This is a genomic window from Polyangium sp. 6x1 (assembly GCF_029946515.1).
In the GTDB taxonomy this organism is placed as follows: Bacteria; Myxococcota_A; Polyangia; order Polyangiales; family Polyangiaceae; genus Polyangium.
In genome coordinates, this window is record NZ_JARZHH010000001.1 from 516,357 (window position 1) to 629,431 (window position 113,075).

General features: G+C 68.6%; 106 protein-coding genes (1 of these 106 only partly in view). 42 read left to right on the forward strand and 64 right to left on the reverse strand.

All coding sequences use genetic code 11. The features are described 5' to 3' along the window. Positions 1 to 575, forward strand: the 3' portion of a protein-coding gene (locus tag QHF85_RS02000) for a nuclear transport factor 2 family protein (RefSeq protein WP_281325298.1). Its footprint begins 13 nt before the window's first position; 575 of the gene's 588 nt are visible here — the last part of the coding sequence; the start codon falls outside the window, past its left edge; its stop codon occupies positions 573 to 575. 9 nt (positions 576 to 584) lie between these two features. Here the strand turns inward: QHF85_RS02000 and QHF85_RS02005 are convergent, their stop codons facing one another. Beyond that, a complete protein-coding gene (locus QHF85_RS02005) occupies positions 585 to 1,649 on the reverse strand; it encodes a hypothetical protein (protein ID WP_281325299.1) in 1,065 nt (354 codons plus the stop codon). Between the two features lie 60 nt (positions 1,650 to 1,709). After that, complete coding sequence (locus QHF85_RS02010) at positions 1,710 to 2,498, reverse strand: class I SAM-dependent methyltransferase (protein WP_281325300.1); 789 nt, start codon at positions 2,496 to 2,498, stop codon at positions 1,710 to 1,712. Between the two features lie 48 nt (positions 2,499 to 2,546). Here QHF85_RS02010 and QHF85_RS02015 point away from each other — a divergent pair, with 48 nt between their 5' ends. Further along, positions 2,547 to 3,107 carry a pyridoxamine 5'-phosphate oxidase family protein gene (locus tag QHF85_RS02015; RefSeq protein ID WP_281325301.1) on the forward strand — a complete coding sequence of 187 codons (561 nt, stop codon included), beginning with the start codon at positions 2,547 to 2,549 and terminating at the stop codon, positions 3,105 to 3,107. Between the two features lie 73 nt (positions 3,108 to 3,180). On the opposite strand, the gene QHF85_RS02020 is transcribed toward QHF85_RS02015, so the two are convergent. Continuing rightward, positions 3,181 to 3,954, reverse strand: a complete 774-nt coding sequence (locus QHF85_RS02020; protein ID WP_281325302.1) for a MerR family transcriptional regulator — start codon at positions 3,952 to 3,954, stop codon at positions 3,181 to 3,183. A 97-nt stretch (positions 3,955 to 4,051) separates the two neighbouring features. On the opposite strand from QHF85_RS02020, the gene QHF85_RS02025 reads away from it, so the two are divergent. Next, entirely contained in the window at positions 4,052 to 5,827 is a 1,776-nt protein-coding gene (locus QHF85_RS02025; protein WP_281325303.1) for a vWA domain-containing protein, read from the forward strand. Between the two features lie 18 nt (positions 5,828 to 5,845). Here QHF85_RS02025 and QHF85_RS02030 read toward each other — a convergent pair whose 3' ends face one another. Further along, on the reverse strand, positions 5,846 to 6,394 hold the full coding sequence (locus QHF85_RS02030) for a YaeQ family protein (RefSeq protein WP_281325304.1): 549 nt from the start codon (positions 6,392 to 6,394) through the stop codon (positions 5,846 to 5,848). A 61-nt stretch (positions 6,395 to 6,455) separates the two neighbouring features. On the opposite strand from QHF85_RS02030, the gene QHF85_RS02035 reads away from it, so the two are divergent. The 3 genes from QHF85_RS02035 to QHF85_RS02045 all read left to right on the forward strand — a co-directional run bounded on the left by QHF85_RS02035 (position 6,456) and on the right by QHF85_RS02045 (position 9,938). Next, positions 6,456 to 7,337: a hypothetical protein gene (locus QHF85_RS02035; RefSeq protein ID WP_281325305.1), complete on the forward strand. Its 882-nt coding sequence runs from the start codon at positions 6,456 to 6,458 to the stop codon at positions 7,335 to 7,337. Between the two features lie 103 nt (positions 7,338 to 7,440). Beyond that, positions 7,441 to 7,878 (forward strand): BlaI/MecI/CopY family transcriptional regulator, encoded by a 438-nt coding sequence (locus tag QHF85_RS02040; RefSeq protein WP_281325306.1) that lies wholly within the window; start codon positions 7,441 to 7,443, stop codon positions 7,876 to 7,878. Next, a complete protein-coding gene (locus QHF85_RS02045; protein WP_281325307.1) occupies positions 7,875 to 9,938 on the forward strand; it encodes a M56 family metallopeptidase in 2,064 nt (687 codons plus the stop codon). Before QHF85_RS02040 ends, QHF85_RS02045 begins: the two co-directional genes overlap by 4 nt. Positions 9,939 to 10,042: 104 nt before the next feature. On the opposite strand, the gene QHF85_RS02050 is transcribed toward QHF85_RS02045, so the two are convergent. After that, a complete protein-coding gene (locus QHF85_RS02050; RefSeq protein ID WP_281325308.1) occupies positions 10,043 to 10,315 on the reverse strand; it encodes a hypothetical protein in 273 nt (90 codons plus the stop codon). A 175-nt stretch (positions 10,316 to 10,490) separates the two neighbouring features. Here QHF85_RS02050 and QHF85_RS02055 point away from each other — a divergent pair, with 175 nt between their 5' ends. The 3 genes from QHF85_RS02055 (at position 10,491) to QHF85_RS02065 (ending at position 13,981) form a co-directional block, all read left to right on the forward strand. After that, positions 10,491 to 11,285 (forward strand): SDR family NAD(P)-dependent oxidoreductase, encoded by a 795-nt coding sequence (locus tag QHF85_RS02055; protein WP_281325309.1) that lies wholly within the window; start codon positions 10,491 to 10,493, stop codon positions 11,283 to 11,285. A gap of 97 nt (positions 11,286 to 11,382) precedes the next feature. After that, on the forward strand, positions 11,383 to 13,137 hold the full coding sequence (locus tag QHF85_RS02060; protein ID WP_281325310.1) for a cation:proton antiporter: 1,755 nt from the start codon (positions 11,383 to 11,385) through the stop codon (positions 13,135 to 13,137). A gap of 112 nt (positions 13,138 to 13,249) precedes the next feature. Beyond that, on the forward strand, positions 13,250 to 13,981 hold the full coding sequence (locus QHF85_RS02065) for a hypothetical protein (RefSeq protein ID WP_281325311.1): 732 nt from the start codon (positions 13,250 to 13,252) through the stop codon (positions 13,979 to 13,981). A 27-nt stretch (positions 13,982 to 14,008) separates the two neighbouring features. On the opposite strand, the gene QHF85_RS02070 is transcribed toward QHF85_RS02065, so the two are convergent. Both QHF85_RS02070 and QHF85_RS02075 read right to left on the reverse strand, forming a co-directional pair. Continuing rightward, positions 14,009 to 16,165 (reverse strand): right-handed parallel beta-helix repeat-containing protein, encoded by a 2,157-nt coding sequence (locus tag QHF85_RS02070; RefSeq protein ID WP_281325312.1) that lies wholly within the window; start codon positions 16,163 to 16,165, stop codon positions 14,009 to 14,011. Between the two features lie 45 nt (positions 16,166 to 16,210). After that, positions 16,211 to 16,546: a hypothetical protein gene (locus tag QHF85_RS02075; RefSeq protein WP_281325313.1), complete on the reverse strand. Its 336-nt coding sequence runs from the start codon at positions 16,544 to 16,546 to the stop codon at positions 16,211 to 16,213. On the opposite strand from QHF85_RS02075, the gene QHF85_RS02080 reads away from it, so the two are divergent. Further along, positions 16,434 to 16,799, forward strand: coding sequence for a hypothetical protein (locus tag QHF85_RS02080; RefSeq protein ID WP_348652711.1), 366 nt, complete (start codon positions 16,434 to 16,436; stop codon positions 16,797 to 16,799). The two genes, QHF85_RS02075 and QHF85_RS02080, sit on opposite strands and share 113 nt — an antisense overlap. A 24-nt stretch (positions 16,800 to 16,823) precedes the next feature. Here the strand turns inward: QHF85_RS02080 and QHF85_RS02085 are convergent, their stop codons facing one another. Both QHF85_RS02085 and QHF85_RS02090 read right to left on the reverse strand, forming a co-directional pair. Further along, positions 16,824 to 16,970: a hypothetical protein gene (locus tag QHF85_RS02085; RefSeq protein ID WP_281325315.1), complete on the reverse strand. Its 147-nt coding sequence runs from the start codon at positions 16,968 to 16,970 to the stop codon at positions 16,824 to 16,826. A gap of 97 nt (positions 16,971 to 17,067) precedes the next feature. Beyond that, positions 17,068 to 17,343, reverse strand: a complete 276-nt coding sequence (locus QHF85_RS02090; protein WP_281325316.1) for a zinc ribbon domain-containing protein — start codon at positions 17,341 to 17,343, stop codon at positions 17,068 to 17,070. A 118-nt stretch (positions 17,344 to 17,461) separates the two neighbouring features. Between QHF85_RS02090 and QHF85_RS02095 the strand changes: the two genes are divergently transcribed. Both QHF85_RS02095 and QHF85_RS02100 read left to right on the forward strand, forming a co-directional pair. Beyond that, on the forward strand, positions 17,462 to 18,898 hold the full coding sequence (locus tag QHF85_RS02095; protein WP_281325317.1) for a VWA domain-containing protein: 1,437 nt from the start codon (positions 17,462 to 17,464) through the stop codon (positions 18,896 to 18,898). A 29-nt stretch (positions 18,899 to 18,927) separates the two neighbouring features. Next, on the forward strand, positions 18,928 to 19,716 hold the full coding sequence (locus QHF85_RS02100) for a dienelactone hydrolase family protein (RefSeq protein WP_281325318.1): 789 nt from the start codon (positions 18,928 to 18,930) through the stop codon (positions 19,714 to 19,716). Between the two features lie 3 nt (positions 19,717 to 19,719). Here QHF85_RS02100 and QHF85_RS02105 read toward each other — a convergent pair whose 3' ends face one another. Then, positions 19,720 to 20,010 (reverse strand): hypothetical protein, encoded by a 291-nt coding sequence (locus tag QHF85_RS02105; RefSeq protein ID WP_281325319.1) that lies wholly within the window; start codon positions 20,008 to 20,010, stop codon positions 19,720 to 19,722. 114 nt (positions 20,011 to 20,124) lie between these two features. Here QHF85_RS02105 and QHF85_RS02110 point away from each other — a divergent pair, with 114 nt between their 5' ends. Further along, entirely contained in the window at positions 20,125 to 21,699 is a 1,575-nt protein-coding gene (locus QHF85_RS02110) for a DUF2330 domain-containing protein (RefSeq protein ID WP_281325320.1), read from the forward strand. A 9-nt stretch (positions 21,700 to 21,708) separates the two neighbouring features. Here QHF85_RS02110 and QHF85_RS02115 read toward each other — a convergent pair whose 3' ends face one another. The 6 genes from QHF85_RS02115 to QHF85_RS02140 all read right to left on the reverse strand — a co-directional run bounded on the left by QHF85_RS02115 (position 21,709) and on the right by QHF85_RS02140 (position 27,711). Then, the gene (locus tag QHF85_RS02115; protein WP_281325321.1) at positions 21,709 to 22,092 is read right to left on the reverse strand and encodes a response regulator; all 384 of its coding nucleotides are present in this window, start codon (positions 22,090 to 22,092) and stop codon (positions 21,709 to 21,711) included. A 233-nt stretch (positions 22,093 to 22,325) separates the two neighbouring features. Further along, positions 22,326 to 23,327 carry a methyltransferase gene (locus QHF85_RS02120; protein WP_281325322.1) on the reverse strand — a complete coding sequence of 334 codons (1,002 nt, stop codon included), beginning with the start codon at positions 23,325 to 23,327 and terminating at the stop codon, positions 22,326 to 22,328. Between the two features lie 174 nt (positions 23,328 to 23,501). Continuing rightward, on the reverse strand, positions 23,502 to 24,347 hold the full coding sequence (locus QHF85_RS02125; protein ID WP_281325323.1) for a carbohydrate ABC transporter permease: 846 nt from the start codon (positions 24,345 to 24,347) through the stop codon (positions 23,502 to 23,504). Continuing rightward, the gene (locus tag QHF85_RS02130) at positions 24,344 to 25,219 is read right to left on the reverse strand and encodes a sugar ABC transporter permease (protein ID WP_348652712.1); all 876 of its coding nucleotides are present in this window, start codon (positions 25,217 to 25,219) and stop codon (positions 24,344 to 24,346) included. The genes QHF85_RS02125 and QHF85_RS02130 overlap by 4 nt, the downstream gene beginning before the upstream one ends. Before the next feature lie 59 nt (positions 25,220 to 25,278). Beyond that, complete coding sequence (locus QHF85_RS02135; protein WP_281325325.1) at positions 25,279 to 26,631, reverse strand: ABC transporter substrate-binding protein; 1,353 nt, start codon at positions 26,629 to 26,631, stop codon at positions 25,279 to 25,281. Positions 26,632 to 26,694: 63 nt separating this feature from the next. Further along, on the reverse strand, positions 26,695 to 27,711 hold the full coding sequence (locus QHF85_RS02140) for a diacylglycerol kinase family protein (protein ID WP_281325326.1): 1,017 nt from the start codon (positions 27,709 to 27,711) through the stop codon (positions 26,695 to 26,697). Positions 27,712 to 27,799: 88 nt separating this feature from the next. Between QHF85_RS02140 and QHF85_RS02145 the strand changes: the two genes are divergently transcribed. Then, positions 27,800 to 28,819 (forward strand): radical SAM protein, encoded by a 1,020-nt coding sequence (locus QHF85_RS02145; protein ID WP_281325327.1) that lies wholly within the window; start codon positions 27,800 to 27,802, stop codon positions 28,817 to 28,819. Then, on the forward strand, positions 28,816 to 29,559 hold the full coding sequence (locus QHF85_RS02150; RefSeq protein WP_281325328.1) for a hypothetical protein: 744 nt from the start codon (positions 28,816 to 28,818) through the stop codon (positions 29,557 to 29,559). Before QHF85_RS02145 ends, QHF85_RS02150 begins: the two co-directional genes overlap by 4 nt. On the opposite strand, the gene QHF85_RS02155 is transcribed toward QHF85_RS02150, so the two are convergent. The 15 genes from QHF85_RS02155 to bla all read right to left on the reverse strand — a co-directional run bounded on the left by QHF85_RS02155 (position 29,556) and on the right by bla (position 49,200). Then, the gene (locus QHF85_RS02155; RefSeq protein ID WP_281325329.1) at positions 29,556 to 30,440 is read right to left on the reverse strand and encodes a hypothetical protein; all 885 of its coding nucleotides are present in this window, start codon (positions 30,438 to 30,440) and stop codon (positions 29,556 to 29,558) included. The genes QHF85_RS02150 and QHF85_RS02155 overlap by 4 nt on opposite strands. Before the next feature lie 8 nt (positions 30,441 to 30,448). Then, entirely contained in the window at positions 30,449 to 32,506 is a 2,058-nt protein-coding gene (locus QHF85_RS02160; RefSeq protein ID WP_281325330.1) for a TonB-dependent receptor plug domain-containing protein, read from the reverse strand. Continuing rightward, complete coding sequence (locus tag QHF85_RS02165) at positions 32,503 to 33,390, reverse strand: hypothetical protein (protein ID WP_281325331.1); 888 nt, start codon at positions 33,388 to 33,390, stop codon at positions 32,503 to 32,505. The genes QHF85_RS02160 and QHF85_RS02165 overlap by 4 nt, the downstream gene beginning before the upstream one ends. Then, positions 33,387 to 34,715: a hypothetical protein gene (locus tag QHF85_RS02170; RefSeq protein WP_281325332.1), complete on the reverse strand. Its 1,329-nt coding sequence runs from the start codon at positions 34,713 to 34,715 to the stop codon at positions 33,387 to 33,389. The genes QHF85_RS02165 and QHF85_RS02170 overlap by 4 nt, the downstream gene beginning before the upstream one ends. Further along, the gene (locus QHF85_RS02175) at positions 34,690 to 34,980 is read right to left on the reverse strand and encodes a hypothetical protein (RefSeq protein WP_281325333.1); all 291 of its coding nucleotides are present in this window, start codon (positions 34,978 to 34,980) and stop codon (positions 34,690 to 34,692) included. The genes QHF85_RS02170 and QHF85_RS02175 overlap by 26 nt, the downstream gene beginning before the upstream one ends. Continuing rightward, the gene (locus QHF85_RS02180) at positions 34,977 to 36,176 is read right to left on the reverse strand and encodes a hypothetical protein (RefSeq protein WP_281325334.1); all 1,200 of its coding nucleotides are present in this window, start codon (positions 36,174 to 36,176) and stop codon (positions 34,977 to 34,979) included. The genes QHF85_RS02175 and QHF85_RS02180 overlap by 4 nt, the downstream gene beginning before the upstream one ends. Then, on the reverse strand, positions 36,173 to 37,063 hold the full coding sequence (locus QHF85_RS02185) for a helix-turn-helix transcriptional regulator (protein ID WP_281325335.1): 891 nt from the start codon (positions 37,061 to 37,063) through the stop codon (positions 36,173 to 36,175). The genes QHF85_RS02180 and QHF85_RS02185 overlap by 4 nt, the downstream gene beginning before the upstream one ends. Before the next feature lie 144 nt (positions 37,064 to 37,207). Next, on the reverse strand, positions 37,208 to 42,376 hold the full coding sequence (locus QHF85_RS02190) for an MYXO-CTERM sorting domain-containing protein (RefSeq protein WP_281325336.1): 5,169 nt from the start codon (positions 42,374 to 42,376) through the stop codon (positions 37,208 to 37,210). A 142-nt stretch (positions 42,377 to 42,518) separates the two neighbouring features. Further along, positions 42,519 to 43,310, reverse strand: a complete 792-nt coding sequence (locus QHF85_RS02195; protein WP_281325337.1) for a hypothetical protein — start codon at positions 43,308 to 43,310, stop codon at positions 42,519 to 42,521. Positions 43,311 to 43,312: 2 nt separating this feature from the next. Further along, positions 43,313 to 44,080 (reverse strand): hypothetical protein, encoded by a 768-nt coding sequence (locus QHF85_RS02200; RefSeq protein WP_281325338.1) that lies wholly within the window; start codon positions 44,078 to 44,080, stop codon positions 43,313 to 43,315. Next, complete coding sequence (locus QHF85_RS02205; protein WP_281325339.1) at positions 44,077 to 44,820, reverse strand: ABC transporter ATP-binding protein; 744 nt, start codon at positions 44,818 to 44,820, stop codon at positions 44,077 to 44,079. Before QHF85_RS02205 ends, QHF85_RS02200 begins: the two co-directional genes overlap by 4 nt. Further along, on the reverse strand, positions 44,817 to 45,479 hold the full coding sequence (locus QHF85_RS02210; protein ID WP_281325340.1) for a TetR/AcrR family transcriptional regulator: 663 nt from the start codon (positions 45,477 to 45,479) through the stop codon (positions 44,817 to 44,819). Before QHF85_RS02210 ends, QHF85_RS02205 begins: the two co-directional genes overlap by 4 nt. A 101-nt stretch (positions 45,480 to 45,580) precedes the next feature. Beyond that, positions 45,581 to 45,907 carry a hypothetical protein gene (locus QHF85_RS02215; RefSeq protein ID WP_281325341.1) on the reverse strand — a complete coding sequence of 109 codons (327 nt, stop codon included), beginning with the start codon at positions 45,905 to 45,907 and terminating at the stop codon, positions 45,581 to 45,583. Positions 45,908 to 46,098: 191 nt separating this feature from the next. Then, entirely contained in the window at positions 46,099 to 48,012 is a 1,914-nt protein-coding gene (locus tag QHF85_RS02220; protein ID WP_281325342.1) for a chloride channel protein, read from the reverse strand. Positions 48,013 to 48,198: 186 nt separating this feature from the next. Beyond that, a complete protein-coding gene (gene bla / locus QHF85_RS02225) occupies positions 48,199 to 49,200 on the reverse strand; it encodes a class A beta-lactamase (RefSeq protein WP_281325343.1) in 1,002 nt (333 codons plus the stop codon). A 127-nt stretch (positions 49,201 to 49,327) separates the two neighbouring features. On the opposite strand from bla, the gene QHF85_RS02230 reads away from it, so the two are divergent. Both QHF85_RS02230 and QHF85_RS02235 read left to right on the forward strand, forming a co-directional pair. Beyond that, a complete protein-coding gene (locus QHF85_RS02230) occupies positions 49,328 to 49,828 on the forward strand; it encodes a hypothetical protein (protein WP_281325344.1) in 501 nt (166 codons plus the stop codon). Between the two features lie 10 nt (positions 49,829 to 49,838). Further along, complete coding sequence (locus QHF85_RS02235) at positions 49,839 to 50,291, forward strand: YetF domain-containing protein (RefSeq protein WP_281325532.1); 453 nt, start codon at positions 49,839 to 49,841, stop codon at positions 50,289 to 50,291. Between the two features lie 19 nt (positions 50,292 to 50,310). Here QHF85_RS02235 and QHF85_RS02240 read toward each other — a convergent pair whose 3' ends face one another. Next, the gene (locus QHF85_RS02240) at positions 50,311 to 51,138 is read right to left on the reverse strand and encodes a hypothetical protein (RefSeq protein ID WP_281325345.1); all 828 of its coding nucleotides are present in this window, start codon (positions 51,136 to 51,138) and stop codon (positions 50,311 to 50,313) included. A 116-nt stretch (positions 51,139 to 51,254) separates the two neighbouring features. Continuing rightward, positions 51,255 to 52,268 carry a Rieske 2Fe-2S domain-containing protein gene (locus QHF85_RS02245; RefSeq protein WP_281325346.1) on the reverse strand — a complete coding sequence of 338 codons (1,014 nt, stop codon included), beginning with the start codon at positions 52,266 to 52,268 and terminating at the stop codon, positions 51,255 to 51,257. Positions 52,269 to 52,319: 51 nt separating this feature from the next. Between QHF85_RS02245 and QHF85_RS02250 the strand changes: the two genes are divergently transcribed. From QHF85_RS02250 to QHF85_RS02260, 3 genes are all read left to right on the forward strand, one after another. Then, positions 52,320 to 53,369: an AraC family transcriptional regulator gene (locus QHF85_RS02250; protein WP_281325347.1), complete on the forward strand. Its 1,050-nt coding sequence runs from the start codon at positions 52,320 to 52,322 to the stop codon at positions 53,367 to 53,369. A gap of 382 nt (positions 53,370 to 53,751) precedes the next feature. Continuing rightward, positions 53,752 to 54,774, forward strand: a complete 1,023-nt coding sequence (locus QHF85_RS02255) for a methyltransferase (protein ID WP_281325348.1) — start codon at positions 53,752 to 53,754, stop codon at positions 54,772 to 54,774. An 89-nt stretch (positions 54,775 to 54,863) separates the two neighbouring features. Further along, the gene (locus QHF85_RS02260; RefSeq protein ID WP_281325349.1) at positions 54,864 to 56,105 is read left to right on the forward strand and encodes a cytochrome P450; all 1,242 of its coding nucleotides are present in this window, start codon (positions 54,864 to 54,866) and stop codon (positions 56,103 to 56,105) included. 10 nt (positions 56,106 to 56,115) lie between these two features. Here QHF85_RS02260 and QHF85_RS02265 read toward each other — a convergent pair whose 3' ends face one another. The 6 genes from QHF85_RS02265 to QHF85_RS02290 form a co-directional block, all read right to left on the reverse strand. Then, a complete protein-coding gene (locus QHF85_RS02265; protein WP_281325350.1) occupies positions 56,116 to 57,111 on the reverse strand; it encodes an LLM class flavin-dependent oxidoreductase in 996 nt (331 codons plus the stop codon). Positions 57,112 to 57,195: 84 nt separating this feature from the next. Further along, entirely contained in the window at positions 57,196 to 57,822 is a 627-nt protein-coding gene (locus tag QHF85_RS02270) for a hypothetical protein (protein ID WP_281325351.1), read from the reverse strand. Positions 57,823 to 57,955: 133 nt separating this feature from the next. Then, positions 57,956 to 59,803 (reverse strand): IgGFc-binding protein, encoded by a 1,848-nt coding sequence (locus QHF85_RS02275; RefSeq protein WP_281325352.1) that lies wholly within the window; start codon positions 59,801 to 59,803, stop codon positions 57,956 to 57,958. 122 nt (positions 59,804 to 59,925) lie between these two features. Then, positions 59,926 to 60,894, reverse strand: a complete 969-nt coding sequence (locus QHF85_RS02280) for a P1 family peptidase (RefSeq protein ID WP_281325353.1) — start codon at positions 60,892 to 60,894, stop codon at positions 59,926 to 59,928. 17 nt (positions 60,895 to 60,911) lie between these two features. After that, the gene (locus QHF85_RS02285) at positions 60,912 to 62,126 is read right to left on the reverse strand and encodes a P1 family peptidase (RefSeq protein ID WP_281325354.1); all 1,215 of its coding nucleotides are present in this window, start codon (positions 62,124 to 62,126) and stop codon (positions 60,912 to 60,914) included. A gap of 71 nt (positions 62,127 to 62,197) precedes the next feature. Next, the gene (locus tag QHF85_RS02290) at positions 62,198 to 62,857 is read right to left on the reverse strand and encodes a TetR family transcriptional regulator (protein ID WP_281325355.1); all 660 of its coding nucleotides are present in this window, start codon (positions 62,855 to 62,857) and stop codon (positions 62,198 to 62,200) included. A 166-nt stretch (positions 62,858 to 63,023) separates the two neighbouring features. Between QHF85_RS02290 and QHF85_RS02295 the strand changes: the two genes are divergently transcribed. Beyond that, positions 63,024 to 64,289: a hypothetical protein gene (locus tag QHF85_RS02295; protein ID WP_281325356.1), complete on the forward strand. Its 1,266-nt coding sequence runs from the start codon at positions 63,024 to 63,026 to the stop codon at positions 64,287 to 64,289. Between the two features lie 9 nt (positions 64,290 to 64,298). Here QHF85_RS02295 and QHF85_RS02300 read toward each other — a convergent pair whose 3' ends face one another. Next, complete coding sequence (locus QHF85_RS02300; protein WP_281325357.1) at positions 64,299 to 64,940, reverse strand: response regulator transcription factor; 642 nt, start codon at positions 64,938 to 64,940, stop codon at positions 64,299 to 64,301. Next, entirely contained in the window at positions 64,937 to 66,085 is a 1,149-nt protein-coding gene (locus QHF85_RS02305; protein ID WP_281325358.1) for a sensor histidine kinase, read from the reverse strand. Before QHF85_RS02305 ends, QHF85_RS02300 begins: the two co-directional genes overlap by 4 nt. A 119-nt stretch (positions 66,086 to 66,204) precedes the next feature. Between QHF85_RS02305 and QHF85_RS02310 the strand changes: the two genes are divergently transcribed. After that, a complete protein-coding gene (locus tag QHF85_RS02310; RefSeq protein WP_281325359.1) occupies positions 66,205 to 67,446 on the forward strand; it encodes a hypothetical protein in 1,242 nt (413 codons plus the stop codon). Between the two features lie 7 nt (positions 67,447 to 67,453). Here the strand turns inward: QHF85_RS02310 and QHF85_RS02315 are convergent, their stop codons facing one another. After that, on the reverse strand, positions 67,454 to 67,777 hold the full coding sequence (locus tag QHF85_RS02315) for a c-type cytochrome (protein ID WP_281325360.1): 324 nt from the start codon (positions 67,775 to 67,777) through the stop codon (positions 67,454 to 67,456). 125 nt (positions 67,778 to 67,902) lie between these two features. Between QHF85_RS02315 and QHF85_RS02320 the strand changes: the two genes are divergently transcribed. After that, the gene (locus tag QHF85_RS02320; RefSeq protein WP_281325361.1) at positions 67,903 to 68,988 is read left to right on the forward strand and encodes a methyltransferase domain-containing protein; all 1,086 of its coding nucleotides are present in this window, start codon (positions 67,903 to 67,905) and stop codon (positions 68,986 to 68,988) included. Positions 68,989 to 69,212: 224 nt separating this feature from the next. Next, positions 69,213 to 71,039, forward strand: a complete 1,827-nt coding sequence (locus tag QHF85_RS02325; RefSeq protein ID WP_281325362.1) for a WD40 repeat domain-containing protein — start codon at positions 69,213 to 69,215, stop codon at positions 71,037 to 71,039. Here the strand turns inward: QHF85_RS02325 and QHF85_RS02330 are convergent. From QHF85_RS02330 to QHF85_RS02345, 4 genes are all read right to left on the reverse strand, one after another. After that, the gene (locus QHF85_RS02330) at positions 71,012 to 72,958 is read right to left on the reverse strand and encodes a peptidoglycan DD-metalloendopeptidase family protein (protein WP_281325363.1); all 1,947 of its coding nucleotides are present in this window, start codon (positions 72,956 to 72,958) and stop codon (positions 71,012 to 71,014) included. The two genes, QHF85_RS02325 and QHF85_RS02330, sit on opposite strands and share 28 nt — an antisense overlap. Continuing rightward, positions 72,955 to 73,341: a BlaI/MecI/CopY family transcriptional regulator gene (locus tag QHF85_RS02335; protein WP_281325364.1), complete on the reverse strand. Its 387-nt coding sequence runs from the start codon at positions 73,339 to 73,341 to the stop codon at positions 72,955 to 72,957. Before QHF85_RS02335 ends, QHF85_RS02330 begins: the two co-directional genes overlap by 4 nt. A 71-nt stretch (positions 73,342 to 73,412) precedes the next feature. Further along, positions 73,413 to 75,884 (reverse strand): hypothetical protein, encoded by a 2,472-nt coding sequence (locus QHF85_RS02340; RefSeq protein WP_281325365.1) that lies wholly within the window; start codon positions 75,882 to 75,884, stop codon positions 73,413 to 73,415. Between the two features lie 11 nt (positions 75,885 to 75,895). Then, complete coding sequence (locus QHF85_RS02345) at positions 75,896 to 76,381, reverse strand: biopolymer transporter ExbD (protein WP_281325366.1); 486 nt, start codon at positions 76,379 to 76,381, stop codon at positions 75,896 to 75,898. Between the two features lie 105 nt (positions 76,382 to 76,486). Here QHF85_RS02345 and QHF85_RS02350 point away from each other — a divergent pair, with 105 nt between their 5' ends. Continuing rightward, positions 76,487 to 77,110: a glutathione S-transferase family protein gene (locus QHF85_RS02350; RefSeq protein ID WP_281325367.1), complete on the forward strand. Its 624-nt coding sequence runs from the start codon at positions 76,487 to 76,489 to the stop codon at positions 77,108 to 77,110. A gap of 3 nt (positions 77,111 to 77,113) precedes the next feature. Here QHF85_RS02350 and QHF85_RS02355 read toward each other — a convergent pair whose 3' ends face one another. Further along, the gene (locus QHF85_RS02355) at positions 77,114 to 77,413 is read right to left on the reverse strand and encodes a LysR family transcriptional regulator (RefSeq protein WP_281325368.1); all 300 of its coding nucleotides are present in this window, start codon (positions 77,411 to 77,413) and stop codon (positions 77,114 to 77,116) included. Between the two features lie 107 nt (positions 77,414 to 77,520). Here QHF85_RS02355 and map point away from each other — a divergent pair, with 107 nt between their 5' ends. Next, a complete protein-coding gene (gene map, locus QHF85_RS02360; RefSeq protein ID WP_281325369.1) occupies positions 77,521 to 78,303 on the forward strand; it encodes a type I methionyl aminopeptidase in 783 nt (260 codons plus the stop codon). 43 nt (positions 78,304 to 78,346) lie between these two features. On the opposite strand, the gene QHF85_RS02365 is transcribed toward map, so the two are convergent. Both QHF85_RS02365 and QHF85_RS02370 read right to left on the reverse strand, forming a co-directional pair. After that, positions 78,347 to 78,679, reverse strand: coding sequence for a hypothetical protein (locus QHF85_RS02365; RefSeq protein ID WP_281325370.1), 333 nt, complete (start codon positions 78,677 to 78,679; stop codon positions 78,347 to 78,349). A gap of 123 nt (positions 78,680 to 78,802) precedes the next feature. Next, positions 78,803 to 80,980: a catalase gene (locus QHF85_RS02370; RefSeq protein ID WP_281325371.1), complete on the reverse strand. Its 2,178-nt coding sequence runs from the start codon at positions 80,978 to 80,980 to the stop codon at positions 78,803 to 78,805. Positions 80,981 to 81,250: 270 nt separating this feature from the next. On the opposite strand from QHF85_RS02370, the gene QHF85_RS02375 reads away from it, so the two are divergent. Both QHF85_RS02375 and QHF85_RS02380 read left to right on the forward strand, forming a co-directional pair. Beyond that, on the forward strand, positions 81,251 to 82,255 hold the full coding sequence (locus QHF85_RS02375) for an aldo/keto reductase (protein WP_348652707.1): 1,005 nt from the start codon (positions 81,251 to 81,253) through the stop codon (positions 82,253 to 82,255). Position 82,256: 1 nt separating this feature from the next. Next, positions 82,257 to 82,880, forward strand: a complete 624-nt coding sequence (locus tag QHF85_RS02380) for a TetR family transcriptional regulator (RefSeq protein ID WP_281325373.1) — start codon at positions 82,257 to 82,259, stop codon at positions 82,878 to 82,880. 2 nt (positions 82,881 to 82,882) lie between these two features. Here the strand turns inward: QHF85_RS02380 and QHF85_RS02385 are convergent, their stop codons facing one another. Further along, complete coding sequence (locus QHF85_RS02385; RefSeq protein ID WP_281325374.1) at positions 82,883 to 83,023, reverse strand: ribosomal protein L7/L12; 141 nt, start codon at positions 83,021 to 83,023, stop codon at positions 82,883 to 82,885. 175 nt (positions 83,024 to 83,198) lie between these two features. Between QHF85_RS02385 and QHF85_RS02390 the strand changes: the two genes are divergently transcribed. The 3 genes from QHF85_RS02390 (at position 83,199) to gspC (ending at position 86,721) form a co-directional block, all read left to right on the forward strand. After that, positions 83,199 to 84,443 (forward strand): S41 family peptidase, encoded by a 1,245-nt coding sequence (locus QHF85_RS02390; protein WP_281325375.1) that lies wholly within the window; start codon positions 83,199 to 83,201, stop codon positions 84,441 to 84,443. Between the two features lie 62 nt (positions 84,444 to 84,505). After that, positions 84,506 to 85,663, forward strand: a complete 1,158-nt coding sequence (locus QHF85_RS02395) for an alpha/beta hydrolase (protein ID WP_281325376.1) — start codon at positions 84,506 to 84,508, stop codon at positions 85,661 to 85,663. A 95-nt stretch (positions 85,664 to 85,758) separates the two neighbouring features. Next, positions 85,759 to 86,721 carry a type II secretion system protein GspC gene (gspC, locus tag QHF85_RS02400; protein ID WP_281325377.1) on the forward strand — a complete coding sequence of 321 codons (963 nt, stop codon included), beginning with the start codon at positions 85,759 to 85,761 and terminating at the stop codon, positions 86,719 to 86,721. A 5-nt stretch (positions 86,722 to 86,726) separates the two neighbouring features. Here gspC and QHF85_RS02405 read toward each other — a convergent pair whose 3' ends face one another. Further along, positions 86,727 to 87,695: a pirin family protein gene (locus QHF85_RS02405; RefSeq protein WP_281325378.1), complete on the reverse strand. Its 969-nt coding sequence runs from the start codon at positions 87,693 to 87,695 to the stop codon at positions 86,727 to 86,729. Positions 87,696 to 87,741: 46 nt separating this feature from the next. Continuing rightward, a complete protein-coding gene (locus tag QHF85_RS02410) occupies positions 87,742 to 89,079 on the reverse strand; it encodes a DEAD/DEAH box helicase (protein WP_281325379.1) in 1,338 nt (445 codons plus the stop codon). 223 nt (positions 89,080 to 89,302) lie between these two features. Between QHF85_RS02410 and QHF85_RS02415 the strand changes: the two genes are divergently transcribed. After that, positions 89,303 to 89,659: a hypothetical protein gene (locus QHF85_RS02415; RefSeq protein ID WP_281325380.1), complete on the forward strand. Its 357-nt coding sequence runs from the start codon at positions 89,303 to 89,305 to the stop codon at positions 89,657 to 89,659. Between the two features lie 76 nt (positions 89,660 to 89,735). Continuing rightward, positions 89,736 to 92,225 (forward strand): serine/threonine-protein kinase, encoded by a 2,490-nt coding sequence (locus QHF85_RS02420; protein ID WP_281325381.1) that lies wholly within the window; start codon positions 89,736 to 89,738, stop codon positions 92,223 to 92,225. A 16-nt stretch (positions 92,226 to 92,241) separates the two neighbouring features. On the opposite strand, the gene QHF85_RS02425 is transcribed toward QHF85_RS02420, so the two are convergent. Continuing rightward, the gene (locus QHF85_RS02425) at positions 92,242 to 92,787 is read right to left on the reverse strand and encodes an HD domain-containing protein (protein ID WP_281325382.1); all 546 of its coding nucleotides are present in this window, start codon (positions 92,785 to 92,787) and stop codon (positions 92,242 to 92,244) included. 20 nt (positions 92,788 to 92,807) lie between these two features. After that, positions 92,808 to 93,656, reverse strand: coding sequence for an SDR family oxidoreductase (locus tag QHF85_RS02430; RefSeq protein ID WP_281325383.1), 849 nt, complete (start codon positions 93,654 to 93,656; stop codon positions 92,808 to 92,810). A 108-nt stretch (positions 93,657 to 93,764) separates the two neighbouring features. On the opposite strand from QHF85_RS02430, the gene QHF85_RS02435 reads away from it, so the two are divergent. After that, positions 93,765 to 94,280: a prolyl-tRNA synthetase associated domain-containing protein gene (locus QHF85_RS02435; protein WP_281325384.1), complete on the forward strand. Its 516-nt coding sequence runs from the start codon at positions 93,765 to 93,767 to the stop codon at positions 94,278 to 94,280. Between the two features lie 30 nt (positions 94,281 to 94,310). On the opposite strand, the gene QHF85_RS02440 is transcribed toward QHF85_RS02435, so the two are convergent. Further along, entirely contained in the window at positions 94,311 to 94,526 is a 216-nt protein-coding gene (locus tag QHF85_RS02440; protein WP_281325385.1) for a hypothetical protein, read from the reverse strand. 1,899 nt (positions 94,527 to 96,425) lie between these two features. Here QHF85_RS02440 and QHF85_RS02445 point away from each other — a divergent pair. The 4 genes from QHF85_RS02445 (at position 96,426) to QHF85_RS02460 (ending at position 100,364) form a co-directional block, all read left to right on the forward strand. Then, positions 96,426 to 97,550 (forward strand): hypothetical protein, encoded by a 1,125-nt coding sequence (locus QHF85_RS02445; RefSeq protein ID WP_281325386.1) that lies wholly within the window; start codon positions 96,426 to 96,428, stop codon positions 97,548 to 97,550. A gap of 21 nt (positions 97,551 to 97,571) precedes the next feature. Then, a complete protein-coding gene (locus QHF85_RS02450) occupies positions 97,572 to 98,768 on the forward strand; it encodes a sigma-70 family RNA polymerase sigma factor (protein ID WP_281325387.1) in 1,197 nt (398 codons plus the stop codon). 234 nt (positions 98,769 to 99,002) lie between these two features. After that, positions 99,003 to 99,671, forward strand: a complete 669-nt coding sequence (locus QHF85_RS02455; protein WP_281325388.1) for a hypothetical protein — start codon at positions 99,003 to 99,005, stop codon at positions 99,669 to 99,671. 81 nt (positions 99,672 to 99,752) lie between these two features. Then, a complete protein-coding gene (locus QHF85_RS02460) occupies positions 99,753 to 100,364 on the forward strand; it encodes a GNAT family N-acetyltransferase (protein ID WP_281325389.1) in 612 nt (203 codons plus the stop codon). Positions 100,365 to 100,378: 14 nt separating this feature from the next. On the opposite strand, the gene QHF85_RS02465 is transcribed toward QHF85_RS02460, so the two are convergent. Continuing rightward, positions 100,379 to 100,879, reverse strand: coding sequence for a cupin domain-containing protein (locus tag QHF85_RS02465; protein ID WP_281325390.1), 501 nt, complete (start codon positions 100,877 to 100,879; stop codon positions 100,379 to 100,381). 138 nt (positions 100,880 to 101,017) lie between these two features. Here QHF85_RS02465 and QHF85_RS02470 point away from each other — a divergent pair, with 138 nt between their 5' ends. Both QHF85_RS02470 and QHF85_RS02475 read left to right on the forward strand, forming a co-directional pair. Then, on the forward strand, positions 101,018 to 102,223 hold the full coding sequence (locus QHF85_RS02470) for an adenylate/guanylate cyclase domain-containing protein (protein WP_281325391.1): 1,206 nt from the start codon (positions 101,018 to 101,020) through the stop codon (positions 102,221 to 102,223). A 35-nt stretch (positions 102,224 to 102,258) separates the two neighbouring features. Beyond that, the gene (locus QHF85_RS02475; RefSeq protein ID WP_281325392.1) at positions 102,259 to 103,086 is read left to right on the forward strand and encodes a carotenoid biosynthesis protein; all 828 of its coding nucleotides are present in this window, start codon (positions 102,259 to 102,261) and stop codon (positions 103,084 to 103,086) included. Here QHF85_RS02475 and QHF85_RS02480 read toward each other — a convergent pair whose 3' ends face one another. From QHF85_RS02480 to QHF85_RS02505, 6 genes are all read right to left on the reverse strand, one after another. Then, a complete protein-coding gene (locus QHF85_RS02480) occupies positions 103,087 to 104,007 on the reverse strand; it encodes a UbiA family prenyltransferase (protein ID WP_281325393.1) in 921 nt (306 codons plus the stop codon). Between the two features lie 21 nt (positions 104,008 to 104,028). Continuing rightward, a complete protein-coding gene (locus tag QHF85_RS02485; RefSeq protein WP_281325394.1) occupies positions 104,029 to 105,093 on the reverse strand; it encodes a hypothetical protein in 1,065 nt (354 codons plus the stop codon). A gap of 113 nt (positions 105,094 to 105,206) precedes the next feature. Next, on the reverse strand, positions 105,207 to 106,079 hold the full coding sequence (locus tag QHF85_RS02490; protein ID WP_281325395.1) for a hypothetical protein: 873 nt from the start codon (positions 106,077 to 106,079) through the stop codon (positions 105,207 to 105,209). After that, positions 106,076 to 107,407 carry a DUF1552 domain-containing protein gene (locus QHF85_RS02495; RefSeq protein ID WP_281325396.1) on the reverse strand — a complete coding sequence of 444 codons (1,332 nt, stop codon included), beginning with the start codon at positions 107,405 to 107,407 and terminating at the stop codon, positions 106,076 to 106,078. The genes QHF85_RS02490 and QHF85_RS02495 overlap by 4 nt, the downstream gene beginning before the upstream one ends. Positions 107,408 to 107,433: 26 nt before the next feature. After that, positions 107,434 to 109,092, reverse strand: coding sequence for a DUF1592 domain-containing protein (locus tag QHF85_RS02500; protein ID WP_281325397.1), 1,659 nt, complete (start codon positions 109,090 to 109,092; stop codon positions 107,434 to 107,436). An 8-nt stretch (positions 109,093 to 109,100) separates the two neighbouring features. Next, positions 109,101 to 110,126, reverse strand: coding sequence for a hypothetical protein (locus QHF85_RS02505; protein WP_281325398.1), 1,026 nt, complete (start codon positions 110,124 to 110,126; stop codon positions 109,101 to 109,103). Between the two features lie 254 nt (positions 110,127 to 110,380). Between QHF85_RS02505 and QHF85_RS02510 the strand changes: the two genes are divergently transcribed. Beyond that, complete coding sequence (locus tag QHF85_RS02510; protein ID WP_281325399.1) at positions 110,381 to 110,998, forward strand: hypothetical protein; 618 nt, start codon at positions 110,381 to 110,383, stop codon at positions 110,996 to 110,998. Between the two features lie 3 nt (positions 110,999 to 111,001). Here QHF85_RS02510 and QHF85_RS02515 read toward each other — a convergent pair whose 3' ends face one another. After that, positions 111,002 to 111,592, reverse strand: coding sequence for an RNA ligase family protein (locus tag QHF85_RS02515; protein WP_281325400.1), 591 nt, complete (start codon positions 111,590 to 111,592; stop codon positions 111,002 to 111,004). A gap of 148 nt (positions 111,593 to 111,740) precedes the next feature. Here QHF85_RS02515 and QHF85_RS02520 point away from each other — a divergent pair, with 148 nt between their 5' ends. After that, complete coding sequence (locus QHF85_RS02520; protein WP_281325401.1) at positions 111,741 to 112,862, forward strand: AAA family ATPase; 1,122 nt, start codon at positions 111,741 to 111,743, stop codon at positions 112,860 to 112,862. Between the two features lie 10 nt (positions 112,863 to 112,872). On the opposite strand, the gene QHF85_RS02525 is transcribed toward QHF85_RS02520, so the two are convergent. Beyond that, the gene (locus QHF85_RS02525; RefSeq protein WP_281325402.1) at positions 112,873 to 113,046 is read right to left on the reverse strand and encodes a hypothetical protein; all 174 of its coding nucleotides are present in this window, start codon (positions 113,044 to 113,046) and stop codon (positions 112,873 to 112,875) included. Between the last annotated feature and the right edge of the window lie 29 nt (positions 113,047 to 113,075).

A 113,075-nucleotide genomic window follows, 5' to 3' on the forward strand; every position in this document is an offset into this window, starting at 1 on the left:
CGTTCGCATCGATGTCGCAGCGCGCGAAGGTGGCTCTCACGGTGGCGACCGCCGCCGCGGCCGTGACGCTGTTCGCAGGATTCATCTCCCCCACGCCGAACGGGTGGAAGCTCTCGGCGGAGCTCGAAATCGCCAAGCTTCCAGTCTGCTACGCGCTCGGGACCGACGCGATCGGGCGCGGCGATCTGCAGGCCGGCAAGGATATCTACGCTGGTTGCTTCACGAGCGATGCGGAGCTCGCGGTCTATTTCCCGGGGACGCCCTTCAATGGCCCGCCGAGCTCGACCTCGACCGGCGCGAACGACTGGGCCGACTTCGTCTCCGGCGTGTTCACCACGAGCGGCTACACGGCGACCCAGCACCTCATGGGCAGCTTCAACATCAACGTGAACGACGAGGACGAGGCCACGATGACGTCGTACCTGCACGCGACGCACGTGCTCTCCGACGGCACGATCGACGTGGCCAATGGCACCTACGAGGACGAGGTCATCCGCGTCAATGGCGCCTGGAAGATCAAGCGCCGTACGCTGAAGCTGATTACCTTCCTGAACCTCGGCACGCCCACCCCCTGAACATCGCCTTCAAGGCGAGGCGCTGGGCGGCAGAGCTGCGCCGACAGGCTCGGCGTGGACCTGCGTGTGCACGACACGCCGCCGCTTCGCCCCGATGCTCGTGACATCGAAATCGAATTTGAAGCCGATCATGACGGCGTCCGCGGGCAAGTCCGTGCTCGTCATGGGGGCCGTCAATCGATCGTCATGCACGCCGGGGAGCGTGATGATGCCCTTGCCACCGCCGATCAGGGCGGGCTTCGGGTTCGAGACGCTCTCCTTCGTGCCGGTGGGCAAGACGAGCTGGCTCTTCACGCCCACGAACACGCGACCGCCGCCGGCGAACGCGTGCGGCATCGGAAACACGCGGCCGGCCAGTTGCTCTTTCACCGCGCGGGCAATTCGCTCCCATTCTTTGCGATCGCCGCCCTTGGCCGCGATCACGTCGACGGAAGCAATTTGCCCGCGCGCGTCGAGCGTGAGGAGGAACGTGCCCATGGAATCGGGGGGCGTGCTCGAAGACCGGACCTGCTCCGTGACGGCCGATGCAAGCGTCCCGGCCGCGGGGAACCTCGCCTGCTCGACGCTGCCGGCGGCGACGGCCTGGGCCGTCGGTCGAATGGGCGCGGGCGTCGGGGCGGCCTCGCGGGGCATGGCGCCCGGAACCGCCCAGATCGGCGGACCGGCGAGCGCAGGAAGGGCGCCGGCGCGCGGGGGTTCGTCCGGAGGTCTGTCGTAATCGGAAGAACCGGCCGATGGCGACGCGGGGCTCGGGGGAAGCACCGCATTCGGCGCCGACGGTATGGGCTCGGGCTCTTCCCCCGACGTCGTGCGTTGCGGCAGGGCCGTCACGCGGGGCGCGAACTCGGGGGCCGGGGGCGTTTCGAGGGCGCCGCGCGGGGGCTCCACGGACGAGGCGGGCTCGACCGGGCGGAGCTCGATCCAGAGCTCGGGGGACCGCTCGAAGGCATTCGCGATCGTCGACAGTTCGAGGGGGCGGGGCGGAACGACGCGCACGAGCAGGAGCCCCGCCGCGTGCAGGACGAGCGCGGCGAGCAGCGAGAGCGGAATCCGGCTGCGTGCGGTGGGGCTCAAGGGACGAACCGTGCGTTGCGAGAGGCTGCCCGAGTATTCACGCGGGCGCAAGGATCGCGGCTATCGAGGAGCCTCCGTCGTGGCTGTGATCCACCTCGTCCCCAGCGAGCAGGGCAGCATTCCGTCCGGCCGCAGGAGGGCCTGCCAATCCGCGAGCAAGGCCTCTTCGATCGCAGCGAGGCGCGCAGGCGCGATGCGATCGGCGTCGTAGGTCTCCCGGAACGCGGCGAGGACCTGTTCCGGCGTGCCCGCGAGATCGACGAAAAGGGACTCGATCCGCACGTTCGCGAAGGGCTGGAGCAGCTCCCGGAGCCCTTCTTCGCTGAAGGCTCGCCGGTCGCCGATCGACGGCCCGTCGAAGGGCTCCTCGCGGATCCGCTGCACCATCCGGGACCATGCATCCTCGGCCGGCCCCACCATGCCGCCGCCCACGATGGCCGCGAAGGTGCCGCCGGGCCGCAAGACGCGGCGAACCTCGGCGAGGGCCTCCTCGACAGGGCGCATCAACATCAGCGCGAGGTGACACGTGACGAGGTCGAACGAAGCATCCTCGAAGGGCAGCGCCTGCGCCCGCCCCCGGACGAGGTTCGCCTCCGGCCCGAGCCGCTCGCGCGCCGCGGAAAGCTCGCCCTCGCTCATATCGATCCCCACGGCGCCGAGGGCGCCCCGCTCGCGGATCAGCGCGAGGAGCGCGCCGTCCCCGCACGCGAGATCGAGCACCCGATCGCCCGGCTGCGCGTGCCCGGCGAGCCATTCGTAGGTCGAAGGTTTTGCGCGCAAGAACGCGCGCGACGTGGCCCCGGCACGACGATCGTGCCAGCGGCGGAGCCAGTCCTCGGAGGGATCCATCGCCCCTGCGTACCATGGAGCGGGCGGAGTCTGCTACCCTCGTCCGTCGTGGGAAAACTCTACGACAGCCTCGAGGACGATCTCATCGAGTTCATCCAGCGACAACACGTCTTTTTCGTCGCCACGGCGCCGCTCGCCGGGGACGGCTTCGTGAACCTCTCGCCCAAAGGTCACGATACCTTGCGCGTGCTCGGCCCGCGCACGCTCGGGTACCTGGATTTCGTGGGGAGCGGCGTCGAGACGATCGCCCACGCCCGCGAGAACGGGCGCATCGTGCTGCTCTTCTGCGCATTCGATGGCCCGCCGCGCATTCTGCGGATCCACGGCCGCGCCGAGGCCTTCGAGCCCGACCATCCGCACTTCCCCGCCCTGCGCGAGCCCTTCGGCCCGCCGCGCGGGGGCGAACGGGCGATCGTGCGCATCGAGGCGACGCGGATCTCGACGTCGTGTGGTTATGGTGTGCCCCTGTACGAGTTCGTCGGGGAACGCACGCAGCTCGCGGATTGGGCCGATCGCAAGGGCCCGGAAGGAATGCGCGAGTACATGGAGAAAAAGAACCTGACGAGCCTCGACGGGCTGCCGGGGCTCCACCTCGGAAAAAACCATTGAGCGCGGATCGCGAAGCGACCTTCCCTCGGGGTGTGATCGCGCGAGTGATCACGCGACCACACCCCGAGGTTCATTATGCGCTCGAGCCTCCCTTTCGCGCGGCCTGCGCCCGGCTCACGTAATCGGCGAGCGCCGGGTCGTGGCCCTGCTGCGCCGCGAGGCCGGGCTCATTCTTGTAGAGGTTTTCGAGCGACTGACGGATCCCGGGGTTTCCCCCGGTGAACATCTCGACGAGCTCCCTCCAGCGCCCTGCGAGCGCCTGCACGGCCGGATCCTCGGGCGGCGTGCCCTTCTCCATCTCCGCGCGGACCTTCGCGATCAGCGCAGGCCATTCCGCTTGCACGGCCTGCATCGCCTCCTCGCCGAATGCCTGTCGTCGCGCCTCGAGCTCCGCGAGCTGCTCCTTCGTGTAGTATTTCTCGAACATGTTCATCACCTCGATCGTCTTCAAAAGTTCGTCGGCCGATACGCGCTCGCTCTTGGCGAACCAGGAGGCGAGCGCCTCCAGGCGGCCGAGGAGCTTCCGGGTGAGCTCCATCTGCTCTTGCAAACGCGTGATGTGCATGCGGACGATGGAGAGCGGCGAGACGTCGGGCCGCGCGAGCAGGTCCCGGATCTCGTCGAGCGACAGGCCGAGCTGCCGCAACGATAAAATCTGCTGAAGCCGGGCCACGTCCTCCTCCCCGTAAAGCCGATACCCCGCCCGTGAATGGTCGGACGGCGAGAGCAGCCCAATCTCGTCGTACCAGTGGAGCGTCCGGATGGACGTCCCCGTGGCCTTCGCCAGCTCTCCCACCTTCCACGTGCGCTTCTTCGCGCCCTTGTCCTTGTGCTCTCCAGCAGCCACGAACGGGACTCTAGGCCCTCACGCGACGTGAGGGTCAAGGGGGCGCACGAAAAAAGGAGGGGTGGTCGAATCCCCGGGGACCGAGGTAGCCTTTGCCATGCTCTCCCGCATCCTTCTTGGCTCCCTCGCTCTCCCTCTCCTCGCCATTTCCCTCGCCGCTTCGTGTGGCGGCAATGGCGGCACCTCGTCCGGCAGCGCCTCCTCGAACGCCACCGCCTCGGGCGGCTCCGGCGGCACGGGCGCCGACCCCGGCGTCGGCGGGTTCATCGCCGCCGGCGGCTCCGGCGGCGGCGGGCCGGACGTCTGCGATCCGCCCGACGTCCTCGTCGTCCTCGATAGGACCCTGACGATGCACAAGACCCCGGAAGGCGGGACACCGAGCGACGGGCCCGATTACAAGAGCTCGAAATGGTTCCAGGCGATCACCGCCGTCGAGCAGCTCGTCGCGCCCCCGCTCGACAAGGGCATTCGGTTCGGCGTCGAGCTCTGGCCCAAGGACCCGGGCGGCGGCGCCTGCATCACGCTCGCCGAGCGCGTGCTCGATACGAAGCAGGCGACGAACCCCACCTGCCAGGAGGGCGAGGTCCTGATCACCCCGGGCCTCGATCAAGGCGCGGCCATTCAAGCGCTCCTCGATCCGGCCACGACGACGCTCTGCACGACCACGCCCACCGGCAATGCGCTGCTCACGGCCGAGCAGCACCTGCAGGGAATCGCGGTCCCCGGGCGCGAGCAATACGTCGTGCTCGTGACCGACGGCGCGGACTGGGACCAGTCCTGCCCCGAGCCGAATCCGTTGCCGATCGCGCAGGCCCTCATGAAAAAGGGCATCAAGACGTACGTCGTCGGCTTCTCCGCGACCGGCGACATCCAGCCCGGCGGCGTCGGCGCCGAGTTCCTCAACAACATGGCCTGCGCCGGCGGCACCGCGAAGGGGTTCCCGGCTTCCTGCACCGACGACGGCAATGGGAACTTCGTATCCACCGACCCCACGGGCGCGCCGCTCTACCTCAAGGCCGGCAACGCGACCGAGCTCGCCCTCGCGCTGAAATCGATCGGCGGAAAGCTCTGCTGCAATTGCGGCGACACGTGTGATCCGCCCGAAATCCTCATCGCCCTCGACCGCACGCTCACGATGCACAAGACCCCGAACGGCGAGACGCCCACGGACGGGCCCGAGTATGCGAGCAGCAAATGGTACCAGGCGGTCACCGCGATCGAGAAGATGGTCGCCCCGCCCCGCGACACGCACGCGCGGTACGGGCTCGAGCTCTGGCCGAGGGACCCGGGCGGCGGCACGTGCATCACGCTCGCCGAGCGGGTCACGGATTCGAAGCAGGCGACGAATCCATTCTGCCAGGACGGCGAGATCGTCGTGGCGCCCGCCCTCGGGAGCGGCGCCGCCATCCAGCAATACCTCGATCCGGCCACCACCCACCTCTGCATCAGCACGCCCACGGGCCAGGCGCTCTTCACGGCGACGGACCATCTCTTGAAGAGCGTCACGCCCGGCCGCGACCAATACGTCGTGCTCGTGACCGACGGCGCGGACTGGGACCAGTCCTGCCCCGATCCGACCCCGCTGCCCATCGTGCAGCAGCTCGCGGCGTCGGGGATCCGCACGTTCGTCGTCGGCTTCTCCGCGGAGGGCGCCATTCAGCCGGGCGGCGTCGGCGCCGCGTTCCTCAACGACATGGCGTGCGCGGGGCAGACGGCCAAGGGATTCCCGGCGGGCTGCCAGGAGGGGCCCGGCGGTTTCGTCGCCAAGGACCCGAACGGGGACGTGCTCTACTTGCAAGCGAGCGACGCCGCCGGCCTCGACAAGGCGCTCTCCAGCGTGGCCGACGGCCTTTGCTGCGATTGTGTGAAGTGAGCCGACATCGCGGCCTCGTCACCTTTCGACGAGAGACCCGCGCGTGATCGTCCCGGAGACCACGTCATCGCCGATGGTGACGTAAAGCTGTTCGTCGTCCCGGAGCAGGTCGAGCTTCGTATTCCGATCGACCTTGGCTTCGAGGGCGTCGAGGAACGTCGGTTCCATTCGCCAAACCTCGATCGACTCGACCTTGTGAATGGCGCGCGACGATGCTTCGCGCTGGAGCTGCGCGAGCGACGCGTGCGTGAAGAGCGTGACGCGGCGCGCGGCCTTGGCGGCCTTGTGCAGGCGCTCGGCCGAGGGGGATCCGACATCGATCCAGGCGACGAGCAGCCCCGTGGGATCACGAATCAGCACGGGCGGCTCTTCCGTGGAGGAGAGGCCTTCCTTGCTGAACACAATGCCCTCCTCGTAGCTGAGGCAGTACGCGATCGTACGCGTCAGCAAATAACGCATGCTCTCCGACGGGTGGCGCGCGAGGCGGAGATCGAGGGTCTCGTAGACCCCCCGATCCACGTCGGAGAGGTTCACGTGCAGGTGGTAGATGGTCGCGGTCAGGGCCATGGGCGGCCGCAGGATAGCGGAACCGGGGCGACGCGCCGGGACCCGTGCGAAGATAGAGGCCATGTCCTCGTCGTCACGACGTCGCCGCCGAGAGGCCGCGCGCCGCGCGCCCACGAAAGCAGGGACCGATGGGTGGCCTCGTGATTTCCGGCACGCGTACGTGCAGCTCGTCGAGGGCGACGCGCTCGTCGAGCGAGACCTCCGCGCCGAAGCGGACGTCGCGGCTCAGGGCCGCGTGCTCGAAGCGACGTACCTCGAAAAGCGCGGCCTCTTCGAGCGCATGTTCGGCGTCTTCTCGGGCGAACCGGCGAGCGCCGCCCGCAAGCTCGCGCCACCCTTCGACGGCGACGGCGGCGACGCTCCAGGCCTCTTCGCGGGCTCCTCCGACGTGCTCCCCCTCGAACCTCGCGGCGCGGCCCTCGGTCAGGTCCGCCGTGTGCGCGGCCGCGTGGTGCCGCTCGGGCCCGACGTCCCGCCCGACGGCGCCGTGCTCCGCGCCATCTGGCTCGACAAACCCCCGGCGCTCCACGCGTGCGAGGCGATCGAGTTCGCCGTCATCCCCGACGAAGGCCCGCCCGTCGTGCTCTCGTTCGATCTCTCGCCCCTCGTCGTCGACCGCCCCTCGCGCGTGAGCGTCTCCGGCTTCCTCTCGCGCGTCGGCCCGCGCATGCGCGCCCTCTTGCGCGAGATGGAGGTGGACCGATCGCGCCGCGAAGAAGGGCAATTCGTGCAGATATCGTCCGGACAAACCGTCGAGGTGCTCTGCGTGATCCGCGCCGAGGTGCGCGACACGCATGCATTCTCGATCCACGGCGTCTCGCGCACGCTCCCGATGGAGGCGCGTCCGCAGGACGGCGGCCCCTACCGCGGCACGTCGACCCGAAACGCCGTCCTCGCGGGAGACGCGCCGGGCACGCGCGCGGTCGTGCGGCGCATCGGCTGACGACCCGCAAGCAGGATCCCGACGTTCCAGGTTTGGAGGATCTTCCTTGCCCTCCATCAACTACCCGGGTAGTATTACCCAGGTAGTAGTCAACGAGGAGCACGTGTCGAACAAAGACAAGGGCAAGGACGGATTCGAGGACGAAGCCGAGGGGGGGCAGAGGCTCACGCACCTCGGTGATTTGCAGCTCGCGATCATGCGAGTGCTCTGGGAGATTGGCGAGGCCACCGTCACGGACGTGCACCAGGCCTTGTTATCGGAGCGTGGTCTCGCGCCCACGACCATCGCCACCATGCTGAAGAAGATGGAGGAGAAGGGCGTCGTGGCGCACCGCGCGGAGGGCCGGAAATTCATTTATCGGCCCACGGTGAGCGAGGATCAGGTCACGCGAGGCATGGTCTCCGACCTGACCGAGCGCCTCTTCCGGGGAGATCCCGTGGCGCTCGTATCGCACCTGATCGCGCGCCACGAGATACGCCCCGACGAGCTGTCGGAGCTCGAACGAATGATCGCCGCGGCCAAGAAGGAAGGGAAGCGATGAACACCTTCGTGGGATGGTTGGTCACGTACCTGATACACAGCACGGTCCTTCTCGGGGGCGCGTGGCTGGTCGATCGTTTGTCGCGGAATCGCCCCGATTGGCAGGAGCTCGCGTGGCGCGTCGCCCTCGTCGGCGGGCTCGTCACGGCCACCGTGCAGACGGCGGCGTCGCTCCGGCCCGTCGGCGGGACCATTTCACTCGCGGAGCCCGCGCCCACGGCCCGCGTGATCGAGCGCGAAATGCCCCGCGCAACCGAGATTGTCGTGGCGACGGACATGGGCCCCGCGACGCACGTCGTCGTGACCTCGACGAACGCCACGATCGTCCGGCCCTTCGCGAAAGCGACGCTGCCCGCAAAACCCGCGCGCGCGTCCTTCCTTTCGTGGTCCCACGTCTTCGTGGCCGGGTGGGCGCTCGGCGCGCTCTTCTTGCTCGGATCGCTCGGGCGCGCCTGGATGGCCCTGCGCAAGCGCCTCGAAGGTCGGCGAAGGCTCGAAGGCGGGCCGCTCGGCGACGTCCTCGCCACGCTCGCCGCGCGCGAGCCCATTTGCATGCGGGCGCCCTTGCTCAGCGCGTCCGAGAAAGTGAACGTTCCCATGGCTCTCGGTATTCGTCATCCCGAAATCTGTCTGCCCGAACGTGTAACCAAGGAGCTCGGCCCGGACGCCCAGGAGAGCGTGCTCGCGCACGAGCTCGGCCACGTGGCGCGGCGTGATCCGCTCTATCGGCTGGCGACGAGCGTGTTTTGCCGCGTGTTCTTCTTCCAGCCGCTGAACTGGCTGGCGGCGCATCGCCTCGCGGCGAGCGCGGAGCTGCTCGCGGACGATTGGGCCGCGCGGCGCACGGCGCGTCCGCTCGACCTCGCGGAGTGCCTGACGAAGGTGGCGCGCTGGATGCACCGGCCGATGACGGGCCTGCCCGTGCCGACGATGGCGGCGGGGACGAGCGAGCTCCGGCAGCGCGTCGAGCGCCTCGTACGGGGCGAAGGCATGACCGCGGAGCCGCGCAAGCCGCTGTGGGCCGCGCCGATCGTCGCGTTCGTCCTGACCGCGCTCACGCTGCTCGCGCCTTGCGCCTGCGGCGTGGCCGAAGCGAAGGGTTTGCCCCCGGCGACGGCGGCCGCGAAGAAAGGCCCCGCGCCGAGCCCGAGGCCTACGCCCGCCGCCCTCGCGGACGAGGACGACGACGAGGACGCGGACGACGACGAGGAGCCTGTCTGCGAGGGGCCGAAGCACACGCGAAAGGCCAAGGACCACGCCAAGGCGGAAAAACGTCGCGGCGAGGAGCACGCGCGCAGGCAGAACGGTCGTCATGGGCCCGTCGATCAGGATGACGAGGACGAGGACGACAACGACAACGACAACGACAACGACAACGACGACAACGACAACGACGACGACGACGACGACGCCGCGGAGCAGGACGCGGACGACGAGGAGAACGAGGTCGCCGTCGCGCGTGGGCCGCGCATCCACATCCACGTGCCGGCGCCGAACGTCGACATCGACTTCGACCAGATCGAGCGCTCCTTCCCCTCGCAAGAGCAGTTCGACGCCGAGGTCGAGCGAGCCCTCGCCGACGTGCGGAAGAACGTGCGCGACGAGGACACGCGCAAGTGCGTCGAGCGTGAGATCAAGCGGGCCCGCAAGGAGGCGCGCAAGGAGCTCGAAGAGGCGCGCGAGCAGATGGAGGAGCAGCTGCGCGAGGTGCGCGAGCAGATGCCCGAGATCCGCCGCCGGGCCATGGAGACTGCCCGCGAGGTTTTGCAGCAAGCCCGCGAGGACGCGAACGAAGAGGCGCGCGAGGCCGAGGAAGAGGCCATGAAGGCGCAGAAGAAGGCTCGCAAGGCGCGCAAGAAGGCCAAGCACGCCGCGCCGCCCGAGCCGCCCGCGCCGCCTGCGCTGCATGGCGCGCCCGCGCCGCCCGCTCCGCCTCCGCCGCCTGGACTGCATGGCGTGCCCGCGCCGCCCATGCCGCCCATGCCGCCGGGACCGCATGCCATGCCCATGCCGCGTAGCGCGCCCGTGCCGCCTGCGCCGCCGCCTCCGCCGGCGCACTGACCCACCCGCGCCGCAGGCGAATCGCGAACATCAATACGGCCCCGGAGAGCAGTCTCCCTCCCTGCTCTCCGGGGCTCTTTTTTTGGCGCGGTCAGACAAACCCGTTACGCGCCGCCTCCGCCTCCGCCCGTCCCTTTTCCTCCCGGCCCCTCGGCCTGGTGCGCGCTCGCGTCGCTCTTGTCGACCATCGGCGCGTCGTCCGCGGTCGAGCCGGTCCGCGGCGCGAGCGGTGACTTTTGCTCCTTCAAGCCGAGCTCGTGGTAATGGCTCTGGCCCGTGGGCGTGTGCTCGCCGCGGCGCATGTCGCCCGGCGTCCCGCCGGACGGCTGTCGGGCGAGCGGATCGTCGGGTCTCCCGTGCTTCGGATGTGTAGCCATGCCGGGACGCCGGCAAACGGCGTGCGCGCCCTCCCGGGCTCCCTTTTCACGCCCGCGCGCCGGGCGCCCGAGGCAGGGCCCCTCGCTCGCGCGGCTCTCCGATCCGGCAAAACCGTCGCGCTCGCTGCGCGTGGCCGCGGCGCGCGCTAGCATCCGCCCGAACAAGGAGGAAGACATGGATCTCGGATTGGCAGGGAAGCGGGCGCTCGTGACCGGCTCGACCGCGGGCATCGGCCTCGCGACGGCGCACGCCCTGGCGAGCGAAGGCGCGGTTGTCACGGTGAACGGACGGACCGAAGCTCGCGTGCAGGGCGCCGTGGACGCGCTCCGGCGCGCGCTCCCCGGCGCGACGATCAGCGGCGTCGCAGCAGACCTCTCGACCGCGGCGGGATGCCAGGCGCTCATCGCGAAGCTCCCCGACGTCGACGTGCTCGTCAACAACATGGGAATCTTTGAGCCCAAACCTTTCGAACAGATCCCGGACGAGGACTGGCTCCGGTTCTTCGAGACGAACGTGCTCAGCGGCATCCGGCTCTCGCGCCATTACGTGGCCGCCATGCGGGCCCGGAACTGGGGCCGCATCGTGTTCGTGTCGAGCGAGTCGGGGATCCAGATCCCGACGGAGATGGTCCATTACGGCATGACGAAGACGGCGCAGCTCGCGGTCGCGAAGGGCCTCGCCGAGACGCTGCGCGGGACGGGCGTGACCGTGAACAGCGTCCTGCCCGGACCGACGTCGTCCGAGGGCGTGGGCGCGTTCGTCACGCAGCTCGCCGCGGCGCGCGGCGTGGACGCCGCCACGGTCGAGCGCGAGTTCTTCGCCACGGCGCGGCCGACCTCCATCATCCAGCGCTTCGCCACGCCGGACGAGGTCGCCGCGATGATCGCCTACGTGTGCAGCGTTCGCGCGTCGGCCACCACGGGCGCAGCGCTCCTCGTGGACGGCGGCGTGGTGCGCGCCATCGCGTGATCCACGCGCCGAGCGAGCGGGCGAAATCGCCCCCAAGATGCTCGCTCGTCGGGTTCCTTTCCGCGGGTCCGCCTCCTGCTCTTCGTCCTCTGGACGAATGCATGCCTACGACCTCATCCTCACGCTGACGGGCGGGCTCCTCGCGGCGCTCCTGCTCGGCATGGTGACGCGACGGCTCGGCGCCTCGCCCATCCTCGGCTACCTCCTCGCGGGCATCGTCGTCGGCCCGCAGACGCCCGGATTCGTGGCGAACCTCGAGCTCGCCGGGCAGCTCGCCGAGGTGGGCATCGTCCTGCTCATGTTCGGCGTGGGATTGCATTTCCAGCTCGGCGATCTCCTCAAGGTCCGGCGCATCGCCGTGCCGGGCGCGGTCGTGCAGAGCCTCTTCGCCACCGTGCTCGGGACCGCGGTCGCGCTCGCGTTCGGCTGGTCCGCCTCGGCCGGCCTCGTGCTCGGGATGTCGGTGGCCGTGGCGAGCACGGTCGTCCTGATCCGCATGCTCACCGATCACGACGCGCTCGAAACGCCCCACGGCCACGTCGCCGTCGGATGGCTCATCGTCGAGGACATCTTCACGGTCGTCATTCTCCTCATGGTTCCGGTGCTCGCGTCTCTGCGGGGCGCGCACGCCTCCGCGGCCCAGGCGGTCGGGATCATCGGCATCGGGCTCGTGAAGCTCACCGCGCTCATCGCGATCGTGCTCGTGGTCGGGGCCCGCGTCGTCCCGTGGTTCCTCACGCGTGTCGCGCGCTCGCGAAGCCCCGAGCTCTTCACGCTCGCCGTCCTCGCGGTCGCGCTCGCCGTCGCCACGGGCTCCGCCGTCATTTTCGGCGCGTCGATGGCCCTCGGCGCGTTCCTCGCGGGCATGGTCGTCGGACAATCGAAGGTCAGCCACCAGGCCGCCGCGGACGCCCTCCCGATGCGGGACGCCTTCGCGGTGCTCTTCTTCGTCACCGTCGGCATGCAATTCGACCCTCGCGCGCTCATCGCGCGTCCGGGGCTCGTCCTCTCGGTCCTCGCCATCATCCTCCTCGCCAAACCCCTCGCCGCGCTCGTCGTCGTCGTGGTCCTCGGGTATTCGGTCCGGACGGCGCTCACGGTGGCGATCGGGCTCGCGCAGATCGGCGAATTCTCGTTCATCCTCGCCGACACGGCGCACAAGGTCGACCTCTTCCCGGCCGAGGGGCGCAGCGTGCTCGTGGCGAGCGCGATCGCCTCGATCGGGCTGAATCCATTGCTGTTCCGGCTCATGGATCCGCTCGAAGAATGGCTGCGCGGGCGCCCGACGCTCTGGCGAGGGTTGAACCGCCGCGCCGAGGCGCGTGGGGAAGCGCTCCGGGAGCAGGCCCCGAAAGAGCCGACCCGCGAATGCGACGTCCGCGCGATCGTCGTGGGGTACGGCCCCGTCGGCCGCACGGCCGTGGACATCCTCGACCGATTCAACGTCTGCTCGGTCATCGTCGAGCTGAGCATCGACACCGTCACCGAATTGACGAACATCGGCCGCAACGCCGTGTATGGCGACGCGCGCAGGGCCGAGGTCCTTCACGCGGCGGGCATCGAGACGGCCGATTACCTCGTCGTGACCACGCCGAACCCGGAGACACGCGCCGCGGTGGTCGACGCGGCGCGGAACCTCCAGCCCGACCTGCCGATCTTCGTCCGCGCCCATTACATGAGCGAGCGGAAGACGCTGGAGACGCACCGCGCCACGGCCGTTTGTTACGAAGAAGCCGAGGCCGCCGTTCGGCTGGCGGAGATGCTCCTCACGGAGATCGGCGTCGAAGCGGCGCAGATCGAGGCAGAATCGCTCCGCATTCGCGCGTCGCTCGGACCCGGCGCGACGCCGTGACGCGGCGCGTCCGCCGGAGCGAGCAGCACGTATTCGGCTTGCGACCCGTGACAAGCCCGGGATACGATGCTCCGAGGTTCGCGGATCACACGTCCTGGCGGGAGGGAATGACTTGAGCTCGCATTTCACGAGGCAAAAACGGAAATACGCGCGGCGCCTCGGCGCCGTCTCGCTCGGCGTCGGTTTGCTCGCCGCGCCGGCCATGTCGGCGGCGCAGTCGCAGAAGGCGCCCGCGGCGGCGCCGGCGCTGCCCCCTCCGCCCCCTCCGCCCGCCGCGCCGCAAGCGGCGCCCCCGCCTGGCATGCCGCCGCCGGGCGTGCAGCCGGGCCAGCCCCCGTACCCGTACCCCTATCCGTATCCGTACGGGCAACCGGGATATCCGTATCCGCCGCCTCCTCCCGGGTATGGTTATCCGCCCGCCGGCGTCGAAACGCAGGAGCTAAAGCCTGTCATGCCGTACAAGGGAGGCGTCGTCCCCCCGGGATACGTGCTCGAGGAGCGCGTTCGAAAGGGCCTCGTCATCGCGGGCAGCGTGCTCTTCGGGACGTTTTATCTCTTCACGGCGGCCGGCGCCGCGGCGGCCGAGTCGAACAGCGCTCCCTGGGGTGCGCTGTACGTGCCCGTGATTGGCCCGTTCATCGTCGCCGGTGCGGGCAATTTCAGGGGAGACGCCGAGGTCGTGAGGCCGCTGTTCGTGCTCGACGGCATCATCCAGGCCGGCGGGGCGGCCATGCTGATCGCCGGGATCGTCGCCAAGCAAAAGGTCCTCGTGCGGGAAGACCTCGTCGCGCGCACCGAGCTCCTCGTGGGGCCGGGGTCGGTGGGAATGAAGATGAGCTTCTGATGACGCTCGGTAGAACGGCGCTTCGCGCTAGGCTCGGCGCCTTCGACGCGAGATCCCCCACGCGAGCGCGGCGAACGCATACAACCCGAGCCCCGGCGCGGCTCCGTCCCCGAGGCGGCAACCACAACCGTCCTCGGCCCCGCCGCCCGCGCCATTGCCGCCTCCGCCATTGCCACCGGCGCCGTCGCCACCCGCGCTGCTCGACGAGGCCCCGGAGCCGCCGTCGGGCAATCCGCCGTCCGGAAGCGGACCCACGCCTCCTCGCTCGAACGCGCCGAGATCGGGCGCCGCGCCGACCACGAATCGATCGTTGATGCCCTCGATCACCACGCCGACGTCGACGAGCCCGCTCCCCTCCACCGGCGTGAAATCGCCGCCCTCCGCGTCCTCGTACTTCGGCTCGACCTCGAAACCGTGGCTCTCGATCGTGCCCGAGGCCGCGAGCTCCGCGATGTTCGCGTATTTCACGTCGAGCCATTTCACGAACCGCGGCGTCCCGTCGAGGATGTCCGTGTAGAGATCGTCCCAGTCGAGGTCCACGGGCCCGCTCGGCGTGATGCTGCTCTCGATGACGTAGCGGTGCGAGGTCCAGATGTTGTTCCGCGTGATCAGATTCGCGAAGGGAATCGTCGGGGCGATCGCCTGCGCTTCCGAGAGCCCCGCGGCCGGCCGGCTCGTCGTGTGGTACACGAGCATGAATCCCTGCGAGCCGTTGTTCACCTTGAGCGCGTGCTCCTTGAAACCATCGATCACGTTCCGCACCACGAACAGCGGGCCGACCGCGATCGGCGCGAGCGAGACGCCGTTCAGCACCCCGCGCATGTGGTTGTTCCAGAAGCGCACGTTCACACAGGCGCCCTCGGGCTCGAGCCCGTCGTCGCCGTGCTCCGCGAGCACGTTCTCGTATACGTCCGTATCCGGGGCGATCGTCTCCGAAGAATCATCGAAATCCCCCACGTAGACCCCATTGAACGTCCCGGAGAGCTGGTTTCTCCGGACGACGTTCGCGGCGCCGCCCGTGATGCTGATGGCGCTCGCCTCGGGGGTATGGGTTTTGACGGAGCCCCAGGGCCACGACCAGATGCTCGTATCGCGGACGACGTTGTCCTCGATGACGTTCTCCGCCGCGAGGGGCCTGCGCACGCGGACGCCGGCGTTCATGTGGTGAATGTCGTTTTTCCGGACCCACGCGCGCGCCGTGTCGCGCACGTCGATGCCCGCCCCCTCGGCGTCGGCGCCGAGATACCGGATCTCGAAGCCCTCGATCACGACGTCGGTGACGGTGTCGAGAAGAATGCCGACGTTGCGGATGGCCACGTGAATCGCATGCCCGGCCGGCGATCCGCCGTCGGGGAGCTTCAAGTAAATCCTGCCTGCGGCGGCGTCGACGTAGAAACCGCCGGCGAGCCCCGCGGCGGCCGATTGCAGGTCCGCGAGCGAACCGTAGTCGTAGAGGCGCGTATCGTCGACGGCGACATACTGCGACGCCCCGGAGAACGGCGCCGAGTAGATCCCATTGCCTTCCGATTGAAAGGCCGCCCCGTCCTCCAGCGCCGGGTCGGATCCGTCGACGATCGCGCCCGGCTCGGCGACGAACCAGACCGGGTTTCCCGCGGCGCCGCCGTGGTTGCCCTCGACCGTCACGGTCTCGCGATAGACCCCGGCCGCGACGTGCACGACCGTCCCCGGCCCGGCCGCGGCCGCCGCGGCGCCGATGCTCTTGAACGGCGAGGCTTGCGAGCCGTCGTTTCCATCCGAGCCATTCTTCACGTCCACGTAAAGCTGCTTGCTCCCCTTCGGCGGAGGCGCGTCGTCGCGCGTGCGGATCGTCCCCATCACCTCCTCGGGTCCGCCGTTGTCGGGATCGTCGAGCGTAACCCGCACCTCGTATTCGGTCGCGGGTTCCAGGAAGAGCGCGCTGCCGCGGCGCCCGCCGGGCGTGCGGAGGAGCGGATGGCCGGGCGTGAAGCTCGCGTCGCCGGCCTTGCGGAACGCGAGCTTCACGGCGGCGTCGCCGTCGTCGTCCCCCGTCAGCGCGGCCGTGACGCCCACGGCGTGAATCGTGGGCCGGAGCGTGAGGTTGCCGAGCGTCGACGTATCCGCGGCGCGGGCGGCGCCGGCGCTACCGACGAACAGCAGGAAGAGGGAAGAGGCGAGAACCGGGCGTGGAGCGTATCGAAGCATGGGCAGGCATGCTACGCGCAACCGGGACGGAGCGAAAAGAGAATTTCAATCCGTTCCGGGCGCACCGCAAAAAAGCGGGATTTCCCGCATTGCGATTCGCGCGTGGGCCGGGTATGAGCCAGAGAACGACGGAAAAGGAGACCGAGCCATGACGAACGCAATGCCCGCCATGAACATGCCGATGCCCATGATGCCCTCGTCGATGCCCATGATGGGCTCGCCCATGCACGGAATGCCCATGATGAACATGATGCCCGGCATGACCGGAATGCCCGGCATGATGCCCGGCATGATGCCCGGCATGATGGGCATGATGCCCGGCATGATGCCCGGCATGATGGGCATGGGCATGATGCCCGGCATGATGAACATGATGCCCATGATGGGCATGATGCCCAGCATGATGGGCATGGGCATGATGCCCATGATGTGTCGTATGACCTATGAAATGACCAAGGACGGAATCACCTGCAAATTGACCCCGGGCGAAGGCACCTCCATGGACATGATGAAGGAGCGCTGCGAGGCCATGGCGCGCATGATGTCCGCCGGCATGCCCATGATGATGATGTGCGGCGGGATGCCGATGATGATGTGTCTGCCCAGCCTGCCCAGCACGATGCCGGCGAAGTGACCCGCGCGGCGGGCCGCTCCCCGTTCACATCGCGGGCCAGACGGGCACCCAGAACCAGACGGGCACCCAGACGAGCATGACGGGCACGGGCTGGGCCTTCTGGCGCTGCTCGTCGGCGCGTTTCCTTCGCACCTCGTCGAGATCGATTACACGAGCGCTGCGCTGGTTCATCGCACGACCCTCCAACAAAGCGTGGCGCCATCCACTATAACGGATGCCGTCCGTTCGAGCAAGCCTGTTCGAGGATCGGGGCCCGCAGCAGCGGAGCTCAAGCGAGGCCGAGCTGCTTTTCCAGGGCCTCCACGGCATTTTTCGCGTCGAGGAGCGAGGATTTTCGCGCTTCTCGGTAGAGCCGGATCGCCTCGAACTTGTTGCCGGCGCGCAGCGCCTCGACGACCCCGGCCGGCAGCCCGCCGGGCCCGCTCGCCTGCGCGGCTCCGCCGGGCGCGCCGGGCCAGGCAAGAACGGCGCGGCAATAAAAACAAGAAGCGCTGCCTTCCTGCGCGGGCGCGCCACAGTTCGGGCAATGAACGGTGGAGACCATGGCAAAAGCCTACCCGAATCCCGCCACGAGGTCCGAGCTCGCGCATCCGCAGCACGTTTTTCCCTCCCGCCAAATCCTCCAGGCCCTTCGCGCGTCTTAGCCGGGCTCTGGAGCCGTCATGAGAGATCTCGCGTTTCGTACGTCGATCCCCCTCCTCCTCGTCGCCATCGCCCTCTTCGTCCTCGGCTGCGGCCCCGCAGCGTCGCCGTCCGGCGCGCGGGATCCGAACGCGGTCCGCGTGGAAGCGCTCCTCGGATCGCCCATGCTCCTCGCGAACGGGGACAGCACGGTGTACGCCGTGCTCCGCATCTCCACGGCCGCGCGCCCCGCGCGTGAACGCGGCCCCGTGAACGTCGCGCTCGCCATCGACACCTCGGGCTCGATGGAGGGCGAGGGAATCGTGGCCGCGCGCCGCGCGAGCCTTCAGGTGATCGACTCGCTCAAGGACGGCGACCGGCTCGCGGTCGTCGTGTTTCATTCGAAGGCCGAGGTCCTCATCCCTTCGACCGAGCTCGACGACGAGGTCCGCGAGGAGGCGCGCCAGCGCATCGCGGCCATGGAGGCGCGCGGCACGACCGAAATGGCGGGCGGCCTCCAGACCGCGCTCGACGAGGTCGTCACGAATTACAACCCCCAAGGCGTCAACCGCGTCGTGCTCCTCGGCGACGGGATCCCGAACCAGGCGGGAAACCTCGAATACACCGTGAAGCGGGCCACCGACCGAGGCGTCGCGATCACCACGCTCGGGCTCGGGCTCGATTACGACGAGACGCTCATGGGGAACATCGCGCAGCACTCCGGCGGGCGATACCGCTACATCGAGAACGCGGACAAACTGGCCGGCTTCTTCCGGGAGGAGCTCGATCGCCTCGACACGGTCTACGGCCGCCAGGCCTCCGTCACGCTGACCCCCGGCCCTGGCGTGCGCATCGACGCGATCGTTGGCACGCAAATGATCTCCCCGGCCGGCGCCGCCTACGTGCCGCTCGGCGACATCGTGCGCGGCGACAGCCGCGACGTCGTCGTCCGCATGACGGTGACGCCTCGGAAGGCGGGCGTGCCGATCGAGCTGCTCGACGCGGTGCTCACGTTCGACGACGCGCTCGTGCAGGCCGGCCGCCTCGAACGCAGGCTCTACTTTGGCGCGCGCACGACGCTCGACGAGGGCGAGGTCGCGAAGACGAAAAACCCTGCGGTCGACCTCTCGGCCGCGCTCGCCGAGGCGTCCGCGACGACGCTCCAGGCGCTGGAGCTCGGCAAGCAGGGCTCGTACGTGCGCGCGCGGGGGCTGCTCGAAAAAGGCGCCACGGCGGCGCTCGCGCAATCGAAGCGCACGCCGAGCGCCGAGCTCGACAAGCTCGCGGCGAACATGACCTCGGTCGCCAAGGACATGCCGGAGGCCGATCGCCCCGCCCCGACTCCATCTCCCTCCTCGGGGGAGTATGGCTACGAATTCTCGGACGACACCATGTCCACGCCCATGCCCGCGGAGGCCCCCTCCGTCGTTCGCAAGCGCAAAGAGGTCCACCAGAAGGCGGTCGACGCTCTTTATTGACGGGAGGATCCGCGCTAGCATGCGCGGCCATGCCCATCGAGCTCGACGGTTTTTCGCGCGAATCCTTCACCCACGACGGCGCCACCAAGGACGTCTATCGCCGCGGCAGCGGGCCCGGCGTCGTCGTCATGAGCGAGATGCCCGGCATCACGCCCACGGTCATTCGTTTCGCCGAGCGCGTCGCCGCCGATGGATTCACCGTCTTCATGCCGCAGCTCTTCGGGACGCCGGGCAAACCGCTCTCCTTCCCCTACGCCATCTCCGAGCTCGCGCGCGCGTGCATCTCGCGCGAGTTCGCCGTCCTCGCGGCGAACGAATCGAGCCCCCTCGTCGATTGGCTGCGCGCGCTCTGCCATCACGTGCACGCCGAGCTCGGGGGCAAGGGCGTCGGCGCGATCGGCATGTGCATCACCGGCAATTTCGCGCTCGCGCTCATGGTCGATCCGGTGGTCGCGGCGCCCGTCCTCAGCCAGCCCTCGCTCCCGTTCGGAATCGGCACCGCTCGCCGCGCGGGCATGCACATCTCGGAGAGCGATCTCGCCGCCGTGAAGGAGCGCTGCGCGTCCGGCGCGCAGGTCCTCGCCATGCGATTCACGCACGACGCTCTTTGCCCGGGTGAGCGCTTCGTGTCCCTGCGCAAGGCGCTCGGCCCCGCACTCGAATCCATCGAGATCGACTCGGGCCCGGGCAACCGCTGGGGCCTCCCGCGGCGCGCCCACTCGGTCGTGACGAACGACCTCGTCGACGAGGTCGGTCACCCCACGCGCCAGGCGCTCGACCGCGTGCTCGCCTTCTTCGGCGAGCGCCTGCGCGGATAAAGTCTAGCGCCCCGTTCGCCGCCGGAAGAGCCGCAGCGCGACGAACCCCATTGCCACGACAAACCCAGCCTCCACGGGCCCGGGCGCGTCGCCCGACTCGCCCACGCGGCACCCCGCGCACCCGCCCTGCGGCGGCGCGGACGGCGGCCCGGATGCATTCGTGTCGGTCGTCGACGGAGATGCAGAGCTCGAGCCTGCGGGCAGCGGGGTCGTATCCACCGGCGCTGCATACATCGCCGGCGCGGGCACGAGCGGGCCGCTGTCGATACGCGTCTCGTTCTCGTCGCGCTGCACCAGGGCAGCAAGCTCGATCCCGCCGCGCTTTGCGAATGCAAGATCGCGGCGAGGTGGACATCGCGACGCGATTCCGGTAGCTCTGAAACGACACGACCTCCGGGAGGAAAAACCATGCGCGCCGCCCTGCCCTGCGCTCTCCTTGCGCTCGCCGCCCTCGCCTCGCCGGCTCCCGCAGATGCCTTCTGTGGCTTCTACGTGAGCGGGGCCGATTCGAAGCTGTACAATAACGCCACCCTGGTCGTCCTCATGCGCGACGGCACCCGCACGGTGCTCTCGATGCAAAACAACTACCAGGGCCCGCCCGAGGATTTCGCGATGGTCGTCCCGGTGCCGGTCGTCCTCGCCAAGGAGAACGTGAAGACCCTGCCCGCCGAGGTCTTCGGCCGCGTCGATCGGCTCGCGGCGCCGCGGCTCGTCGAATACTGGGAGCAGGATCCTTGTTACATGCCGAGCCGCGACCTGGAGTCCACGGTCGAATATGCGCTCAAGCCCACGGAAGACGTGGGGGGCGCGGAAGAAGAGGCGGAGCGCCACGGCGTGAAGATCGAGGCGCGCTTCAGCGTCGGCGAATACAACGTCCTCATCCTGAGCGCCCAGGACTCGCTCGGGCTCGATACGTTCCTGCGCGGCCAGAAGTACAAGATCCCCGCGGGCGCGGAGCCCTACCTGCGCCCGTACGTGACCGCCGGAAGCAAGTTCTTCGTGGCCAAGGTCGACGCGAAGAAGATCCGCTTCGAGAATGGCATGGCGCAACTCTCGCCGCTCCGGTTCCATTACGACAGCGAGACCTTCAACCTGCCCGTGCGCCTCGGCCTCATCAACTCGGCCGGCACGCAGGACCTCATCGTCCACGTCCTCGCCCGCTCGCGCTACGAGGTCGCGAATTACGAGAACTACGCCATTCCCACGAACATCCGGGTCAAGGAGCCTGTCAAGCAGAGCTTCGGCTCGTTTTACGCGACGCTCTTCGACAAGGTCCTCGAAAAGCACCCGCGGTCCGTGGTCACGGAGTACGCCTGGGACGCGGGCTCCTGCGATCCCTGCCCCGAGCCGCCGCTCGACGTCGCCGACCTCGCGACCCTCGGCGCCGACGTCCTGCCCGCGTACGAGGGCCAGAGCGAAGTGCCGCCCGAGGTCGCGAACGCCTTCACGTTGACGCGCCTCCACGTCCGGTACGACAAGAGCGCCCTCGGCGAAGATCTGGTTTTTCGCGCCGCACCGCCGATCCGCGGCGGCAATGGCGTCCCCGATCCGGAGGGCAAGATGGAGCCGGGCGCGATGTCGAGCGGCAACAACAGCTTCCAGGGCCGTTACGTCATCCTCCACCCGTGGGAAGGGCCCATCGAATGCAAGGAGCCTCGGCGCGGAATCTGGGGTGGACCGATCAAACAGATCGCGGGCAACGGCGCGACGCAGGTCGCCACCAATACCGCGTTTGCCCCGCGCGGCGTCGAGCTCGCGACGCTCCTCGATTCCTCGGAGGGCGTCCTCGATTCCGAGGGAGCAAAGCTGCCGAGCGGCCCGGTCACGGAAGCGCCTTTGCCGACGTTGCCCCCGAAGGGCGGCTGCGCGAGCTGCACGACGTCGAGCTCGCGCGATGGCCTCGAAGCGATCTTCGGGGCCGTCGCGGCTGCGGTGGCCATGGTGCTGCGCGCCTCCACGCGCTCGAAGCGCGGCGCGGGCTGATCACGACACCTACACGAAGGAGCGCCTCTGGAGCGCTGCGCGCAGCTCGGCGACGAAGGCCTCGTCGGTGACGTCTTTCGGCACCGCCCCGTGGGCGCCCAGGGCTCGCGCCATCCGGGCGAGCACGTTCGCCTCCATGTTGCTGCAAAGCAGGACGCGGACCTCGCCGAGCCCGATCGAATCGCGGATCATGCGGATCACGCTCGAACCGTCGAGCTTCGGCATGTTCACGTCGAGCAGCACGAGGTCGCAGCGCATGTCGCGTATCGCCTGGAGGAAACCCAGGGGTCCGCGGTGAAATCGCGCCTCGAATCCCATCTCCGCGAGCCTCTGCACGGCGCTCTCCCCGAACCTCGCGTCGTCGTCGATGACGAGGACCCGCGTACGTCTCATGAGGCCGCTGCTGCCCCTTCCCGAGCGCGGGGCGCCCTCCTCCTCGGCCCGGCTGCCGTGCGACGGGAGGACGCTCGCAAAACCAATTGGAGTGAAGCTACGTGAAAGGCGTTTCGTATCATTCATGAGATCCGGAGCGCTCGGGCTCCGTGACCCCGGTTGTATCCCGCCCCCTACGGGTCGGCCATGAGACCAAGGTCCCATGGCCGGTGCGTCGACGCACAAGCGCGCGATCAGGCCACGACGCCCTCCAGGATGGCGATGGAGTTCGCGGTCGGGATCACGCGGGCGATTTTCAGCCCGGCGGCATGGAAAAGGGCCGTGAACTCGACCTCGGTGCGTTCGCGGCCGGGCATGACGGTCAGCATGCAGAGATCGAGCGCCTTGCTCGGGTGCTCCGTGTTCCCCGGAGGCACGAGCGCGTCGACGACGAGCACGCGCCCTCCGGCGGCCATCGCGCGCCGGCAATGCTTCAAAATGTTCACGCACGTCTCGTCTGCCCAATCGTGCATGATTCGCTTCAGCACGTAGACGTCCGCGCCGCCCGGCACGGAGGTGAAAAAGTCGCCAGCCACGCGATCGATGCGCTCGTCGAGCCCCGCCGCCGCGATACGCCCCGGCTGCCCGACGACCTCGGATCGATCGTAAAGCACGCCGCGCACCGACGGATATTTTCGAAGCACCTCGACGAGCAACCCGCCGAGGCCCCCGCCCACGTCCACGACGCGTGAGGCAGCGCCGAAATCGTAGGCCTCGGCGATTGCCCGGTTGTCCGCGTCCGAGACGCCGGCCATCGCCTTGTCGAAGACCTCGCCGATCGACGGATGGTTGCTCATGTATTCGAAAAACCCGACACCGTGACGAGCATCGAACGCGCACTCGCCTGTCTTCACGGTATGCGGGATATGGAGCGCGGCCTCCATCGTCGGCAGGAGCGTCCCGAGCTGCACTGCGCCTTGCAGGGAGAAAGGCACATCGGTGCGAAGGAGATCGGCCGCCGGCGTGAGGTGGAATCGCCCCTCGGCGTCCTCGGCGAAAACGCCCTTCGACGCGAGCACGCGGAGGACGCGGTAAAGCGACGAGGAATGGGCGTTCGCCTCGGCCGCGAGCTCCTCCGCCGTCTTCGGGCCCGACACGAGCCGGTCGGCGATTCGGAGCTGCATGACGGCGTTGAGAGCGCCGGCATAAAAGCATCCCCACGTGAGATCCATGATGATTCCAGCATGCGATTGCATGGATTCCATGGCATTCAGCGTATCAAGCCGGTCGGACCCGAGCAAGGAACGCAGGCCGGCAACGGACCCCTCACGCGGCACCGGATACCGTGCGGACGTTGGTCGTGTATCGATACCCTGGCGATCGCGAGCGTGTTCGGTTCCCACGTTTCCGCGCGGAGCGGATGAGCCCGCTCACCCCTTCACGGCCCCCGCCATGAGCCCCGCGAGGATGCGCCTCTGGAAGACGAGCGCGAGCAGGACGAGCGGCGTCGTCACCAGCACGGAAGCGGCCATCATCTGCCCCCAGGGCACCTCGAATGCCGAGCTCGTCGTCGCGGAAAACGAGAGGATCGCATAGGTCACGGTCCGTTTGTCCGGGGTCTGCATGAACGAGAGCGCGAACAGGAGCTCGTTCCATGCGGCGATGAAGGAGAGCAATCCGGTCGTGACCATCCCGGGGGCCGCGAGCGGCAGCATGATTTTCGTGAAGAGCTCGAGCGGAGATGCGCCGTCCATGTACGCCGCCTCTTCGATCTCGACGGGCACGGCTTCGAGGAATCCGGTGAGCACCCAGATGGTGAACGGCAACGTGAAGACGAGGTACGTCAGCGTGAGGGCCGGCAGCCGGTTGTAGAGGCCGAGCGCATTGACGAGCTGGAACAGCGCGCCGAGGACGGCGATCTGAGGAAACAGGGTCATCGAGAGGACCACGTAGAGCACGAGGCTCCGGCCGCGGAATCGGAACCGGCCGAGCGCGAACGCCGCGAGCGCGCCTATGGCGAGGGAGACGAGCGTCACGGAGCTCGCCACGAGGACGCTGTTCAGCGCCGCGTGGAGGAAATCGTCGTTCGCGAGGACCTGACGATAATGTTCGAGCGTGGGATGCTCGGGCCAGAAGCGCGCGGGCGTCGAGAACAGCTCGGCGTTCGTCTTGAACGAGGACAAGAGCGCCCAGCCGAACGGGAAGACGAGATACACGACGAGGCAAAACACGGCGATCCCGAGAGCCGCTCGCCGCGCCAGGGCCCGGGCGTTCACGCCTCCCTCCGCTGGAAAAGCGCCACGTAGATCACGATGAAGACGGCGATCACCAGGAAAATCGCGGTCGAGACCGCCGATCCGTATCCCACGTCGGAGATGCTGACGAGGATCTCGTGGGCATACGTGGCCAGCGTCTGCATGTCGGGCCGGCTCCCGAACATCACGTAAAAGACGTCGAAGACACGCAATGCGTCGAGTGTCCGGAATACGAGCGCGACGAGGAGGGCGGGCCGGAGGAGTGGCAGGGTGATGCGCGTGAAAGCTTGCAGGGGCGTCGCGCCGTCCACGCGCGCGGCCTCGTAAAGCTCGCGCGGGATGAGCTGCAGGCCGGCGAGCAGGAGCAATGCGACGAAGGGCGTCGTCTTCCAGACGTCAACGAGCACGGCCGCGAGGAGCGAGGTCCTCGGGTCCGCGACGAAGGCGATCGGCTCGGAGACGAGGCCCAGCCGATTCACGAGGACGTCGTTGAAGACGCCATACACGTCGTTGTACATCCATTTCCACATCTGCGTGGACACGGCCGTAGGGATGGCCCAGGGGACGAGCATCGCTGCGCGCACGGCACCGCGTCCCTTGAAGCGCGTATCGAGGAGGAGCGCGATGCCGAGGCCGAGGCCGAGCTCCAGCATCACGGTGATCACGGCGAAGAGCACGGTGAGGAGCAATGCGTCGAGGAAAAACCCATCGTGGGCGAGCTCGACATAATTCGACAAACCCACGAACCGCGCAGGCTCCTCGCTGCCGAGGCGGGTGTTCGTGAGGCTCAGATACAGGGTATCGCAGAGCGGGTAGAGCGCCACGAACGCCGTCACGATGAGCGCAGGCGAAAGGAACACCCACGCGACCCTGGCGCGCCTCCTCGCGCGGATCCCCGCGACCTCCTCCTGCTTCTCCGCCTCGCCCGTCGTCATGCTCATCCCGTGTTCCCTCACCGCAGCGAACGCCGGATTCGCCGAGCAATCTGCTCCAGCGCTTTCTCGGGGTTCGTCCCGTAAAGCGCCTTGCTCACGCCCTGGTAAAACGCAATCGAGACCTCGTTGTACCGCGCGCCCGCCTGGTTCGACGGCCTCGCGACCAGCGTCGCGCCCCGCACGCGTTCGAGGAATGGCAGCACCCGCGCGACGTCCGGATCGCTCTGCACCGCGGGGATCGTGGGAATGTATCCGCCGACGAGCGCCCGGAAGCGCTGCACCTCGGGCGAGCAGAGATACCCGACGAGGGCGATCGCCGCGTCGGGAAACCGCGAATACTTCGAGACGCCGAGGGTCCAGCCGCCCAGGGTCGCGCTGCTCTCGTATCCGGGCTCGTGCGGGAGCGGCGCGACGTCGAAGCGCCCTTCGATACGCGAGCCCTTCGCGTTGCCGGCCGCGAATGCGTACGGCCAGTTGCGCATGAAGGCCGCGTTTCCGCCCTGGAACACGTTGCGCGCGTCCTCCTCCTCGTATCCCGTCACGCCGATCGGCGAGATCGTCCCGACGAACCTGTGGAAACGAGCGAGGGCCTGCGCGGCCCGGGGGTTCTCGACCGTGGGTTCACGGTCCTTCAGGATCGCGCCGCCGCCATACGAGTGGATCCATTCGAGCGCATTACAAGTGAGCCCCTCGTACGCCTTGCCCTGCCAGACGAAACCCGTGAACGAGCGGCTCTGCGCGCGCTCGCCTCCTTGGATCGTCCGCGCCATCTCTTCGAGCTCGTCCCACGTCGCGGGGGGCGCGCCGTATCCGTATTTCGGGAGCAGATCACTTCGATAATAAAGCATGCCGAAATCGGTGAAGTAGGGCATGGCCACGAGCCGCCCGTGCACGGTGTCGTTCTCGATCGCGGCTTCGAGGTGCGTCGCCGCAAGGCCCCCGAGCGCCGCGCCGAGGTCGAGCAAATGCGGGGCGAAGATGCCGGGCCACACGACGTCGAGCGAGAGGACGTCCACGTCGGCGGAGCGCGCCTGAAAGAGGCGCAGGTAACTCGCATATGTCTCGGTCGCGTCGCGCGGCCGCGGGACGACATCCACGAGGGCGCCCGTGTCCCGCGCGAACCGCCGCGCGAGCGCGCGGTCGATGGCGGCGCCGATGCCGACCGACTCCGCGTAATACAGGAGCCGCGCGCCCGCATGCCGCCCGGCGCCGCGCACGGGCGGCGGCGGCATGCGGACCTCGGGCAGTTCCTCGGCCGCGTCCTCCGCGGACGGCGCGCGGCGACAGCCGGAGATCAGCGCGGAAAACGGCAGGGCCGCCGCGGCCGCGAGGAACGCACGTCGGGTCTGCTCGCCTCCTCCCTTGGACACGACGACATCGTTCCCCGATCGGGCAGCGGCGTCAAACGTTTTGTCCTCAAACGGATCGACGGATCATTCGTCCGGAACGATCAACCGCAAGGCGCGGGCGATGACCTCGATCGAAGCGCGCTCGGCGCGCGGGAACTCTTCGCCGTCGAGCTGGCAGGGCGGAGGCGCGCCGCCTTCGGGGACGTGGAAATGGACATCGATCCGCGAAGCCCTCCGCGTCCCCGGAGGCGCAGCCGGCGCGACGAGCCCGGCGCGCGCGAGCGGTCCGACGGAGAGGCCGAACGTGGCGCGCCGGAGCCAATCGCGCCGCGTGGGAAAGGCAAACACCTCGAAAAGGCCGTCGTCATGGCGCGACGTCGGATCCACCACCCACCCGCCCGCATAGACGCGCGTCCCTCGAATCAAAAGCTCCGTGAGGCGCGCCTCGTAGCGGGCTCCATCGGCGACGACGTCGGCAACGAAATCGACGTCCGTGCTCCGCGACGAGGCGAGCGTGCGGACCAGAGCACCCGCATACACGAGTTCGTCGCGATAAAGCGCCAAGGGTCTCCCCAGCCGCCGAACGCGATCGCGGTCCACGTTGCGCGCGGCAATCACCGCGGCGCCGATGCCAAATCCCACCGAATCGAAGAACGTCGCGCGCGCGATCGTCCTGCCCGCGCCGTCCATCGCATGGAGCTTCCCCGCGTCGAGCCGCGTCTCCCGCCCGACCGCGAGGACGCGCACGTTCCGCGCGAGCGCGCCCTGCCCGGCGCGCAACCCAAAGCTCCTTCCATGGTTGTTCGCGGTCCCCGCGGGCAGCATTCCGAGCGCCACCGAGTCCCGGCGCGGGCTTTCGAGCAGCCCTTCGGCGACCTCGCGAAACGTGCCATCACCGCCCATGGCAATGACGCATCGACAAGGCTCCTCCGCGAGCGCATCCCGCACCGCCTGCACGGTTCGTCCGCCGGGTTCGGTCGGCAAGAGGCGGGCGGGGAGCCCGGCCCCGCGCAGCAGGCGCAATGCAACGTCGATGCGCGCCGCATTGCGCCCGCTCTGGGCCATCGGATTCGCGACGAGGATGTGCGTGGGCGCCGTCATGCGGGGCGGAGCTTACCCGAAGCGAGCGCGCGTATCACGGGTCCGGGTCCCCTTCCCCTCGCGCCTGCGTTCGGATAGCCTATCGGACGTGCCCCCGCGCCCCGAAGACGAGATACCGCTGCCGAGCGCGCTCGCGCCGATGCGGCGTTTCGCGCTCGACGGCGCGCTCCTTTGCTTCGATCGACGTACGGGGCTCACGGCCGTATGCGAGGGGCCCGAGACGGCGCATCTCCGCATGCGCGCGCCGCGCGTCGTGCAGTTCTCGATCACGAACGCTTGCAATCTCTCCTGCACGTTCTGCTCGCGCGACGTCGCGGCGCGGAGCGCCTGGACCGCGGACGAGGCGTTCGTCCTCCTGCGCGACCTCGATCGAGCAGGCGTGCTGGAGGTCGCGTTCGGGGGCGGCGAGCCGCTCGTGTTCAAGGGATTCGCGGCGCTCGTGCGGCGGCTCGACCTGGAGACGCGGCTCTCCGTCAGTTTGACGACCAACGGTACGCGCCTCGACGACGCGACGATCGCGGCGCTCGCGCCCCACGTGGGGCAAATTCGACTCTCGGTCTACGACGACGTCGACCACCAATCCATCCTTCTGCGGCTCGCCCGGAGCGGCGTGCGTTTCGGCGTGAACTGGCTCGTGACGCCCGCGCGCCTTCCGGGGCTCGCGGCGTTCGTCCTCGACCTCGTGGAATTGGGTTGTCGGGACATCCTGCTCCTCTCCTACAATGGCCCGGATCACGCCTTGCACCTCGATCCCGCCGAGGCGTCGGAGCTCGCCCGCGTCGCGCGCGTGCTCGGGCGCGGGCTCGCGGGGCGCGCGACGCTCAAGCTCGACGTGTGCTGGGGCGAGCGCATGGCGGCCGTGCCGCGCCTCTTCGGCGGGCGCCCCTGCCCCGCGGGCCGCGAATTCGTCGTGGTCACGAGTGAAAAACAGGTGAGCCCTTGCAGCTTCCATCACCTGCGTTTCCCCGCGGAGACCGCTGAGGACGTGCTCCGCGTCTGGGAGACCCAGGCGGCCGCGCTCGCCGCGCCGGCGCACGATCCTGGTTGCGCGCGGACGCCGGGGTATGGCCTCGACGGCGCCCCGCGGCGATTACCGATGACAGGGTGACTTCGATGCGCATCTACCTCTTCCAGGCATTCGCCAGCAACAACAGCGGCAGCTACACCCTGGTGGGTACGTTCAAGGACGAGGCCACGGCCGAGGAGGTCGCGCGCTTGCTCGCCGAGGTGAGCGCGGCGCATTCCGCGTGGCTCGAGCGTACCGGCGGGGTCGACGACGGCCCTTCCCCCCTCGACGAAATGGTGAAGCGCGAGGGCTTGCGGGGGGACCGCCAAGGTCGCAACGATGATTGGCCCTATTACGATGACGCCCCCCAGGTCGTTGCCGCAGGTCTGCAGGTGCTCTTTCACAGCACGCACACGCTGACGATGCCGGCCGCCCTTGGAGAGCTTTTTTATGCGCGAGGGGGACGCGTCCAGATGGAGCTCGACCACGCGCACGAAGAGCTCGCGGTCGAGTTCACGTTCTGGCTCCGGTACGACGATCCGGGCCGGAACGAGAAACTCGATGCGCTCGAGGCGCGGCTTTCGCAGGAGCTAGCCACCTGGACGAAGCGCGATGATGGTGACGACCGCCCGCAGATCGAGCCTGCATGGCACCGCGGGGAGTGGGGAATTCGGCACCTGTCCGTGGTGTTTCGCGATCTGATCGACGGCGTGCAGGGCGTCCGGCGTATCGCGCGGGACATGGGCGTGGAGGTCCGGCTCAACGTATCGGAGTGCCCGAGCGGCGTGCCGGATCCTTTCGCTCTGCTCCGTAACAAGGCTCCCGAGGAATCGCCCCGCTAACGTACGTCGAGGAGATACTCAGCGAAATCGGTCCCGCCTCGCCCGTCGCGGAGCACGAGCCACATGAACACCCGCGAAGGCGCCTCGGGCGCGCTCCATACGTTCGCGGTGGTCGTCTCCATGTCCTCCGCCGCCCGCCCCGTCACGTCGCTCTCGAACATCCCCGCGGTCGCATACCAGGAGACCCGCAACGCCTCGCGATGCTCCACGATCGCTTGCTTTTTCGGGTCGAAAGCAGGATAGACCTCGGCGTCTTCCGCGCCCCAGCCGACCTCGAACCGCACGTCTGCGCCCGCGGGCAAAGCGTCGAGCGGCGCGGGCGCGCCGTTCACGAACGCGCGCAGCGGGAGGAGCTTCGGATTTCGATTGGGCACGTGCCTCCGTGCGAGCTCCACTGCGACGTCGAGAGGCGCATTCGGCAAGTTGCACGTGATCCGCTCCAGCACGAACGCGGTGCGCTCCATGGCTTGCACCCGGACTGGCTGGTAAAACCCGCCCGTCGCATCCGGATCCCTCGGGCGAAAACCACCGGGCGGCGTCTCGGGGCCGAAGAGGGAACACGCATCGGTCGGCGTCGCCGCCGTCACGCTCACGGAAGCGCCTACGATCGGCCGCACGGCCTCTCCGAGGCACGCGGCGCTCACCGATGCGTTTTCGGTGAGCGGCTTCGGCGCGGCGCAAAAGGCCCATTGCACGGAGGCGCCCTGGAGATCGCCGTCCGGCGTCACCACGAGCGCCTCGTACACGACGGGCGCGCCTGGGATGGATTCGGGCGGCTCGCTGCGCACCGCGAGGATTCGCGGGCCCGAAACGAGCGACTCCCGCTCCGACTCGGCAGGGAGGCACCCCGCGACGACGAGGAACATCGTTGCCCACGACAAGCGCCCCCTCACAGCTCGACCCTCGCCCCGAAAATGGCCAGCGCCGGCAATCCCGAGATGAAACTCTTGCGGCTGAAATCGTAGTTGTACATAATCTCCTCGGGGTTGTCCTGGTTCGTCACGTTGGTGATGTCGAGGGAGAGGACGACCGAGGCGCGGCGCACAGCGATCGCCTTCTGCACGCGGAGGTCGAGGGCCTGGAAGCTCGGGAGGCGTGTTCCGTTTTGCGCGCCGAAGATCGGCTGGAAGCGGCCGGTCGTCACGTCGTCGAACGAGCCCACGACGGGCGTGCGCGGCGCGCCGGTGGCGTGACGGAATCGAAGACCGAAGTGCCATCCGCGCCATTCGTAGCCCGCCGTCGCCGTGAGCACGTGCGTCTGATCGTGATCGAAGAGCCGAGAGGACGCGTCCCCCGCGGAACGTCGCTCGCTGCGGCTCGCCGTGTAGGCGATCCAGCCGTAGAGCCCATTGCGGAGCTGCCTGCGCGCGAGGACCTGCACGCCGAGGCTCTCGCCCTCGCCGTCCTGCGTGAGGGCGGCGGCGAGCTTCGGGGTGGGGAGGCGGCTGCGGACCACGAGATCGCCCTGGGCCACGAAAAAGCCGGTCACCTCGACGTCGAGGCCCGCGGGCCATCGCACGGACGCGCCGGCGCTCGCATGCGCCGCGCGGGAGAGCGTGAGGTTTGGCGTACCAAACACGGGGCCGAGATCCTCGGCCGACGGCGGCTGGTGGTAGAGACCGCCGCTCGCGGAGATGGTCACGTGTTCCACGGGGGAGATGCTTACCGAGAGCCGAGGATCCAGCCCCGGCAAGAGCCGCGACGAGCCGATGCCGGGGGTTTGTCCGATGCGCGGCGTGCTCCGGGATCCCTCCACGAGAAAAAGGTCGGCGCGCAGCCCCGGCGCGACGAGAAAGGGCCCGAGCCGCACTTCGGCAACGAGGAAAGGGCCGACGTCGACGATGTTCGTATTCCAATCATCGGCATTGACGTCGCTCCCGGGCGGCTGACCAAAGACGTAGAGGTCCCCTTCCCTCGGGGGCAACGTGAGCGACCCTTGGCGGAGCAGGCTCGCGCGAGACGCGAGGGCGTCCACGCCGGCCGTCACGACGACGGCGGGCGAAATCGGGGCTCGATACGAGGCACGCAGCCCATACCGCCACGTGAGCGTGTCCCGCGCCTCTGGCGCCCCGCCGAACGAGGCGTCCCGCCGATCACGATCCCGCCCGAAAAATGGCACGATGACGACATTCGCGCCGTCCGGAAGAGCGCGCGTGTAACGTAAATAGAAACGATGAAAGGAGGTCTCGGTCGATTCGGTGCGGGTGTTCGCCGGATCGGACGACGGCTGCGTGCGCGTGAGCGTGTCCCCCGCGCCGAGGAGCACGGCCGAGATTTCCTCGTCCTCCCGGAGCGCGAGGGAGGCCTTGAGCTGATAATCCTGATACCGCGGGATCGGCACGACGTCGAGGACGCTCGGCGGAGCCACGGCGGAGACGAGCCGATCGAAATGGCTCGCGCGCGCCGCGGCCGCGACGCGCACCCGATCGCCCACGGCAACGCTCACCATGCCCGCGGCATCGAGGAAATCCGCGCCGATCGATCCGTGACTGCCCTCCGCCGGGAGCTCGCGCGTGGTCACGCGGACGAGGCCGCCGAGGGCGCGACCATACTCGGCGCCGTATGCGCCGGGCGCGAGATCGATCGTCTGCACGAGGCCCGAGGGAAGCACGCCGCGGAGGCCATTTCCGTGATAGAGCGCCGGAACCTCGACGCCGTCCACGGTGACGCGGCTGTCACCCGGCGCGGCGCCCCAGAGGACGAGCCCTCCTCCGAAAAACCCGCCCCGCGCGACGCCCGGCAAGCTCTCCACGATTCGAAGCGCATCGTCCCGGGTCCCCGCCACGCGCCGGGCCTCGTCGGCGCGAACGGTCGCGCGCCCCGGATCCCGCTTGCGTGGCGCCGCGCGGACAGTCACCTCGGCGGGTCGTGCTTCGTCGGAATGCGCCACCGCGACAAACGAGCCCACGGCCAGCACCGCGGCCATGCACGCCGCGCCGCGCCTCACGGAACGTCGAACTCCACGGCGAGGACGCCAGCTCCCCTGTCGTGCGGCATGGCCTCGTCCGTGGGCCCGCTCTGCCCCGAGGATCGCGCAAGGGAGACGCCGCTCCGGAGCACGTCCACCGACCAGTTCGCATATCCCTCGCCGCAGAGGGAGAACGTGTCGACACGAACGATGTAATGGCCAGGCGGAGGCTCATCCTTCCAAACGACGTTCTCCATGCGCCTGCCGTCGATGACGCATCCCGCATTCGAGTCGAAATCGAGGATGGCGCCGGATTGCCACGCCGTGGGATCCACCGGCTGCCCGGGCGGCGGCAGCTCGTACGAGTTGATGTTGCGCTTGTAGATCTCGACCCCGCGCGGATCGACGACGTGCAGGTCGAGGTCGGCCTCGCGATCCCAGCGAAGCGAGACGACGAGGTTTTCCGCGGGCGCAGGGATGGCTGTGGCTTCGAGCGGATGACGGCTCGCGACGCCGACGTGGTCATCCGTGTCGACGGCGCGTACGAGGAGCTCGTACGCCCCCGCGCGCATGTCGGGCGAAAACGAGAGAGAGACGTCGAACGTGGGAAAGGCTGGCGATTGCACGTCCGGCAGGCCCGCGGGGACGATCCAGTACCCCGTATCCCCGGCGAGGCCGAGCGCGACCGACGTTGCTTTCGGCTCGAGGGATCCCCTGAGTGGTTTGTCGATCTGCCCGACCCGTACGCCATTCGTACCGAGGTCCACGGCGACGACGCCGGGGCCGCCATTCTCTTCTGGCATCGGCCCCTCCACGTACGCCCCGGGCGCGACACGCATGTCCGCAAAGAGCCCGGGATCGGAGGGGACGCCGTCGCAACCGGTGAGCGCCGGAAAAAGGAGCACGAGCGCCGAGCGCCTCAAAACGACACCTCCCCGCGGATCGCGAACGAGTCGTCCCCGAGCGTGGTCGGGAGCCCTCCCGCGGTGCGGCCGAGCGCGTTGTTCCGATGATCGTATTCGAGCACGACGCGCAAGGCGGGATGGGGGCTCTCCCGGGCAAACGTCCACGTCGGCGGCGTGTACCGGAGCGCAGCGGCGATCGAGATCGTGGAATACGTGCTGTCGCGGGGCACGAGGTCCTTGCCGCGTTGCTCGCTCGCGTCCTGGTCGGGGTTGTACCGATCGTACCGCACGCCGATCATCGCATACCGCCCGAGCTCCTGCGTGATCCCGACGTGAAAGCCGAGCTCGCGGAGATCTCGGCCCGCGCCGATGGGATCGGCGGGTTCGACACCACGATCGAGGTTTTGCGCGCGCACGATTTCACCGAAGAGGCATGCCTCGCCGACCACCGGGAGCTTCGCCGTGATCCGCAGATCGGCGCCAAGCGCGAAGCGGTCGAAGTTCTCGGAAGGCGTGGCCGCGGTCCCCGGGATCACCCGGATCTCGGTCCCCTCCACGAGGCCATTTTCATTCTCGTCACGCCACACGAGCACGTCCTTCGTGCTCGGCGTGCCCCGATGCAAGCCCGTGCCGGAGAGCGCGGAAAAACCGCCCTGCACGCGCAGCTTCGCGAGCGGCCTCGTATCGACGCCGATGCGGCCGAGGACGTCCTTGCCTCCGTTCGGATCACGTGCCGGGAAAAACACCTGCCCGATGGGCTCGCCGTTCATGAGGGCCACGGCATAACGAAAGATACGATAACCACCGGAGAGGCGCGCCCCGAGGTCGTAGTTGCCAGGAAACAACGCGCGGCTCGTCGTGGAGCGTTCGAGGAAGAGGCGGCTTCGCTCGCGCTCCGGTCCTTCGACGCCAAACGGAATCTTGAAGAGGCCGAGCGTGGCCATGACGTAGGGCGGCGCCTCGGGGTTCGCGCCTTGCCAGCGCGCCGAGATCTCGGCCTCGATGAGGCGCGCGACAGGCCCCTCCACGGTGTTCGCGTCGAGCTCGAGCGCACCGCTCACGATGTGCGCGCTCGCCTCGGCGCGAAGGCGCGCCCGCGTGATCGTGAATCGATCCTCGTTGAGTGGCGCGCCGGTCGCGGGGTTGATTTCATCCTGCGACGATTGCCGGTACGCCACGGCGTCGGCCTGCACGTATCCCGAGAGGCGGAGGCGCACGGGGGGCTCGGACGGCTTCGGCTTGGTCTCGGCCCGCGCGGTCGCGGTCACGCTCGCGACGAGCAAGCTCGCGAGCGCGACGAACCACCGCGATGTGCCCTCAAGGGAGCGGCGGCAACGAGCCATCGTCATTCAGGAGCGGCAGGTTCACGACCTTGTCCACCTTCTCTGCGTCGGTGCAGGCGTTGATGATCTCCACGTGGGTCGTGGGCGTGGTAAAACATTCGGGCTCGCCCCCGCCAGCTCCGCCGGCTCCGCCCACACCGCCGCCCCCACCCGCGCCGCTGCTCGACGAGCTGCCCGCGGGGTTTGCCGGCGGATTCTCCTCGCCGCAAGCGGCCGCGAGCAGGACGACGACGAAAAGCAGCTTGATCCCATGTCGCGTGTTCATTTCGCCTCGCAGAAGCCGTGCCGGCACTTGCCCGCGCCACACTCGCCATCCCCTCCACACGCCTTGCACGTCGCGCTGGGTTGTCCCACGCGGCTCTCGAAGAAACATCCGCACGGCTCGGACGGGCTGTAGAGCGAGAGGTCGCCTCCCTCGAAGGATCGCGTGACCGTCATCGCGCAATCGGGGACGAGGCCTTTCGAGATCACGACGTCGAGCGGATCGAACTCCGGCGCGGGTGCGACGGTCTTCGAGAGGATCATGTCGACGAGGTACCGAACGCGGGCGTTTGTCACGGTCCCCTGTGCGTCGACTGGAGCGAGATAGACGGTGGGCGACCAGATCGTGTAATGGCCGTCCCGCACGTTGCGTTTGTCGAAGGACGTCGCCGTGGAGTCGGGGTAATAGGCGTGCTTCTGCTTGAACGCCTGGAACGCGAGCGCTTCGACCTTGTCCCGGTTGCCGTCGTAGATCTCGGCGCCGAGGATACCGATCGTCTTCTCGGGGCTCGGCGAGGTGGCGACGCCGTTCAGGACCTCGGACGATTTGTCGAGCATCACCCCTTTCCATTTCGCGCCCGGCACGCCGATGGCCGCGGCCATCGTGAGCAGCGTGCTCTTTGTCGTCGTGCGGATGAAATAAAGCGACTCGTCCGTCCAGGGCTCGACCTTCCCTTGCGCGCCGAAGCCGAAGACGAAATACGCCTCCTCCGCCGTGATCGCGCGCTGCGAGCTCGCCTCCGGGACGATGAAGACATAGGGCTGCACGGGCCCCTGAAAGAGGCCGATCCCGGAAGGCGGCGGCGAGGGATCACAGGAGCTCACGAAGAGCGCCGAGATGGCGAGATCGAGGGGGACACCATTCGGGTCGATCGTGCACTGGGGCGCGGGCTTGCTCGGATCCCACGTCGGATCCTCGGTAACCGACGGGATGTAGAGCGGGTTCGTGGTGAGCTTCGTGCCCTTGTACATCGCGTCGATGTTCGTGCACGAGCCGCTCGTCTTGTAGATGAGCGTCATCGGGCTCGCCTGCGAGGCGCGGAGCTTCTGGCCGAGCGCCTTGAGGAGCGGCTCCTGCGTGTCCCCGCTCTGAATGTAGACAGGGTTTGGCAGAGCGCTGCAATCCAGGGCGAGGGCCGGTCGCGGCGAGAGGAACGCCGCGAGCGCCCCCAGAAGCATGGTTTGTCGGATCAGTTTCAAGGGATGCTCCTTCCAAACTGCAAATGCCCGGCGCTCGTCGCGTCGTAGCCCGCGTGGCGCGCGAGCCGAGCCCGATATTTCCCGCTCTGGACGAGCTCGCAGAGTGCGAGGACGCGGGAATCGCCGAGGTGCGCGGCGCGAAAGACGAGGCCATACGCCTCCGCCACGACCGGCGTGAACCCGAGCCCCGCGTGCGCGGCCCACGCGCGCGACGCGAGCGCGACCTCGGCGTCCCCACGCGCGACGGCCATGACCGCGTCCCTGTGGGATCGATATTCCTCGGCGTGCGCATAGGCGCGCTCGGGCTCGATCCCTTCGCGGGACAAGGCCTCGTCGATATGGTGGCGAATGCCCGCGGTCCGCGGCCGCGACGCGAGCCTGCGCCCCGCGATGCTGGAGAGCCTGCGCAGCCGCAGGCCTTTTCGATGCGCGAGCCCGAGCTCACGCACGGCGAGGTGGAGCCACGCGAGCTTCTCGCCGCCGAGCGAAGCGGGAACATGATCCCCGTGGCAACCCGCGCCGAGCACGGCGCCACGCTCCAGCCGGACGAGGCCGGTGGCGTGATCGGCGAGGACGAAGCCCACGAGCGGGGCGGATCGATCGCGCCCCTCGTCGAATAAAACCTCGATCGCGAGGTCTCCGTTCGCCGCGAGCAAGGGCGGGAGCGAGGCCTCGGGCGCCGCCTCCGCCGGCTCCACGGCCGAATCGCCCCGGCTCCACGCGAGCACCTCGGCCTCGTCGTAACGCCACTCGTCGCCGACGCGGCGCGCGGGGAGCCCCCGCTTGAGGAGCCGGTAGACGTGCTTCGGATGAACACGGAGCAGCGCCGCGACCTCGTGGGTCGTGAGCAAGGCCGGGGGCCGCCGGGGAGGTGTGTCGTTACCCAAGGTGGTCGGATGTTACCTAATGTTACCCGTGAGGGCACAAAAGATCGCGACGACCGCGTCGGGCGGGGTATCCGTCTCGAAGGTTCGGGGGGGATGCCGCGCCCGGTCAGGGCGCGGCGGGGAGGGAAAACGAGAGGGAGAGAATCAGGCCGAGCGACGACGCCGACGCAGCCCGAAGGCCGCCACGACGATCAGCGCGCCCAGGCCGCCGGCCGTGGACGAATCCGACGCCGTCCGGCAGCCGCAGCCGCCGTCATTGGTCGTCTGTCCGCCGCCCGCGCCCGCCGCGCCGCCAACGCCGCCGCCCATACCACCGGCGCCGCCGTTGCCGCCGTTGCCGCCATTGCCACCGGCGCCGCCGTTGCCGCCCGTGCCACCATTGCCGCCCGCACCGCCAGCGCCGCCATTGCCGCCGGCGCCGCCATTGCCACCAGCTCCGCCCGCGCCGCCGCCTCCGCCAGCGCCCATGGCCGGCACGCACCATTCCATGACCGGATCACACTCGTAGTCCGGGGCGCACATGCTGTCGTTCGTGCAGCTCGTCGCGCACTTCGTCCCATCGCACGCGTACCCGGGCACGCACGAGGTCTCCGTGCCTGCGGCGCACGTGCCATTGCCGTCGCACGTGGACGGGTTCGTCTGCGAGGTCCCCATGCACTTGCCCGCCGCGCACTCCGTGCCCGACGCGTAGAGCGCGCAAGCGCCACTGCCGTTGCACTGGCCATTCTGGCCGCAGGTCGAGGGCACCTGGGCCGCGCACTCGCTGTCCGGATCCGTGCCGTTCTTGATCGGACCGCACTCGCCGTCCGCGCCCTGGCCCTTCTTCGCCGTGGAGCAAGCCACGCAGCCGCCGTTGCACGCGGCGTCGCAGCAGACGCCGTCCACGCAGAAGCCAGAGCTGCACTCCGACACGTTCGAGCAAGGCGCGCCCGGCGAGCCCGCCGGCTTGCAAGCGCCCGCCGTGCAGACGTTGCCCGGCAAGCACTCGTTACTGTTCGTGCAGGGGTTCTTGCACGTGCCGCCCGAGCAGACGTACGGCGCGCAGTCCTGCCCCATCGCGTCGTTCACGCATTGACCCGACCCATTGCAGATCTGGCCCGTGACCGTGCTGCCCTGGCAGGTGCTCACCCCGCAGGAGGTGCCCTGCGGATGGAGCTGACACGCGCCCGAGCCATTGCAAACGCCGGTCTGTCCGCAGCTCGACGCCGCCTGCGTCACGCATTCGTTGTCGGGATCGACGCCGAGGGCGATCGGCCCGCACACGCCGTCCGTGCCGCTGCCCTTCTTCGCCACGGTGCACGCCTGGCAAAGGCCGCCGCACGCCGTGTTGCAGCAGACGCCGTCGACGCAGGAGCCCGACGCGCACTGGCCATTCATCATGCACGCGGCGCCGTTCGCGAGCGGCGGGACGCACGCGCCCATCACGCAGGCGTTGCCCGCCGCGCAATCGGCGCTCGTCGTGCACGCGCCCTGGCAAGCGCCGCCCGAGCACGCGTACGGCGCGCAGTCCTGCCCCGCCGCGGACGGGATGCACGTGCCCACGCCGTCGCAGACCTGGCCCTTCAGCACCGTGCCCTGGCAAAGCGGGCTGCCGCAGGACGTGCCCGACGCGTGGAGCTGGCAAGCGCCGGCGCCATTGCATTGCCCCGTCCTGCCGCAGGTCGCGGCCGCCTCCGCCGAGCAGTCGCTGTCCGGATCCGCGCCGGCCACGATCGGCCCGCACGTCCCGTCCGCGCCCGCGCCCTTCTTGCCCGCCGAGCACGCCTGGCACGTGCCCGTGCAGCTCGTGTTGCAGCAGACGCCGTCGACGCAGTTCGCCGACTGGCAATCGGAGTTCGCCGTGCACTGCGCGCCATTGCCGAGCAGGCCGACGCACGCGTTGTTGACGCACGAGAAGCCGGACGCGCAATCCGCGCCCGTCGTGCACGAGGACTTGCACATGTTCGCCCCGCACGCGTACGGCGCGCAGCTCGTCGGCATGCCACTCGCCGCGCACGTCCCCGCGCCGTCGCAGGTCTGCGGCTGGAGCGAACCGCCATTGCAGGTCGAGCCGCAGCTCGTGCCCGAGGCGTAGAGCTTGCACGCGGCCGCGCCGTTGCAGCTCCCGTTCGTGCCGCACGAGCTCGCGCCCTGGTCGGTGCACTCGTTGTCGGGATCGGTGTCGATCTTGATCGGTCCGCAGACGCCGTCGGTGCCCGCGCCCTTCTTCGCCGCGGTGCACGCCTGGCAGGTGCTCGTGCAGGCCGCGTCGCAGCAGACGCCGTCCGCGCAGAAGCCGCTCACGCATTGCGCGCCGATCGAGCACGCCGCGCCGTTCGCGCCGGGCGAGACGTCCGAGAGGACACGCGCGCGGGCCCGATCCGAGCCGTAGGGCTGCTGCGGGTCGAACCGGTAGTACGCGGCGAGGACCTCCTGCGGCTTGCCCGCCGCGAGCTGCGGCCGGAGTTCGTGCTGCAGCGCGTCGTTCGCCACGACGAACCCGCTCGCATCCTTGTTCGTGCCGGTGCTCGAGATGCGCGCGCCGTAGATGTCTTGATAGTTCTGGGTCGTACGATCGTCCTGCCAGACGACCCAGTACTGCGTGCCGTCCCAGGCCGTGGCGGGGAAGCTCTGGGTGTTCACCGCGCTGCTCACGTTGATGCCGACGACGTCGAGCACCGTACCCGCGGCGTTCACGCGGGCGCCGCGCACGTTGGAGTCGTCGTTCCAGGCGACGAACCAGTCCACCCCGTTCGACGCGACCGCGGCGTTCGTCTCCGCCGAGCCCACGACGGCCGAGACGGGGATCGCGAGCGCGCCCGGGTCGAGGACCACGCCGGCGGGCGTCACGCGCGAGCCGAAGATGTCGTTCGCGTTCGTCGGCTTGGTCCAGGCGACGAGATAGTTCGTGCCGTTGTACGCGACCGCGGGCAGCGACCCGCCGCCGGTCGAGACCTTGACGCCCGCGGGATCGAGCACGGTCGACGACGGCGCGACGCGCGCGGCGAAGATCTCCGCGCTCGTCGCGTCGCGCCACGTGACGAGCCAGTTCGTCCCGTCCGCGGCGAGGGCGGGGTTCGTCTGGTTGCCGGCCGCCGTGTTCACCGGGATGCCGCCGGCGTCGAGCACGGCGCCCGTGCTGGAGACACGCGTGGCGAAGATGTCGTCATTGCCGCTGCCATTGCGCCGGTCCTGCCAGGCGACGAGCCAGTCGACGCCGTTCGCCGCGACCACGGGCACGTACTGCGAGTTCGTCGCTTCCGAGATCGCGAAGCCCGCGGGATCGAGCACGGCGCCCGTGCTGGAGAGGCGCGCGCCCCAGATGTCGTTCGTGAGTCCCGGGCGCGCGTCCTCCCAGACGACGAGCCAGTTCGTCCCGTTGAAGGCGGCGCGCGGCGTACGCTCGTCGTTCGCCGCGCGGGAGAGCAGCGTGCTCGTTGCGTCGATCTTGACGAGCGCGTTCGACAGGCGCAGCCCGTAGATGTCGGCTGGGCTGTTCGCGTTGTTCCCGCGCGTGTCGTAGAAGGCCGCGTAGAAGTTCGTCCCGTCGTGCGCCGCGCCGACGTAGCTACGGCTGCCCATCTCGCTCGTCAGCGGCGTGGCCCCGATGAGCACCGCCCCGCCCGAGCTCACGCGAGCGCCGAAGGCCTGGTTCGAATCGTCCCAGAATACGCCGTAGCCGTTGCCCGCGAAGGTGACGGTGACCTGCGCGGGATCGGTGTTGAGGACGCCGTTGCCGATGGTGAAGCCGTTCCCCGCGTCCATGATCGCGCCGGCCGACGAGATGCGCTGGCCGTAGATGTTGTTCGCGTTGCTGTAGTTGTCCCACGCGAGCAGCCAGTTCACCCCATCCGACGCGATCCCGAACTCCGAGTACGGGCAAATCGACGAGCCGCTGCAGGCGACGATGTCACTCGCGTCGAGCACGGTGCCGGCCGGAGATACACGTCGCGCGCCGACGCGGTAATAGGTCGACCCCGTGTAGCTGTTGTACGCGACGAGGTAGTTCGTACCGTTCCAGGAGACCGCCGTGTCGTTCGCGACGTACGTCAGCGACGTGATGGCCACGTTCGACGGGTTCACCGTGCCGTTCGTCCCCACGAAGTTGCCGCGAATCTGGCTCGAGAGCGTGTGCACGACGAAGTAGTTCGTGCCGTCGAACGCGATCGACGGTTGGCTCTTGCCGCCGCCGCTCGTGACCGCGATCCCGTTCGGATCCTGCACGACACCGGCCGCGGTGACGCGGGCGGCGTAGATGTCGTCGGCGCTGTTGCGGCTGTCGACCCAGGCGACCATCCAGTCCGTGCCGTTGGTCGCCACGACCGGCTGCGATTGGTTGCCCTTCGCGACCGCGATCGGGATGCCCGACGTATCGAGCACGGTGCCGGCCTGCGACACGCGCACGCCGTACACGTCCGCCGTGCTCTGATAACGCTCGTCCATCCAGACGACGAGGAAGGTCCCGCCCGCGTACGAAACGACCGTCTCGTACTGGCCTCGGTTCGCCGCGGCATATACGGGCGTGTCGATCGCGATCTCGGGCCCGATCACGGGATCGAGCACCGCCGGATACGCGCTCGCGTCGAGCACCGACGCGGGCACGCGCAGCACGATGCGCCCGTCCACGAAGTCCGCGTCGACGTGCGTGCGCACGCCCTTCGCGTCGATCCATGTGGCCACGCCGTAACGCACGCCGAGCCCGGTCACGGGATCCGCGAAGTGCAAGCCGCCCTCGGTTTCGCCGAGGAAATCCTCGCCCGTTACGGCGATCTTGACCTCGAGATCGCCCTCGCCCGCCGGGCGCTCGGCGAATTCGAAGCTCTGCTCGACGCCCTCCTCGTCGTTCTCGAGGTGCTCGATCACGGCGCCGCGCTGGATGCCGAGGCTCGCGTCGGGCCGGATGGCGGCCTTGCCGGAGCGCCCCTCCGCGATCGACCTTCCGCCGCGGGTGATGCTCTCGAGCGACGCGACGAACGGCGCCGTCGCGCCCTCCTCGGGCGCGACGAGATCACTCTCGCTCGGCCACACCGTGAGCGCCTCGGGGCTCGCCTTGACGGCGTACGTCGCGTGCCCTGCCGAGAACACCCCGCCCCCAGCGCGATACCCGAAGTGCGTCCGCCGCATGACGGTGTCGAGATCGATCGCCTCGGTCGGGTTTGTCGCGGCCGGGGCCGGCGCCGTCGCGCCCGCGGTCTCCTGCGGGCCCGCGCTGCGCCCTTCGCTGCTACACCCTGCGAGCGCGGCGAGGATCAGGCCGTGACAAAACCAGCCTATCGTCGCGACGCGGCGCCTCGTGCGCGCCGCGCGCGTGAATGAAACGGATCGAGATTGCATATCTCCCACCAGGTGAATGCTCGCCCCGCAATACGTCGCCGCGGCTCGACGAGACCGCGGCCGTTCGGGGCGTTCGGGGCGGCATCGGACAGCACCGGCCGGCGCCCGTCAAGGCCGCGGCTGGGCATTTTGACGCGCCAGGTCACCGGGCGTCGGCGCGTTCGAGCACGCGGCCTGCGATCCGCACGAAGAGCGCGCAGAGCGGAGCCACAAGGACGAGCACCAAAGGTCCGAGCCACGCGGCGGCAGCGTCGTGCCAGACGAGGCTGGGCATGGTGATCGCGGATCGAAGGATCACGCGGCCCTCGTAGACGTCAGGCCGATAAATCATGACGGCCGAAGGCATGAGGGGGCCGAGCCAGACGAGGGATCCGACGAGCAGCGCGTGGAAAGCGTCGCGCATGCGCACGAGGAGCGGCAGGAGCATCGCGAGCAGGAGGAGCGCGAACGCGGTCAGGAAGAGCCCTCCGCCGAGCGCGCCGGCGGCGCTGACCATGTCGCCCGGCGCGAGGTACGGGAGGATCGAGAGCCCCGTGGCGATCGCGACGGCCGCGCCGGTCGCCGCCGCGGCGCCGAGAATGGGCCAGACGCGCGCGGCGAGGAGCACGCGGGCGTGGAGGGGCTTCGCGAGCAGGACTTCGAGCTGCCCCTCTTCCCGCGCGGTGACGATGGCGCCGAGCAGGCCCGCGAGCCCCACGAAGAACGGCGCGAAATAGGCGGCCATCAGGTCGTTGATGAGCAGGACCGACGCGATCCCCTGGATGTCGAACGCCCGTTCGAGGAAGTGAAGCGCGCGCGGTGGGAAACGCACGAGGATGGCATGGGTCCCGAGCACGCAGAGGCCGCCGAGGATCGCCGCTGCGATCGGCGCGCGGCGCGGCGCGTGTCGTGCCTCGAGGAGGAAATAATCTCGGAGCGAAGCGGTCTCCGTCATGATCAAGCCTCCATGCGACGCACACCGGCGGCGCCCATCGCGATCGCGGTGATCGAGAGAAGCGAGAGCGCGATCGTCGGCGGCGCGAGATCGGCCGCGCCGAGATGATCGAGGTTTCCGAGCGCGAGCGCGCCGAGCGACATCGGGTTCACGAGCGTCAGCGTCCGCCACGCTGGCTGGTAAAACCCGACGAGCGACAAACCGAGGAGCAGGCCGAGCACAGCGAGCCCGAGGAGCGCGGAGGCGCCGCGGTGCTTCACCCAGGCGGCGATCGCCGCCGAAAACCCGGTCGCGAAGATCGCCGCGAAGAGATGCGGGGTCATCGCGGCGAGGAAGGTCAAAGGCTCGAAGCCCGGCACGCGCGCGGAAAAGTACACGAGGCCGAGGAGCTGCGCGCCCACGTGGAGCGTGGCCATGACGGCGCACGCGCTGACGGCGCGCAGCGCGAAATACCGCGACATCGAGAGGGGTTTGGCCGCGAGGATCGAGAGCACGCCGACGTCACGCTCGCGCAGGACGACGCCGCTCGCGAGGACGACCGGGAGGAACGCGATGATCTTGTTCATCGCGAGGTCGATCCACACGTACATGAAGATCACGAACGGGCCGCCGTGGCCGAACCACGTCGAGATCGCTTCCTGCACGTGCGCGGGCGGGCGCGCGAGGATGACCGGAATGGAGAGCACCGCGTAGAGGAGCATGGCGCCGCAGAGCCACGTCTTGCGCTCGCGCAGCGTCGCGAGATAGTCGAGCCACTGGAGCCGGATCATGCGGCCGCCTTGCGCACGAGCGCGAGGTAGAGGTCATCCATCGTGCGCGCGCCGTGCTGCTCTTTGAGGGGATCGACGTCGCCGAATGCGACGAGCCGTGCCCGGTGCAGGACCGCCACGCGGCGGCATAGCGCCTCGACGTCGGAGAGGATGTGCGACGAAAAGACGACGGTGACGCCCTTGTCGCGCGCGAGCTCGCGCAGGAGCTCCAGCAGCTCGTGGCGGCCGAGCGGATCGAGGCCCGAGGTCGGCTCGTCGAGCAAGAGCACGCGCGGCTCGTTGATGAGCGCCTGCGCGAGCCCCACTTTCTGCGTCATGCCGGTGGAGAAGCCGCGCAGCGCTCGATCCGCGTCCCGCGCGAGGTCGAAGCGCTGGAGGAGCGCCTCGGCCCGCTCCGCGACGACGCTTCGCGGGAGCGCGAACATGGCACCGACGTAATGCAAGAACTGGCGGGCCGTCATGTCCGGCGGGAGCGTGTAATGGGCCGGCAAATAGCCGGCGGTGCGGCGAATTTCGAGCGTCTCGCGCCCGACCTCCCGGCCGAGCACGCGCGCGGCGCCGGACGTGAGGGGCGTCAAGCCGAGGAGCATGCGGAGCGTCGTCGTTTTGCCCGCGCCGTTGTGGCCCATGAACCCGAAGACCTCGCCGGGCTCGACCGCGAACGTGACGTCGTCGACGGCCGTGACCTTTCCAAACCGCTTCGTCAGGCCCTCTACTTCGATTGCATGCGTGGTGGTCATCGCCTGGATCTCCTCGGGGGCGTGGGTTTCACGGGCGGCGGGCTCTTCGGCGCGGAGAGGCCCGCGCGAAAGACATCGACGATCGCGTCGAGCGCGCGCTCGGTCGAAAAGAGGCCGAGCTCGGCGATCATGCCGAGGTGCTGCGGCGCGAAGCGCAGGACGCCGATCACGATCGGGACCGCGTCGCGATCGATGTCGGCGCGAATCTCGCCGCGCGCGATTCCCTCGTCGACCCAGCCGCGGATCATGGCGAGCTGCGCCTTGCCCTCCTCGACCTTCTGCGAATCGGAGGTGAGCCCGAGCGCGCGGAGATCCGGGTCCTCGCGGAGCAGCTTTCCGAACATGGGGTCAGCGAGGAGCTGTCGATACGCGAAGCGCAGCGTGGCCACGAGGCGCTCGAGCGGCGACTCGATCGACATGACCTCCTCGGCATACCGAGCGCCGATCGCCGCGAACGACTGCTCGACGACCTCGCGCAGGAGCGACTCCTTGTCGGCGAACTCGAGATAAAGCGCGCCTTTCGCGCAGCCCGCCTCGGCCGCGACCGCGTCGAGGTTCGTCCCCTTGAAGCCGTGCTGGGTGAAGTGCCGCCGCGCCGCTTCGAGGATGCGCTGCCGCCTGGCAGGATCACGGGGCTTCTGGCTACGTCGCGCGACCATCACGACCAAGTTGACTCATCTGGTCGTTCGAGTCAACTTCGAAGATGCGAGAGCGAGCCCGCGGGTCCCGCGAGCTCGCTTCCGCGAGGCGACGGGCCCCGCTAGTCGATGTCCTCGCCGCGCGCCACGGTCTTGCCGTCCGGCGTCACGGCGACCTCGAGCTTCTCTTTCCCTTTTTTGATCTCGGCCTTGTACTGGACCTGGCCGTTCTTCAGGGTGACCTGCTCGACCTTCTTGATTTCACCTCCAGCAGCCCAGGTATTGATGGCGTTCTGCGCCGCGGTGGGCAGGTTCGCGAACGCGACCTCCTGCTTCTTGGCGTCCTTGTACGCCTCCTTGAGCGGGTGTTCGTCGGCCACCGCAATGGCAGGCGACGCGAGCACCCCGATCGCGAGCGAGGCGAGCAGCGGCCGGAATATGCGGTTCATGATCATCTCCTTCCGGTTGATTGCCTGCCGCGGTCTTCGCGGAAGGCTCCCAGCCCCGCGCATGCGAGTCCGGTGCCGTTTTCCGCGTGAACACGAGGCACAGCCATCGCGCCCCCGCCATGCCGGGAGAGCGAAAGGAGAGCGGAGCGAGGGCACGCCCGTGCCTCGCCACGCCCCGTTCGAAGCCAGGATCAAGCCGCCCGCTCTTCGCGCGGCGTCGCCTCCAGATACGCGCGCCCCACCTCGGATTCGTCGAGGAAACCCACGATCTTTCCCGCGTCGTCGACGACGGGCACTTCCCGCACGCCCTGCGCGAGCAGCACCTCGGTCGCCTTCCTCAAATCGTCGTCCGGCCGCACGGTCACCGGCGGCTGCATGGCGTCGGCCGCGACGGTCAATGCTTCGAGCTCCCGCTCCGTGGCGAGCAGGCGCACGATGTCACTCGTGATGACCCCGGCCATTTTGCCCTGCTCGTCGAGCACGGGAAAGACGTCCTGCCAGCCCGTGTCCGCCGCGAGGCGGAGGACCTCGGGCACGGGCGTCGCGAGCCCGAAATGGACGAAGGGCCGGCCAGCGATCATCACGTCGGCGACCTTGAGCGAGCGGAGCACGTCGAGCACGCCCGGCGGATGCGCGGGGGAGTCGCGCTGCGTGGGGACCTGCGCCGAATAAAGCGAGCGGTCGCGCAGCGCCACGAATGCAATGCCCTCGGCGAGCATGAGCGGGACGAGCAGGTCGTAGCTGCCGGCCAGCTCGCAGACCATGACGAGCGAGCCGAGCGGCACGTGCGCGACGCCCCCGTAAAACGTGCCCATGCCGACGAGCGCGAACGCGCCGGGATCGATGCGCGGGTCCCCGATCGAGAGCGCCGCGATGCGGCCGAACGCTCCCCCGACGAGCCCGCCGATCGCAAGCGAGGGAGCGAAATCACCCGCGCTTCCCCCCGTGCCGATGGTGAGCGAAGCCGCGACGATCTTGAACACCGCGAGCGCCGCGAGCAGCTCGACGCCCTGCCAGCCCTCGGGCAGCCACGACGCGCCCGTGATGGCCACCTGCGCGGCGCCATACCCGCCGCCGAGGACGCCGATTCCCTGCCCGTCCGGCAGGATGTACCGCGACCCGAGCAGCATGAGCAATGGCACCGCCACGAGCCCGAGCACGAGCCCGCCGACGCCGGGGCGCGCCCAATCGGGGACCGGCAGCCGCGCGGATACGCGCTTCACGAGCGCCATCACCTTGAGAAAGGCGATCGCGCAGAGCGCGACGAAGATGGCGAGCAGCGCATACAGCGGCAGGTGCGCCGGGACAAACGGATATCGCGGGGCGTGCGCGAAGAGCGTGGACTCGCCGAAGACGGAGATGAAGACCGAATACGACACGACGCTCGCGAGCAGCGCGGGGATGAGCGCGTCGCTCTCGACGTCGTCGCGATAAAGGACCTCGGTGGCGAGCAGAGCAGCACCGAGCGGGGTCCGGAAGATCGCGCTCATGCCGGCCGCAACGCCGGTGATCATGAGGATCCGCCGCTCGCGCGCCGAGACGTTCAACGTTCGGGCGACGAACGACCCGAAGGCCGCGCCGATCTGCATCGTCGGCCCCTCCCGCCCGCCCGCGCCGCCGGTCCCGAGCGTGAGCGCGGAGGCGAGCGCCTTCACCCAGATGACGCGCCGGCGGATGAAGCCGCCGTGACGGTGGAAGGCCTCGATCATCGCGTCGCCGCCGCCGCCGCGGCATTCGGGCGCGAGGCGCGTGACGAGGCCGCTCGCAAGGCCGCCGAACGCAGGCAAGAGCACGAGCAGCCAGGGCCGGAACACGCCCATGGCGTGCTCGCCGAAGAACGACTCGCCCGAGGCCCGGAGCGCGCGGTAGCCGGCGAGGCCCGAGAGGAAGAATCGATCGAGAAGCTCGATTGCCGCGAAAAACACGACCGCGACGACGCCCGCCCCGGCCCCGACGAGCGCCGCGTGGAGCAAGGTGCGTCCGACGAGGCGCAGGTCGATGGGCGAGGCGTCGACGAGGAGCGCGGAGAGCAGGCCCTGCGCGCGCTGCGACGGGAGGGGCGTCCGCGTGACGGAAACGCCGTTTTTTTCCGAAGATGGATCCATTTCGCGGCTCGTCTGGCGTGCGTCCGACTCTAGCACGAGGGCCGCGGGGCATCCGTGCCCTCGTCCCAAACAAATTTGCACTCAAACGAACATCGTACGGGTTCGTACGTCATGGCGCGGCTGAGGACGATGCCTCGGCGAGGGCGCGGGGTCAACGATGCGGACCGCGCGCCGCGCGTCGACCCCTCACGGTGGGCTCGTCATGGCCCCCACGGCGGCCCGCGCGACATCTGCCAGGGCCGCCTCGCGCGCCTCCTCCGGCGCGCTCGAATCGGTCAAGAGGGCCACGACCACGAGCTTTCGCCCGTCTGGCAGGGCCACGATCCCGATGTCGTTCGTCGCGCCACTGCGACCCTCGGTAACGGAGGAGGTCCCGGTTTTATGCGCCAAACGCGCGTCCGGCGGCAGGCCGGCGCGGAGCCTCCGAGGACCGGTCTTCGTCGCGTACATGATGTCGAGCAGCACACGCGTCGAGGCGGGCGCGAGCATCTCCCCGCGGTCGAGCTTCAAGAGGAAATCCGCGGCGGCCTCGGGCGTGGTCGTATCCCGGGGATCTTGCAGGTAGGCCTCGAAGGCGCGCACCTGTCCGTCCTTCGGCAGCCGCGCGACCGCGGCGTCCATCCCCTCGCAGGTGGACATGGCAGGTTCGTACGCGGCGAGCCCGTGGAACTGGAGCTGCAAATCGCGCTCGTATCGATCGACGTGCAGCCCGTTCACGCCCGACCGTGAGAGCAAGGCATTCACGCTCTCGGGGCCGCCGATCCGATGCATGAGCACGTCCGCCGCCGTATTGTCACTCACGGCCACCGATTGCGTGAGGAGGTCGAGCACCGAGTACGATTGCGCCTCGCCCTGAAACGCCTCCGCGAGCGGGCTCCAGCAGACGCTCAGTTCGTCGCGACGCACCTCGATCTTCGTGTCGAGCGAGAGCGCGCCCGCGTCCACGCGCGCGAGCACCGCCGCGGCGAGCGGCGCCTTGAACGTGCTTTGCAGAGGAAAACGCTCGCCGGCGTGATGCACCCAGCGCTGCCCCGAGCTCGGCTCGACCACGGCGACACCGAGCCGCCCCCCCGAGCGGGCTTCGGCCGCGGTCACATCGCGTTCGAGGCGCGTCACGTCGAACGCGCGGGGCGGGGCTGCGCAAGCGCAGAGGAGGACAGCGGCGGAGAGGAGCGACAAACGTTGCATGATCCGCGACGAACGCACGAGGCCCGCGCGCCATTCCCGCGCCGACGTACGTCGAGGACGCCCCCGGACAAACGCGGGCGATTGACGCGCGCGCGGCCGGGTCCAAGGTTCGGCCGCAGGGGGAGCCGTGGTCGAAATCAAGCGAGCGGGCGATCTCGAGACGAGCGAGGACCTCGCCTTCGAGCGCACGAGCCGGCGCGTCCGTCGCGTCGCCCGGAGCCTGCTCTACGTGTTCGTGCTCCTCGCCGCGCTGGGTCTCTTCGGGGACGGTCCCTTGAGCCACGCCCGCGCCGGCCACGAATCCGGTTTTTTCGTCCGTTACGAGCGCTTCGCCCGCGTGGACGGCACGACCCGCTTCCAGATCCACCCCCATCCCGGGAGCTCCGCCGCCCCGCGCCGCCTCTTCGTGTCGACGTCGCTCTTCGAGCGCGGGCACGTGGAGCAATTCGTGCCCGAGCCCGCGTCGGTCGAGATTGCCGCGGATCGAAGCATCATCACGTTTCCGCGGGTCGAGTCCGGGGGCTTCGTCGTGCTCGTGATGCGCCCCTTGCGCCCCGGAGCTCTGCGCTTCTCCCTCGGCGAGGAGGGCGGCCCCACGCTCGATCTCGCGCTCTTCGTATACCCCTGAGGCCGTGGCGATGAACCTCGTCTTGCGCGCCGCCTGCGTTTACATGGCCCTCCTGTTCGTCTTCCGCGTCGCGGGCAAACGCTCGCTCGTGACGGTGACGACCTTCGATTTCCTGCTCCTGCTCATCATCAGCGAATGCACGCAGCAAGCGCTGCTCGGACAGGACTACTCCGTCACGGGCGCCATCATCCTCGTGGGGACACTCGTGAGCCTGGAGCTTGGTTTGTCATGGCTCAAATGCCGAAGCACGAGGTTCGAGCGCTGGCTCGACGGCACGCCGCTCGTCATCATCGAGGACGGGCGCATTCTGCGCGAGCGGCTCGCCTGGCTGAGCGTCGACGAGGAGGACATCCTGGAGGCGGCGCACGTGCAGCACGGCCTCTTGCGCCTCGATCAGATTCGCTACGCGATCGTCGAGCGCAACGGCGCGATCGCCATCATTCCGTGGCGTGAAGGGGGCTGAGGGCCCCCGCCCCGCCCGCTCATTCGACGCCGCCGAGCGCGTTCAGCGTCTTGCTCCACTTCTTCTCGGCCGCGATCTTCTTCGGCGATCGCTTGTCGTAGTCCGGCGTCGCGGACGCGGACCAGCCCGCGCTCGCGAGGAGCGTGACGTTCTTCGCCGCCTCGTCGTCGCTCTTGCCGAATTGCACGGCCTCCCAGACCGCGGTCTCGCCTCGGGGGCAAGCGTCCGGCTTGATCCCGTGGTCGATCGCCGTTTTGATGAATTCGTAGCTCCGACCCACGAGCGCGCAGCGGCGGTGGGCTTCAGGCCGTGTCGTCTCGCGCATGTCGGCGCCGGCTTCGAGCAGCAGGGCCAGGGCAGGGGCATTGTTGTATTGCGCGGCGCGACCCACGGCCTCATCGAGCGCGGCGCGGTCTGGCTTGCCGGCCAGCTCGGACTTGACGTCGTCGAGGTCGCCGTCGGTCGCATAGTACGCGAGCATGCTCCCGTAGGTCATGGTGAGCGCGACGATCTGGAGCCCACGGCCGGCCATCACGAGCAACGCGAGCGCGCCGAAGAGGATACCGGCACGCAGGAGCGGCTTGCCTTTGGCCTCGTTGAACTTGCGGCGCACGAACCCGCCGAAAACCGTGAGCGCCATGATGAGCACACCGGCCGCCGCGAGCCCCGCGACCTCGCCCCAGTGCTTCGGCAGCGGCGTGCTCGTGCCATACACCGAGAGCGCGAGATGGAGGTCGAACGCGGTGTTGAGCACGCCGACCAGGGCGACGAGCACGCAAGCTCCGCCGATGAGGATCCCCAAGAGCCCGACAATGCCCACGTCCGATGATGTCTTCGACTCCGCCATACGCCGCTCCTCGTTCGTCGAGCGGCACTTATGGCAGAAAGCCAACCCGATGGGAACAGGCGTCTACGGCCCCCGGACGGATACTCCCCGCGCGGCCTGCGAACTGCGTGTCCGCGTTAGAGAGGAGGTGAAAGCGCGTCGCCACGCACTGCACGGGAGAACAGCTTGTGCCATTGCGCGATGCCGAGGTCCGCGCGGACGAGCTTTTGGTCACGCACGTCAGGCTCGCGGGGCGACGTCGACATCAGCATGCGCCGATCGTCGGGTTGCACCAGGGCAAACTCGGCCCACAAGGAAAACGCCGCGAGGAGCTTGCCCACGAAGGGCACGTTCACGAAATATCGCGCGAAGATCCACGTCGCCTCGCGGTCGACCGGCGTGCACGCGACGACGCCCGACAAACGTGGCCCGAAGCGGAGGAGCAAGAGCCCGGGCAGCCGCGCGTCGATCCGAGCGCTGAAGCCACGCTTCGGGCCGTCCCCGGGCCTCCGGAGCGTACCGAATGTGCGTATCGTGTCCCCCTCGACCTTCACCTCGTAGGGGTCGAGCCGCGCCCCGATGCCGCGCAGATATCGGCCGTGCGCGAACGGCACGTGATGCAGGTCGAGCATCCCTTCCATCACGCGAAGCTGCGGCAGCGGCCACACGGTCTCGTGGTCCCACGCATGTCGATCCGTTTCGGGCAGCTCCTCGAACCACGGCAGCGGAGGCCGATCCGCGCGGACGCCCCCGTGCCATAACCACACGAGTCCGCGGTGCTCGCGCGCCTCGTATCGACGAATCGAAAGATCACGTCGACTCGGCTCGCCTTCGGGCTCGCAGGGCATCGCCGTACATGCGCCGTCCACCCCGAAACGAAAGCCGTGATACGGGCACGAAAGCTCGCCCGAAATCACGCGCCCGAGGCCGAGGTCCGCGCCGCGATGGGGGCAACGCGCGCCGTGGGCCACGATTTCGCCGGCCGCGCTCCGCCAGAGGACGAAGGACCGGCCCAGCCGCCGCACGGTCCGCGGTCGCTCGCGGACGTGACGCGCGGACGCGATGGGATACCAGCAGTCGCGCGGAAGCGAAGGCTCCGCGCCTTCGAGCATCGAGAGCGAGTGTCTTTCGCCGTGCGTTCGTTGTGGCATGTTCATGGAGCCCTCGACGGTCGAGGATGCGCCCCCCGAGGACCCTCGTCAGTGACATCGAACGCCAGAAACGCTGACTTCGCGCGACAACCGACCCACAACGCGCGCCTCGCGGGCCGCATCGTCGACGTCGCTGCGGCAAGCGGGACCGACACAACCGCCCTCTGCCATGCGGCGGGTCTTTCGGGCGAGGACCTCCGCTCGCCGGAGACGCGCGTGCCCCTCACCTCGATATACACGCTCGTGGAGAAGGCCGCGGCCGCGATCGCCGAGCCGCTCTTCGGCGTGAGGGTCGCATCGGGCGTCGACGTCGAGATCTTCGACGTGCTCGGCTTCCTCGTCCTCACGAGCCCCACATTTGGCGTGGCCATGGAGCGCACGCTGCGTTATCAGCGCCTCTGGAACGACGGCGAGCGATATTCGCTCGTCGTCGAGGCGGGGCGCGCGCACCTGCGTTACGAGCCCTTCGGCGCAGAGCGACGGGCGCACCGCCTCATGGCCGAGATGTTCGCCTTCGACGTCGGCGTGAACGCTCCCAAGCTCGTCGCCGAGCCTGCATTTGCCACGGCCATTCGATTTCGAGGTGAACCATCCTGCGACCGCGCGGCCTACGAGGCTGCATTCCATGCGCCCGTGACCTTCGCGTCCCCGATCGACGAAGTGGTCCTGCCCGCGAACATGTTCGAGAAGGCCATGCCGCTCGCCAACGAGGCCATGCACGCGTACTTCCAGCGCCACGCCGACGCGGCGCTCGCGCAGCTCGGCCCCGAAGCCTCGCTCCTCTCTCGATTGCGCACGTTCGTCGCCGATCGCCTGCCCGAAGGCGACGCCTCGCTCGCGGCGGCGGCGGCCTCGCTCGGCATGAGCAGCCGTACGCTCCAGCGAAGGCTACGCGCCGAGGGCACGTCCTTCGAGGACCTCGTCGACGGCGTGCGGCGCGCGCGCGCCATGGCCTACCTCGACGCGCGCGTCTCGATTGCAGAGGTCGCCTATCTCCTGGGATATGCGGAGCCAAGCGTGTTTCACCGCGCATTCAAGCGGTGGACGGGCATGACCCCCGAATCGTGGCGGGCGGCAGAGGCGCGCGGGACGTCGCGCTGAGGACCCGGCTCGGCGGCGGACCGTCGCTCTCGAAGTGCTCCCGCCGAGCACGCGTATTGCATCGAGCCTGAGCCAAAGGCGCGAGCTCGCAATACGACGCGTACACAAATTTGCAATACGTCTTCAACACGCCCTGCGTGCTCCCATCGCAGGAGAGGCGCGTCCCGTGCGGCGTTTCCTGGCTTGACAATGTCAGTATGGATAAGTACAGACACGCTGCCGCAAAACGCATGTGCGACGAGCGGCCCGTTCCCCTCCGGTCCTGGTACGGACACACCACGCCGGCCTTTTTCGTCCTTCTCTCCCGACCCTCGAAGGCAATTTTTTCGAAGTGAGCGCAGCGGAGCTCGAGCCCTCCTGCGCATCCATTGCGGAGTCATGCATGAACAACGCTATCGAAACGAACGACCTCTCGGTGCGGATGCGCTCCTTGGGCGTCTTCAACATGTGGATCTCGCGGATGATCTACGTCGCGGCGAAGCTCGGAATCGCGGACGCGATCCATGAAGGCCCGCGGAGCAGCGATGATCTCGCGGCCTCTTTGGGGGTCGACGCGACCGCGCTCCATCGAATGCTCCGGGCCCTCTCCGGGGCGGGGGTTTTCACCGAGCTACCGGAGAGGCAGTTTGCCTCGACGCCCCTCGGCGCAACCCTGCGCACCGGCGTCCCCGGCTCCATGCGCGACTTCGTGCTGCTGTTCGGCGGCGACGTCTATGCGCGCGCCTGGCTCGATCTGCTCTCCAGCGTGCAGTCCGGCAAGACGGCCGTCGAGCATGTCTTCGGCGCGCCGCTCTATCCTTATCTCGCGGGCCACCCCGAGGACGCGCAGCTCTTCGACAAGGCGATGACCAGCTTCACCTTCGTCGATACGAACGCGGCCGCCGCCCGTTATGATTTCTCCGCGGTCCGCACGGTGGTCGACGTCGGCGGAGGTCACGGCAGCCTCCTCGTCGCCGTCGTCGAGAGGAACCCGGAGCTTCGAGGGATCCTCTTCGATCAGCCGCACATCATCGAGGGGGCGCGGGCGCGAATCGCCGCGAGCGCAATCGCGTCGCGTTGCGAGGTGGTCGCCGGTGACTTCTTCGACGCCATCCCCAGCGCCGACGTCCACATGCTCAAGCACATCATCTGCAACTGGGACGACGACGCGGCCATTCGAATCCTGAAGAGCTGCCACCGCGCGCTCCCGCCGGGCGGGCGAATCCTGGTGATCGAATCCGTGATCGGCCTCTCTGCGCCCGCCGAGCTCCTCGACGTCCACCTCCTCACGGTGGTCGGAGGGCGCATGCGCACCGAGCAAGAGCATCGAGATCTGCTGGCTGCGGCGGGCTTCCGCCTGACGCGCCTGCTCCCCACCGACGTCGGCCTGCAGCACGTCGTCGTCGAGGGGATACGCGAGCCCTGACGTGGCCGGCGCGGCAAAGGGGGGGGGACGTCGCGAGAGAAACGACACATCACCACACATTCACGCACGGACCGCTTCCCCTGCACCCCATGGACCTATCTTTCGACCCGCGTCATCCTGATTTCATCGAGAATCCTTTCCCGACGCTCCTTCATTTGATGGAGCACGAGCCCGTCTTCTGGAGTGAGAAGCTCCATGGCTGGGTGCTCACGCGCCATGAACACGTGCGCGCATCGCTGCGTGATTCGCGGCTGTCGGCCGATCGCGTGCGCCCGTTCCTCGCCCATTTCAAGGGTCCGGAGCGTGAGGAGGTGCAAAACCTCGTCGCGGGCCTCTCGATGTGGGCCTCCTTCAACGAGCCCCCGGTGCACACGAGGCTCCGCAGCCTCATGAACAAGGCCATGACGTTGCCATCGATCCTGGCGCTCGAGCCGCGCGTGCACGCGCTCGCCGAGGAGCTGCTCGATACCGCGCTCGAGCGCGGCGAGATGGACATGATCGCCGATTTTGCCTATCCCCTCTCCGCGACGATGATCGCCGAGCTCTTCGGCGTGCCGCGCGCCGACGTCCCCTTGCTGAAGAAGTGGTCCGACGAGCTCGGCGCGTTCATCGTCCAGTCGCGCACGCTCACCAACAAGTATGCGATCGCGGCCGGCGGGCTCCGCGCCATGACATCCTATTTCGAGGACGTCATCGCGGAGCGGCGCCGGCGCCCGCGAGAGGACATGCTCTCGCGCCTCATCGCGGCCGAAGAGAAAGGCGAATTCCTGAGCGCGCAAGAGCTCTTCGCCTGCTGTGCGCTCCTCTTCTTCGCGGGGCACGAGACCACGACGCACCTGATCGGCAATGGCATGATCGCGCTCCTCCGCCACCCCATGGCGCTGGCCGAGCTGCGAGATCGTCGCGACGACGCCGCGCTGATGAGCTCTGCCGTCGAGGAGATGCTGCGCTGGGACGGGCCGCTGCTCATGATGGCGCGCGTCGCCTCGGAGGATGTCGAGCTCTCGGGCAAACGCATCCTGGCCGGCTCGCGCGTCTTCCTCATGATCGCCGCGGCGAACCGTGATCCGCGGGTATTTGCTGATCCGGCTCGCTTCGACATCCACCGGAAGGACAACCGGCACATCGCCTTCGGCAACGGCATTCACTATTGCATTGGAGCGCCGCTCGCCCGCCTCGAGGCGCGTGTCGCCTTCCCACGCCTGCTCGAACGCCTGCCGAAGCCCGAGCTGGCCACATCGAAGCTCGTGTGGCGGGACGCATTCGTGGTGCGCGGTGTCGACCAGCTCCCCATACGTTTCGCGCGGCCCTCCCCTGCCCCCGAACCTTGACCGCTCGAAATCAACCGTGTAGCTCTCGAAGCAGCGTATACGATCGCTTGCGCGCCTCTGCGTCCGGGATCGCGCATAGGACCATCAGCTCATCGACGCGGGTGGCATCGAGGAGGTGGTCGAGCTGCTTGCGCACGGACGCAGGATCGCCGACGACGTTTTGCGCGAGCCACTGCTCGGCGAACGCGCGCTCCTCCCATGTCCACGAATACGCCTCTGCCTCCTCCATCGTCGGATACGGATCACGTTTGCCCTGACGCACGCGCAAGAACGCGAGCGCGCTCGGGAGCGCCAGGCGCCGCGCCTCGGCATCGGTGTCGGCGACGATCACGATGGCCCCGATCATCGCTTCGGGCCGGGGCAGCGCGGCCGACGGGTGAAACGTGCCGCGGTAGAGCTCGAGGGCGGGCAGCGTATTGGCTTGGCTGAAATGGTGGGCAAACGCGAAGGGCAAGCCGCGCCGGCCGGCGAGCCGGGCGCTGTAGCCACTCGAACCGAGCAGCCAGATGGGCGGTTCATTGCCGAGCGCGGGCACGGCGCGAATGCCGTGGTAAGGGTGACCCTCGCTGAACTGGCCGCGGAAGAACCCATAGAGCTCGTCGAGCATCGCAGGCAGGCCGTCACCCGTGTCTTCGCGGCCCAGGGCCGACGCCGTGAGGGGGTCCGTCCCCGGGGCGCGGCCGATGCCGAGGTCGATGCGGCCGGGAAAAAGCGCCTCGAGCGTGCCGAATTGCTCCGCGATCGCGAGGGGCGCGTGGTTGGGGAGCATCACGCCGCCGGAGCCCACACGAAGGGTCGACGTCGCGGCGGCGACCTGCCCAATCAGCACCGCAGGCGCGGCCGATGCGATGCCGGGCATGGCATGATGCTCGGCAAACCAGTACCGACGGTATCCGAGCGCCTCGACGTGGCGCGCGAGCTCGATGCTCTCGAGGAACGCCGAGCGCGCGCTGGAATCCTGCCGAACGGGCGCCAGATCGAGCACGGAAAGCGGAATCCGGTTCATTCGAATCTTTTTGGGAGCGCGCGCCGAGGATGTCAAGCTCGGCCCTCGCTCCGACCCGGATCCCGTTCCAGGACAAACCCCGGGCTAACTCGGCGGTGGGCCCTCGTTGTCGAGGTGCTTCTGCAAAAGCCCGAGCTTGTTCCGCGCGGAGAGGACCTGCTGCCGCAGCGACTCCGCCTCCCGCGAGAGGTCCTGCGCTTCGGCGTCGCGGGCGTCGAGCATGAGCTGCTGCGCGCCCTCGACCACCGCGCCGAGCCCTTCGAGCGCCTGCGCGATCGAGGCCCGCAGCTCGGCGCGATCGGAGCCGTCCCCGGGCTCGCGTTTGACCGCCGCAGCGCGCTGCATGATCACGTTGACCTCGGCCGCGCGCGCGCCGAGTTGCGCGAAGCGCTCCCGCAGCTCCAGAAACTTCGCGGCGCACGCGTCGATCTCCACCACGCGGGCGTTGATGGTCGCCGCCGCGGCGGCCTGCCGGTCACGCGCGGCGTTCACGGCCTCGACGAGCGACTTCAAGTGCTCGGCGAAGCGCGACTGCGAAGCGGCCGCGTCGCTCGTGGCCCGCGCCGCCTGCTCGAGCCCCTTCTGCGAGCTCAGCGGCGCCCGCGCGACTCCCGCGGCGAGATCCTCGAAGCGCCGCAGCTCCTGCTCCAGGGCGAGCGCTGCGGCCGCAAGCTCGCCTCCCTCGCCTCGACGACGATCGTCCTTGCTCATACGACGAGCATACCCACGCACGCACCGGGCGCGCCATAGCCCATGCGCTCCACGCGCACGCGAGGGGCGCGGGCGGGCCCACCCCTTCCGGTCGTCGGGGCCGGGCGAACGCTTCGCGCGCATGACGGTTCGTTCATTTGGGCACGGGCGGGATCACCACGTCCGTGATGGTGACGGCGTATCCGCCGGCGGGATACGCATACGACGAGTAGCTGTCGAGGCCCCAGACCACGAGGCCGAACGGCCCGTCGCTCTTGGCCGTATGCCGGCCGTTCTGGCAGCCGTTCACGCCGATCTCGGCGCGCATCAGATCGACGGTCGTCACCTCGAATCGTCCGTCCGACCCGACCGGCTTCCAGCCGGAGATCACGCCCAGGCAATCGACGGTGACCTCGGAAAAACCCTTGCTCGTCTTCACCCGTGTGAGCGTGAGGTTCGTCGTCGGATAGGCGGGATCCGTGAAAAAGACGTAGTTCGAGAGGAACTGCTCGGGCGGCAGCATGATCACGAATTCCTCGTCGCCGAGGTTCTTCTCGAAATTCGGCGCCGTCGCGCCCTCGCGCGTGCCGCCCGGGATGTTGCAGGTATCCATGATCTGGGCGATCGAGAAGGGATGCGCCGCGTCCTGGCTCGACACGCGGAACGGGCCGGTCGCCTGGAAATCAGCGATCTGGCCCTGCGCGAGCGCCGCGGGCGCCCCGCCGACGGGCGGATCGAACGCGAGCGTCGTCCCGTCCGCGACGCCGACCATGCGGTAATGGATGTTCTCGGGCTGGAGATCCTTCCTGCGCGTCTCGTAGGGTGCGGCCACGTATTCGTTCGCGAGCGCCGAGACCGGCAAGATCTGCTGGTGCGTGGCCTCGCCGCCGGGCCCCGGCACGGGCTGCAGCCGGAAGAAGCGGTTTCCGGTGACCACCGCGACGGGTTTGTCGCTGAGGACCACACTCCCGGAGGGATCCGACGAGCTCGCCGGGAGCTCCCATTGCAGATACTCCCCGGCCGAGAGCGTGAAGCTCGCCGGCATTCCCTTCGGCGCCGCGGGGAAATCGGCGCCCGCGGGCAGGTCGACGGTCGGCAGGAGGTCGACCTTCGTGCCGTCCTCGGTCGCGAGGACGTGCGCGAAGAGCGGCCCCGGCGGCGTGGCCGTGCCCTGGGGCGTGGCCATCACGATGTAGTTCGTGCCCCACGCCGAGGTCGGGAAGAGAAGCTCGGCGCTCGGGAAAAACGACTCGGCGCCGCCATACGGGAGAATGTCGTACGCGCTCACGGGCGTATCGGAGACGATATGGAACGCCTCGCCGCGGCCCGTGCCCGCGACGAGCGTCGGCGCGGCGATCGCAGGCGGCACCGGGCAGGTCAGCGGTTTGCCCGTCTCGGGCATGATCGAATTCGGGTCGTGCGAGAGGAAAAGCACCGCGACCTCGCCCTCGGGGATGCCCTCCGCCGGCACCGCGGGCCACGACGACTCGGGCATGCCGTTCTTGGGAATCCTGCCGAACGTCGTCACGTCGAACGATTGCCCGCCGCGCGTGACGGAGACCTTCGCGGGCCGGGGCCAGGTGTTCGTCAGGAAAACCGCAAAACAAGGCGGGAGCGCCGGAGGGTAGGAGCCGGCGGTCGTGACGCGGAAATCGCAGCCGACGTTGCCTTTGCTCTCGGCGGCGGCGGCGCACGCGGGCGCGCACGCCCCGTCGAGGCAGCCCTGATCGGCGGGACAAACCGAGACGACCTGCCCGGCCTCGTCGACGATCGAGCGCAAATCGGGGCTACAGCCGAGGGTCCCGTTCGCGTCGGGCCCGCCGTCGAAAAACACGGCCCCGTCACCGCCCGCGCCGCCCGCGCCACCGGCGCCGCCGCTCGCGCCGGCGCCCGAGGCCCCGCTGCCCTGGGAATCCTGTCCGCACGTCCATGTCGCGAACGCGACGCACAGGACGAGCGCGCCCTGGACCGCCGCCACGCTCGCTGCCCGAAACCTCGACATCGTCCTCATCGCCGCCTCCGCCCCGAATCTCCCGATTTGTTATCTCGGGCCCGGACGGACAGGAGACGCCAGATCGGCAGGCCCGTCAAGGACCCCGTGAAGCCCCGCGCGGGCAAAAGCATTCAATGGTCGACGGCCCAAATCCCGGCAGGCGCCTTTTCGACCGTGCGCCCCTTCCGCCCCGTCACCGCCGTCGCTTCCCCGAGCGCTTTTCCCAGCGCCGCCCGTGCCGCGCGGGCTGCCGCGTCGAAGAGCGGGCCGAGCGCGTCGTCGCCGAGCCTGCGCGCCTCGTAAAGCCGACCGGGCGGCGCCGTGAGGGATCCGTCGATCGTATTCGCCACCGAAAACGCGAGCGCGAGCCGCCCCTCCTCGGCGCCGATCGTCACGGCCGCATCGAGTCCCCGCAGGGCCGCCTCGCCGAGCAAGCGAAGCTCGGCGGGAAAGAGCGGCGCGTCCGTCGCGACGATCGCCACGAATCCGGGCGAGACCGCGCGCGCCGCGCCCGCCCCGCGCGGCGCCCCGCCGTTCGCCGCGAGGAGCACGCCCACGACGAATGCATCCTTCCCGACGCGCGCCTCGGCCAAAGCGTCCCCCACGCCTCCCTTGAACCCGAGCGCCACGAGGCCGCGGCCCACGCCCACGCTCCCGCAGGCCGGCGCTTCGCCGCGCGCCGCTTCGCAGGCCGCGAGCACGTCGTCGTGTTTCACGCGCCGACGACGGAGATCGTTCAAATACCCATCGTCCATTCCCACGACGACGGGCGGCCATCCATCGTCGACCGGCAGCTCCGGATCCCGCTTGTGCCCCCGCGTGATCAATGCGTCGTAGGCCGCGCCCACGCTCGTCGCATTGCAAAGGACGATCGGGGAGGCGAACGTCCCGAAATCCTCCGCCACCTCCACCCCCGTCCACGCGAGCCCTCCGCCGGCCGCGTACGCGCCGAGGGAAAACTTGCGATGACGCACGGACGGCGGGCACGGTGAAACCACGGTCACGCCCGTCTGCACGTCGCCCTCGGCCACGGTCAGGTGCGCGACCTCGACGCCGGAGACGTCGGTGATCGAATTGCGTGACGTGCGATCGGCCGGCATGGTTCTCCGCGTGGCTCCTAGCGCCCGGGAATCGGGCGGCCGTACTTGCGCATGATCTCCGGCAGCCGGTCGAGCGGCAATGCGTACGCCGTGTTCCCGTCGATGCCGGTCATCGTCCGGGCCATCACGAGGGCATTGAGCACGGCCTCCTCCGTGGCCTCGACCGCCGCCTCGTGCGCCACGCTGATGTGCTCGTCATTCCAGACGGGCGCCACCGTCGAGCTCGCCCCGCGCCGTACGCGCATGCCCGTCGAAAAGAACAGGAGGAGATCCCCCGAGCCGTGCATCGACACCGCGCCGGTCCGCGCGAGCCCGAGCGCCATTCGCTTCGCGAGGCGGCCGAGCTGCACCGGCGTCATCGGCGCGTCCGTGGCGCCGATGATCAAAATCGATTTCGACTTCCGGCCCTCGTAAGGCATTCCCTCGGTGATCTCGCGCCCCACCGGCACCCCGTCGATCCGGAGCTGCGCCCTCCTGCCGTGGTTCGCCTGCACGAGCACGCCGAGCGTGTAATTCCCCATCGCGGCAGGCAGGCGCCTCGACGCGGTCCCGATGCCGCCCTTGAATTCGTAACACAACATGCCCGTGCCGCCGCCCACGGCCCCCTCCGCGACGGGCCCGCTGCGCGCCGCCGAGATCGCCTCGCGCACGTGCTCCTCCGTGATGTGCCGCCCCTCGGCGTCATGAAGGAACGCCGCCCAGGTCTCGCCCACGATCGGCGTGGGCACGGGCGCGCTGTCGCCGATCTCCGGGTAGGTATCGAGCATCCACGCGAGCGCCCCGTCCATCACGCGGCCGATGTTCGAGGTGTCGGTCAGGAAGATCGGCGTCTCCAAAAGGCCGCGCCGATCGACCGTGGAGACCCCTGTGAGCTCGCCATTGCCATTCAGCGTGAAGCGCGCCGCGGGGACATTGGCGCGCCAAACGTCGTCGCCGGGCATGATCACGGTCACGCCGGTGCGGATTGGACCGCGGCCGGGCACGAGCGGGCCTTCGCCCTCGATTCGCGTCAAGTGCCCCACGCGCACGCCGGGCACGTCGGTGATCGCATTCCAGCGGCCGGGCGTGAGCGAGCCGATCGCGATGCCGAGGTCCCTGAGCCTCCGGCGCTCCGGCGGCGCGCGGGGCGCCTCGGCCGGTAAAACGCTGCATCCGGCGCTGATGGCGGCGAGCGCGCCGCCGGCCAGGAGCGCACGTCGCGAGACTCTCCCGGTGTCGCTCTTCATGGCCATCGGCGCGAGTATGGAGGTTCGTGCTGCCGTTGGGAAGCGCTTCGTGACGCTGCGGATGGGCCCAATCGCCTTCAGGCAGGAGCACGCCGCCGCCGCGGGCCTCGTGGGCGGCTCTGCGCTTCAGGGCGATCGCCGAGGAGCTGCCGGACGAGCAGGCGCGCAAACGACGCGGCCCCGGAAGGCTCGTGGAGGCCACGGGGAACGAACCCCTCGCAAAGGCGCGGCGCGAGGCAGACCATGTGAATGGCCGACCAGAATGCGGCGACGCGCAGGCGTTGCTCTTCCTCCGAGCCCGCCGGCAAGGCGGGGCGCACGCTGCGGAAAAACCCTTCGAGGAAATCGCGATACCGCTGGACCGCCGGACCCGTGTAGTCCTGGCGCGCGATGGCGTCGTGCAAATGGGCCGCGCTGAGGCGCGGGTACCGGACGGCGTCCGGCAAGAACGCCGGCAGGAAGCGCTCGAGCGCGGCGCGGACGTCCCCGCCTTCGGCCTCGACGAGCGCGTCGAGCTCGCGGAGCTGCTCGCCGAGCCCATTCTCCAGCGTGCGCGCGAGCACCTCCTCGACGAGCTTCTCTTTGCTGCCGAAATAGTAGTTGATCGCGGCCACGTTCACGCCCGCTCCGAGGGCGATCGCGCGCACCGTGAGGGCCTCGATCCCTTCCCGCTCGACGACCTCGATCGCGGCCTCGATGATCCGCTCGCGCGCGCCGCGGCCCTGCTCGCTGTCCATCACGGCCTCTCGTTTTAGCCCAGATCCCGCGAGCCGGTCGAGCCCCCTCCCGTGACGAGCGTCGAAATCCTGCTCCCCGTTGAACGAACCGGGGCGATCAAACAACTGTTTGAAACAACCGTTTGAACCGGCTGCGTCGCGAGCACGCAGGCGGGAGAGGTGCGTCATGAGCGAACAAAACGCCTGGAAAAGGCGGGCATCCGAGGTCGTCTTCGTGGGATGTGTGGCCGCTTCGATGGCGGCGTGCGGCGCCGAGCCGGAGAGCGCGCCGACGTGGTATCGGGACATCCAGCCGCTGGTCGATCGATCGTGCGCCGCGTGCCACGACGGGACCGGCGTGGGACGGGTGAACCTGCGAGACGCCGCGACGGCGCGGGCCCTCGCCACCACGATGGCCGCACGCGTGGAGGCGGGCGAAATGCCGCCCCCCGCGCTCGATCCTTCGTGCCAGCCTTATGCGGGCGCGGACAGGATGTACCTCGGCGCCGAGGAGCGCGCGCGCTTTCGCGCATGGGCCGACGCGGGCGCGCCGCTCGGCGATCCGAGCGAGGCGACGTCGAAGCCGAACGGCCTCGCACATATCGACGACCCGGACCTCGTGCTCGAAATGCCCGAGGCCCACGAGGTCACCCCGGACGACGACGGCAACGAATACTGGTGCGTCGTGCTCGACAATCCGCTCGCGGCGCCCACGTGGATCAAGGCGCTCGAGGCCGTGCCCGGCGATCCGCTCGTCGTGCACCACATCGGGCTCTACCGCGACGCGGGGCACGACGCGGGCGCGGGGTACGGCGTCCCGCCGGGCACAAAGGCTTTCTCTTGTCGGAATCCGGTGCTGGAGCTCGACTGGCAACTCCTACACGCCTTCGCGCCGGGCGTCTCCGTGATGGAGCTGCCGAAGGACACGGGCATCCGGCTCGATCCCGGCGAGCAGATCGTGATGCAAATGCATTATTACTCCCCCAAACCAGGCGCGCTCGATCGGTCGGCCTACCGGATGCGCCTCGCGACGGAGGCGCCCAAGGCCGAGGTCTTCATGGACGTCTTCGGCCCGGTGCCGTTCTCGATCCCCGCGGGCGTCTCGAAGCACGTCGAGCGAAGCGTGATCACGAACGAGGACGGGCCGACCACGATTTACGGCCTGCTCCCGCACATGCACCTGCTCGGCCGCTCCTACAACGCGTGGATCGAGGACGACGCGGGCGCGGGCGCGTGCGTCGCGCGAGGCGATTACGATTTCCACCACCAGGCGCTCTACGTGTTCGACAAGCCACTCCAGTGGCAGCCGGGGCAGCGGCTCGTCACCGAATGCACCTGGGACAACTCCGCGACGTCGAAAGGACAGTCGCATTTCCCGCCGCTCGACGTCGCCTGGGGCGAGGGGACGAACCAGGAGATGTGCTTCATGGTGGCATACCTGTCGCGGCCCTGAAGCCCCTCGCTAGATATACCCGAGCTCGATCGCCCGGAGCACGGCCTTCGTCCGATCGCGCACGCCGAGCTTCGAGAAGATGCTCGACGCGTGGTTTTTCACGGTGCCCTCGGCCGTGCCCAGCATCTCGGCGATCTCGCGGTTGCTCGCCCCCGAGGCCATCAGGCGCAGGACCTCGACCTCGCGCGCCGTGAGCGCGGTGGGCGGCACGATCACAGGGACGTCCGGCTTCAAGCGATCGAGCCCGCGCAAGACGCGCTCGGTGATCGCCGGGTTCCAGAGCGTCCCGCCCGAAGCCACCGCGCGGATCGCCTCGGCGAGCTGCTCGAGGCCAATGTCCTTCAGCAAAAACCCCCGCGCGCCGAGGCGAATCCCCGCCGCGGCGACGGCGTCGTCGTCGAACGTCGTGAGCAAGATCGTGGGCGGCACCTTGGGCTTTCCGCGGAGCGCCGTGAGCACGTCGAGCCCTGTTTTTCGCGGCATTCGTACGTCGAGCAGGAGCACGTCGAGCGCGGTCGTCGCCACGATCGCGAGCGCCTCCTCTCCGTCGCTCGCCTCCGCGGCGACCCGGATGTCGGGCGTGAGCGCGAGCAGGCTCTTGATGCCCTGCCGCACGAGCGTCTGATCGTCCGCGAGCAAGACGTGAATCACGGCGCAGCCATCGTCCTTTGGCGCGGCGGGACGACCGCGCGCCATTCGAATCCTTTGCCCAAACCGGGCGTCACGGTCAAGGCCCCGCCGAGCGCCTCGATCCGCTCGCGCAGGCCCGAAAGGCCGCTGCCCTCGGCGGCGCCCTCCGCGCCCCGCCCGTCGTCGCGCGCTTCGAGCACGACGCCCTCCGGCCCCTCGGCGAGACGAATCCAGAGGTTTTCCGCATGGCCATGGCGCGCCGCATTCGTGATCGCCTCCTGCACGCCACGAAAGAGCGCGTGGGCCAGGGCATCGTCCTCGATCACGAGCCCCTCGGCGAGATCGACGTGCACCCGCGGACGCGGCAGCCCCGCGGCGAGCGCCTCGATCGCGCGCGGCAGGTCGAGCGTGCGCTCCTCGCGCATCGCGCGCACGACGCCGCGCACCTCGGAGAGCGTGCTCTTCGCGAGCTCGTGCGCCCGCGCGAGGGCCTCTTCGCCGGGCGAGGTGCGGCGCGCGAGATCCAGGTGGATGCTCATCGCCGTGAGGTGATGGCCGACGGCGTCGTGCAATTCGCGCGCGATGTGCAGCCGCTCGGCCGTGCGCGCGCTCTCGGCGAGCATCACCTGCGCGGCGCGGAGCTCGGCGTTGACGCGGGAGAGCTCGACGCGCGCGGCCGCCTCGTGCCGCGCCACCGTTCCGATCGTGGTCGCGAAGAGCTGAAAACCGAGGACGCCAGCCGTCCAGAACGCCGCCTGCGCCACATCGGCGCGCCCCACGTAAAATGGGAAGATCGCCACGGTCTGCGCCGCGACCCAGCCGAGCGCCGCGCCTCGCGACAGGAGCAAGGACGCCTGCGCCGCGACGATCGCCAAGAGCCCCGCTTCGAGCCACAGGTTCCGGAGGTGCACGAGCACGAGCGCGGAGATCGATTGCACCACGAGCAGCACGATCCGGCTCGTCGGCCCGAGCCTGTCGAGCCTTGATGCGCTCGTGAGGAACGCGCCGAGATACGCCGCGTGCGCCGCAAAGCTCGCGGCCACGGTCGAATCGCGCAGGCTCGCCGGGTCCCGCGCGAGCGGCAGCAGGAACGGCTGGGCGATCGCGGCCCACGCCAGCGTTCCCGCGACGAAGAGCAAGCTCCGGGTGGGCGGCGGCCGGTCCATGCGCGGCGCATCGTAGCGCCTCTCACGCGCGCCTGTGCCGAAAGTCATGGTGGAAATCGACGGAGGACCATGACCTGTGGCACAGGCCCCCTCCTCGTTCGGGCCCCACGATGGAGGCCATGGCGAACGTCACCTCGTTCCTTTCGACCTCGAACGAAACCCGCACCGCGGACGGCGCGCCGCCCTGCTACGCTGCCTCCGCGATGACCGAGACGAAGGCGGCGGAGGCGCCTCGAAAGCGACGGAACATCGGGCGCGCCGTGCTCCTCGTGCTCCTCGTGGCCCTCGTGCTCTTCGCGCGGCCCGCGGATCGGCACCTGCGCGCGGCCTCGCTCCTCCTGCGCTTCGCGGACGAACGGGCGCAAGGGTTCCTGCCTGAGTACGGAAAACACGCGCTCGACGAGAGCCTGACCGAGGTGCCCTCCGCGCGTGGATCCGTACGAGCGCGTATGTATTCGCCCGTCGGCGTCGGGAATGCGCCGGGCGTGGTGATCGTGCACGGCGTGCATCGCCTCGCCATCGACGAGCCACGCCTCATGCGGTTCGCCCGCGCGATCGCGGCTTCGGGCGTCGTCGTGCTCACGCCCGAGGTGAAGGAGATCGCCGATTATCGAATCGATCCGGCCTCGATCGAGACGCTCGGCGCGGCCGCGCATTCGCTGCGCGAGCGCCTCGGCGGCAAGCCCGTGGGCCTCATGGGCATGAGCTTCGCGGGCGGACTCGCGCTCCGCGCCGCGGCGGACGGGGCGTTCGCCGAGGACATCGGGTTCGTCGTGGCGATCGGGGCGCACCACGACATGCGGCGTGTGCTCGAGTTTTTCAAGACGAACCAGACCTCGTGGCCGGACGGGCACAAGGAGGCGCTCGCCGCGCACCCGTATGGCGCGCTGGTCCTGCTTTATTCGCACGTCGAGGCCCTGGTCCCGCCGGCTGACGCGGCCGCGGCGCGCGACGCGATCCGGCTCTGGCTCTGGGACGATCGCGAGGCCTCGAAGGCGAAGCTCGCGGCGCTCTCGACCGAGGCGCGGGCCAAGGTGGAGGCATTGCTCGAAGGGAAAGCCGACGTGCCGGCGCTCATCGACGAGATCACGAAACACCCGGAGCAGGCGCTCTCGGTCTCGCCCGCGGGGCACCTCGGCGGTCTGCGCGCCCCCGTATTCTTGCTTCACGGCGCGACGGATTCGGTGATTCCTGCTTCGGAGACGGAATGGCTCTCGCACGACGTCCCGCCGGCGCTCCTCCGCGCCGCGCTCGTGACGCCGGCCGTCGAGCACGTCGAGCTCCGCGGAGAGCCGTCGGTCGCGCAGCAATGGGAGCTCGTCCGGTTCATGGCGGGCGTGCTCGACGTGGCGAACGACTGAGCGACGCCTACTGCGTGCAGGCCAGATGGACCCGCAGCGCTTCGAGGTCGGCCTCGCTCAGCTTGCCGGTCGGGGGCATCGCGCCTTCCTCGGCCTCGGCATACATCTCCGCCGCCTCGGCCTTGACCTCGTCCGCCGACGTGAAATCCAACCCACCCGCCGGCGTCCCCATCGCGTAATTCGGGTTGTGGCACACCGTGCAGGAATTGGCGATCACCTTCAGGCCCGCCGCCTGCTGCGCGCTCGAGTCGGGCGGGCACGTGCCGAGGCCACCACTGTCGCTCCCGCAACCTGCGAGGGCGCCAAACGCGGCCAAAGAAAACGAGAGCACGCACACAAGCATCTTGTTTTCAGTAAGTGTGGACATAATTCCACTCTACTGGGATGGCGCGGCGTGGCAACACGAAACTGCGGCCCCATTGCCTTCCTGTTTCCGTTGGGGCAAGCATGCGCCCCATGAAACGACGACTGCTCGCGCTGGCCCTCCTGGCCGCGCCCATGCTCGCTTGTGGTCCCGCGACGCCGGAGGCCGAAAACCCCGAGGGGAAGACCACCGAGACCGCCCCGACGGCCGCGCCCACGGCCACGCCGGAAGCCGCGCCCACGGCAACGCCGACGGCCGCGCCGACGGCCGCGAAGGAGCCCTCGCCCGAGGAGCTCAAGAAGGCCAAGGCGGCCCAGGAGCTCGCCGCCGACCGCGCGAAGTGGGAGACCGAGGCCAAGGCCGAGGACACGCGCTTCACGCCGGAGATCCACGCCGAGGCGAAGAAGCTCGCCGAGGCGAAGTACGCGTCGCTCGACGCCGCGCTCAAGGCCGTGCTCGCGGGCAAGCACCGCGCGCCCAAGAACGCCGAGCGCGACAAGTACCGCCACCCGCAGGAGACGCTGAAGTTCTTCGGCGTCACGCCGAAGCTGACGGTGCTCGAATACGGCCCCGGTGAGGGCTGGTGGACGGAGATCCTCGCGCCGACGCTGGCGACGCAGGGCAAGCTGCTCGTCACGACGACCGACCCGAAGGGCCCGGCCGACGCGCGCAGCACGTTCTACGGCCAGCGCCTCGCGCGCTTCCTCGATCGCGCGCCCGAGCTCTACAGCAAGGTCGACCGGATCGTGATCGACGGCAAGAACCCGAAGTTCGGCCTGGAGAACAAGGTCGACGTCGTGATCGTGATGCGGTCGCTCCACGGCCTGCACCGCGACAAACTCCTGCCCGGCTTCCTCGCGGAGGCGTTCAAGGCGCTGAAGCCCGGCGGCGTGCTCGGCATCGAGCAGCACCGCGCCAAGGCCGACGCGGACCCGGACAAGAGCGCGGAGCAGGGCTACCTGCCCGAGGCGTTCGTGATCAAGCAGGCCGAGGCCGCGGGCTTCAAGCTCGAGGGCAAGTCCGAGGTCAACGCGAACCCGAAGGACACGAAGGACTACCCCGAAGGCGTCTGGACCCTGCCGCCCACGCTGGAGCTCGGCGACAAGGACAAGGACAAGTACATGGCCATCGGCGAGAGCGATCGCATGACGCTCAAGTTCGTGAAGCCGAAGAAGTAATTCCCTGCCACGACCCAAGGACGGGGGCGCATCGGACTAGAAGGACCATGCGCCCCCGTTCGCTTTTGTTTCCAGCGCTCGCTGCTGTCTTGCTTGCCGTGGGGTGTGCGGGACGAGCGGCGCAAAAGGTCGCGGAGCCCGCGCCTCGGCCGGTGGTATCGGCTCAGGCTGCGCCGAACGAGAGCGCGTCGCCTGCCGGGAACGCCTGGCCCTCGCGCCGTAGCGTGCAGTTGGCGCACGATTTCGAGGAGATCGCCGGTGTGGCGGTGTCGGCCGGCGGCGCGCTCGTGGCCGTCGCGGACCATGAATCCGCGGCGGCCGGGTGCTTCGGCTACACGAATGTCGAGGTCACCGTGCACACGGGCGCGGCGGGTGACGAGATCGCCTCGCTTCGTTTCCACGACCTCCGCCTCGACGAAATGGCCTTCACGCCTTCGGGCGAGACCCTGGCGATCGTAGCCAGGCGTGGAATGGGTGGTTTCGGCGGCCCCGCTGCGACGCTCGCGCTGCTCGATCCACGCACGGGCGAGTCCCATGCCTTCGATATCGAGCCGCCTTCCGGGTATGGCGGGCTCCGGCTCTCGGTCGCAAAAAATGCCGTGGCCGTGGGCGCTTTCCCGGACGGCAAAATCGTCCTGCGGAAGCTCCCCTCGGGCGAGCCGCTCGTCACGTTCATGGATCCTTCCTTCACCGCCATGGCGCTCTCGGAGGACGGGAGCACGCTGGCGCTCGGCACGAAGGACGGTCGGATCCAATTGCGAGGTTTGCCCGACGGGCGCGTCGTTGGCGAGCTCGCGAGCCCCTCCGGTGCGCCGCGGAGCCTGCGTTTCCAGGGCGAGCGCCTCATTGCCGCGATGGAGGACGGGCAGGTCTTCGGCGTCCCCGTCTCGGGGGCTCCGCCGGTGCGCCTCGGGCAGGTTCGTCCGGACGCCAGGTTCATCGGCGTGGCGTCGGACGGGCAGGTCGTCGATGTCTTGCAAAAGGAGGACGTGGCGACCGTGAGGCATGGCTCGCGCTCCTTCACCGTCCCTCCGCCCGAACGTCCGTACGTCGAGGCCGTGGCCGCGCTATCGCCGGAGGGGGCTCGTGTCCTCGCGGCCCTGGGCTCGCACGTCTTTCTGCGACGCCCGGGCGATCTCACGGCCGGCGCGCTGACGTTCGGCCCACACCTGGACGGCCAGGTGTTCGGCGTGGGCCCGCTCGCGGACGGCGCCGTGCTGCTCGGCGCGAGGTGGGATGATGGCACGGCGCGGATCTGGAATGTGCGTACAGGACAACCGATCGTCTTGACCAACGGCCCGCTGCCGCGCTTGTCCTCGCTCGCGATCCATGGAAACGGTACCGTGGCCACGGTCGACGAGGCCGGCGCGGCGGTCGTATGGGAGCGGCAAGGCACGACGCTGAAGCCGCGCCATTCCTTCCGGACGAACGGCCCCGCGAGCGTCGTGGCGTTCGACAGCACGGGGGCTCGGGTCCTCGTCGGGACGCGGCGCGGGGAGGTGATGATCGCTGAGAGTTTGACCGGAAAAACGCAGCGCGTGGTGCGCACCGGGGGCAAGGCCATCACGTTCGTCAAGGCGTACGAGGGAAAAGAAAAAGCGCAGCTCGAAACCGCGGGGGGACGTGTCTTTCTGCTCGACCTCGCCACGGGCAAACTCGAACCCGAGACCGAAGAGGCTTACATGGGCCTGCTCGGCGGGGATCCGAACGCGCCGATTCGGCCCTGGGGGGAGGACGGGGAGACGCCGCTCCCCGCGTTCGAGCTCGCTTGCTGGGACGCGGTCTGCAGGGTCTCCGAGCCGTCCGGGCCGTTCGATCCCATCCGCGTCATTGCAAGCTTCGGCATGCTCGATCGACCCGGCGCGGCGTTCGTCATGGCCGACGGGCGCGTGGATACGCTGGGCACCACGTCGGGCGACTTCTTCACGTGTCGCGACGGCGGACGAACCTACCCCTTCTCCCATTGCCGCGACGCCGACGAGACCCCGGGGCTGCTCGGGCGGCGGCTCGACGAAGCTTGCGCTCAGGGCGCCGCGGCTTGCCCGAGATAACGCGCCGGATCAATCGCCTCGCCATAATCGCGCACCTCGAAGTGGACGTGCGGACCGCCCTCGGGCGCGCCGACTTCGCCGAGGACGTCGCCGCGCGTCACGGCCGTGCCAGGCTGCGCCTTCACGTTCGCGAGGTGCCGATACCGCGTCTCGATGCCGCGGCCATGCGCAAGAACCAGCACGGGCTCGCCTTTCGCATTCTTCTCGATACGGTCGACCGTCCCGTCGAGCGGCGCGAGCACCGTCGTCCCGGCCGCGGCCGCGAGGTCCACGCCGTCGTGCGGCGCGCTGGTTTGTCCGGGCGTCGCGTCGCCGAAATGCAAGGTCACGCGCGCGCCGGGCAGCGGGTGCGAGGAGCGCGAGGCCAGCTTTCCGCGCACGCGTTCACGCCACGTATCGTACGTCGTCGAGCGCGCCGCGTGCCGCTCGTTCCACATGCCCGTGGTGAGCGCGCGGTACTTCTCGGTCTCCTCGGAGAGCTCGGCCTTGCCATCGAGCCATTCGCGCACGCGGTTCTCGCCGCCATTGTACGCCGCGGCCGAGAGCTCGAACGCGCGGGCCGGGTCTTTCTTGCCAAACTCGACGAACTGCTTGCCGAAGTACGACGCGCCGAGATCGAGATTGTAAGCCGGATCGAGCAGGCGTTCGTCGGCGTGATCGGCGATGCCGAGCTCCGTGGCGACCGTGACGGCCGTGCCGGGCATGAGCTGCATCAGGCCGAGGGCGCCGGCCGGGCTCTTCGCCTTCGGATCGCCGCCCGATTCGACGAGCGTGAGGATCGCGACGGCCGCGGGATCGACGTTGCTCTTGTGGGCCGACGCGGCGATGGACGATTCCCAGCGCGCGATGGCGGGCGGCAGCCAGGGAATGCCGAGCGCGGCCGTCTGGGCCTTCGATTCGGCGAGGCCAGGTTTTTCCACGGCGGCCGGTTGCTCTCCGCCACAAGCGGCGAGCGTCGCGAGGGCGAGCCCGAGCGTGCTCGCGAGGGCGAGCGCAGGCGCGGCGAGCGCGCGGCCCGTGGGCGCGTGGGGCGTGGTTCCATCGATCAGACGTCGAATCCTCATGACGAGCGAACCTCCATTCGATCCGAGCGCGAGCTCGGGCGTACGTGCGCGCATCCCCTCCAGCGCGGCGAGAGCGCGGGCATAACGAACCGGGTCTCCGACGGCCGCCACGGCGTCGTCGTCGCAGAGGTGCTCGCGCTCCCTCCGCGCGACGCGCGAGACCCAGTGGACGGCGGGGTGATAGAAGAGCGCTGCCTCGACGATCGATTGCAGGATGTTCGTCAGGAAATCGAACCTGCGCACGTGCGCGAGCTCGTGCGCGAGCAGGGCCGTGAGGCAAGACGGCGGAAGATCGGTGAGCGCGGCGAGCGGCACGAGCACGACGGGCCGGAGCCAGCCGACGACCATGGGCACGTCGACGCGATCGGAGCCGAGGAGCCGCACGCCTTTCCGGACGCCGAGGCGCCCGGCGAGTTTGTCAAAGCGAACCGTGAGCGCCGAGGAAACGGGCACCGTGTGGTGGCGAATCAAGGACGAGAGGCGCGCGAGCCCCACCGCGATCCGGGCCGACATGAAGAGCGCGCCCGTGCACCACGCCATCACGACGATCGCGGGCCAGAGCGGCGGGCCGCTGCCCTCCGCGGGCGCCGAGAGCGTGGCCCACGGGTTCGGCGGGACGAACGGCTCGACAGCGAGGGCCGCGTGGAAATAGGCGAACGTCAGCGGCGGCGCGAGCGCCATGAGGGCGAGCGCGGCGCAGGCGGCCGTGTAGCGCGCGGCGGCGTGGCTGCGCGGCAGGCTTGCGAGGGTCGCGCCGAGGAAGAGGGCGATCACCGCGCCTTGCCACAGGAAATGGAGGAGCGCGAGCCCGAGCGCCGCGACAAACGGCGAGCTGGCGAGGTTGACGAGGCTCATTTCGACCTCTTTTGCTCGATGTCGTCGAGGAGCGCGCGAATCTCGGCGAGCTCCTCGCGGGAGGCGCGCTCGGCCGAGAGCGCGCGCAGGACGAGCCGCGACGCCGAGCCGCCGAAGGCTTTCTCCACGAGGTCGTGCACGAGCCCTTTTTGAGCCTGTTCCTCGGGGATCATCGCTCGATACACGTGGCTCTTGCCCGCCTCGTCGCGCTCGACGAGCCCTTTCTGGGCCATGATCTGCATGAGCTTGAGCACCGTCGTGTACCCCGTGCCCTGAACGGGCTTGAGATCCTCGTGGACCTCACGCACCGTCGACGGGCCGCGGCGCCAGAGGACGCGCAGGATCGCGAGCTCCGCGTCCGTGGGGAGCGACCTGTTCACCATGGTCCCGATGATGTACGAAGTTCTTCGTAGGTGTCAAGCGAGCCGTGGCGTTTTTTCCGGGACGTCCGGGATCAGCCCACGATCTCCCCGCTCCACTTGCAGCCGCAGCGGCGGTTGCCATTGTCGTGCCGGGGAGCGTCCTCGGTACAACGATGACAATACTCGGCCGCGCAATGCGTGCAAAGGCTCAGGTTCTCGACCCGGTAACGCTCGCCGCAGCGAGAACAAGAGCTGCGCGATTCGAGGATGCCGTAATAATGACCTTCATCGGCCTCGAAGCTCTTTTTGATGAGCTCCTTCGCGTCGTCGGACAGCCCCTCGCGCCGTCCGCCGTCGCTGATGTTCCAGGCGCCCGCGATCACGACGTCCCAGGGTTCGAGCAAATCCTCGTTCTTGCAACCCCCGCGCACCCAGGCAGCCGCATTCTCCTCGAGCCATTCCTTCATCCGCTTCCCGTCCCGCGGCGGGGGCGGCGGGGGCGGCGGTGGTGATGGGGGTGGAATGGGCTGCGCCAGCATCCGACGGCGCTCGGCGGCCAGGTTCTCCACGGCGCCGAGCGGCACGCCCGTGTACCAATCGACGAGGTGCACGCCGCCCTCTCCGTCCCCCGCGACGAACGTCCGCTGGCTCGATATCGCGGAGCAGCAAAGCATGGGCGCACTCCACGGTAGGATGTGGAGCGGGGCATTGCCTCGGCCTCCCACGGGCGGGAGCGACCAGATCTGAAGCGTGCCGTCCCCGCCCACGGAGACGACGGCGTTGCGCCAGGGCGGGCAAGCGACGCTCTGCAGGCCGCGGTGGGAATGCAGAGCGAAGATGGGGTCGCGGCCCTGCAAATCGGCGAGCAACAACGTATCGGAGGCCGGCACCACGATGATCCGCTCCTCGTCCGCCGTCAGGACGAGCGCGCGCACGGGCCCCGGATCGCCCGCGAGCGTACGCGCGAGCGTTCCCGTTTCGAGGTCCCATACCTTGAGCATTCCGTCGTCCGACGCAGAAAAGCCGAGCTTGCCGTCCGGGGTCATCGCCACCGCGCACACGTCGCCCTCGTGGGCCACGATTTCGTGGAGGAGCTTGCCCTCGACGTCGATGACGGCCGCCGTGCCTCCCCGCAGGCCGACGAGCAGCCGCCCGCCCGCCACGGCGAGCACGCGCGGCTCATGCGCGAAGCGGATCTCCGCGACGGGCTCTCCCTCGGGGATCTCCCAGATGGCGAGCGCGTCGTTCGACAAGGCCACGGCGAAGCGATCGTCGGCCGTGATCCCGAGGGCCGTGATCTGCATGGCCTGCCAATGGAGCGTCCAGACAACCTCGCCCGTCTTCACGTCCCAGACATCGATCGAGGGCTCCCTCGCCCACGCGCCGCGGCGCGCGGTGAGCGCGAGCCGGGCCCCCGCCGCGACGAGATCCACAGCGCCCCGTGATCCCGAGGAGAGCGTCGACGGATCGAATCGCTCGCGCAGGTGCGGCAGCTCCATCCCTGCGCCGAGGATCGCCTCCGCGCGTCCGCGCAAATCCCCGAGCTCGGGGCGCAGGCAACCATTGCGGATCATCTGCAGGAGGTGCTGCGGGACGAACTCCGCCTCGCCGTGTCGCAAGACGCCCGCGACGGGCTCGAGCGCGGCGAGGAGCGAGGCGAACGCGACGGTCCGGCCTTCGTCCTCGGCGAGCGCGCAGAGGCGCAAGGCGGCGCGCAGATCCCCGAGCACGTCATAAGGCCCGCGCCGCTGCATTTCCGCCACGAGCTGCGGGGGATCGAGGAGCTTGGGGCTGATCTGCTCCGCGAGGGATCCGGCGAGGCCCGGCAGGTCGTCGAGGGTCGTCGGGACGAACCCGAGCACGGCGGGAGGGAGCCGGGACAAACGCGCCGTGAATCGCTCGACGAGGCCGAGGGCGCTCGCCGCATCGAGCGCGTCGACGACCTCGGAGGGCTTGAGGCCGAGCAGCGCCTCGAAGAGCTCGCGCGGCCATGTGCTCCTCGGTTCGAGGAGCGCCGCCGCCTGCAAGAGGCGCCGCGCATGAACGCTCTCGAGCGCATCCCAGCGGCGCCGGAGGGCACGGGGACCCTCGTCCGCGCGCGCGGGATCCTTGGGATCGGGCGCCCGCGTGACGACGAGCACGTGCGTCGAAAAGCGCGTGCGCCCGAGGAGCGCGTCGACCTCGGCGCGGAGCTTGTGAGGGTCGTCCACGTTGTCGACGATGAGCAATGCCTCGCGTTGCTGTCGCAGGTGGTCCCCGAGGGCGCGCAGCTTGGCGGCGCGAGAGACCCCCGGCCCCGCGAGATGGAGCTGTTCGGCGAGGAGCGTGAAACACGCGGTCGGATCTGCGCCTTGCTCGACCCAGTAGAGCGGTGACCAGAATTCCTTGTACCGGTGGGCGTACTGCACCGCGAGCCGGCTGCTCACGCAGAAATCATTCGGCGCGCCCCACGCGAACCGGTGGAGAACCACGAAATCGTGCTCGAGGAGGCGCGTGTGCAGCGCGGGGAGGCGCTCCTGCGCGGGCGTATCCGGATTCGAAGGAAACGGGACATGAAACGACATGGCACGGCCCCCTAAGGTGTTCCGCCCACCGGCGTCGGGGTCACCCCGAAAGCAATCTTGGACAAACCTGCTTGCTTCAAAAGATCGAGCGTACGAATGACCCGCCGATGCGGCACGTCGCCATCGGCCCGGATCACGGCGCGCACGTCGTCGTCTTTGGCACGGGCCTCGCGGGCGGCCGCGAGCAAGGCTGCGTCGTCCTGCATCTTCCGTTGATCCACGAACGTCTCGCCGTTCGCGTGGAGCTCCACGGAGAAGACGATCTGCACGTCCGCGCTGGACGCACGCGGGAGGTCGAGCGGGAGCGCCGAGGGCATTGCCGTCGCGCTTCCTATGGGCGTGCACCGCATGGGGCCGACGCCCGACACGACGATCACCGTCCCGCCCGGCGCGGCGAAGACGCTCGGATCGGCCTCCACGCCGGGATTTTCCTTGTTGCACGCGGCGACCCAGAGGATGGTCGAGACGAACCCTGACGCGGAAGCCAGACGAAGCATGACAAGACGATGGGAACCGAACTGCCGGCGGGCGTCAAGGCAGCTAGCCTCTTGTGCCCGGCGTCCGTTCATGCCAAACAGCGAGCCCAGGGAGGTACCCATCACATGGCCATCACGTTTTATTTTTCGCCCTACTCCAGCGCGGTTCGCATCCATTGGGCGCTCGAAGAGCTCGGCATCCCGTACGACGGGGTGCGGGTGGATCTGAAGGCGGGTGATCAAAAGAAGCCCGATTTCCTGAAGCTGAACCCGAACGGCAAGGTCCCCACGATCGTCGACGACGGAGTGCCGTATTTCGAGTCCGCCGCCATCAACATCCACCTCGGCCAGAAATACGGCGTGGAAAAGGGCCTCTGGCCGAAGGCCGGCACGCACGCGCACGGGCGCGCGATGTCTTGGACGGTATGGGCCGCGGCTTCGCTCCTCAATGCCGGGACGCGGGTCATGTACAACACCTCGAAGGAGATCCCCGACGATCAAAAGAATGCGGCGCAGGCCGAGAGCGCGCGCAAGGAGTTCGAAGGGTTGCTCGGCCTGCTCGACGCCGAGCTCGCGGACAAACCTTACCTGACCGGCGACACGTTCACGCTGGCGGACGCGGTCATCGCCGCCGATCTCTGGTGGTACCAGATGGTGATCGTGTCCGATCTCAGCCCGTGGCCGAAGCTCGGGGCGTGGGTGGGCCGCTGTATGGAGCGGCCGGCGTTCAAGCGGGTCTCGACCGGCTGAACGTCAGCGCGACCGATCCAGGACGGGCGTCTCGGAGAGCGCCGGGACGCCCGCCTGCACGGCCACCACGGCCGCGTCGACCTGCGCGAGAATCGCGCGCGCATGCGCGAGCATCGTCTCGCCCGACGGCAAGAGGCGCACGCCGCGCGCCGTCCGCTCGAAGAGAGGGACGCCGAGCTCGTCCTCCAGGCTGCGGATCTGCCGGGTGAGCGGCGGCTGCGCAATCCGGAGGCGCGTCGCCGCGCGGGTCACGTTCCCTTCCTCGGCCACCGCCACGAAGTACTTGAGCTGCGCAAGGCTCATGCAGGTGATCGTTACCACGACGCGGGTCGGGATCCAAGCCCTCCGCGCGAGCCATATCGAAACGGTATTGGATCTCGCGCGCCGAGGCCGGCATCCTCGCCCGCACCATGGCCTCCATCGAGATTCACACGCCCCGGTCCGTCGAAGCCCTGCGCCAGGCAGGCCGCGCCGCCGCCGCGACCCTGGCCACCGTGGCCGCGCGCCTCGCCCCCGGCGTGCGCGCCGACCAGATCGATCAATGGGTGCGCGAAGATACCGCGCGCCGCGGCGGACGTCCGAGCCAGCTCGGCTACCACGGCTTTCCCGCGTCGGTATGCGTGAGCCGCAACCACGTGGTTTGTCACGGCATCCCGACCGCCGCCGAGGTCCTCGCCGACGGCGACATCGTCAATGTCGACGTCACGACCGAGCTCGGCGGATATCACGGCGACACGTCGGCGACGTTTTTCGTGGGTCGCCCGTCGCCGGAGGCGAAGCACGTCGTCGAGGTCGCGCGTCGATGCCGCGACGCCGGAATCGCGGAGGTGCACGACGGCGCGCGGCTCGGCGACATCGGCGCGGCGATCGACGAGCTCGCGCGCCGGGAGGGGTGCTCGGTGGTGCGCGAATACGGCGGGCACGGCATCGGCCGCGTCATGCACGCCGCGCCGCACGTGAGCCACGTCGGCCGGCGCGGCTCGGGGCTCCGGCTCCGCGCGGGAATGGTCTTCACGATCGAGCCGATGGTGAACCTCGGAGGCGCGGCGGTGCGGCAGCTCGACGACGGATGGACCGTGGTCACCGAGGACGGCTCGCTCTCGGCGCAATTCGAGCATACGGTGGTGGTGACGCGGAAGGGCTGCGAGATCCTCACGCCCACGCCGGAGATGGCCATGGCCATCGCGCTCTAGGCCGCGCAGCGCCGACGCGGACGCCGGCGCCCACGAACGACCTTCAGTTACACTGCTTCTGGAGCTGCTCGACGGCCGCGGTGCAGCCCTTGATGAGCCCGTCGCGCGTGGCCGGGTTCGCCGCGAGCGGCTTCCAGGCCTGGGCGCTCTGCTTCATCGCCGGCTCGAGCATGGGCTTGAGCTCGGGCTTCTTGCCCATGCATTCGGCGACCTTCTTGAAGTAGGCGTCACACTCGGGGACGCCAATCGACTCCGCCGCCGGCGCGGCCGCTCCCGTGGCCTCCGTCGACTTGGTCTCGGCCTTTTCTTCCTTGCTGCAAGCGGCGGCGAGCAACATCCCACCCATCATCACGAAGGCAACCGCGACTTTCTTCATCTCCGTCTCCGTCCTTTGTCGGCGCGCGCGCCGGGAGGCGGCACTCTGCCACAGGCGCGCGCGACGGATCGAGAAACCGGATGCGTTCGCGCGGAGGAACGCGTTTTCGGGCCGCCCCGAGGCTCAGGCCGGCACAGCCTCCTTCTCGGCGCGGTTCCAGTGCCGGTGCTGCGCGATCGCCTTCACGAGCTCCTGGATGAAGGCCGTGAGGTCGCTCGCGCCGCGCACCGTCACCACGCCTTCGGCCTGGAAGGTTTGTCCTGCCGCCTGCGCGCTCGCCACGGTCACGCCCTTGATGCTGGACGCGAGGAGCAGCTCCACGCCCTCGCCCGTCGCGCCGATGGGTTTGTTGTGCCGGAACGCCTCGTTGATGAAATGGATCGGATCGCCGAGCTTCTTCATTGCCTCGACGCTCGCCGCCCCGCCGGGCACGAAGACCGCGTCGTAAAGAACGGAGCTGACGTGGAGGCTCGCCCGATCGACCTCGACGTGGACGCCCTCCGCGGCCTCGATCGTGCCGAGCTTCGACGAGATCACGTGCACCTCGGCGCCCTCCGCGACGAGCGCATTGCGCACCGCCGAGAGCTCCGCGAGGCTCACGCCCTTCTCCGCGAGGACGGCGATCCGGCGCGTGCGGATCGAATTCTTCACGGTGTTCTCCATGCTGAGCGCGGGCGACTCGCTCACCGTGCGCTTCGTCCCGAGCTTCTGCGCGACGGCCTGCGCGACCTTCTTCACCGTCGCGCCCACGCCCGCGGGCGCCGTGAGCCCGAGCCCGGCGGCGACGGTCTGGCCGAAGGCGGCGTCGACGCGCGTGAATCGCTCGACCATCCGCTCGCGGATCACTCTGCTCTCGCACTTGCCGAGCTCGAAGACGGCGGCCTTCACGAGGTGCTCCTTTTCGGGCGTGGACATGCTCTTCCAGAACAGCGTGGCCTGGCTGAAATGGTCCCCGAAGCTCTCGCTCCGCGCGCGCTGCTTCACGCCGGCGAGTTTTTCCGGATAATGCGTGAACGCCCCCGCGCCGGGGCCCGCGACCATCGGGCAGCCGCCGCCGAGCGAGTTCGGCGTGTAATGCGCGCGCCCCTTCGGGATGCGGTGCTGGTGGAAGCCGTCCGTCTGGTGGTTGTCGACGCGCGCGACGGGCCGGTTGATCGGGATCTGCGCGAAATTCGGCCCGCCGAGACGCGTGAGCTGGGTGTCGAGGTAGGAGAAGAGGCGCGCCTGCATCAGCGGGTCGTCGGTGAAATCGATTCCGGGGACGACGTTCTGCACGCAAAACGCCACCTGCTCGGTCTCGGCGAAGAAGTTGTCGGGGTTCCGGTTCAAGACGAGCTTGCCGACGCGACGCACGGGCACGAGCTCCTCGGGGACGATCTTCGTCGGATCGAGCAGATCGAAATCGAAGCTGTCCGCCTCGTCCTCCTCGATGATCTGCAAGCAGAGCTCGTACTCGGGGTAAGCGCCCTTCTCGATGGCGTCCCAGAGATCACGGCGATGGAAGTCGGGATCTTTACCGGAGATCTTCTGGGCCTCGTCCCAGACGAGCGAGTGCACGCCGAGGAGCGGCTTCCAGTGAAATTTCACGAAGCGCGACTTTCCTTGGTCGTTGACGAGCCGGAACGTGTGGACGCCGAAGCCCTCCATCATGCGAAAGCTGCGGGGAATGGCGCGGTCCGAGAGGATCCACATCAGCATGTGCGTGGTCTCGGGCACGAGCGACGCGAAATCCCAGAACGTGTCGTGCGCCGACGAGGCCTGCGGGATCTCTCGGTCGGGCTCCGGTTTGACGGCGTGCACCACGTCCGGGAACTTGATTCCATCCTGGATGAAGAAGACCGGGATGTTGTTGCCGACGAGATCGAAGTTGCCCTCTTCGGTATAGAACTTGGTCGCGAAGCCCCGCACGTCGCGGACCGTATCGGCCGAGCCGCGGGAGCCGACGACCGTCGAGAACCGCACGAAGACCGGGGTCTTCACGGAGGGATCCTGGAGGAATCGCGCGCGGGTGAGGTCCTTCAGGGACGCGTAGACCTGAAAATACCCGTGCGCCCCCGAGCCGCGGGCGTGGACCACGCGCTCGGGGATACGCTCGTGATCGAATCGCGTGATCTTCTCGCGAAAATGGAAGTCCTCGAGGAGCGTGGGGCCGCGCGCGGAGACCTTGAGCGAGTTGTCGGTATCGTCGACGCGGATCCCTTGATCGGTCGTCAGGTATGTACCGGCCGAATCTTTGCGTTCGGGCTCCAGATCGCGAATTTTTGCGTTCTCGTCGATCGGAGCGGTCTTCGTTTGCGACATCGTTCCCTCCCTCGTTGCGGTCTCGACATGACACGGAATCGACTGCCGGGCAGGTCCGCTCGCTCGAAATCGCAATCGCATCGAATTCATGAAAGAAGCGGCGTTCGACCGGGACGCGCGACGCGCCGCTCGAAAGTCCCGAAGCGGTCATCTGTTTTTCATCACACAAGTTCCCATGGTCGGAAAAAAGTTGACTGACAGATGTTGACTTTTGTCAGTGCGTCGCTGATACTCCTTCTCATCCAGCTTCCGCCACAGGAGTCCAACAACATGATCACGCGTTCGCTTGGTTCGAAGGGGCCTCGGGTGTCGGCCTTGGGCCTCGGGTGCATGGGGATGTCCGATCTCTACGGCCCGTCCGACAGGGCCGAGAGCATTGCCACGATTCACGCAGCGCTCGACGCGGGGATCGATCTGCTCGATACGGGCGACTTCTACGGCATGGGCCACAACGAGATGCTCATCCGCGAGGCGCTCGAAGGGCGAGCGCGCGACAAGGTCACGATCAGCGTCAAGTTCGGCGCGATGCGGGATCCGAGCAACGGATGGGTCGGCTTCGACGGCCGCCCCGGCGCGGTGAAGAACTACCTCGCCTACTCGCTGCGCCGGCTCGGGACCGATCACGTCGACGTCTACCGCCTGGCCCGCGTCGATCCGGCCGTGCCGATCGAAGACACCGTCGGCGCGATCGCCGATATGGTGAAGGCCGGCTACGTCCGCCACATCGGCCTCTCCGAGGCGGGCGCGGACACCCTGCGCCGCGCCCACGCGACGCACCCCATCTGCGACCTGCAGATCGAGTATTCGTTGATCTCGCGCAGCGTCGAGGCCGAAATCCTCCCCACCGCGCGTGAGCTCGGCATTGCCATCACCGCGTACGGCGTGCTCTCCCGCGGCCTCATCAGCGGACACTGGTCGAAGGAGCGCGCGATGGCGCCCACCGATTTCCGCCAGTACAGCCCGCGCTTCGCGCCCGAGAACCTCGACAAGAACCTCGCGCTCGTCGAAGCGCTGCGCAGCATTGCGGAGGAGAAGGGCACGACCGTCGCGCCGATCGCCATTGCGTGGGTGCTCTCGCGCGGGAGCGACATCGTGCCGCTCGTCGGGGCGCGACGGCGTGACCGCCTCACCGAGGCTCTCAGCGCGCTTTCCATCGACCTCGGGCCGGACGACCTCGCGCGCATCGAGCGCGCCGTGCCGGCCGGCGCAGCCGCGGGCGAGCGGTATGGCGCGGCCCAGATGGCGCACCTCGACAGCGAACGCAAGGCGCATTGACATGGTCGAAGAGGCGCTCACCGCCGAACGCATCCTCGAAGCGGCCGAGGAGGTCCTCCGCCGCTTCGGGCCCGCCAAGGCCACGGTCGTCGACGTGGCCCGCGCGCTCGGCGTCAGTCATGGCAGCGTGTATCGGCATTTCCCGAGCAAGACGGCATTGCGGGACGCCGTGGCGGAACGCTGGCTCGCGCGCGTGTCGAAGCCGCTCGCGGAGGTCGCGGCCGAGGAGGGCCCCGCCCCCGAGCGCCTGCGGCGCTGGTTCGATCTGCTCATCGCGCTGAAACGAAGCAAGGCGCGCGACGAGCCCGAGCTCTTTGCCACGTACCAGAACCTCGTCGCCGACGCGAGGGACGTGGTCCGCACGCACGTCGATACGCTCGTTTCGCAAGTCGCCCGGATCCTCACCGATGGGGTGGAGAAAGGCGAGTTTTCCATCGAGGATCCACTCGCCTCGGCCTGGGCGGTATTCAACGCGACGGTGCGTTTCCACAAACCGATCCACGCGTCGGAATGGTCCGACCCGGGGATCGACGCGGCCTTCGAGGGCGTCTGGTCCCTCATCCTCGGCGGCCTCGGCGCGCGAGAAGCCCCCGCGAAGGCGCGCAAGAAACCCTCGAAGAAATAGGCTCAGGAACCGTTTCGCACCTCAGCGCTCGCGCCCGCGGTCGTGAGCGCAGAGGCGATCGCGCGCGCCTCTTCGCGCGAGATCCACGCGCGAACCACGACCGGCGCCGATTCCACGAGCGCCTTCGCCTCTTTCAAGGGCATCACCCAGAGCGCTCGCAGTGGCGCGCGCGTTCGTCGCCCGTCATCGCTCGCCAGTCCTCGTGGCATGGCTCGGCGATACGCAGCGTGCTGAGCTTCATGGAGCACGATATATCACGCGTCGGCGCGTGTTCGGAAGGTGCATCGCCCGCCGGGATGCGGTAGAAATCGCGCGCACATGAGCGACACGCAAAGGGAAAGTGCCACGTCGACGAAGACGAGCCGCAAGACGTGGCGGAGGGTCTTTCGCTGGATCGGGATCGGATTGCTCTCCATCGTGCTCGGGCTGCTCGGCTGGGACGTCGTCACGTTCGACCGCGGCGCGTGGCAACGCGATTTCGACGCGCTCGAGGTCGCGATGGCGAAGGAGTACGCAAACCTCGACTGGATGGTCGAGCATCGCGGCGTCGATCTCGTGAAGCTCGATCGCGACACGCGCGCATCCCTCGGCGGCGCATTCACGCGGGTGCAGGCTTTCCTCGCTTTGCGGCGCTTCGTTCGCACGTTTCAGGATCCCCATTTCAAGCTGACGAGAGGCGCCGGCCACGCGAGCCCCTCGCCTTCGGAAAATACCTCGCCGTCCGAAGCGCCTCCCGCGCCCGTCGCGAGCTGCGCGGCGGCCGGGTACGAGGCGCGCCCTGTCGATTTTCGTTTTCCCTTCAAGAAAATGCCCGGCTTCGCGCCGACGCATGAAGCCCCTTTCCCCGCCGGCGTGGCCGGCGAGCTCGGCGTGATTCGTATCGCCCATTTCGGAGAGGACAGGTACCTCGCCACCTGCGAGGCCGTCTTCAAAGCGGGAATGGATGAAGACGCGTTGCGGCTCGCGGTCCGCGCCAGACTTCAGGAGGCCTTGCAGACGGCGATCGGAGCCCTGCGTGACCGCGGCGCCAGACGGCTCCTCGTCGATCTCACCGGCAATGGCGGCGGCACCGAGTGGGTCTCGGAGGCCCTCGCCCTGTTCACGAGCGGGACGTTGCGGCGGAGCGAGGCCAGGATCGTCAAGCCGAGCTGCGATCGCACGCCCATCTGGAAGGGCGAGAAGGTTTGCTCGATCTTCGGTGACGGGCCCGGAACGGCGACGCTCGAAGGCAAAGGCGTCTGGAAAGGCCCGCTGTTCGTCCTCGCGGATCGCGGCACGGGCTCGGCCTCCGAGGATTTCGTCGCCTGGCTCAAAGACAACCACGCCGCCACGATCCTCGGCGCCCGCACGGCAGGCGCGGGATGCGGGTACGTGAATGGCGGGGGCCGCACCGCGCTGCGGGAGATCGGATTCGAGGTGCGAATGCCGAACTGCGCGCGCTTCCTCGCCGATGGGACGAACGAGGTGGAGGGCATCGCGCCGGATATCGCGCTCCCGCCGGGCAGGTCCGACGAGGAGAAAATCGCCGCGCTCACGGGCGCGCTCGCGCCTTTGCGGGATTGAACCCCGCTCGCAGGGATGTCACCATCCAAGGCGTGCGCGGCTCGGCTGTCTGGAGGGAACCCATGCGTCTCGCGTTGCTGCCGCTCGCCGTGTCGCTGCTCGGCGCCTGCGCGTCGGCGCCGCCCGCGGTCCCCCACGCGACGAGCCCCAAGGCCGCGCCCACGCCCTCCGCTGCAGAGCACGCTCGACCGCGGCTGCCGAAAGAAGAAGTGGCCGTCTCCTTCGATCGCGGCCTCTGGCGCCTCGAAGGCACGTTGACGCTGCCCGCGCGCGAGGAGGGGGCGCGCGTGCCCGCCGTGGTCATCGTGCACGGCAGCGGGCCCATGTCGCGCGACGGCGTGATGCGTGGACAGATCGGGCTCGGCTTCGGCTTCGAGATCCCCGTCTACCAGCGCCTCGCCGACGCGCTCGCCGACCGCGGGTACGCTGTGTATCGGTACGACAAACGCACGTGCGGCGCATTCAACGATTGCGCGGACGGCGGCTTCACGTCCGTGCCCTACGCCCTCCTCGAGGTGGAGTTCGCCACGACCGAATACGTGCTCGACGCCGAGGCTGCGCTCGATGCGGTGGCAGAGCGCCCCGAGGTCGATCCCGATCGGCTCTTTTTCGCGGGGCACAGCGAGGGCGGAGAGCTCGTGCCCGTGCTGCTGTCGGACAGGCCGCGGGTGCGCGCCGGGGTCATGCTGGCGCCGCCCTTTCACACGATGGCCGTGGTGCTGGAGCAGCAAAGCGAGCGCGTCCGCTGGTCGTTCACGATGGCCGGGCAGCCGGAGCGCGCCGAGGCGGAAGGTCGTGAATTGCTCGCCGCCGCGCAGGCGCTGCGGCAAATCGAGCGAGGCACGCACCTCGGCGGGCCGATCCTCGGCCAGCCGCCAGGCTTGTGGGAATCGTGGATCGAGCTCGCGAGACGGGCTCCCGATCTCGCGAGGAAGCTCGATCGGCCGCTGCTCGTGCTCGGCGGGAGCTATGATTACAACGTCGTGCCCTCGGAGATCGAGAGCTGGGCGAAGTGGCTCGACGGCGCGTCGCGCGCCCCGCACCGGGTGCGCGTGCTCGATTGCGTCACGCACGCCCTGAACTGCATCACCCAGCCGGACGCCACGCGCATCAAGCCGGGCGACATCGGGCGCGACATCTCGCCCGAGGTGCTCGCGGAGGTCTCGCGGTTCCTCGATGCCCACGCGTCGCGTGCCAAGCTGACAGAAGCGACGCGCTGATCCGAAGCGCGCCGGCCATTTTGTCGACCGTCCGCGCGGGCTTGCTGCCGTTTCCGCGGGGATCTGCAGAGCTCGAAAGCTGGCACGAGGCTCGCTTGTTCCCCCTTTTCATGGGATTCGACGCGCGCTCGAAAAAATGGTTCCCCGCGGTCCTGGTCCTGCTCGTGGGTCTCGCCGCCTATTTTCAGGCCGCCGGGCTCGGACGGCTCGTCGCGTCGAGCCTCACGGGCCCGCCCTTCGAGCCGCTCTCGCCGAGGCCACAAACGAAGGTGCGGAACGCGCTGGCCGCGGTGCAGGACGGAAAAAATGGCGGGGCCATTCTTGGACGCAACCCCTTCGATTCGATCACCGGCCCCCTCGCGCGCCAAGGCCCGCCGGACGACGGGGACCCGAAGCCTCCCGAACCGCTCGGAGATCCCTATGCCGATCCGATCTGCGACGCGGCGAAAGTCCTGCTCATCACGGAGGCCGACGACGCGCTCTGGTCGTTCGCGGCCATTGCAGGGCCGGACGGCAGGGCCTCGCTGCGGCGGCTCGGCGACGACATCGGCGGGCGCACGGTGCACGCGATGGCCTGGGATCGGGTATGGCTGCGGCAGGGAGAGGCGCGGTGTCAGCTCCCCTTGCACGAGCGGCGCGAGGGCCCGGTGGCGCGCAAGAAGCCCGGCGACGCGCCCTCGAAGCCCGCCTCCGGCGCGCGTGTGCCCCCGGAACTCGCTGATCGCATTCGCAAGGACGCGGACAACCATTACGTGGTCGATCGCTCGGTCATCGATACGATCCTCGAACGTCCGGACCTCCTCGGCGCGGCGCGCTTGGCGCCGGCGCGCGAGGGCGACACGGTCGTGGGCATGCGGGTCAGCGGAATCCGTCCCGGCTCGTTGCCCAGCCTGCTCGGGCTTCAGAATGGGGATCGGCTCGATAGCATCAACGGATTCGAGACGAGAGATTTGACGAAGATGGTGGAGGCGTTCGCGCGATTGAAGGCCGCCGACCGGCTCGACGTGCGTATCGTCCGCGGGGGCAAACCCACGTCGATCGAGGTCGAGATGCGATGAGACCGTCAGCCGCCCACGAGGCGCCCCGAGCGATAATCCTCGTAGGCCTGCCGGATCTCCTCGGCCGTGTTCATCACGAAGGGCCCGCGGCGCGCGATGGGCTCGCCGATGGGCTGTCCTGCGAGGAGCAAGAGGCGCGCTCCCGTGGCGCTCGTCGAGACGGCCGATCGACCCGCGCCGAGCACGGCGAGCTCGCCCCGCGCGACGGGCGTGCCCTCGGGCCCGATCCGCGCGGCGCCGTCGATGACGTACACGAATGCATTGTGCTCGATCGGCAAGGAATGCCGGAAGCTCGCGCCCGCCGCCAGCGTGACGTCGAGCATGCTCGGCGCGACGACGACGCCGTCCACGGGACCGCGCCTTCCCCCCGCCTCCCCGGCGACCACCCGCACCCGGGCGTCCGCGATATCGACCTCGGGAATCGCCGACGGCGGGATGTCCTGATACCGCGGCTTCGTCATCTTCCGCGCGGCCGGGAGGTTCACCCAGAGCTGAAAGCCCCACATGAGCCCCTGCTCCTGCTTGGGCATCTCGGAATGAACGATGCCGCGGCCCGCGGTCATCCATTGTGCGCTGCCCGGGACGAGGCGCCCCCGATTCCCGACGCTGTCCTGATGCTCCATCGCGCCGTGGATCATGTACGTGACCGTTTCGAAGCCACGGTGCGGATGATCGGGGAATCCCGCGATGTAATCGTCGGCGCGATCGGTGTGGAACTCGTCGAGGAGGAGGAAGGGATCGAGGTCGGGCAGGGCCTGGCCCCCGAGCGCGCGCGAGAGCCGCACGCCGGCGCCGTCCCGCGTGGGCTGCGCCGTGACGATCCGCCGCACGGGGCGCGCGTCGGGATCGAGCCCGCTCCCTGCGGCGAGGGGCGCGGGCGCGTCGGTCTCACGCGCGAGCAGGGCGAACGTCGCCGCGGGGAGGACGGCCCCCGCGGCGAGGAGGAAGTGGCGCCTGGTCGGAGCACGGGCCATGCACGCGAAGATAGCGTGCGAGCGGCCCGCGCTCAATGGTCGGAATTCAGCTCCGACGGCCGCGCGGAGGACGCGGCGGGCGCGGTCCGCGGGGGCGCTGCGGCTCGGGCGCGAATGCCCGGCGCGGCTCGGGGCGCGCCGCGGGCGTCTCCTGGGCGGGAGGCGCCTGTCCCTCGGCCACCGGAATGCGGCGGCGGAGCAGCTTTTCGATGTCCGAAAGCAACGCGCGCTCCTCGCGGTCGCAGAACGAAATGGCGCTGCCCGTCGCGCCCGCGCGGCCCGTGCGGCCGATGCGATGCACGTAGCTCTCGGGCACGTTCGGCAAATCGTAATTGATGACGTGCGAGACGCCCTCGACGTCGATGCCGCGCGCCGCGATGTCCGTGGCGACGAGCACGGGCGTGACGCCGCGGCGGAACCTGTCGAGGGCGCGCTCGCGGGCGCCCTGCGATTTGTTGCCGTGAATGGCGAGCGCCTCGATGCCGGCGCGCACGAGCTGCTCGGAGATGCGGTTCGCCCCGTGCTTCGTGCGGGTGAAGACGAGCGCGCGCTCGACGCTCGACGCGCGCAGGAGCCGCTCGAGCAATGCGCGCTTGTCGGCCTTCTCGACGAAGAAGATCGATTGCTCGACCGTGTCGGCGGCCGCGCGCGCGGGCGTGACCGAGACGCGCGCCGGGTCGACCAGGATGTTATCGGCGAGCGCGGCGATCTCGCGGGGCATCGTCGCCGAGAAGAAGAGCGTCTGCCTTTGCTTGGGCAGCGCCGCGACGACGCGCCGCACATCGTGGATGAAGCCCATGTCGAGCATCCGATCGGCCTCGTCGAGGACGAAGACCTCCACGCGATCGAGGCGCACGAACCCTTGTTGCATCAGATCGAGCAGGCGGCCGGGCGTCGCGACGAGCAGGTCGGGTCCCTTCGCGAGGTTCTCTTCCTGCGGCCGTTGCCCGACGCCGCCGTAAATGACGGTGTGGCGGAGGCCGAGGTGACGCCCGTACGCGGTCACGCGCTCGCCGATCTGCGCGGCGAGCTCGCGCGTCGGCGTGAGGACGAGGGCGCGAATGCCGCCGTGCCGCTGCGTCTTCGAGAGCCGCTGGAGGATTGGCAGGACGAACGCCGCCGTCTTGCCGGTGCCGGTCTGCGCGCAGCCGAGCAAATCACGGCCGGTGAGCGCCTCGGGGATGGACTGCGATTGAATGGGCGTGGGGCGCTCGTAGCCCTCTTTCACGAGGGCACGCACGAGCGGGGCCGCGAGGCCGAGCGCGACGAACGCGGCGCCCGGCGCCTCGGAGACCATGGAAACGGAAGCGATCGGCGCGGTGCCCTCGACACGCGGCGCCTCGACGGGGGCCGCCATGGGCCGCCCGGGAACGGAAAAAGTCACGATGAAAATGCTCTCTCGCGGCCCGAACCCCTGAAGGGTGTGGCTTGTCGCTTGCCCCCTCCCGCCGAGCCGCCAGGGTTCGGGAAGGGCGTGAAACGACCCGTCTGGCCGCTCCACCGCGGCGCGACACTCATCACGGTGCGCACCGCCACGCCTTCCCGGTTGCCTTCGTTCGGACGCAAGCACGCGGGGCCATGCCCTCACATGCTCGCCGGATAGGATCGTGAGCCCGAGCGTGGTAGCGCACGGCAGCGGCACGCGCAAGGGCCATCGGCCGGCGTGGACAGCTCGGCGCGTGGGGACGTTCGATCCACCGTCGTGGCCGTCTCATTTCGTGAACGGCAGGAAGCCATGGTCGAAGCGTTATGCGCGCACCCGAAGTTTTACGCGGCGCATAACGTTTTTTCTGGAATGGGGCCTGCGCGGCAGAACGTACACCCGGACCGATGCGTGCGATTTCCCCGAGGACGCCGCGCCGGAGCAGGGCATCGTGGGGCCTCGCGAGCGGCCGACGCTCGACGCGATCGTGGCGTACGTGCGCGAAGACGAAGCGCGCGCCGCTGCAGATGCGGCGACGTGATGCTCGAAGGCCGCCCACCTTGACACCCAACGTCGCTCGCGGTGTCCTCACGGCTGCTCGCTGAGGAGGCGCGCCCATGCTTCGCTTCTGGCAACGCCGCAAAGACGATCCGCGCGTCGGCCCTCCGTCCCAGGAGGGGGCCGACGAGGGCGCGGCGCGCGCGGCGGAGCTCGAAAAGGCGACGTTCAAGCCGGGGATGCAGATCGCCGGCAAGTTCACGCTGCAGCGCCTCATCGCCGCAGGCTCGATGGGCACCGTCTTCGAGGCCTGGGACATGTTCGTGGAGCGGCGCGTCGCCATCAAGCTGATGCACCCGAACTTCGACCGGGACCCCGGCATGATCGCCCGCTTCCGCCGCGAAGCGCAGACGACCGCCGCGATCCAGCACCCGAACGTCGTCACCATCCACGAGGTCGGGCAGCGCCGCGACGGCACGTTCTACATGGTGCAGGAGCTGCTCGAAGGCGAAAGCCTGCGCGAATACCTGGCGCCCCGCGGCCGGCTCACCGAGCACGAGGCGATGACGATCATGGTCCCGATCATGGGCGCGCTCGTCGCCGCGCACAGGCGGGGCATCGTGCATCGCGACATCAAGCCCGAGAACATCGTCCTCACGGACTCGCCGTCCGGCGAGATCGTCCCCAAGCTCATCGATTTCGGCCTCGCCCGCGTCAATACGCTCGATCCAGGCCGCAAGCTCACGCTGAGCGGCGTCGTCATGGGCACGCCCGAGTACATGGCGCCCGAGCAGGCGAAGGGAGATCCGGGGATCGACGCGCGGGCCGACGTCTGGTCCGTCGGCGCGGTCCTGTTCGAGCTGCTCTCCGGGAGGCGCCCCTTCGACGGCCCCACGCACCAGGCCGTGCTGATCAAGATCGTCACGGAGGCGCCGCCGATCCTGTCGATGCTCGTCCACGACATCCCCGGCGCGTTCCTGGAGGTCGTCCAGGGAGCGCTCGTGCAGCCGCGCGAGGGCCGCTACCCGTCGATGCAGGCATTCCGAGACAAACTCGTCTTCGCCTACGAGAACATCTCGCACCGCGTGGTCCTCCCGCCGACGCGAGGACCCAAGGACGAGGGCGAGGTCGCGCCCGAGCCGCGCGACGAGGCGGAGGCGCCCGAGGCCGCGGGTGCGGACGTGCTCGAGCTCGATCCGGCCGATCTCGTGCTCGACGAGGACACGGTGACCGAGCTCGACGAGGCGATCGCGAGCCTCGCGACGACGAGGATCGCCACGGTCCCGCGCTCGGAGATCGAGTGGCGCGACGCGGCCGCGCTCTTCCCCGGCGCGCCCCCGACGGCCGACGAGAGCGCCGCGTTCGACGCGCTCAGCGTGAACGCGCTGCGCGACGCGGAGGCGAACGCGGCGCGCGCGATCGAGGCGTCGGGCACGCCGGAGACGATCGCGCGCATGCGGCTCGTGCAGGCGATCGCCCATCGCTGGCTCGGGCACATGGCCGAGGCGAGGCGCGCGGCGGAGGAGGCGATCACGCGCCTGCCGCGAGGAAGCACGGCGTATCACGCCGCGCTCGGGCACCTCGTGATCGCGTCGGCCAGCATGGGCGACGGCGCGCGGATCGGCGCGTTCGTCGACGAGCTCGCGGCCCTCGCGCGCGAGGGCGTGACGAGCGAAGCGCACATCGTGACGGCGGGGCGCCTCGTCATCGCGCTCGTGCGCGCGGGCCTGCCGGATCGCGCGCACGAGGTCTTCGCCGGCGCGCAGAGGCTCGCGCAAAGGCACAGCGTGGTGAGCTCGTTCGTCCTCGCGTGGCTCGACGTGGCGCGCGCGGAGATCGCGCTGCACGGGGGCGATCTCATCGCCTACGTGCGGCGAATCGAGTCGGCCGTGGAGAACTTCACGTCGGCGGGCGACATGCGCAACGCCTGCCTGCAGCGCTGCAACATCGGCAACGCGTACCTGCAGCTCGGCGCATATGCCCTCGCCGTCGCGGCGTTCCGGGAGGCGCAGGCGATCGCCGAGCCGATGCAGCTCGACTTCGTCTCGTCGCTCCTCGCGAACCTCGGCTACGCGCTCGCGCACATGGAGAACCTGCCGGAGGCGATCGCCGTGGAGACGGCGGCGCTCGAGCTGCTCGTGCGACAGGGCAACCGGCGCGGCGAGGGGTTCGTGCGGGGCTACCTCTCGATCATCCTGCGGCTCGCGGGGCGCACGGACGAGGCGCTCACGATGGCGCGGCAGGCGATGGAGGTCTCCGAGGGCGTGCCCGCGGCGCGGGCCTGCGCGCTCGCGCTCATCGCGGCGATCGCGATCGCCCGGAACAACGTGCTGGAGGCGTACCAGAAGGCCTCGGAAGCGATGCAGATCCTCGGTCGGCTCGAAGGGATCGAGGAAGGCGAGAGCCTGATCCAGTGGACGTACGCGCTCGCGCTCCGCGTGAACGGCGCCGAGGTGGAGGCGCTCCAGCAGATCACCGAGGCGCGGCGAAGGCTGCTCAAGCGGGCCGATCGGATCAGCGATCCGCGCTGGCGACAGAGCTTCCTGGAGCAGGTGCCCGACAATGCGCGGGTGATGGAGTTCGCGGCGATCTGGCTCGGCGAGCGGTGAGAGGCGCGGGCGAAGCTTACGGCGCCTCTCCGATGTAGTCGCCGTACGCCTCGATCTTCGCTTCGAGCCTCGCAGCGAGTGGCGCGCTCGCCGGGCCCAGCGCTGCGAGGATCCGCCTCGCCTCCTCGCGATACGCGATCCGCTTTTCGCGCGACCAGTACGGCGGCGGCGCGGCGAGGTTCGTGATGCGGTCGGCGAGCTTCACCATCCACACCTCGCGGGGCTCGCGCTGGATGCGGGCGAGCGAGTCGGCCATCTGCTCTTCCTTCGGCAGGCGCGCATCCTTGCTCAACGCGCGCACTCCACACGCCACGGAGGCGCCGAAGAGCCGCGTCATCTCCTCCTCGGACGCGCTCGTGTCCTCCAGCGTGTCGTGGAGCAGCGCGCACGTCATGGCGAGCTCCACGTCGAACGAGTCCTTCGTCGCGACGGCGAGGATCTCGGCAGCGACGGTCACCACATGGGTGATGTACGGATGCTGCTTGCCGGGGACGCGTTGCGCGCCGTGGGCATCGGCTGCGAAGCCGAGGGCGCGCGCGTACGTGTCGGGGGAGAACGTCATGCGGGGATCGTACCCCGCGTTCAGGCCGAGAGCTTCTCCGACAGCTCCCACAGGCCTTTCGCCAGATCGTCGTTCTGCGCGTGGCGCGTCGTGCCCGCGATCTTCCGATCGAAGAAATACTCTCCGTTGTAGGGCGCGGCCTCGTCGCTCGTCGCGAGCCAGACGATCGTATCGGCGCCCTTCTCCGGGCTCCGCGCGAAGAGCGCGGCGGCCGCCTTGACGAAGACCGCTGCGATCGGGCCCGTGTTCAGCGCGAACCCTGTGCGCACGTAACCGGGATGCATGCAGTTTGCCGTCGCGCCCGAGCCCTCGAGGCGCCGGGCGAGCTCGCGCGTGAAGAGGATGTTCGCGAGCTTCGAATCGCCGTAGGCGCCAAAGCCGGCGCTGCCGCTCCGCTTGACGACCGTCGCGAGATCCATCTTGCTGACCTTGTGGGCGTGGCTCGACGTGCTGACCACGCGGGCCTTCGGCGTCTTCTTGATCAGGTCGAGCAGGCTCGTGGTCAGGACGAAGTAGGCCATGTGGTTCAGCGCGAACGTCATCTCGATGCCGTCCGGGCTGAGCTTGTAGTCGGTGAAGACGGCGCCGGCGTTGTTCACGAGCACGTCGAGCCGGTCGTATTTCGCGCGGAAGGCGTCGGCCACGGCGCGGGTCTCGGCGATCTTCGAGAGGTCGCCGAGGAGGAGCTCGATCTTCTCGTTGCCGCTCGCGTCCTTCAGCTCCTTCACCACGCGCTCGCTCTTCTCGCGGCTCCTGCCGACGAGCACGAGCGTCGCGCCTCGTTGCGCGAAGGACCCGGCGGCGGACTTGCCGATGCCTTCGGTCGCGCCCGTCACCAGAAAGACTTTGCCTTCGAGATCCTTCGCCATCGCGTCGCTCCTTGGTCGAGGCCGCATCTGTAGCGCACGTGTGTGCTGCCGGGGAGATGGACGCGCGAAACGTTGATCGACGGCGCCGCGCGCGGTAACGAGACGCGCATGACGAGCCCCCAGAGGGACGCGCTCTTCGCGCGGCTCGTGGCCCTTGGCATCGAGACCGAGACCGTCGCGCACCCGCCTGTCTTCACCGTGGAGGAGGCCAAGGCGCATCGCGTGCGGCACGACGGCACCCACGTGAAGAACCTCTTCTTGCGCAACAAGAAGGGCTCGATGTGGCTCGTCGTGCTCGACGAGGATCGCGCGGTGGACCTCAAGGACCTCGGCCGCCGCATCGGCGCGGGCCACGTCTCGTTCTGCTCGCACGAGCGCTTGCGTCAGCACCTCGGGGTCGAGCCTGGGTCGGTCACGCCGCTCGCTGCGTTGATGGACGAGGCGGGCGTGGTGCAGGTCGTGCTCGACGCGAAGGTCCTCGCGCGGGATCCGGTGCATTGCCATCCGCTGACGAACGACCACACGACGGCGATCCGCGGGGCCGACCTCGTCCGGTTTCTTCGGGCGACGGGCCATGAGCCGACCGTCCTCGACCTCGACGCCCCTGCCGCGCCCTCTCTATAAGGAGGAGGCTCGCGGCCCGGGGGGGCAGCCTCATGCTTCGCCCCAGGTGAATGCGAGATGAAAGAGCTCGCGGCTGCGTTCCATGTCGTCTCGACGGGCGCGGAGCATGACTTCATCCCCGTCGGTCCCGAGCATGTAGCCGACGGTGATCTTGCCGCCGAGCCGCGACACGACGAGCTCGAGCCCGGGCAGGATGGTCCAGTAGAGGCAAAGGGGCTCACCAGAGGCTTCGATCCAAACACTCATCACACATTCACCTACCCAAGTGGGTGCGGTTCCCTCCTGCCCTGTTAAGTGTGTTGAGAGGGCGGTTTGTCCGAAAAGATCGACAGAGCGTGGTCGATTTTTGGGGGCTGGGGTCGCCCGAGAGATCGGGTTTGGGAGGTAGAACCTCCCGTAGGGTTAAGTGTGTTGAGAAGGCGGATCGTCCACCAGAAACGACGTGGTCGTGTCGTTTTTTCGGACGCACCCAGGGGAGGTTGGTCCGGGTACGGTTCATATGTGCAGGTAGTACGTGTTCGCGGAAAAACTACGCTGGGACCGTGCTCAGAAACTTGCACGGGATCGGTGTTTGTCTCTTCCCCCAACGACAAACCCTGTGGTACGGATCCCCGGACGCACCAATGTGAGGTGCAAGCATTTATTTGCCTCGAACGGTGGATGAGTTCAAGCAGTGGGATTGGTGATGCGTTCGTGGTCACTCCTGTTTCTGACTATCGCTCTCCCGTTCGACGCCCTGGCCTGTGATGTCGGGTGGAGCGAAGACGCTAATTTCAAACCTGTGTGTGTCTGCGGCATAGGCACACCTGAAGAATTCGCTGACTGCCTCGCTGAAGGTTTCCCACCGGATCCCGAGACTTGCCCGGCAGACGCCGGAACTGATGGTGCGCCTGATGCTTGACCCGATCGGATATTTTGGAATGTGTGCACAGGACACGCCATCGGGCCACGCATCCTTTTAATCGGGGGTATTTTATGCGCCTGTGGCCGTTTTTTTTCCTGGCGGGAGCGCTTCCAGTCGTCGCCCTGGCCTGTGGTGACGTCGGCTGGAGCGAAGACGCCAACTATAAAGCTGTGTGTGTCTGCGGCGTAGGCACACCTGAGGAATTTGCGGAGTGCCTTGCTGAGGGTTGGCCTCCCGATCCGGAGACCTGCCCCGCAGATGCTGGCACGGTCGGGTGTCCAGGTGTGTGCGCCCCGGAAAAGCCCGCCGGCTGGGAAGGCCCCGTCCTCGTCGCCACGGGCCCAGCCATCAGTTTGCCCGCTTGCCCGAAAGGGACGGAAGAGGTCGTCTGGGCCTTGGCCGATCCCCAACTTGGGCCTCGTGACTGCCCTATCTGTACGTGTGGCGAGCCTCCGGGGAGCTGCGAGTTTCCTACGTCCTGGAATACACACGCTGCCGTCTGCCAAACGCCTCCCGCGCCCGCGAGTGCATCCTTCGATGCCCCGGCAAACTGGGATGGAACGTGCACGACGGCCAACGCCATCTCAGAAGGGAAACTCTGCGGTGGTGTGCCATGTGTCCGCTCCCTTTCCGTAGCCCCGCCCGTCCTCGTGGAAGGTGATTGTCCAGCCGCGACCGAGTGGGAGGACCCGCCAGACACCTCCATCCCCTACGGCGGAACCATCAACGAGTGGCCGACGATAGACTCCGTCGCAGCGCTGGCTTGCGCAAACGACGGGAAAACGTCGTGCAAGTACGCATCCTGTTCGCCGGAGCCGCCCTCCTCTTTCGACGTATGCGTGTACGCCGCAGGGGACGTCGAATGCCCCGAACGGTGGGCCAAACGCGCCGTGTTCTTCGAGGAGGGCACCGACAAACGCGAGTGCAGCGCTTGCACTTGCTCTCCACCCACAGGAGGCTCGTGCACCGTTCAGATTCACGTATTCACGGACAGCGCCTGCACGAACGAGCAACTGTCTCCGTATGTCTCCTCTGACATGCCCGCCCCCTGCTACGACCTGATGGAAGGCATTTCGCTCGGTAGCAAGAGAGCGGAAGTCATCGATAGGGTCCCTGGCGTGTGCATGCCCCAGGGTGGTGAGTCGACGGGAGAGGTGGAGATGAAGAAGCCGATCACGTTCTGTTGCCTCGCGTAAAGCTACCTTGCTCGATCCCGCCCCTAGCTGGTAGGGTCGGGTACGATGGCTCTCCGCGGGGGGACGGTACTGGCAGCATCGCTCTGCCTCTTTGCGACGCCTGCCGCCGCGCAGGAGACTTATCGCCTCGACTACGTGCGCGAGCCTGGCGCAGAGGTCTGCCCGAGCGAGGCGACCTTCCGTGCCGCTGTCTCCAAAGAGGTCGGCCGAGATCCGTTCCGACCTGAGGCGTCGAATCGTCTCAAGGTCATCTTCCACCGCTCCGAAAAGAACATTCGCGTCGAGATCGTCGCGAAAGACGATTCTGGATCGGAACAGCGCGCACCTGAGCACGAAAAGCCCGCATGGGAATGTGCTGGTTTGTTGCACCACGCGGCTTTCAGCGCGGGGATGCTCATCGATCCGCTGGCGCCGCCTGAGCCGGAGCAGCCTGTCGTTCCCCCCGGACCACCTCCCCTTGCGCCACCTGCGCTTCCGGCGCCACCCCTTCCACCATCGAGCCCGCCACCTCCGCCTACCGCCGTACAAACCGCGCGGACAGTGCCGACACTCCGGCCAGGTCCACCCACGCGCATCCTCATTTCGTTCGCTGGAGGCGCCGCCTCCGGCAGTACACCGGGGTTGTCACCCTCCGTGGTGTTTGGCCTCGGGCTCCGACAAGCTGAACTCTCCTTGAGCGTAGAAGCCCGCTATGACGCTCAGAGCGCGCGTATTGAAGAGCCATACCGCATCCGTGGATCACAGCGGTTTGGAATGCTCCTACCATGCCACCATTCGAGAGCACGTTCTTGGCTTCAACTGGACAAGTGTCTCTTGATCTCAATTGGATGGCTCGATCGCAGCATTGAGCACGAGAGTAAAGTACGGAAGTTTCTGGAAGAGATACCCACTTTTACCTGGGGCGTGGGCTTCCGCGGCGGCTTGTCGTTCCTGTTGGGACAGTCGTTGACCCTGCAGACTCGACTGGATGTCCTCTTCGTGCCCGACCCGCCCGGGGAAGTTGTTCTCGGCCGCGAAATCTGGACCTACCCCTACGCCTCCGCCGCGGCCCACGTTGGTCTCACCTACGCCTTCGACGTGTTCCGCCCCACCGCCAAACCCCCTCCCCCGCCGCTTTCTCAAAAATTTTTTCCCGCCGTCGGTACATCCGGGGGGTCTGACGACATTTAACAGGCGGAAGCGAGAGCCCTCATGCTAGCCGCCGTCGACACGACACCCACACGGGAGGAGTTCCGGACGTTTTACGTGGAAAACTTCCACGGCGTGTGGCGACAACTACGTCGCCTCGGCGTCCGTGAAGCCGACGCGTCCGACCTCACGCATGATGTCCTCGTCCTCGCATACAACCACTTCGACGAGATCCCGGCGTACGCCCAGACCTGGCTCGCGCGCGTCTGCTTCGAGATGGTCCGGAACTACCGGCGCAAGGCCGCGCGCCGACGCGAGCGCCTCGCGCCGAAGGTGATCGAGGCAGCGATCGACGAGCAAACGGAGGACGAGTCGCCGACCGAGATCGTCCTCGAAGCCCTCGACAGGATGCCCGAGGAACAGCGGATGCTGCTCCTGCGGTATCACGTCCGGGAGGAGCCGCTCCACGCCCTCGCGAAGAGCCTCGGCGTCGCGCGCTCGACCGTCCAGCTCCGCCTCGCCGCCGCGGAGAGAGCGTTCGAGGGCTGGATGAAGACGCTCCTCGGCGTGGATCCGGGGACCGGCTCGCGGCAAAGCCTCTTCGCGTCGTTCTCGCTAGCCGAGCTCTTGCCGCGAGCCTGGGAGTCGAGCGAGGTCCTCCAGAGGGCCCAGCTCGACGGCTGGGAGCGTTTGGCGCGGGCGATCGACGCCGCGAAGATCACCGCCGGCGCGCCGAAACGCGAGGCGCCTCCCTCGATCGAAGCAGGGGTCGGGACGACAAGTCTTCCCTTCAAAGTCGCGATCGCATTTGCCGTGGCCGCACCGGCCGCGCTCGCGGGCATGCTCATCGGGCATCTCGGTGCGGGCGTCGCTTGGGCGCAGAGTGCCGCAGCGCCGTCACTCCACGCGGCAGTGACGCAGGTCGCCGTGATCGCAGATGCCGTCGTCGTGAAGACTGCACCACAGGGCGATTCCACGGCAGCTTCCGTAGCGCCAGCGCCTTCGCCCGCTGCGACCTCCAAGCAGGACACTGTGCCGTTGGAGGTCAAGATACTTCGCAAGTTGAAGCAGGCAGTCATCGACGGTCAAAACGACCTGGCTCACCAGCTGCTCGCGGAGCACCGGCGTCGCTGGAGCGACAGCAGCCATGAGATCGAACGTCAGCGGATCCTCGCGGCGGCACAAAAAATCAAGGCATCCAACGAAACAAAGAAGGCCGCGAAAAACCAGGCCAAAGCCGAGGACAAACCCAAACCCTGACGCAAGAGATCGTCGTTCGCAGCCGGCCGCGTTGCCACTCATTCTGGGCGAGCATGGTGGCGCGGCCGCCTGGGGACGACGATCCACGATTCGACACGATCACCGCTCGCAGGCGGCCCGCCGTGGCAAAGACGAACGGAGGACCCCTGCTCGCGCGCACGAAAACAAGGCCAATCCGAGACATTTGTCTCGACGGGTCGCCTACGAGCGGTGATCGCACAACGGGAGGGAGACATGCCGACGACGCTGCGGGAATCGGACGAGGACGACGTTCCGATCGGGATCCACGAACGGCCGACGTGGCCCGAGGACACGCGGCCGACCATTGTCGATCCCTCCTGCGCACCTCCAAATGGATGGCGCGCTCGCCTTCGTGATTTCCTCGATCGAATCCGCGCCCGATTCCGCCCGACCCCCGCGCCGCCGCCCCTCCCGCCCGCGCGCGAGCGCACGAGCAGCTCGCCCACGCTCGTCTCCTCGGGCGTATTCGTCTTCGAGGAGATTCTTTCGGGATTGTGGCGCCTCTCCCCGGAGCAGCTCGACGCCGTCGTGCGCCTCGCCGATCACGTGCGCGAGGCCCGCGACGCAGGCCCCGATGCCGCGGTGGATGCTCGAATCCTCTACGTGCTCGCCCGCCTCATGCCCGCCCCAGGCGATATCGTCTCCCTCGCGCTGCTCCGGGACAAACTCCTCGGCCTCCCGCGTTCGTCCGTGGATCAGGGCCTCCTCCGCCTGGAGGCCGGCGGTAAAATCGTGCTTTTTTCCGCCCCGATGGCCGCCGGCCTCGCAGGCGCGGGAGGAGCGCCGGGCGCGGGGATCGAGCATCCAACACGAGGAAATCTCGAACGTTGTGCCCTCGTGCCCGAGCGACGGCGCGGTCGAGGCATCCGCCGCGCTGCGTGACGTCTGTGTGAAACTGCCGCGCCTTCCTGTGTGGGCGCTTGACTTCCGAGGGCGGCCGGAGCTTGCTCGGTCGGCACGCCCATGTCCTTCACGCCCTTCTCCCCCTCGCACGTCCCGCTCCGGGGAGGCCGCCGCGCCCTCCTCCGAATGGCCACCTACCCCGCCGATTCCGCCGGCCTGCTCGACCTCGAGCGCGCGATCGTCAAAGCCCGCCACGGAATCGTCAAATACCCCGACGAGCTGCCCACCGACCCGATCGCCTACGGCGACATCCAAATGCGCGCAGGCTTGGCGGCGACGGACGGCACGGCCTTTTGCATGGTCGCCGAGGAAGAGGGGCGCGGAATCATGGCGGAGGCGTCGATCCTCCGCCTGTCGTTCCGCATGGTTCGTCACGTCGCCGTCCTCGGCATCGGCGTACATCCCGAAGCACAAGGAATCGGCCTCGGTCGCGCGCTCCTCGAAGCGCTCCTCGGCTGGGTGCGCGACCATCGCGACGCGGACGGAGGCCGCATCCACCGCGTCGAGCTCCACGTCCGCGCCGACAACCCTCGCGCGGTCGCGCTTTATCGATCCCTCGGCTTCCAGCCGGAAGGGTCCCGCCGTGGACTCGTTCGTCGCGACGACGGCAGCTTCGTCGACGATATCGGCATGGGCCTCCTGCTCCCCGATCCGGACGAACCCTCGGCCTGACAGGCTGTTGATTCTTACTCGTTGCCCTCCCAGTAATCGCGGCTCTCGCCGTCCCGCCCGACATACCGGAACGTGCGCGGCTTTCCTTCCGCGTCCGGGCCGACCTCGGCGACGATGCCGAAGTTGCCCGAATCGGGGTACTCCACGAGGTCGGGCGTCATCCGCGTGCTCACGGACAGCACTTTGAGCTCCGCGGTCTCGGACGTATTGATGAACTGGTGCGCCGACTCCGGCCCGGACGGCGGACACGCGATCATGTCGCCGCGGCGAATCGGGTGTCGCTCGCCGCCGAGGCGCATCTCGCCCTCGCCTTCCAGCACGAAAAACATCTCCTCGTTCACGCGGTGGGCGTGGCAGGGAAACGCGCGCTTGCCGGGCGGGATGATCGTCACGTTGTAACCGAGCTTCTGCGCGCCGATCTTCTGTCCGACGAGGCTCACGCGACACGCGAAGCGCTCGCCGTGGCCCATCGGGAAATATTGCAGCTCGTCGAGGTTCAAGATGGGGCGAGACATGGGGAACTCCTCTCGTCGTTAATGGTTTGCCCTGCGGGTCTGTCACCCGGCCCCACGCCGGTCAAGGACGAAGCAAACGGCCGTTCGTCACGAATAACGCTTGACGCACGGGATGCGATTTGCGTTGGTGGTGCGGACATGGCAACCGTGGCCCACGCCTCGAACCTGAGCGAGCTCGCCGCCGCGATGAAGGAGGCGTTGAACCGCGAGGCGCGCCGGAACGAGATGCGCGTCGCGGTCGTCCGCATGTCGGCGTACACGCTCGTGCTCGTGCTCGACGTCGTGCTCTGGGCCCGAGGCCTGCGGCCCGCGACGAACATCGCCGGCGGAGCGCTCTGGGTGCTGCTCTCGGCCGTGCTCCTCCTCGCGACCACGCGGCTCCCGTACGGCCGCGTGTACTGGTTCATCGTGCCGATCATCGACGGCATCCTCATCGACGGCATCCTCAGCACGCGCATCGCGTCCCTCGGCGTCACGACCGCCATGGCGGCGGTCAGCGCGCTCGCCTGCGGCCTCTTCGCCGCGACGGGCGGGATTCGCTTCGATCGCCGCGCGGCCGCGTGGACCACGTTCCTCGCCGTCGTCTTGTTCGTGCGCCTCCTCGGCGATCATGCGTCGCACGTGCACTTGCTTTACTCGGGCGTGGCGATCGTCGCGATCGGAATGCTCAACGTCTGGCTCGCCGATCAGGTACGCCGCGCGATGGAGGCCACGCGCGGACAATTGCTCCTCGACCGGCTCCTTCCGGGCGTCGCGCGCGCGGCTTTGAGAGATCCGCTCTCGCTCCTCGACGCGCCGCGGTCCGTGGAGGCGACGCTGCTCGTCACGGACCTGCGTGGCTTCACGTCGCTCTCGGAGCGCATGGAGCCGGCCGACGTCTTCGAGATGCTGAACCAGCTCCAGGGCGCGCTCTCGGAGGCCGTGCACGCGTGCGGCGGCATCGTCGACAAGTTCATGGGTGACGGCATGCTCGCGGTGTTCGGCGCGACCGAGCCGGGGAGCGATCATGCGCGCCGCGCGATCGAGGCCGTGCGCCGCATTCGCGCCGCGCTCGACGAGCAGAACCGGGCGCGCTCGGCGGGCCTGCGGATCGGCATCGGCGTGCATTCGGGGACCGTGGTGGCGGGCTGCCTCGGCGGCGGGAGCCGGCTCGAATTCACGGTCATCGGCGACGCGGTGAACACGACCTCGCGCCTCGAAGCGATGACCAAGGAGATGGGCGTCGACGTGCTCGTCAGCGAGGAGACCGTGCAACACGTGCCCGAGGTGACGTTCGAGGACCTCGGCGTCGCGCCGGTGCGGGGACGGCAGCAGGGGATCCGGGTATTCACGCTGAAGTCGTGAGGTCGACGATCCTTTCGGCGTGCTAGCGTCCGCGCGTGCCTTTGCTCGTGTTCGAGGTTGCCTGCGTCGCCGTCGTCCTGCTCGCGCTCGCGGCCATGGCGCGGAGGCGACCGCCTGCCGATCTCTTGACCGAGTATGCGGCGCTCGCCGTCGCCGGGTGGATCGGCGAGGAGACGTGCGTCGCGTTTTACGATTACTACCATTACGCGATGGGCTGGCATGTCCGGCTCGATCGGGTGCCGATCCTCGTGCCGCTCATCTGGCCGCTCGTGATCCTCTCGGCCCGGGAGGTCGCCGCTTGCGTGTGGCCGCGCATCGAGCGGCTCCGCCCGCTCGTGGTGTTCGCGATCGTCGCGTTCGACGCGTCGCTCGTGGAGGTCATCGCGGTGCGCGCGGGGCTCTGGTCCTGGGTCGAGGCGGGGCACCTCGGCGTCCCGATCATCGGGATCCTCGGGTGGGGATATTTCGCGATTGGCGCGGACCTCGCATTGTCGGGCCGCCTCTCGGCCGGAGACGGGCGGCTCCGGCGCGCGCTCGCCACGATCGTCGCGGCTCCGCTCGTCGCGCACGCGCTCATTCAGATCACGTGGTGGGGGTTTTTCCGGTGGGCGCAGCGGGAAGCGCTCGGCGTGGCCTCGCTCTGGGGGCTCTCGGTGCTCGGCGTGTTCGTGCTCGCGTCCGTCGTCCTCGCGCGCCGTCGGGGCGGCGCCATTCCGCTCTCCGTCGCGCTCCCGCGGATGGTCGCGGCCGGACTCTTTTTCGTGCTGCTCGTCTCGACCGCGCCCGCGGAGCTTTCGCTCTGGCACCACACCGCGATCGTCGCCATCCCTTATCTCGCCGCGAGCGAGCTCAGGCCGCGCTGATCAAAGAAAAATGTTCGCGGGCATTCCCGCCCGCTCCCACAGCGCCGTGCCGACGAGATAAAAGACGAGCTGGGCCGTACCGATGTGCGTGAGCACGATGCAATCGTGCGAGGTGAGGCCACGACGGTACCGCGGCCGATAAAACGCGAGCTGCGTCGCGGGCGCGGCCAGCATCAAGCCCTCGCGAACCCCGAGCGCGCCGGAGACGATGCCCGCGACGAGAACGGCGGCCGCGCCGATGAGCAGTCCGTCGATGATCTGCCGCGCGCGATGAGGTCCGTGCACCACGGGATACGTGGGGATTCCTTCCTGCCGATCCCCTTCGAGGTCACGCATATCGTAAAGGATCTCGTACGTCAGCTCGAAAGGAACGAAGAACAGCGCAAGACAACCGATGCCGCTCCAGGGCATCACGCGCGCGCCGGGGCTCGTGACGAGGGGATACACGAAGCACGTGAGGACGAAGAGGACCGAAGAGCCGAAGTTCTTGAAGAAGTAAATCTCCTTCAATCGGGAGAAGCCACGCGGCGTGGGGACGATGTTGTAATTGTAGGCGAGGCCGATCACCTGAACGGCGATCCGGAATGGCGTGAGGCTCGGCCAAACCAGATGCGTCGCGACGAACGAGCCTACCATCAGCAGGACCGAGCCCACCGTGAGCAGGCGCTTTCGGCGCGCGACGCGCTCGGTGCCGCGGATTCCATTCTTGAGGTCCTCGTCGATGTCGGTGATCCGGTTCATCAGGTTGATGAGGAACCAGTCGAGGCCCACGACGAGGGCGACGAGCGGCAGGTAACGCCCCGTCATGAGCCAGCCGAAGACGACACACGCGGCCATGGCCACGAGCACGATGTGATATCGGGCGATCGCCAGCGCGTCGGCGAGCGCGGACGAGGCGGGCGCGAGGGCGGCTTCGGACATCGCCGCCCCTTCTAGCATTTCTCAGGGCAGCGCGAGGATCCCGATCGGCCGCGCGAGGCGCGCGTCCGCCTTCACGAGCACCGCGCCCGACTGACCCGACGCGGGCAGCGGCGTTCCATCGGCGTCGAAGCGCAGCACCGTCCCGGGGTTGCCCTTCGCTTCGTCCGCGTCGAAGCCCGCGGCGAAGATACGCCCGCCGTCGCCGAAGCTCAGCCCGCCGAGGTAATTGCCGCTCGGCATGCTGCCCGTGTAGTTCGTGGAGATCGTGCCGAGCAGCGTCCCCATCTCGAAATCGTAGTGACGAATGTCGTTCGCGTAGTCGCTCACGTAAAGCTCGCAGAGACCAGCATTGCAATCCGGTCCATACGCGAGGCCGAGCAGGCTGATGTAACCGTGCCCCGCGGGGGAGAGCTCGGGCTGCTCGGCGAAGACCTTCATCTCGCCCGTCGTGACGTCGATCTGCAAGACCTGGCTCGGCAGCCCCGGGTACGTGGGCATGCCGTTCTCTGCGACGGTGCCCTCGGTCGTCACGTACAGCTTTTCGTCGGGCCCGAAGAGCAACCCATTCGGCCCGTTCAGGCCGCCGGGCATGCCATTGCCCTCCTTGAAGACGTCGATGAAATCGCCTGTCTTCCCGTCATAACGCAGGATCTGATCGGTCAGGAAGCTCGACACGTAAAGCCGCCCGTCCGGCCCGAAGGCGATGCCATAAGGACGATGCAGGCCGCCGCCCTTCGCGAACTCGCCGTAAAACGCGCCCGTCGAGGAGTCGAACCGCAGGATCACGGAGTTCTCGGGCGTATCGCCGCTCGAGATGTAGAGATCCCCCTCGGGGCCGAGCGTCATGGAATCGGGATGGAAGAGGCCGCCCGTGCCTTTCGGAATGAAAGCATCGACGAACGCGCCCGTGTCCTGCTCGAATCGCAGGACGTCGTCGCCGCGGCTGTTCGCCACGAGGAACAAGGGCTTGCGCGGCACCTCGCCGCCGGTCGTGCTCGGGCCGCCTTCGTCATCCCCGCAGCCCGTGAGGGCCGAGAGCGCGAGGACAAAGGCGACCTTCCCAAGAGTTCGCAGAAGAATTCGCATCGCGCCAGCATATCGGCAGGGGCGCCGAGGCGGAAGGCCGATGGTGGACGAACACGCGGGCGCCGTGCGGCGGCACGCGCGCGGAGGTCACGTTCGCCCCCGCGCGCGGCGCGTCAGCGGCGCAGGAACGCCGGCACGCCCTCGATGTCGAGTGTCGCCGAGAGCTGCTCGCATTTGCCGGTGTCCTCGTTGTATGCGAGGTCCGTGTTCGCTTCGAGCAGCACCTTGATCTGCGGGAGCAGATCCTCGAGCCCATCGCCGTCCGCCACGCCGTCGAGGATCTCCTGCGGCAAGACGCCGCCGCCGAGATACCCCTTCAGCTTGTGCTCCTCGTCGATCGCGAAACGGAACCGCGCATCCTGCACGTTCAACGTGAAGGCGACGTCGAAAATGGCGAGCGGGATCGCGAGGGCGAACGGGCCGGTTTCGAGCACGCCGTTCTCGATGCGCGCATTCGTGACGTGGCTGCGGGTCGCGGTCGGGTCGGGCTCGAATGTTTGATACGCCTCGATGACGCCGTCCGTGCCGAGGGTCGGCAACCTCTTCACGCCGACCTGCACGCTGAAATTCACGCAGGCGTCGTTCGTGAAATCGTCAACGTTCTCCATCTCCATGAGGATGACGAGCTGGCCGTCGTTGATCGACCCTTGCAGAAGCCCGTCAATCGCATCGCCGACGAACTTCTCCACTTCCGGGACGAGCGGCGCGAGCTGGTTGTCCACGCCGCTTCGCCCCTCGGAATCCTTGAAATCCGCCTTTCCGCAGGAGAGCGAGTCGGTCACGTCGCTCGTCCTCCCGTCGAGATCGAAGCCGGGCGCCACGGTCGGTGATACCAGGCGCGAGAAGGCGAGCTTCGTGGTAATGGCGCCGTACGTCTCGCCGGTCTCGCACGACGAGGGGCCGAGGGCCTCCTCCCCGCCGCAGCCGACGAGGAAGAGGCCGAGGCCGAGCGCGGGCAGGAGCCTGGAAAAACGATTCGTGTTCATACCTCGATCGCCGTCAAGCTGGAGGTCACGCGCGCGTCGCCCTGGCCGAAGCTGTCGAGCGTCATCCCCATCGCCCGCGCGAGCGAGAGGAGCACCTTGCTCGCGTTCTCGGCCGACGGAGACCGATAATGCAGCCCGGTCTTGAGCGCCCCGTTGCAGGTGCCCGCGAGGAGGATCGGGTACTCCTCGAGCAGGTGCGATTTGCCGTACGAGCAATCGCTCGTCCCGAGGATCGCGCAATGGTCGAGCAGCGTGCTGTCGCCCTCGGGGACGGCGGCGAGCGCCTTCACGAGATAGGCGAACTCGCTCATGATGTAGACCAAAATGCTCTGCACCTGCGGCTGCTCGCCGGGCTCGTCGTGGGTGAGCTGGTGATGCCCCGCGGTCGTGCCCGGATAGAGCGGATTGCCGACGGGGCTCGAGAACCACTGGCTGAACACGCGCGTCTGGTCGCAAGCGAGCGCCATGACGAGGATGTCCACCATCGCGCGCGAAATCTCGGACATCGGCGGCCTGCCGTCCACGTCGGGATATTCGTCGAGCGGCTTTTGCGGCACCATACACGCCGCGAGGCTCGGCGGGTTCTGCTGGAGTTTTTCGATCTGCTTCTCCAGCGCGCGGATGCCGTCGAGGTGCTTTTCCAGGCGATCCTTGTCGGTTTGTCCGAGGACCAGCTTGAGCGACTCGGCCTCCTCCATCACCCCGTCGAGGATGCTCTGCCGCAGCGGCAATCGAGGATCGGGCATCGGCGTGCTGCCCGGCATGACGAACCCGTCCACGAAGACACGCTGAAAAAGCGACGCGGGCGAGTTCTCCGGCGGGTTCACGCTGTGCGGCGCAGAATAGGAGAGGCTCCGTCCGCCGGGCTGGACCGCGAATTCGAGCGAGCGGAAGCGCGTGTCCTGTCCGACGGCCTCGGCGATCACCTGGTCGATGCTCGGCTGGGTGAACGTCTGGAGCTCCGTGCCATTGTTGAGCGGCGCTGCACCCGAAAGGATGCCCGCCGACCCCGAGTAATGGGGCACGGTGTTCCCGGTGTACACCTTCATGCCCGTGATGACCGAGAGCTTGTCCTTCACCTCGGCGAGCGGCGCGAGCGTGGGAGACGGCTCCCAGGTCGGCCCCGTGCCCTTGGGCACCCAGAAATCGGGCAGGGTGCCATTGCCCCAGAAAAAGATCCCGAATCGCTTCGGCAATGCGTCGCCCTGCGCATACGCCGTCCCGTTCGAATTGAGAAAAATCTCGAGCGCCGGCAGCCCGATGGCGACCGCCGCGCCCCCGAGCATGCCCCGGAGCATCGTCCTTCGGCTGAGCTTGGTCCGCTTCATGGCATGATCCCCTTCGTCACCGGTGGTCAAGGCTCGTGCGCGAGCCGGAAACCCGGGCTCGTCGCGATGAACGAGAGAAGCGACTTCACGCGGTGCCCCGCCGCGCGGAAATCATACGTGAGGGTGTTGATCGTCGCGCTCTCCTCCGTCGTGGGCTCGAACGCGGTGGCATACGAATAGAGCTTGCGCACGAAGCAGGGCGCGACCTTGTCGCTGTCGTGAATGCGCAGGGCGAGCTCGCGCGCGTTCGCGTAAGGCACGCCATCGAGGTTGCCCGACGGATCGATGACGGCGTCGGTCTCCTTCATGCGGAACCTGCCGATCCCGTCGAAGTTTTCGAGGCCGAGGCCAATGGGATCCATGAGCATGTGGCAAGCCCGGCAGTTCGGATCGGTGTTGTGCTGCGCGATGCGCTCGCGCAGGGTCCGCGCCTCCGTCGAGGGATCCGGCAGGCCCGTGTTCACGTTGACGGGCGGCGGGGGAATGCCGTCGCAGAGCAGATCCTCGCGGACGAACTTGCCGCGAAGCGTGGCCGACGTCGACCGCGGATGCGAGTGGAGCGCGAGGATGCTGATGTGCCCAAGGAGGCCGATCCGCACCGAATCCTCGGGAAAGTCCACCTTGCCGAAGCCCTCGTCCGTCGGCGCGGGAACGGCGTACATCGAGGCAAGCTTCGGATTGACGAAGGTCGTGCGCGTGAGGAAGACGTCGCGGTAATCGGCGTCGCGATCGAAGACGAGGTGCTCGAAAACCCGCAGCGTCTCCTCGCGCGCGGCGGGGCCGACCTCGGGGCTATAATACGTGAAGACCGTCGGGTCCTTCGAGAGCGCGTCGAGCTGACCGAGGTGCAGCCAATCCGTGACGAACGCCCGCAGGCCCTCCCGCGCCCGCGGCGATTCGATCATGCGCAGGACCTGGTCGGCGAGGCCCTCGTCCTCGACGAGCTTCCCCGCCTCGGCCGCCGCGAGCAGCTCCTCGTCCGGGATGCTGTTCCACAGGAAAAACGAGAGCTTCGAGGCCATTTCGAGGCTCGTGTAGCGGCGCTTGCCCGGGCTCTTCGGGTCCGGCTCGCCGACCTGGGGACGATAGAGGAAATTCGGCGACTGCAGCATCCCCGCGATGGCAAACTCGATCCCCTTGTCGAAGCTGCCGAGCGTGGTCGCCGCCTGCACGAGCAGCCCGCCCAGCCGATCGACCTCCGTAGCGGAGAGCGGGCGACGGTAGACGCGGCGCCCGAGCGAGGTCGCGAGCTTCTTCGCGCAATCGAGGTCGTTTGCCCCCGCGGGCGCGCACGGCAGGACCGAGGCTTTTCGCGCGGGGTCTGAAACGACCTGCTCTGCAATGGCGAACGCGGCCTTCTCGTATTTCTCGACGCCACGCGGAGAGATCGTGCTGACCGAGGAGCCGAGCGTGACGAAGCCGTCGAGCGGCGCGTCGGGCTCGATCGACGTCGGCACGTTGATGTCCTCGCCGAAGAGGTCGCGGATGGCATTGCCATACTGGGCGACCGTGAGGCGCTGCGCGCCGGTCTGCGCGGCGATCTCCGGCATCGGCGGCCGCGGCCCGAGCCCGCCGCTCGGCGGGGGCGCCTCTTCGCTACACGCGACGAGCGAGGCCGCGAGCGCCGCGGGGAGGAGCGCCCGGGAGAGAAACTTCGTCTTGGGGGGTTCGTCCCGGAATGACATCGCTCACCTCATTTGTGCTGAAACTTGACCTTCGGCGAGAGGACCTCGGTACCGTCGAGGATCTTCTGGACCTTGTCGCTCGTATCGCCGAGGATGTGCCGGCGCGCGAACGCGAACGCATAGGTGTTGACGAGCGCCCAGCCCTCGTACGAGTCGAACTCCGGGCAGCCGCCGAGCGCGAAGAGCTGGTGGCAGCCGCCCTCGAAATCGAGCCACGTGAAATCGATCGAGGTCACGCGCGCCCACACGTCCTCGGCGCCGACCGGATCGAGCGAGCCCGTCATGTAGAGATACGGCTTCTTCACGGCGTTGTACCCCTCCTCGCCGAACCAGCCGTCGCCATTCCCGATCGCCATTGGCATACCCGCCTTGACGCGCGGATCCCCGATATCCTGACCGAAGAGCGCGATTTGCTCGGGCGTGCAGGGCTCGGAGAACTTCGTCCCATCGTCGCACAAGGCCTGGATCGCCGTCAGGTCGTACGTGGCGCCGCCGCTCGCCCACGCCGTGCGCCCGCCGAAGCTATGGCCCGAGAGCAAGACCTCGTCCGTGCGGCATTTGCCCGCGAGCGGATCGTCCGAGGGGAGCGCCTCGAGCACGTCGAGCGAGGCCGTGAGGTCCGTCGAGCGCAGGTAACTCAGGAGGAGTGGCTTCGTGTCCTCGTGCTCCGGGAGCGTGTTGCCCGTGTGATCGGGCGCGATCGCGACCCAGCCGTGCGAGGCGAACCAGTGCATCATGTCGGAGCTCGTCCCGCCGAACCCCGAATACCCGTGCGAATGCAGGTGCACGGGGTAGCCCGCAGCTTCCATCGGCGGCGCGACGCTCGCGCCCTCGAACACGTCGTCGTCGGGGAATACGTTGATGTACCTCGGCGGCGTACCTTCCTCGTCGAGCGTGGGATACCAGAGATTGACGCGGATCTCGCGAGATTCCGGGACGCCCTTCGGCTGGTAGGTGTGCAGAAAGGACCGGTAGCCGACCCGGAACGGGCCGATTGCATCCACGGGGTAGTCGAGCAGGCCCCCCTCCGGCATCTTCGGTCCCGTGTCGGGGTTTCCAGGAGGAGGAGCTTCCGGCGAGCATCCCGACAAGAGCGATATCGATCCGATGCCCAGCGCGAGGAGGCGTCTGGCATGGCGGAAGGCGGAGAAGAATACCACGGCGCACATTGGACCACGAAAACGCGCAGGACGCTACTCGTTTTTTCGAGCCCGACGCAGCGACGTAATGCCGGCACGTGGAAACTTTCCAGGGCGCCCCTCCCGCGCTCGTGGTGTAAGGTGCGATCGTGTCCGACGACGTCCTCAGCCGACTTCTCGCCGTCCTCCGGGTGTCGCGCGCGGAGATCCGCGCCGCTTGGCGCGTGGGCTCCCGCGTGTACGGCACGGCCGGACCTGCGTCGGACGAGGACTTCCTCGTCGTGCGCTCGAAGCCGGAGCAAAGGCAGGACCTCGCCTTCGCCGAGGGCCTGAACATCGTCATTCACGGCGTCACGACTTTCCAGGACGCGCTCGACGATCAGAGCGTCTTCGCGCTCGAATGCTATTTCGCGCAGCCCGCCCACGTGCTCGTCGCGTCCCGTCCGCCCTTCCGGTACACGTGCGATCGGAAAAAACTCGCCTCCTCGGCGATCGGTCGATCCACGGCGGACTGGCAGAAGGCGAAGAAGCGCTTCGTCGAGGAGCCCGGGCCCTCCCGGAAAAAGGCGTTTCACGCGATGCGCGTGCCGGTCTTCGCCTTGCAGGTCGCGAAGACCGGCAAGATCAGCGATTACACGGCGGCGAACCACTTCCTCGCGGAGCTACGAAAAGGGCCCGACGACGATTTCGCGTGGTACGAGGAGACGCTCGGGCCGGCGCGCGAGGCGCTCTGCGCCGAGCTCACGAAGCTCGCCGGAAAACGATAGGGCCTACCCGGACCGGGCGAGCCGCTGCGGGACGATCGCCTGATGCAGCCAGTGCTCGTCGGTCTGCACGTGGCCCTTGCGCACCCACTTCGCCACGCATCGGCCAAACGCGCCGTCCGGGAACTGCGCAGAGACACGCACGACGACGCCCTCGCGCGGCCCCCCGAACGTCGAAGGCTCCCGCGAGAGCCGGTCGGTGAGCGCGCGGAGCTCGTCCACGGACGAGACCACGCCACGAAAAAGCACGGGCGCGGTCGGGAGGCCGAGGTCGCCGGCCTGCGCCGTCACCATGTCCCAATCCCACCAGATGCCGGCCGCATCATCGCGCACGCCGAAGACCAGCGAATACTCGGGGAGCTTGTCGTACGTGATCGAATGCACGGCATAACAGTACTCGCAGAAGACCGAGATCCCCTCCGAGAGGAGGTGTCCGATGCGGGCGTGCGTGGCCTTCGCGAGGTCGAAGCTCGGGTGCGCGGGCGGGCCCGCGTGCGAGCGCGAAAAGACGTTCTTCCGCGTGTACGTCAGGTTCGAGCCGTCGCATTTCTCGGTGGCGACGATCTCGGCGCCGACGAGCGCGGACACGTCTGACATGCGCTTGTCGTCGGACGTCCCGCCCGGCGACCACGGGAGGTGGAATGTCCTCGGGTACTTTGCAGACACGGCGATGCAGAGGCTAGCACGGCCGCCCTCGCCCGTGCTATGGTGGCGTCCCTCCTTTCTTCACGTTACGAGCACCTCCATGTCGCTCTCCCTCCTCACCGAGCCGCCCCGGCCGCCCGCTTTCCGTGTGCCCTGGGACGAGCTGCAGACCTTCGAATGGGTCCGCGCGCTCGAGCCCTGCCCGCAGGACCCCATTCACCACGCCGAGGGCAACGTCTGGATTCACACGCGCATGGTGCTGGAGACGCTCGTGGCGATGCCCGCGTGGCGCGCGCTCTCCGCGGACGATCAGGCGGCCGTCTGGCTCGCGTGCCTCCTGCACGACGTGGCGAAACCGTTCACCACGAAAGAAGAGCCGGACGGGCGCATCACGGCGAAGGGGCATTCACGCGCCGGCGAGATGCTCGCGCGGCGGCTGCTCTGGGAGCTCGGCGCGCCGTTTTCGCTCCGCGAGATGGTCTCCGGGCTCATCCGCCACCACCAGATCCCCTTTTACCTGATCGAGCGGGACGACGCGCAGAAGCTCGCCGCAGAGATCTCGCTCGTCTGCCGCGCCGATCTGCTCGCGCTCGTCGCCGAGGCCGACATCCGCGGCCGCGTCTGCCAGGACATGCAGCGCATCGTCGACAACATCGAGCTCTTCCGCGCGTTCTGCGCCGAGGAGGGTTGTTTCGACAAACCGCGGTCCTTCCCGTCCGATCACACGCGCGTCGTCTACTTCCGCTCCGAAGGGCGCTCGCCCGACGTGCCTGTTCACGACGACACGAGCGGCGAGATGATCATGATGTGCGGCCTGCCGGGCGCGGGGAAAGACACCTGCATCCGCGAGCGATTCCCGGATCTGCCGGTGGTGTCGCTCGACGAGCTGCGCAGCGAGCTCGACGTCGAGCCCGACGAGAACCAGGGCGCCGTCGTGCAGGCGGGCAAGGAGCGCGTGCGCGAGCACCTCCGGCGCGGCGAGCGGTTCGTCTACAATGCGACGAACCTCAACCGGCAGCGGCGCGGTCCGTTGCTCTCGCTCGCGGCCGATTACGGCGCGCGGGTGCGGATCGTCTACGTCGAGGCGCCGCGGGCCGCGCTCCTCGCGGGCAACCGCGCACGCGCCGCGCGTGTGCCCGAGGCCGTCATTCGCCGCATGAGCGAGCGATGGGAGGTCCCGAGCCTGCTCGAAGCGCACGCGCTCGACGTCGTGCTCCGCTGACGCTCCGGCGTCAGCCGTGCCGGAGGAGCTGCAGTTTCAGCGTGGTGAACGCGACGCCGGCGACCACCACGGCGCCGATGAGCACATCGACGCCGAGGCCCCACAAGCCGAGCGTCGCAGCTCGCTGCCTCGATCGCTCCGCCGACCTCGATGAACCGCCCCTGAAGCCAAGATTTGCGCGCACGAATCCCTCCCCGGGGTCGATTCATCTCA

Bases quoted from the DNA above. Each gene is read 5' to 3' on its own strand.
- QHF85_RS02010 (WP_281325300.1), bottom strand. From the start codon at position 2,498: ATGGATCCCTCCGAGGACTGGCTCCGCCGCTGGCACGATCGTCGTGCC.
- QHF85_RS02025 (WP_281325303.1), top strand. From the start codon at position 4,052: ATGCTCTCCCGCATCCTTCTTGGCTCCCTCGCTCTCCCTCTCCTCGCC.
- QHF85_RS02030 (WP_281325304.1), bottom strand. From the start codon at position 6,394: ATGGCCCTGACCGCGACCATCTACCACCTGCACGTGAACCTCTCCGAC.
- QHF85_RS02035 (WP_281325305.1), top strand. From the start codon at position 6,456: ATGTCCTCGTCGTCACGACGTCGCCGCCGAGAGGCCGCGCGCCGCGCG.
- QHF85_RS02045 (WP_281325307.1), top strand. From the start codon at position 7,875: ATGAACACCTTCGTGGGATGGTTGGTCACGTACCTGATACACAGCACG.
- QHF85_RS02050 (WP_281325308.1), bottom strand. From the start codon at position 10,315: ATGGCTACACATCCGAAGCACGGGAGACCCGACGATCCGCTCGCCCGA.
- QHF85_RS02055 (WP_281325309.1), top strand. From the start codon at position 10,491: ATGGATCTCGGATTGGCAGGGAAGCGGGCGCTCGTGACCGGCTCGACC.
- QHF85_RS02060 (WP_281325310.1), top strand. From the start codon at position 11,383: ATGCATGCCTACGACCTCATCCTCACGCTGACGGGCGGGCTCCTCGCG.
- QHF85_RS02070 (WP_281325312.1), bottom strand. From the start codon at position 16,165: ATGCTTCGATACGCTCCACGCCCGGTTCTCGCCTCTTCCCTCTTCCTG.
- QHF85_RS02080 (WP_348652711.1), top strand. From the start codon at position 16,434: ATGCCCGGCATGATGCCCGGCATGATGCCCGGCATGATGGGCATGATG.
- QHF85_RS02075 (WP_281325313.1), bottom strand. From the start codon at position 16,546: ATGGGCATCATGTTCATCATGCCGGGCATCATGCCCATGCCCATCATG.
- QHF85_RS02085 (WP_281325315.1), bottom strand. From the start codon at position 16,970: ATGAACCAGCGCAGCGCTCGTGTAATCGATCTCGACGAGGTGCGAAGG.
- QHF85_RS02090 (WP_281325316.1), bottom strand. From the start codon at position 17,343: ATGGTCTCCACCGTTCATTGCCCGAACTGTGGCGCGCCCGCGCAGGAA.
- QHF85_RS02095 (WP_281325317.1), top strand. From the start codon at position 17,462: ATGAGAGATCTCGCGTTTCGTACGTCGATCCCCCTCCTCCTCGTCGCC.
- QHF85_RS02100 (WP_281325318.1), top strand. From the start codon at position 18,928: ATGCCCATCGAGCTCGACGGTTTTTCGCGCGAATCCTTCACCCACGAC.
- QHF85_RS02110 (WP_281325320.1), top strand. From the start codon at position 20,125: ATGCGCGCCGCCCTGCCCTGCGCTCTCCTTGCGCTCGCCGCCCTCGCC.
- QHF85_RS02115 (WP_281325321.1), bottom strand. From the start codon at position 22,092: ATGAGACGTACGCGGGTCCTCGTCATCGACGACGACGCGAGGTTCGGG.
- QHF85_RS02120 (WP_281325322.1), bottom strand. From the start codon at position 23,327: ATGCAATCGCATGCTGGAATCATCATGGATCTCACGTGGGGATGCTTT.
- QHF85_RS02140 (WP_281325326.1), bottom strand. From the start codon at position 27,711: ATGACGGCGCCCACGCACATCCTCGTCGCGAATCCGATGGCCCAGAGC.
- QHF85_RS02170 (WP_281325332.1), bottom strand. From the start codon at position 34,715: ATGGCTCGTTGCCGCCGCTCCCTTGAGGGCACATCGCGGTGGTTCGTC.
- QHF85_RS02175 (WP_281325333.1), bottom strand. From the start codon at position 34,980: ATGAACACGCGACATGGGATCAAGCTGCTTTTCGTCGTCGTCCTGCTC.
- QHF85_RS02190 (WP_281325336.1), bottom strand. From the start codon at position 42,376: ATGCAATCTCGATCCGTTTCATTCACGCGCGCGGCGCGCACGAGGCGC.
- QHF85_RS02195 (WP_281325337.1), bottom strand. From the start codon at position 43,310: ATGACGGAGACCGCTTCGCTCCGAGATTATTTCCTCCTCGAGGCACGA.
- QHF85_RS02200 (WP_281325338.1), bottom strand. From the start codon at position 44,080: ATGATCCGGCTCCAGTGGCTCGACTATCTCGCGACGCTGCGCGAGCGC.
- QHF85_RS02205 (WP_281325339.1), bottom strand. From the start codon at position 44,820: ATGACCACCACGCATGCAATCGAAGTAGAGGGCCTGACGAAGCGGTTT.
- QHF85_RS02210 (WP_281325340.1), bottom strand. From the start codon at position 45,479: ATGGTCGCGCGACGTAGCCAGAAGCCCCGTGATCCTGCCAGGCGGCAG.
- QHF85_RS02215 (WP_281325341.1), bottom strand. From the start codon at position 45,907: ATGAACCGCATATTCCGGCCGCTGCTCGCCTCGCTCGCGATCGGGGTG.
- QHF85_RS02220 (WP_281325342.1), bottom strand. From the start codon at position 48,012: ATGGATCCATCTTCGGAAAAAAACGGCGTTTCCGTCACGCGGACGCCC.
- bla (WP_281325343.1), bottom strand. From the start codon at position 49,200: ATGCAACGTTTGTCGCTCCTCTCCGCCGCTGTCCTCCTCTGCGCTTGC.
- QHF85_RS02235 (WP_281325532.1), top strand. From the start codon at position 49,839: ATGAACCTCGTCTTGCGCGCCGCCTGCGTTTACATGGCCCTCCTGTTC.
- QHF85_RS02240 (WP_281325345.1), bottom strand. From the start codon at position 51,138: ATGGCGGAGTCGAAGACATCATCGGACGTGGGCATTGTCGGGCTCTTG.
- QHF85_RS02245 (WP_281325346.1), bottom strand. From the start codon at position 52,268: ATGCCACAACGAACGCACGGCGAAAGACACTCGCTCTCGATGCTCGAA.
- QHF85_RS02255 (WP_281325348.1), top strand. From the start codon at position 53,752: ATGAACAACGCTATCGAAACGAACGACCTCTCGGTGCGGATGCGCTCC.
- QHF85_RS02260 (WP_281325349.1), top strand. From the start codon at position 54,864: ATGGACCTATCTTTCGACCCGCGTCATCCTGATTTCATCGAGAATCCT.
- QHF85_RS02265 (WP_281325350.1), bottom strand. From the start codon at position 57,111: ATGAACCGGATTCCGCTTTCCGTGCTCGATCTGGCGCCCGTTCGGCAG.
- QHF85_RS02270 (WP_281325351.1), bottom strand. From the start codon at position 57,822: ATGAGCAAGGACGATCGTCGTCGAGGCGAGGGAGGCGAGCTTGCGGCC.
- QHF85_RS02275 (WP_281325352.1), bottom strand. From the start codon at position 59,803: ATGTCGAGGTTTCGGGCAGCGAGCGTGGCGGCGGTCCAGGGCGCGCTC.
- QHF85_RS02280 (WP_281325353.1), bottom strand. From the start codon at position 60,894: ATGCCGGCCGATCGCACGTCACGCAATTCGATCACCGACGTCTCCGGC.
- QHF85_RS02285 (WP_281325354.1), bottom strand. From the start codon at position 62,126: ATGGCCATGAAGAGCGACACCGGGAGAGTCTCGCGACGTGCGCTCCTG.
- QHF85_RS02290 (WP_281325355.1), bottom strand. From the start codon at position 62,857: ATGGACAGCGAGCAGGGCCGCGGCGCGCGCGAGCGGATCATCGAGGCC.
- QHF85_RS02295 (WP_281325356.1), top strand. From the start codon at position 63,024: ATGAGCGAACAAAACGCCTGGAAAAGGCGGGCATCCGAGGTCGTCTTC.
- QHF85_RS02305 (WP_281325358.1), bottom strand. From the start codon at position 66,085: ATGGACCGGCCGCCGCCCACCCGGAGCTTGCTCTTCGTCGCGGGAACG.
- QHF85_RS02310 (WP_281325359.1), top strand. From the start codon at position 66,205: ATGGCGAACGTCACCTCGTTCCTTTCGACCTCGAACGAAACCCGCACC.
- QHF85_RS02320 (WP_281325361.1), top strand. From the start codon at position 67,903: ATGAAACGACGACTGCTCGCGCTGGCCCTCCTGGCCGCGCCCATGCTC.
- QHF85_RS02330 (WP_281325363.1), bottom strand. From the start codon at position 72,958: ATGAGCCTCGTCAACCTCGCCAGCTCGCCGTTTGTCGCGGCGCTCGGG.
- QHF85_RS02335 (WP_281325364.1), bottom strand. From the start codon at position 73,341: ATGGTGAACAGGTCGCTCCCCACGGACGCGGAGCTCGCGATCCTGCGC.
- QHF85_RS02340 (WP_281325365.1), bottom strand. From the start codon at position 75,884: ATGTCGTTTCATGTCCCGTTTCCTTCGAATCCGGATACGCCCGCGCAG.
- QHF85_RS02345 (WP_281325366.1), bottom strand. From the start codon at position 76,381: ATGCTTCGTCTGGCTTCCGCGTCAGGGTTCGTCTCGACCATCCTCTGG.
- QHF85_RS02350 (WP_281325367.1), top strand. From the start codon at position 76,487: ATGGCCATCACGTTTTATTTTTCGCCCTACTCCAGCGCGGTTCGCATC.
- QHF85_RS02355 (WP_281325368.1), bottom strand. From the start codon at position 77,413: ATGAGCCTTGCGCAGCTCAAGTACTTCGTGGCGGTGGCCGAGGAAGGG.
- map (WP_281325369.1), top strand. From the start codon at position 77,521: ATGGCCTCCATCGAGATTCACACGCCCCGGTCCGTCGAAGCCCTGCGC.
- QHF85_RS02365 (WP_281325370.1), bottom strand. From the start codon at position 78,679: ATGAAGAAAGTCGCGGTTGCCTTCGTGATGATGGGTGGGATGTTGCTC.
- QHF85_RS02370 (WP_281325371.1), bottom strand. From the start codon at position 80,980: ATGTCGCAAACGAAGACCGCTCCGATCGACGAGAACGCAAAAATTCGC.
- QHF85_RS02375 (WP_348652707.1), top strand. From the start codon at position 81,251: ATGATCACGCGTTCGCTTGGTTCGAAGGGGCCTCGGGTGTCGGCCTTG.
- QHF85_RS02380 (WP_281325373.1), top strand. From the start codon at position 82,257: ATGGTCGAAGAGGCGCTCACCGCCGAACGCATCCTCGAAGCGGCCGAG.
- QHF85_RS02385 (WP_281325374.1), bottom strand. From the start codon at position 83,023: ATGCCCTTGAAAGAGGCGAAGGCGCTCGTGGAATCGGCGCCGGTCGTG.
- QHF85_RS02390 (WP_281325375.1), top strand. From the start codon at position 83,199: ATGAGCGACACGCAAAGGGAAAGTGCCACGTCGACGAAGACGAGCCGC.
- QHF85_RS02395 (WP_281325376.1), top strand. From the start codon at position 84,506: ATGCGTCTCGCGTTGCTGCCGCTCGCCGTGTCGCTGCTCGGCGCCTGC.
- QHF85_RS02405 (WP_281325378.1), bottom strand. From the start codon at position 87,695: ATGGCCCGTGCTCCGACCAGGCGCCACTTCCTCCTCGCCGCGGGGGCC.
- QHF85_RS02420 (WP_281325381.1), top strand. From the start codon at position 89,736: ATGCTTCGCTTCTGGCAACGCCGCAAAGACGATCCGCGCGTCGGCCCT.
- QHF85_RS02425 (WP_281325382.1), bottom strand. From the start codon at position 92,787: ATGACGTTCTCCCCCGACACGTACGCGCGCGCCCTCGGCTTCGCAGCC.
- QHF85_RS02430 (WP_281325383.1), bottom strand. From the start codon at position 93,656: ATGGCGAAGGATCTCGAAGGCAAAGTCTTTCTGGTGACGGGCGCGACC.
- QHF85_RS02435 (WP_281325384.1), top strand. From the start codon at position 93,765: ATGACGAGCCCCCAGAGGGACGCGCTCTTCGCGCGGCTCGTGGCCCTT.
- QHF85_RS02440 (WP_281325385.1), bottom strand. From the start codon at position 94,526: ATGAGTGTTTGGATCGAAGCCTCTGGTGAGCCCCTTTGCCTCTACTGG.
- QHF85_RS02445 (WP_281325386.1), top strand. From the start codon at position 96,426: ATGGCTCTCCGCGGGGGGACGGTACTGGCAGCATCGCTCTGCCTCTTT.
- QHF85_RS02450 (WP_281325387.1), top strand. From the start codon at position 97,572: ATGCTAGCCGCCGTCGACACGACACCCACACGGGAGGAGTTCCGGACG.
- QHF85_RS02455 (WP_281325388.1), top strand. From the start codon at position 99,003: ATGCCGACGACGCTGCGGGAATCGGACGAGGACGACGTTCCGATCGGG.
- QHF85_RS02460 (WP_281325389.1), top strand. From the start codon at position 99,753: ATGTCCTTCACGCCCTTCTCCCCCTCGCACGTCCCGCTCCGGGGAGGC.
- QHF85_RS02465 (WP_281325390.1), bottom strand. From the start codon at position 100,879: ATGTCTCGCCCCATCTTGAACCTCGACGAGCTGCAATATTTCCCGATG.
- QHF85_RS02470 (WP_281325391.1), top strand. From the start codon at position 101,018: ATGGCAACCGTGGCCCACGCCTCGAACCTGAGCGAGCTCGCCGCCGCG.
- QHF85_RS02480 (WP_281325393.1), bottom strand. From the start codon at position 104,007: ATGTCCGAAGCCGCCCTCGCGCCCGCCTCGTCCGCGCTCGCCGACGCG.
- QHF85_RS02485 (WP_281325394.1), bottom strand. From the start codon at position 105,093: ATGCGAATTCTTCTGCGAACTCTTGGGAAGGTCGCCTTTGTCCTCGCG.
- QHF85_RS02490 (WP_281325395.1), bottom strand. From the start codon at position 106,079: ATGAACACGAATCGTTTTTCCAGGCTCCTGCCCGCGCTCGGCCTCGGC.
- QHF85_RS02495 (WP_281325396.1), bottom strand. From the start codon at position 107,407: ATGAAGCGGACCAAGCTCAGCCGAAGGACGATGCTCCGGGGCATGCTC.
- QHF85_RS02500 (WP_281325397.1), bottom strand. From the start codon at position 109,092: ATGTCATTCCGGGACGAACCCCCCAAGACGAAGTTTCTCTCCCGGGCG.
- QHF85_RS02505 (WP_281325398.1), bottom strand. From the start codon at position 110,126: ATGCCGGAGGGGGGCCTGCTCGACTACCCCGTGGATGCAATCGGCCCG.
- QHF85_RS02515 (WP_281325400.1), bottom strand. From the start codon at position 111,592: ATGTCAGACGTGTCCGCGCTCGTCGGCGCCGAGATCGTCGCCACCGAG.
- QHF85_RS02520 (WP_281325401.1), top strand. From the start codon at position 111,741: ATGTCGCTCTCCCTCCTCACCGAGCCGCCCCGGCCGCCCGCTTTCCGT.